This window comes from Sporosarcina sp. FSL W7-1349, from assembly GCF_038003045.1.
GTDB lineage: Bacteria > Bacillota > Bacilli > Bacillales_A > Planococcaceae > Sporosarcina.
This window is the reverse complement of record NZ_JBBOOK010000001.1, coordinates 1,037,233-1,152,575: the sequence shown is the minus strand read 5'-3', so window position 1 is coordinate 1,152,575 and position 115,343 is coordinate 1,037,233. Positions and strand designations below refer to the sequence as shown.

114 protein-coding genes and 2 riboswitches (2 of these 116 only partly in view) are annotated in these 115,343 nt (G+C 47.9%); of the genes, 97 read left to right on the top strand and 17 right to left on the bottom strand.

Annotation, left to right across the window (positions count from 1 at the left end; translation table 11 throughout):
* The 3 genes from MKY41_RS05775 to MKY41_RS05765 all read left to right on the top strand — a co-directional run.
* Positions 1–1,408, top strand: the 3' portion of a protein-coding gene (locus tag MKY41_RS05775) for a bifunctional diguanylate cyclase/phosphodiesterase (RefSeq protein ID WP_340744136.1). The gene continues 737 nt to the left of window position 1, outside the view; 1,408 of the gene's 2,145 nt are visible here — the last part of the coding sequence; its start codon lies beyond the left edge, outside the window; it ends in the stop codon at positions 1,406–1,408.
* The gene (locus MKY41_RS05770) at positions 1,405–2,529 is read left to right on the top strand and encodes an NAD(P)/FAD-dependent oxidoreductase (protein WP_340744135.1); all 1,125 of its coding nucleotides are present in this window, start codon (positions 1,405–1,407) and stop codon (positions 2,527–2,529) included. Before MKY41_RS05775 ends, MKY41_RS05770 begins: the two co-directional genes overlap by 4 nt.
* A gap of 93 nt (positions 2,530–2,622) precedes the next feature.
* Complete coding sequence (locus MKY41_RS05765; protein ID WP_340744134.1) at positions 2,623–3,435, top strand: exodeoxyribonuclease III; 813 nt, start codon at positions 2,623–2,625, stop codon at positions 3,433–3,435.
* A gap of 172 nt (positions 3,436–3,607) precedes the next feature.
* Here MKY41_RS05765 and MKY41_RS05760 read toward each other — a convergent pair.
* Both MKY41_RS05760 and MKY41_RS05755 read right to left on the bottom strand, forming a co-directional pair.
* A protein-coding gene (locus tag MKY41_RS05760) for an IS3 family transposase (protein WP_340743350.1) occupies positions 3,608–4,935 on the bottom strand; the annotation gives its coding sequence in 2 pieces (ribosomal slippage) (positions 3,608–4,557 and positions 4,557–4,935; 1,329 coding nt in all).
* 143 nt (positions 4,936–5,078) lie between these two features.
* Entirely contained in the window at positions 5,079–6,308 is a 1,230-nt protein-coding gene (locus tag MKY41_RS05755; RefSeq protein WP_340744133.1) for a CynX/NimT family MFS transporter, read from the bottom strand.
* A gap of 154 nt (positions 6,309–6,462) precedes the next feature.
* A riboswitch (purine riboswitch) is annotated at positions 6,463–6,564 on the top strand.
* A 138-nt stretch (positions 6,565–6,702) separates the two neighbouring features.
* On the opposite strand from MKY41_RS05755, the gene MKY41_RS05750 reads away from it, so the two are divergent.
* From MKY41_RS05750 to MKY41_RS05735, 4 genes are all read left to right on the top strand, one after another.
* The gene (locus MKY41_RS05750) at positions 6,703–7,290 is read left to right on the top strand and encodes a xanthine phosphoribosyltransferase (RefSeq protein WP_340744132.1); all 588 of its coding nucleotides are present in this window, start codon (positions 6,703–6,705) and stop codon (positions 7,288–7,290) included.
* Positions 7,287–8,597, top strand: a complete 1,311-nt coding sequence (locus MKY41_RS05745) for a nucleobase:cation symporter-2 family protein (RefSeq protein WP_340744131.1) — start codon at positions 7,287–7,289, stop codon at positions 8,595–8,597. Before MKY41_RS05750 ends, MKY41_RS05745 begins: the two co-directional genes overlap by 4 nt.
* 139 nt (positions 8,598–8,736) lie before the next feature.
* Complete coding sequence (gene hprK / locus MKY41_RS05740) at positions 8,737–9,669, top strand: HPr(Ser) kinase/phosphatase (protein WP_340744130.1); 933 nt, start codon at positions 8,737–8,739, stop codon at positions 9,667–9,669.
* Positions 9,670–10,426: 757 nt separating this feature from the next.
* Positions 10,427–11,002, top strand: a complete 576-nt coding sequence (locus MKY41_RS05735) for a GNAT family N-acetyltransferase (RefSeq protein WP_340744129.1) — start codon at positions 10,427–10,429, stop codon at positions 11,000–11,002.
* Between the two features lie 446 nt (positions 11,003–11,448).
* Here MKY41_RS05735 and MKY41_RS05730 read toward each other — a convergent pair whose 3' ends face one another.
* Positions 11,449–12,429 carry an LCP family protein gene (locus MKY41_RS05730; RefSeq protein WP_340744128.1) on the bottom strand — a complete coding sequence of 327 codons (981 nt, stop codon included), beginning with the start codon at positions 12,427–12,429 and terminating at the stop codon, positions 11,449–11,451.
* Positions 12,430–12,660: 231 nt separating this feature from the next.
* On the opposite strand from MKY41_RS05730, the gene MKY41_RS05725 reads away from it, so the two are divergent.
* Entirely contained in the window at positions 12,661–12,993 is a 333-nt protein-coding gene (locus MKY41_RS05725; RefSeq protein WP_340744127.1) for a hypothetical protein, read from the top strand.
* A 338-nt stretch (positions 12,994–13,331) separates the two neighbouring features.
* Here MKY41_RS05725 and MKY41_RS05720 read toward each other — a convergent pair whose 3' ends face one another.
* From MKY41_RS05720 to MKY41_RS05700, 5 genes are all read right to left on the bottom strand, one after another.
* A complete protein-coding gene (locus tag MKY41_RS05720; RefSeq protein ID WP_340744126.1) occupies positions 13,332–14,123 on the bottom strand; it encodes an ABC transporter permease in 792 nt (263 codons plus the stop codon).
* A 7-nt stretch (positions 14,124–14,130) separates the two neighbouring features.
* Positions 14,131–14,898 (bottom strand): ABC transporter ATP-binding protein, encoded by a 768-nt coding sequence (locus MKY41_RS05715; protein WP_340744125.1) that lies wholly within the window; start codon positions 14,896–14,898, stop codon positions 14,131–14,133.
* Positions 14,899–14,903: 5 nt separating this feature from the next.
* A complete protein-coding gene (locus MKY41_RS05710) occupies positions 14,904–15,989 on the bottom strand; it encodes an ABC transporter substrate-binding protein (RefSeq protein WP_340744124.1) in 1,086 nt (361 codons plus the stop codon).
* A 199-nt stretch (positions 15,990–16,188) separates the two neighbouring features.
* The gene (locus MKY41_RS05705) at positions 16,189–16,461 is read right to left on the bottom strand and encodes a hypothetical protein (RefSeq protein ID WP_340744123.1); all 273 of its coding nucleotides are present in this window, start codon (positions 16,459–16,461) and stop codon (positions 16,189–16,191) included.
* Between the two features lie 113 nt (positions 16,462–16,574).
* A complete protein-coding gene (locus tag MKY41_RS05700; RefSeq protein ID WP_340744122.1) occupies positions 16,575–17,477 on the bottom strand; it encodes an aldo/keto reductase in 903 nt (300 codons plus the stop codon).
* Between the two features lie 81 nt (positions 17,478–17,558).
* Here MKY41_RS05700 and MKY41_RS05695 point away from each other — a divergent pair, with 81 nt between their 5' ends.
* From MKY41_RS05695 to MKY41_RS05640, 12 genes are all read left to right on the top strand, one after another.
* Positions 17,559–18,104 carry an NUDIX hydrolase gene (locus tag MKY41_RS05695; RefSeq protein ID WP_340744121.1) on the top strand — a complete coding sequence of 182 codons (546 nt, stop codon included), beginning with the start codon at positions 17,559–17,561 and terminating at the stop codon, positions 18,102–18,104.
* A gap of 55 nt (positions 18,105–18,159) precedes the next feature.
* Positions 18,160–18,675, top strand: a complete 516-nt coding sequence (locus MKY41_RS05690; RefSeq protein ID WP_340744120.1) for a hypothetical protein — start codon at positions 18,160–18,162, stop codon at positions 18,673–18,675.
* A gap of 84 nt (positions 18,676–18,759) precedes the next feature.
* Positions 18,760–19,227: a ferric iron uptake transcriptional regulator gene (gene fur, locus MKY41_RS05685; protein ID WP_340744119.1), complete on the top strand. Its 468-nt coding sequence runs from the start codon at positions 18,760–18,762 to the stop codon at positions 19,225–19,227.
* Between the two features lie 94 nt (positions 19,228–19,321).
* Positions 19,322–20,221: a site-specific tyrosine recombinase XerD gene (xerD, locus tag MKY41_RS05680; protein ID WP_340744118.1), complete on the top strand. Its 900-nt coding sequence runs from the start codon at positions 19,322–19,324 to the stop codon at positions 20,219–20,221.
* A 37-nt stretch (positions 20,222–20,258) separates the two neighbouring features.
* Positions 20,259–21,452 carry a phosphopentomutase gene (gene deoB / locus MKY41_RS05675; protein ID WP_340744117.1) on the top strand — a complete coding sequence of 398 codons (1,194 nt, stop codon included), beginning with the start codon at positions 20,259–20,261 and terminating at the stop codon, positions 21,450–21,452.
* The gene (locus MKY41_RS05670; RefSeq protein WP_340744116.1) at positions 21,452–22,765 is read left to right on the top strand and encodes a pyrimidine-nucleoside phosphorylase; all 1,314 of its coding nucleotides are present in this window, start codon (positions 21,452–21,454) and stop codon (positions 22,763–22,765) included. Before deoB ends, MKY41_RS05670 begins: the two co-directional genes overlap by 1 nt.
* Before the next feature lie 303 nt (positions 22,766–23,068).
* Positions 23,069–23,422 (top strand): STAS domain-containing protein, encoded by a 354-nt coding sequence (locus MKY41_RS05665; protein ID WP_340744115.1) that lies wholly within the window; start codon positions 23,069–23,071, stop codon positions 23,420–23,422.
* Complete coding sequence (gene spoIIAB / locus MKY41_RS05660) at positions 23,412–23,858, top strand: anti-sigma F factor (protein WP_041074452.1); 447 nt, start codon at positions 23,412–23,414, stop codon at positions 23,856–23,858. The genes MKY41_RS05665 and spoIIAB overlap by 11 nt, the downstream gene beginning before the upstream one ends.
* A 3-nt stretch (positions 23,859–23,861) precedes the next feature.
* Positions 23,862–24,650: a SigF/SigG family RNA polymerase sporulation sigma factor gene (locus MKY41_RS05655; RefSeq protein WP_340744114.1), complete on the top strand. Its 789-nt coding sequence runs from the start codon at positions 23,862–23,864 to the stop codon at positions 24,648–24,650.
* Positions 24,651–24,654: 4 nt separating this feature from the next.
* The gene (locus tag MKY41_RS05650) at positions 24,655–26,103 is read left to right on the top strand and encodes a spore germination protein (RefSeq protein WP_340744113.1); all 1,449 of its coding nucleotides are present in this window, start codon (positions 24,655–24,657) and stop codon (positions 26,101–26,103) included.
* A gap of 70 nt (positions 26,104–26,173) precedes the next feature.
* On the top strand, positions 26,174–27,502 hold the full coding sequence (lysA, locus tag MKY41_RS05645; RefSeq protein ID WP_340744112.1) for a diaminopimelate decarboxylase: 1,329 nt from the start codon (positions 26,174–26,176) through the stop codon (positions 27,500–27,502).
* Positions 27,503–27,639: 137 nt separating this feature from the next.
* A complete protein-coding gene (locus MKY41_RS05640) occupies positions 27,640–28,074 on the top strand; it encodes a GNAT family N-acetyltransferase (RefSeq protein WP_340744111.1) in 435 nt (144 codons plus the stop codon).
* On the opposite strand, the gene MKY41_RS05635 is transcribed toward MKY41_RS05640, so the two are convergent.
* Positions 28,071–28,580 (bottom strand): DUF309 domain-containing protein, encoded by a 510-nt coding sequence (locus MKY41_RS05635; protein WP_340744110.1) that lies wholly within the window; start codon positions 28,578–28,580, stop codon positions 28,071–28,073. The genes MKY41_RS05640 and MKY41_RS05635 overlap by 4 nt on opposite strands.
* 54 nt (positions 28,581–28,634) lie before the next feature.
* On the opposite strand from MKY41_RS05635, the gene MKY41_RS05630 reads away from it, so the two are divergent.
* The 11 genes from MKY41_RS05630 (at position 28,635) to MKY41_RS05580 (ending at position 40,163) form a co-directional block, all read left to right on the top strand.
* The gene (locus MKY41_RS05630) at positions 28,635–29,384 is read left to right on the top strand and encodes a segregation/condensation protein A (protein ID WP_340744109.1); all 750 of its coding nucleotides are present in this window, start codon (positions 28,635–28,637) and stop codon (positions 29,382–29,384) included.
* 2 nt (positions 29,385–29,386) lie between these two features.
* Positions 29,387–29,995 (top strand): SMC-Scp complex subunit ScpB, encoded by a 609-nt coding sequence (gene scpB / locus MKY41_RS05625; RefSeq protein WP_340744108.1) that lies wholly within the window; start codon positions 29,387–29,389, stop codon positions 29,993–29,995.
* Positions 29,992–30,996, top strand: coding sequence for a D-alanyl-D-alanine carboxypeptidase family protein (locus MKY41_RS05620; RefSeq protein WP_340744107.1), 1,005 nt, complete (start codon positions 29,992–29,994; stop codon positions 30,994–30,996). Before scpB ends, MKY41_RS05620 begins: the two co-directional genes overlap by 4 nt.
* Before the next feature lie 113 nt (positions 30,997–31,109).
* Positions 31,110–31,841, top strand: a complete 732-nt coding sequence (locus tag MKY41_RS05615) for a pseudouridine synthase (RefSeq protein WP_340744106.1) — start codon at positions 31,110–31,112, stop codon at positions 31,839–31,841.
* 167 nt (positions 31,842–32,008) lie between these two features.
* The gene (gene resA, locus MKY41_RS05610; protein WP_340745641.1) at positions 32,009–32,533 is read left to right on the top strand and encodes a thiol-disulfide oxidoreductase ResA; all 525 of its coding nucleotides are present in this window, start codon (positions 32,009–32,011) and stop codon (positions 32,531–32,533) included.
* 15 nt (positions 32,534–32,548) lie between these two features.
* Positions 32,549–34,204 carry a cytochrome c biogenesis protein ResB gene (gene resB / locus MKY41_RS05605; RefSeq protein ID WP_340744105.1) on the top strand — a complete coding sequence of 552 codons (1,656 nt, stop codon included), beginning with the start codon at positions 32,549–32,551 and terminating at the stop codon, positions 34,202–34,204.
* Positions 34,204–35,388, top strand: a complete 1,185-nt coding sequence (ccsB, locus tag MKY41_RS05600) for a c-type cytochrome biogenesis protein CcsB (protein WP_340744104.1) — start codon at positions 34,204–34,206, stop codon at positions 35,386–35,388. The genes resB and ccsB overlap by 1 nt, the downstream gene beginning before the upstream one ends.
* A 172-nt stretch (positions 35,389–35,560) precedes the next feature.
* Complete coding sequence (locus MKY41_RS05595) at positions 35,561–36,280, top strand: response regulator transcription factor (RefSeq protein ID WP_340745640.1); 720 nt, start codon at positions 35,561–35,563, stop codon at positions 36,278–36,280.
* 312 nt (positions 36,281–36,592) lie between these two features.
* Positions 36,593–38,374, top strand: coding sequence for an ATP-binding protein (locus MKY41_RS05590; protein ID WP_340744103.1), 1,782 nt, complete (start codon positions 36,593–36,595; stop codon positions 38,372–38,374).
* 45 nt (positions 38,375–38,419) lie between these two features.
* A complete protein-coding gene (sigX, locus tag MKY41_RS05585; protein WP_340744102.1) occupies positions 38,420–38,956 on the top strand; it encodes an RNA polymerase sigma factor SigX in 537 nt (178 codons plus the stop codon).
* Positions 38,949–40,163: a hypothetical protein gene (locus tag MKY41_RS05580; protein ID WP_340744101.1), complete on the top strand. Its 1,215-nt coding sequence runs from the start codon at positions 38,949–38,951 to the stop codon at positions 40,161–40,163. The genes sigX and MKY41_RS05580 overlap by 8 nt, the downstream gene beginning before the upstream one ends.
* Here the strand turns inward: MKY41_RS05580 and MKY41_RS05575 are convergent.
* A complete protein-coding gene (locus MKY41_RS05575) occupies positions 40,138–40,365 on the bottom strand; it encodes a hypothetical protein (protein ID WP_340744100.1) in 228 nt (75 codons plus the stop codon). The genes MKY41_RS05580 and MKY41_RS05575 overlap by 26 nt on opposite strands.
* A gap of 280 nt (positions 40,366–40,645) precedes the next feature.
* Positions 40,646–40,776, top strand: a riboswitch (FMN riboswitch).
* A 273-nt stretch (positions 40,777–41,049) separates the two neighbouring features.
* Here MKY41_RS05575 and MKY41_RS05570 point away from each other — a divergent pair.
* Positions 41,050–41,631, top strand: coding sequence for an ECF transporter S component (locus tag MKY41_RS05570; RefSeq protein ID WP_340744099.1), 582 nt, complete (start codon positions 41,050–41,052; stop codon positions 41,629–41,631).
* Between the two features lie 50 nt (positions 41,632–41,681).
* Here MKY41_RS05570 and MKY41_RS05565 read toward each other — a convergent pair whose 3' ends face one another.
* Positions 41,682–41,933, bottom strand: a complete 252-nt coding sequence (locus MKY41_RS05565; RefSeq protein WP_340744098.1) for a ferredoxin — start codon at positions 41,931–41,933, stop codon at positions 41,682–41,684.
* A gap of 205 nt (positions 41,934–42,138) precedes the next feature.
* On the opposite strand from MKY41_RS05565, the gene MKY41_RS05560 reads away from it, so the two are divergent.
* The 39 genes from MKY41_RS05560 (at position 42,139) to MKY41_RS05370 (ending at position 77,271) form a co-directional block, all read left to right on the top strand.
* Complete coding sequence (locus MKY41_RS05560; protein ID WP_340744097.1) at positions 42,139–43,200, top strand: helix-turn-helix domain-containing protein; 1,062 nt, start codon at positions 42,139–42,141, stop codon at positions 43,198–43,200.
* A complete protein-coding gene (locus MKY41_RS05555) occupies positions 43,178–44,617 on the top strand; it encodes a RecQ family ATP-dependent DNA helicase (protein WP_340744096.1) in 1,440 nt (479 codons plus the stop codon). The genes MKY41_RS05560 and MKY41_RS05555 overlap by 23 nt, the downstream gene beginning before the upstream one ends.
* A 183-nt stretch (positions 44,618–44,800) precedes the next feature.
* Positions 44,801–45,463 (top strand): LysM peptidoglycan-binding domain-containing protein, encoded by a 663-nt coding sequence (locus MKY41_RS05550; RefSeq protein ID WP_340744095.1) that lies wholly within the window; start codon positions 44,801–44,803, stop codon positions 45,461–45,463.
* Positions 45,464–45,644: 181 nt separating this feature from the next.
* Positions 45,645–46,337 carry a metallophosphoesterase gene (locus MKY41_RS05545; protein ID WP_340744094.1) on the top strand — a complete coding sequence of 231 codons (693 nt, stop codon included), beginning with the start codon at positions 45,645–45,647 and terminating at the stop codon, positions 46,335–46,337.
* 18 nt (positions 46,338–46,355) lie between these two features.
* On the top strand, positions 46,356–47,333 hold the full coding sequence (locus MKY41_RS05540; protein ID WP_340744093.1) for a YpdA family putative bacillithiol disulfide reductase: 978 nt from the start codon (positions 46,356–46,358) through the stop codon (positions 47,331–47,333).
* A gap of 38 nt (positions 47,334–47,371) precedes the next feature.
* Positions 47,372–48,055 carry a glutamic-type intramembrane protease PrsW gene (gene prsW, locus MKY41_RS05535; RefSeq protein ID WP_340744092.1) on the top strand — a complete coding sequence of 228 codons (684 nt, stop codon included), beginning with the start codon at positions 47,372–47,374 and terminating at the stop codon, positions 48,053–48,055.
* A gap of 259 nt (positions 48,056–48,314) precedes the next feature.
* Positions 48,315–49,106, top strand: coding sequence for a spore cortex-lytic enzyme (gene sleB / locus MKY41_RS05530; protein ID WP_340744091.1), 792 nt, complete (start codon positions 48,315–48,317; stop codon positions 49,104–49,106).
* A 90-nt stretch (positions 49,107–49,196) separates the two neighbouring features.
* On the top strand, positions 49,197–50,483 hold the full coding sequence (locus tag MKY41_RS05525) for a PepSY1/2 domain-containing protein (RefSeq protein WP_340744090.1): 1,287 nt from the start codon (positions 49,197–49,199) through the stop codon (positions 50,481–50,483).
* A gap of 143 nt (positions 50,484–50,626) precedes the next feature.
* Positions 50,627–51,298: a flagellar brake protein gene (locus tag MKY41_RS05520; protein WP_340744089.1), complete on the top strand. Its 672-nt coding sequence runs from the start codon at positions 50,627–50,629 to the stop codon at positions 51,296–51,298.
* A gap of 124 nt (positions 51,299–51,422) precedes the next feature.
* On the top strand, positions 51,423–52,100 hold the full coding sequence (gene cmk, locus MKY41_RS05515; RefSeq protein WP_340744088.1) for a (d)CMP kinase: 678 nt from the start codon (positions 51,423–51,425) through the stop codon (positions 52,098–52,100).
* Complete coding sequence (locus MKY41_RS05510; protein ID WP_340744087.1) at positions 52,097–52,678, top strand: lysophospholipid acyltransferase family protein; 582 nt, start codon at positions 52,097–52,099, stop codon at positions 52,676–52,678. The genes cmk and MKY41_RS05510 overlap by 4 nt, the downstream gene beginning before the upstream one ends.
* Positions 52,679–52,759: 81 nt before the next feature.
* On the top strand, positions 52,760–53,902 hold the full coding sequence (rpsA, locus tag MKY41_RS05505; protein WP_340744086.1) for a 30S ribosomal protein S1: 1,143 nt from the start codon (positions 52,760–52,762) through the stop codon (positions 53,900–53,902).
* Between the two features lie 107 nt (positions 53,903–54,009).
* Entirely contained in the window at positions 54,010–55,320 is a 1,311-nt protein-coding gene (gene der / locus MKY41_RS05500; RefSeq protein ID WP_340744085.1) for a ribosome biogenesis GTPase Der, read from the top strand.
* A 152-nt stretch (positions 55,321–55,472) separates the two neighbouring features.
* A complete protein-coding gene (locus tag MKY41_RS05495) occupies positions 55,473–56,495 on the top strand; it encodes an NAD(P)H-dependent glycerol-3-phosphate dehydrogenase (RefSeq protein WP_340744084.1) in 1,023 nt (340 codons plus the stop codon).
* 36 nt (positions 56,496–56,531) lie between these two features.
* On the top strand, positions 56,532–56,726 hold the full coding sequence (locus tag MKY41_RS05490; RefSeq protein WP_340745639.1) for a DUF2768 domain-containing protein: 195 nt from the start codon (positions 56,532–56,534) through the stop codon (positions 56,724–56,726).
* Entirely contained in the window at positions 56,726–57,439 is a 714-nt protein-coding gene (locus MKY41_RS05485) for a hypothetical protein (RefSeq protein ID WP_340744083.1), read from the top strand. Before MKY41_RS05490 ends, MKY41_RS05485 begins: the two co-directional genes overlap by 1 nt.
* An 87-nt stretch (positions 57,440–57,526) precedes the next feature.
* A complete protein-coding gene (gene spoIVA, locus MKY41_RS05480) occupies positions 57,527–59,005 on the top strand; it encodes a stage IV sporulation protein A (RefSeq protein ID WP_340744082.1) in 1,479 nt (492 codons plus the stop codon).
* 163 nt (positions 59,006–59,168) lie between these two features.
* Positions 59,169–59,441: an HU family DNA-binding protein gene (locus tag MKY41_RS05475; protein WP_041074507.1), complete on the top strand. Its 273-nt coding sequence runs from the start codon at positions 59,169–59,171 to the stop codon at positions 59,439–59,441.
* Between the two features lie 385 nt (positions 59,442–59,826).
* Positions 59,827–60,396 carry a GTP cyclohydrolase I FolE gene (gene folE / locus MKY41_RS05470; RefSeq protein ID WP_340744081.1) on the top strand — a complete coding sequence of 190 codons (570 nt, stop codon included), beginning with the start codon at positions 59,827–59,829 and terminating at the stop codon, positions 60,394–60,396.
* Positions 60,397–60,464: 68 nt separating this feature from the next.
* Positions 60,465–60,686, top strand: a complete 222-nt coding sequence (gene mtrB / locus MKY41_RS05465) for a trp RNA-binding attenuation protein MtrB (RefSeq protein ID WP_041074510.1) — start codon at positions 60,465–60,467, stop codon at positions 60,684–60,686.
* Positions 60,687–60,736: 50 nt separating this feature from the next.
* Entirely contained in the window at positions 60,737–61,471 is a 735-nt protein-coding gene (locus MKY41_RS05460; RefSeq protein WP_340744080.1) for a heptaprenyl diphosphate synthase component 1, read from the top strand.
* A gap of 83 nt (positions 61,472–61,554) precedes the next feature.
* Complete coding sequence (locus tag MKY41_RS05455; protein ID WP_340744079.1) at positions 61,555–62,253, top strand: demethylmenaquinone methyltransferase; 699 nt, start codon at positions 61,555–61,557, stop codon at positions 62,251–62,253.
* Positions 62,254–62,277: 24 nt separating this feature from the next.
* Entirely contained in the window at positions 62,278–63,252 is a 975-nt protein-coding gene (locus tag MKY41_RS05450) for a polyprenyl synthetase family protein (protein WP_340744078.1), read from the top strand.
* A gap of 81 nt (positions 63,253–63,333) precedes the next feature.
* A complete protein-coding gene (ndk, locus tag MKY41_RS05445) occupies positions 63,334–63,780 on the top strand; it encodes a nucleoside-diphosphate kinase (RefSeq protein ID WP_340744077.1) in 447 nt (148 codons plus the stop codon).
* Positions 63,781–63,952: 172 nt separating this feature from the next.
* On the top strand, positions 63,953–64,723 hold the full coding sequence (locus tag MKY41_RS05440; RefSeq protein ID WP_340744076.1) for a CheR family methyltransferase: 771 nt from the start codon (positions 63,953–63,955) through the stop codon (positions 64,721–64,723).
* A gap of 128 nt (positions 64,724–64,851) precedes the next feature.
* Positions 64,852–66,033: a chorismate synthase gene (aroC, locus tag MKY41_RS05435; protein WP_340744075.1), complete on the top strand. Its 1,182-nt coding sequence runs from the start codon at positions 64,852–64,854 to the stop codon at positions 66,031–66,033.
* A 3-nt stretch (positions 66,034–66,036) separates the two neighbouring features.
* Positions 66,037–67,146: a 3-dehydroquinate synthase gene (aroB, locus tag MKY41_RS05430; RefSeq protein ID WP_340744074.1), complete on the top strand. Its 1,110-nt coding sequence runs from the start codon at positions 66,037–66,039 to the stop codon at positions 67,144–67,146.
* Positions 67,143–67,508: a chorismate mutase gene (aroH, locus tag MKY41_RS05425; protein WP_340744073.1), complete on the top strand. Its 366-nt coding sequence runs from the start codon at positions 67,143–67,145 to the stop codon at positions 67,506–67,508. Before aroB ends, aroH begins: the two co-directional genes overlap by 4 nt.
* A gap of 30 nt (positions 67,509–67,538) precedes the next feature.
* On the top strand, positions 67,539–68,645 hold the full coding sequence (hisC, locus tag MKY41_RS05420) for a histidinol-phosphate transaminase (RefSeq protein ID WP_340744072.1): 1,107 nt from the start codon (positions 67,539–67,541) through the stop codon (positions 68,643–68,645).
* The gene (locus MKY41_RS05415) at positions 68,642–69,748 is read left to right on the top strand and encodes a prephenate dehydrogenase (RefSeq protein WP_340744071.1); all 1,107 of its coding nucleotides are present in this window, start codon (positions 68,642–68,644) and stop codon (positions 69,746–69,748) included. The genes hisC and MKY41_RS05415 overlap by 4 nt, the downstream gene beginning before the upstream one ends.
* Before the next feature lie 15 nt (positions 69,749–69,763).
* The gene (aroA, locus tag MKY41_RS05410) at positions 69,764–71,077 is read left to right on the top strand and encodes a 3-phosphoshikimate 1-carboxyvinyltransferase (RefSeq protein WP_340744070.1); all 1,314 of its coding nucleotides are present in this window, start codon (positions 69,764–69,766) and stop codon (positions 71,075–71,077) included.
* Positions 71,078–71,118: 41 nt separating this feature from the next.
* Positions 71,119–72,384: a tetratricopeptide repeat protein gene (locus MKY41_RS05405; RefSeq protein ID WP_340744069.1), complete on the top strand. Its 1,266-nt coding sequence runs from the start codon at positions 71,119–71,121 to the stop codon at positions 72,382–72,384.
* Position 72,385: 1 nt separating this feature from the next.
* Positions 72,386–72,937 carry a ReoY family proteolytic degradation factor gene (locus MKY41_RS05400; RefSeq protein WP_340744068.1) on the top strand — a complete coding sequence of 184 codons (552 nt, stop codon included), beginning with the start codon at positions 72,386–72,388 and terminating at the stop codon, positions 72,935–72,937.
* Between the two features lie 55 nt (positions 72,938–72,992).
* A complete protein-coding gene (locus tag MKY41_RS05395) occupies positions 72,993–73,442 on the top strand; it encodes a YpiF family protein (RefSeq protein WP_340744067.1) in 450 nt (149 codons plus the stop codon).
* A 361-nt stretch (positions 73,443–73,803) separates the two neighbouring features.
* The gene (locus MKY41_RS05390) at positions 73,804–74,307 is read left to right on the top strand and encodes a QcrA and Rieske domain-containing protein (protein ID WP_445683301.1); all 504 of its coding nucleotides are present in this window, start codon (positions 73,804–73,806) and stop codon (positions 74,305–74,307) included.
* Between the two features lie 22 nt (positions 74,308–74,329).
* A complete protein-coding gene (gene qcrB, locus MKY41_RS05385; RefSeq protein ID WP_041074536.1) occupies positions 74,330–75,004 on the top strand; it encodes a menaquinol-cytochrome c reductase cytochrome b subunit in 675 nt (224 codons plus the stop codon).
* Between the two features lie 46 nt (positions 75,005–75,050).
* A complete protein-coding gene (locus MKY41_RS05380; RefSeq protein ID WP_340744065.1) occupies positions 75,051–75,821 on the top strand; it encodes a menaquinol-cytochrome c reductase cytochrome b/c subunit in 771 nt (256 codons plus the stop codon).
* Between the two features lie 119 nt (positions 75,822–75,940).
* Positions 75,941–76,534 (top strand): DUF1405 domain-containing protein, encoded by a 594-nt coding sequence (locus MKY41_RS05375; RefSeq protein WP_340744064.1) that lies wholly within the window; start codon positions 75,941–75,943, stop codon positions 76,532–76,534.
* 68 nt (positions 76,535–76,602) lie between these two features.
* Positions 76,603–77,271 carry a zinc metallopeptidase gene (locus MKY41_RS05370; protein ID WP_340744063.1) on the top strand — a complete coding sequence of 223 codons (669 nt, stop codon included), beginning with the start codon at positions 76,603–76,605 and terminating at the stop codon, positions 77,269–77,271.
* A 54-nt stretch (positions 77,272–77,325) separates the two neighbouring features.
* Here MKY41_RS05370 and MKY41_RS05365 read toward each other — a convergent pair whose 3' ends face one another.
* A complete protein-coding gene (locus MKY41_RS05365) occupies positions 77,326–78,198 on the bottom strand; it encodes a YitT family protein (RefSeq protein ID WP_340744062.1) in 873 nt (290 codons plus the stop codon).
* Positions 78,199–78,304: 106 nt separating this feature from the next.
* Between MKY41_RS05365 and MKY41_RS05360 the strand changes: the two genes are divergently transcribed.
* The 15 genes from MKY41_RS05360 to ltrA all read left to right on the top strand — a co-directional run bounded on the left by MKY41_RS05360 (position 78,305) and on the right by ltrA (position 93,628).
* On the top strand, positions 78,305–78,643 hold the full coding sequence (locus MKY41_RS05360; protein ID WP_340744061.1) for a nucleotide pyrophosphohydrolase: 339 nt from the start codon (positions 78,305–78,307) through the stop codon (positions 78,641–78,643).
* On the top strand, positions 78,640–79,440 hold the full coding sequence (gene dapB / locus MKY41_RS05355) for a 4-hydroxy-tetrahydrodipicolinate reductase (protein WP_340744060.1): 801 nt from the start codon (positions 78,640–78,642) through the stop codon (positions 79,438–79,440). Before MKY41_RS05360 ends, dapB begins: the two co-directional genes overlap by 4 nt.
* Before the next feature lie 35 nt (positions 79,441–79,475).
* A complete protein-coding gene (gene bshA / locus MKY41_RS05350; protein ID WP_340745638.1) occupies positions 79,476–80,603 on the top strand; it encodes an N-acetyl-alpha-D-glucosaminyl L-malate synthase BshA in 1,128 nt (375 codons plus the stop codon).
* On the top strand, positions 80,600–81,790 hold the full coding sequence (locus tag MKY41_RS05345; RefSeq protein ID WP_340744059.1) for a CCA tRNA nucleotidyltransferase: 1,191 nt from the start codon (positions 80,600–80,602) through the stop codon (positions 81,788–81,790). The genes bshA and MKY41_RS05345 overlap by 4 nt, the downstream gene beginning before the upstream one ends.
* Positions 81,768–82,751 carry a biotin--[acetyl-CoA-carboxylase] ligase gene (locus MKY41_RS05340; RefSeq protein ID WP_340744058.1) on the top strand — a complete coding sequence of 328 codons (984 nt, stop codon included), beginning with the start codon at positions 81,768–81,770 and terminating at the stop codon, positions 82,749–82,751. The genes MKY41_RS05345 and MKY41_RS05340 overlap by 23 nt, the downstream gene beginning before the upstream one ends.
* Positions 82,752–82,995: 244 nt before the next feature.
* Positions 82,996–83,829 carry a 3-methyl-2-oxobutanoate hydroxymethyltransferase gene (gene panB, locus MKY41_RS05335; protein ID WP_340744057.1) on the top strand — a complete coding sequence of 278 codons (834 nt, stop codon included), beginning with the start codon at positions 82,996–82,998 and terminating at the stop codon, positions 83,827–83,829.
* 4 nt (positions 83,830–83,833) lie between these two features.
* Entirely contained in the window at positions 83,834–84,673 is an 840-nt protein-coding gene (gene panC, locus MKY41_RS05330) for a pantoate--beta-alanine ligase (RefSeq protein WP_340744056.1), read from the top strand.
* 12 nt (positions 84,674–84,685) lie between these two features.
* A complete protein-coding gene (gene panD / locus MKY41_RS05325; RefSeq protein ID WP_340744055.1) occupies positions 84,686–85,066 on the top strand; it encodes an aspartate 1-decarboxylase in 381 nt (126 codons plus the stop codon).
* Positions 85,067–85,292: 226 nt separating this feature from the next.
* Positions 85,293–88,076, top strand: a complete 2,784-nt coding sequence (gene dinG, locus MKY41_RS05320) for an ATP-dependent DNA helicase DinG (RefSeq protein ID WP_340744054.1) — start codon at positions 85,293–85,295, stop codon at positions 88,074–88,076.
* 75 nt (positions 88,077–88,151) lie between these two features.
* A complete protein-coding gene (locus MKY41_RS05315) occupies positions 88,152–88,631 on the top strand; it encodes a cell wall elongation regulator TseB-like domain-containing protein (protein WP_340744053.1) in 480 nt (159 codons plus the stop codon).
* A 17-nt stretch (positions 88,632–88,648) separates the two neighbouring features.
* Positions 88,649–89,842, top strand: coding sequence for a pyridoxal phosphate-dependent aminotransferase (locus tag MKY41_RS05310; protein ID WP_340744052.1), 1,194 nt, complete (start codon positions 88,649–88,651; stop codon positions 89,840–89,842).
* A gap of 171 nt (positions 89,843–90,013) precedes the next feature.
* Positions 90,014–90,727: a DnaD domain-containing protein gene (locus tag MKY41_RS05305; protein WP_340744051.1), complete on the top strand. Its 714-nt coding sequence runs from the start codon at positions 90,014–90,016 to the stop codon at positions 90,725–90,727.
* Positions 90,728–90,733: 6 nt separating this feature from the next.
* Positions 90,734–91,387, top strand: a complete 654-nt coding sequence (nth, locus tag MKY41_RS05300; protein ID WP_340744050.1) for an endonuclease III — start codon at positions 90,734–90,736, stop codon at positions 91,385–91,387.
* Entirely contained in the window at positions 91,377–91,724 is a 348-nt protein-coding gene (locus MKY41_RS05295) for a YpoC family protein (protein WP_340744049.1), read from the top strand. Before nth ends, MKY41_RS05295 begins: the two co-directional genes overlap by 11 nt.
* A gap of 617 nt (positions 91,725–92,341) precedes the next feature.
* Positions 92,342–93,628 carry a group II intron reverse transcriptase/maturase gene (gene ltrA / locus MKY41_RS05290; RefSeq protein ID WP_340745601.1) on the top strand — a complete coding sequence of 429 codons (1,287 nt, stop codon included), beginning with the start codon at positions 92,342–92,344 and terminating at the stop codon, positions 93,626–93,628.
* 246 nt (positions 93,629–93,874) lie between these two features.
* On the opposite strand, the gene MKY41_RS05285 is transcribed toward ltrA, so the two are convergent.
* Both MKY41_RS05285 and MKY41_RS05280 read right to left on the bottom strand, forming a co-directional pair.
* Complete coding sequence (locus MKY41_RS05285) at positions 93,875–94,609, bottom strand: CPBP family intramembrane glutamic endopeptidase (RefSeq protein ID WP_340744048.1); 735 nt, start codon at positions 94,607–94,609, stop codon at positions 93,875–93,877.
* A 171-nt stretch (positions 94,610–94,780) separates the two neighbouring features.
* Complete coding sequence (locus tag MKY41_RS05280; RefSeq protein ID WP_340744047.1) at positions 94,781–95,389, bottom strand: class I SAM-dependent methyltransferase; 609 nt, start codon at positions 95,387–95,389, stop codon at positions 94,781–94,783.
* A 355-nt stretch (positions 95,390–95,744) separates the two neighbouring features.
* Here MKY41_RS05280 and MKY41_RS05275 point away from each other — a divergent pair, with 355 nt between their 5' ends.
* From MKY41_RS05275 to MKY41_RS05255, 5 genes are all read left to right on the top strand, one after another.
* Positions 95,745–96,662 carry a VOC family protein gene (locus MKY41_RS05275; RefSeq protein WP_340744046.1) on the top strand — a complete coding sequence of 306 codons (918 nt, stop codon included), beginning with the start codon at positions 95,745–95,747 and terminating at the stop codon, positions 96,660–96,662.
* Between the two features lie 262 nt (positions 96,663–96,924).
* Positions 96,925–97,644, top strand: coding sequence for an ABC transporter ATP-binding protein (locus MKY41_RS05270; RefSeq protein ID WP_340744045.1), 720 nt, complete (start codon positions 96,925–96,927; stop codon positions 97,642–97,644).
* The gene (locus MKY41_RS05265; protein WP_340744044.1) at positions 97,613–100,078 is read left to right on the top strand and encodes an ABC transporter permease; all 2,466 of its coding nucleotides are present in this window, start codon (positions 97,613–97,615) and stop codon (positions 100,076–100,078) included. Before MKY41_RS05270 ends, MKY41_RS05265 begins: the two co-directional genes overlap by 32 nt.
* A 6-nt stretch (positions 100,079–100,084) precedes the next feature.
* On the top strand, positions 100,085–100,591 hold the full coding sequence (locus MKY41_RS05260; protein ID WP_340744043.1) for a PadR family transcriptional regulator: 507 nt from the start codon (positions 100,085–100,087) through the stop codon (positions 100,589–100,591).
* 387 nt (positions 100,592–100,978) lie between these two features.
* On the top strand, positions 100,979–101,548 hold the full coding sequence (locus MKY41_RS05255; RefSeq protein ID WP_340744042.1) for a dihydrofolate reductase family protein: 570 nt from the start codon (positions 100,979–100,981) through the stop codon (positions 101,546–101,548).
* 64 nt (positions 101,549–101,612) lie between these two features.
* On the opposite strand, the gene MKY41_RS05250 is transcribed toward MKY41_RS05255, so the two are convergent.
* Together MKY41_RS05250 and recU are read right to left on the bottom strand one after the other, a co-directional pair.
* Positions 101,613–104,252, bottom strand: a complete 2,640-nt coding sequence (locus tag MKY41_RS05250) for a PBP1A family penicillin-binding protein (protein WP_340744041.1) — start codon at positions 104,250–104,252, stop codon at positions 101,613–101,615.
* Positions 104,249–104,887: a Holliday junction resolvase RecU gene (gene recU, locus MKY41_RS05245; protein WP_340744040.1), complete on the bottom strand. Its 639-nt coding sequence runs from the start codon at positions 104,885–104,887 to the stop codon at positions 104,249–104,251. Before recU ends, MKY41_RS05250 begins: the two co-directional genes overlap by 4 nt.
* A gap of 181 nt (positions 104,888–105,068) precedes the next feature.
* On the opposite strand from recU, the gene MKY41_RS05240 reads away from it, so the two are divergent.
* The 4 genes from MKY41_RS05240 (at position 105,069) to gltS (ending at position 110,438) form a co-directional block, all read left to right on the top strand.
* The gene (locus tag MKY41_RS05240) at positions 105,069–106,607 is read left to right on the top strand and encodes a DEAD/DEAH box helicase (RefSeq protein ID WP_445683300.1); all 1,539 of its coding nucleotides are present in this window, start codon (positions 105,069–105,071) and stop codon (positions 106,605–106,607) included.
* A gap of 17 nt (positions 106,608–106,624) precedes the next feature.
* On the top strand, positions 106,625–107,407 hold the full coding sequence (locus MKY41_RS05235; RefSeq protein ID WP_340744038.1) for a YqhG family protein: 783 nt from the start codon (positions 106,625–106,627) through the stop codon (positions 107,405–107,407).
* 225 nt (positions 107,408–107,632) lie between these two features.
* On the top strand, positions 107,633–108,406 hold the full coding sequence (locus MKY41_RS05230) for an SDR family NAD(P)-dependent oxidoreductase (RefSeq protein ID WP_340744037.1): 774 nt from the start codon (positions 107,633–107,635) through the stop codon (positions 108,404–108,406).
* An 844-nt stretch (positions 108,407–109,250) separates the two neighbouring features.
* On the top strand, positions 109,251–110,438 hold the full coding sequence (gene gltS, locus MKY41_RS05225) for a sodium/glutamate symporter (RefSeq protein WP_340744036.1): 1,188 nt from the start codon (positions 109,251–109,253) through the stop codon (positions 110,436–110,438).
* Positions 110,439–110,721: 283 nt separating this feature from the next.
* Here gltS and MKY41_RS05220 read toward each other — a convergent pair whose 3' ends face one another.
* Complete coding sequence (locus tag MKY41_RS05220; RefSeq protein WP_340744035.1) at positions 110,722–111,510, bottom strand: enoyl-CoA hydratase-related protein; 789 nt, start codon at positions 111,508–111,510, stop codon at positions 110,722–110,724.
* 592 nt (positions 111,511–112,102) lie between these two features.
* Between MKY41_RS05220 and MKY41_RS05215 the strand changes: the two genes are divergently transcribed.
* Together MKY41_RS05215 and MKY41_RS05210 are read left to right on the top strand one after the other, a co-directional pair.
* Positions 112,103–114,265, top strand: a complete 2,163-nt coding sequence (locus tag MKY41_RS05215; RefSeq protein ID WP_340744034.1) for an AAA family ATPase — start codon at positions 112,103–112,105, stop codon at positions 114,263–114,265.
* Between the two features lie 15 nt (positions 114,266–114,280).
* Positions 114,281–115,343, top strand: the 5' portion of a protein-coding gene (locus MKY41_RS05210; RefSeq protein ID WP_340744033.1) for a hypothetical protein. It continues 1,031 nt past the right edge of the window; the window shows 1,063 of its 2,094 coding nt (coding positions 1–1,063); the start codon lies at positions 114,281–114,283; the stop codon falls past the right edge of the window.

Here is a 115,343-nt window from a genome sequence, read left to right as displayed (position 1 = left end):
GACCATCAATCCGATTCATGATAAAGATGGGAAGGTGTCCCAATATGCTTTCGTGGCAAGGGATATCACGGAACGGAAAAAAGAGGATGAACTGATCCACCAGCTTGCCTATTATGACTCGCTGACCGAGTTGCCGAATCGGTGGCTGTTTGTGGAACGTCTTCTGGAAGAACTTCGGAAAGCGCATCGGGATGGCCTCCGTGTTGCCGTCATGATCGTCGATTTGGACCGATTCAAAATGATCAATGATTCGTGGGGACATGAGACGGGGGATTTGCTCTTGCGGAAGGCGGCCGGCCGCATCAAGGAGTCTTTACGGGAAAATGATCTTGTTGCACGGTTGGGGGGCGACGAATTCACAATTCTCCTTCCAGGCATTTTGGATGATTCCTTCGTCGTTCAAATTGCGGAAAGGATCCAACAGAGCTTCCAACAACCGATGCAACTCATCAACCATTGTCTTACCATTTCTTGCAGTATCGGCTATTCGATTTCTAACCCGGATAGTGCGGATGATTTCAGCTCCCTTTTATCCCAAGCCGCTGCCGCTCTCGATACAGTGAAAGATGGCCGGCGTGGAGAATATGCCGCTTTCACTCCGGAAATGAAGGCGAAGTCGAATGAGCGTACTTTGTTGGAAAGTGAGTTGCGGAAGGCGATTGAGGAAGACCAATTCATTCTTCACTATCAACCGAAAGTGAATTTTGCCCGGATGGAACTGATCGGAGTCGAGGCTTTGGTCCGTTGGGAACATCCGGAGCTCGGCATTATTTCGCCTGCGAAATTCATTCCTCTGGCGGAAGAAACCGGAATGATCATCCGATTGGGTGAATGGGTCATGCAGGAAGCATGCCGCCAAATGGAGGAATGGATGCAAGCGGGACTGCCGATTCACCGGATTTCCGTCAATGTTTCCATGAAGCAGTTGTTTCAACTCCATTTTGCCCAAATGGTCCAGACGATTTTGGAAGAAACCGGATTAGTTCCGAGCTTGCTGGAAATCGAAGTGACCGAAAGCGCGTTCATGGATGTGCACAATGCTTCGACGATCTTGGAAAAGGTGCGGGGGCTTGGAGTCCATATTACAATAGATGATTTCGGAAAAGGGTATAGCTCATTCAGTTATTTGAAGGAATTGCCAGTGGATACGTTGAAAATTGATAAATTATTCATCGATGGAATCGACCAGGATAAAGATAGCAAAGCGATCGTAAAGGCGATTTTGACGATTGCAGAGACTCTAGATATGCGAGTGGTCGCGGAGGGAATCGAAACGGTGGGGCAAGCGGCCGAACTGTTGACGATCGGCTGTGATTGCGGCCAGGGGTTTTTATTCAGCAAACCGCTATCCGAGCCTGATTTACGAAAGTTTTTGGAAGACGGATTTAAACCGGAGGGGTGGCATTGAAACGTTTCATCGTAGTCGGGGGAGGGATCCTTGGAGCTTCCACCGCGTATCATTTAGCGAGGGCGGGGGAGGATGTGCTCCTCGTGGATCGGCAGGACGCTGGCCAGGGAACGGATGCCGCAGCAGGGATCATTTGCCCCTGGCTCTCCCAGCGACGCAACAAAGCATGGTATGCCCTTGCCAAAAATGGGGCGGCCTATTATGCGTCGTTAATCGCTCGATTGGAAGAAGATGGCGAGACGGATACCGGCTATAAGCGGGTCGGGGCCGTCAGCCTCCATACGGATGAAGTGAAATTGGCGAAAATGGAGGAGCGGGCCCGGTTGAGGCGGGAGAATGCGCCCGAAGTGGGGGATATCCGTCAGCTGTCGGCTGAATCCACGGTGGAGCTTTTTCCTCCGGTTGCATCAAATTACCGCTCTGTCCATATAAGCGGCGCAGCCCGGGTGAATGGCCGTGAATTGCGGAATGCTCTTGTCCGTGCGGCGAAGAAGCACGGGGCTCGCGTTTTGGCAGGGGACGCCCGGCTGCTGTCGGATGGCAAGCGGATTACCGGCGTCGAAGTCGGGCAGGAAGAGATTCCGGCTGATACGGTTATTATCACGGCTGGTGCATGGGCTGCGGAACTGTTGGAGCCGATCGGTGTTCGCCTGCAAGTGAAGGGTCAGAAAGCGCAGATTGTCCACTTGCAACTGGAGAATTTCGAAACAACCGGATGGCCAGTCGTGATGCCGCCAAATGATCAATACATCGTGGCGTTTGACGGGGGGCGGATTGTCATGGGGGCGACGCATGAAGATGATCGGGAATTCGACTTGCGGGTGACCGCAGGCGGAGTAGCGGAAGTCTTGCAGAAAGCGTTGTCGGTTGCACCAGGCCTTGCTGACGGAGAATTTGCTGAAGTACGCGTCGGATACCGCCCGTTCACCCCTGATTTCCTCCCCGTCATCGGTGACGTGCCTGGGACAGCGGGTCTGTTTTTGGCAAATGGTCTTGGGGCTTCCGGATTGACGGTTGGCCCGTTTTTAGGCGGGCAGCTGGCCAAACTCGTGACGGAAGGATCTGGATCATTGGACATCGATCTTGATTTATATGCGGTAGCAAAGGCAATTTTATTATAAGTTGCCGGATATAGGTCGTGTGAATAAACTTTCGATTCCTCCGTAAATGCGATAGAATCATTGTATGTTTGCATGAAAAGAGGTCAAGATGAAATGAAGTTGGTATCATGGAATGTCAATGGCCTGCGGGCGTGTGTGCGCAAAGGGTTCCTCGAATATTTTGAAGCGATGGACGCCGATATTTTCTGCGTGCAAGAGACGAAATTGCAGGAAGGCCAGATCGATTTGCAACTTGATGGTTACCATCAATATTGGAACTACGCGGAGAAGAAAGGATACTCGGGAACGGCGGTTTTTACAAAAGAGAAGCCCCTTTCCGTTCGATATGGGGTCGGGGAGTTGGAGGAGGAGTCGGAAGGCCGGATTTTGACGCTCGAATTCCCTCGATTTTATTTGGTAAATATTTATGCACCGAATGCGCAACGGGATTTGGCGCGCCTCCCTTTCCGGTTGGAGTGGGAAGAACGGATGCGGCAGCATTTGACGGAATTGGATCGCCGCAAGCCGGTCATTCTCTGTGGCGATCTGAATGTTGCCCACCAGGAAATCGATATCCGGAATGTCAAATCGAATATCGGCAACTCCGGTTTCACTTTTGAAGAACGGGGAAAAATGACGATGCTGCTGGCGGAAGGTTTCATTGACACATTCCGGCATTTCAATCCCGAGCGGACGGAGGCTTACACGTGGTGGTCCTATATGTCGAAAGTGCGGGAGCGCAATATCGGATGGCGGATCGATTATTTCCTTGCGTCCGAAAGACTCGCGCCCTATTTGCTAGCTGCGCATATCCATTCACATGTCATGGGCAGCGACCATTGTCCGATCGTGTTGGAGATGGATCTTTCCAAGCAAGAGACAACAGGTGACAAAGAACCGAGAACTTACGATATTTCTCATGTTTGAGGGGGAACGGAAACTCAGAGGGTGGTTAGCCTGCCCCCAGATTGGCTGGGTCCAAGACAACTACTGAGCTATCGGGCAATTGATTTTGCCAAAAACCAAATAAGAAACAGCTTCCGCTCCAGAGTGAACTGAGCCCCATATAATGGACAGTTTAAAAAAACGACGTTTTAATCTAGGCAGCTAAGAGATGACTTCGGTATTGTTCCGGAGTCATCTTTTTTAAATCCCATTGTTTGCGTGTGCAGTTGTAGTGACCCATATATTCATCTATCATTATTTTCAGCTCTAACAGACTGGATGCTTCCTTGTAGTCTACATCGTCCTTAAAATGACCAAAAAATGATTCGATAGGTGCGTTGTCCAAACAATTCCCCCTTCGGGACATGGACTGTGTGAGTTGCATTGCTTTCACACGTGCTTGGTATTCTGGGTGTGTATAGTGAAAACCTTGATCAGAATGAATCATTGCTTCTGGATGGACATTTCCGTCTAATGCTTCCTTAAGCTTACGTAAGGTTCGATATACAATACCCATACTTAAGCTTACTGAAAGTTCATAAGCGATTATTTCACGGCTAGCTATATCCTTTACACAGGAAAGATAAGCAGTTTGTCCAGTTTTCATTTGGAGATAAGTAATGTCTGTGACGAAGATTTTGCCTGGTTCATCTTGAGTGAATTGTCGATTCAAGTGGTTTGGCACCGTACGGTGTTCTTGAGTAGCCTGAGCTATATTTCTATAAGGATTTTTTCTTCGTATTTTGGTAAAGAGATTAAACTTACGCATTAAACGAAGGATCTTCTTATGATTCATAGGGGTCTCCAGTAATCCCTCTAGCGTCATATAGAGGCCTCGATAGCCGATTTTCCCTTTGAATGCATCATAAACACATTTAAGTAACAGGTAATCTTGATAGTCGTTTTCCTCGCGGACGGCATGACTCTCCGATTTTTCTAGCCATGCATAGTAACCACTTCGATGTACTTTTGCCACTCTGCACAGGTGCGCTGTGAATCCCTTTAATTGAAACTTGCGAATCACTTCATTAATAACCTGATATTTCTCAGCTGATGTCAGTATTACTTCTTCGCCTGCCTTTCTAGTTCTTCTAGCTTTTTTAACAACTCGACCTCAGCTTCAAGATATTTAATTCGTGCTTCAGCTTTTTCAAGTTTTTTCTCAGGAGATAATCCTTTAGTTGATGGACGTCCAGTACTTCCTTTTCCACGGCGTTCCTCAAAAAATCCCTCTTCACCGTGAAGCTTATAGGTTCTTCTCCAACGACTAAGAGATTCTTTAGCTTTCTTCGTACCAATCATTTCTAAGTCAAATCCATTTTCAATAAAAATTTGAGAAGGACCTTTACCGCCCTGATTCTCTTTGACAGCTAACAATTTGAATTCGGGATTGTATTGGATCGAACGATCAGAAACTGATTTCACATTAGGATTAGCTTCTAATATTCTACGTTGGTGTTCATTGAAGATTATTTTACTCATTGAAAACACTCCTGTCAGGATAGTCATTTTAGTATACTTAGGCTTTTAGACAGAAAAAACCCCAAATGGGGTCACTTTTTTAAAAGTGTCTACCATTTGGGGTTCAGTTCAGAGAAGGGACGGAAGCTGTTTTATTTTACAGATTACTCACTATCCCGCGGAAAAGCGAAGACATTTTTCCCAGCTTGTAATCCGCTGACTAATAGCAGAGCAATCGCAACGAATAAAATGATCATCGGGGTTGTCCAATTTCCCGATAGGTCATGCAAGGACCCGAATAGGACGGGGCCGACCGCTGCCAGCGCGTAGCCGAGTGATTGCGCCATCCCCGACAGCTCGGCCGCTTGCTGCGGTGTATGGGTGCGCAACGTGAAGAACATCATCGCCAGCCCGAATGCAGCTCCGCCGGCTATCCCGATCAGGATCATCCATAAGGGAGTGAACGCTGTCCCGCCGACTAGTACCCCGCCATAACCGAGTACAAACAAAAGCACGACTCCTAGCACGATTGTTCTCTGGCTCTTCACCCTATCTGCCAAAATCGGGATGATGAATGTCATCGGCATTTGGGAGAATTGCAGAAGCGACAACATCCACCCCGCGCGATTTGCTGACATGCCATCCGACTTCAATACTTCCGGTATCCAAGCGGATGTCGTATAAAATAACAATGATTGCAAGCCCATGAAAAAAGTGACGCTCCAGGCAATCGGAGAACGCCAGAGGGGCGTGTCCTTGCCGATTGTCTTATTCGTTGCCGGAACGGCCACATTGTCTTTGCTCCGTAATTGGGGAAGCCACACGATAACGGCGATGAACGCTAAAACGCCCCACACCCCCAACGCCCCTTGCCATCCGAACGTTGTCTCAGTCGCGATTGGGACGGCTACACCGGAAGCGAGCGTGGCTGAGATGTTCATGGACATCGAGTAGATTCCGGTCATCAACCCGACATGCAGCGGAAAGCTCAGTTTCAACAAACTTGGCAGCAACACATTCCCGAATGCGATGGCGATCCCAATCAGGAATGTCCCGATCAACAATGAGGGAGTAGCTCCGAGAGAACGGATGATAGTGCCGGATAATAAGAGGCAAAGCGAAAAGAACAATGCCTTTTCCAAGCCGAACCGTCTGGAAAGTTTCGGGACAAACGGTGAGATGATGGCAAAAGCAAGAAGCGGGATGGTCGTCAGGAATCCTGCCAATAGGTTGGAAATCCCGGTGCCTTCCCGGATCTGCTCGATAATGGGGCCGACTGAAGTCAACGGAGATCGCAATGTGGATGCAATGCAGACGATGCCGATGATCAAAAGCCATAGATGGCCCGGAAATTGTAATTTTCGAGTGGTATGTTGAGCGGTGTTCTGTTTCAATCTGGACCCTCCGATAGAGACTATGTTTCTTAACGATAGCATACTAGCGGCCGGTTAGACATCCATTTCACTTTAAATTGCCTTTTGGAATAAACCGAATCTTTTTATATTTTTGGAGTGGTTGAAAAATGAATCCCACATGATATACTAAACTCATTCTTGAATAGCTTGACCTCATATAATCGCGGGAATATGGCCCGCCAGTTTCTACCGATCCGCCGTAAACGGATTGACTATGAGAAGCAACAATTAGGAAGATCGTCCTTCGATATGCGGGAACGTTCTTTTCTTTTTCATCTGACGATTCGGCTCGGGTGATGTTGTTCCACTCATGGGTATGTCTGGAGCAATATCGTCCGGGCTTTTTTATTTATTTTCATAGGGAGGACTCATCGTGAAGTTGTTGAAAGACAGAATTCAGCAGGATGGTAACGTGTTGTCGAAAGAAGTGCTGAAAGTGGATTCGTTTTTGAATCATCAGATCGATCCGGAACTGATGCAGGCGATCGGGAAGGAATTTGCGGACCGGTTCATGGACGCGGGGATCACTAAAATCGTAACGATTGAATCATCGGGGATTGCACCATCCACGATGGCAGGGCTGTATCTTGGCGTGCCGGTCATCTTTGCAAGGAAGCGAAAGTCCTTGACATTGGTGGACGATTTGTACACGGCAAGCGTCCGTTCATTCACGAAGCAAGAGACGAATGACATTTCTGTCTCGAAAGACTTTTTGACGAATGAGGATACGGTATTGTTGATTGACGATTTTTTGGCAAACGGCCAGGCGGCGCTTGGCTTGCTGGATATCGTGGAACAGGCAGGGGCCCGGTTGGCGGGTGTCGGCATTGTCATCGAGAAAGGATTCCAACCGGGCGGTGCGCTCATTCGCGAGCAGGGGATCCGGCTGGAGTCATTGGCCATTGTGGAATCGCTTGAGAATGGACAAGTGACATTTGCTGAGGAGGTACCATCTCGATGAAATCGACGTTATTAGGATTTCAACATCTTCTCGCGATGTACGCGGGGGCTGTGCTCGTTCCGTTGATCGTCGGGGGGGCTATCGGGTTGGATGCGAAACAATTGACGTATCTCGTGTCCATTGATATTCTCATGTGCGGTGTGGCGACATTCCTTCAGATCATGACGAACCGCTTCGTCGGAATCGGTCTGCCGGTCGTCCTCGGTTGTACATTTACCGCGGTCGGTCCGATGATTTCTATTGGTGATAAATACGGCATTTCCTCTATTTATGGCGCCATCATTGCGTCCGGTTTAATTATCGTCATCATCAGCAAGTTTTTCGGAAGTCTTGTCCGCTTTTTCCCGCCGGTCGTAACGGGTTCTGTCGTGACGATTATCGGGTTGACATTGATCCCGGTCGCTCTCAATAATATGGGCGGCGGCATGGACGCCCCCGATTTCGGTTCATGGCAAAACATCGCTTTGTCATTCGGAACGCTTCTAATGATCGTTTTAATATATCGTTTCACAAAAGGGTTTCTTCGTTCGATCTCCATCTTGCTCGGAATGGTAGCGGGAACGATTGCGGGTATCTTCATGAATGTCGTTGATTTTGCACCGGTAAAAGACGCAGATCTCTTCCATATGGTACAGCCTTTTTACTTGGCGACCCCAACATTCGATCTGCTGCCAATCATTACGATGACTCTCGTTGCCATGGTATCACTTGTCGAATCGACAGGCGTGTATTTCGCACTTGGCGACATTTGTGAAAAAGATCTAAAGCAGAAAGACTTGGAAAAAGGATACCGTGCAGAAGGGTTGGCTTCCGTCATTGGCGGGATTTTCAGTGCTTTCCCGTACACAACTTTCTCCCAGAACGTCGGGTTGATTCAGATGTCGGGTGTGAAATCCCGCAGAGTCATCGCGATTACGGCAGGCATGCTGATTTTGCTTGGTTTCATGCCGAAGATTGCGGCACTTGCCATCATCATCCCTACTTCGGTCCTTGGCGGAGCGATGGTTGCCATGTTCGGAATGGTCGTTGTACAAGGTATTAAGATGTTGAGCAAGGTCGTTGCGGATTCCCAAGACAATGCCATGATCATCGCTTGTTCGGTTGGTCTCGGCCTTGGTGTTTCGGTCGTGCCTAAATTGTTTGCCGGCCTTCCCGAGAGCTTCCAGATTTTAACGAGCAACGGGATTGTTGCGGGCAGTTCGGTGGCCATCGTCCTCAATATCATTTTCAATATGTTGCCTTCCAAAAAGAGGAAGGAAAGAGAACAGAAAGAAGCAGCAGTCCTGTTGGCAAAACAGGAAGCATGACAAGGTTAGCACCAAGACCGGGGACTTTCCGGCCTTGGTGTTTTTTGATGCTAATATCCGTTATGAATCTGTGGAACGCATGCTATACTATAGGGATACGTCACCATGTGAATTTTCGAATGAAAGAGGGTGGACCTTGGTGATAACATTGACAGTGGCCGATATCGTTCGCCAGTTTCCGGTGGAAGTGCTGGTCGGCGAAGACCATCTACACCGCGTCCTGAAAAAAACGAAGGTGAGACGGCCGGGCCTGGAGTTCTTGGACAAATTTGATTTTATTGCGAAAGATCACGTCCAAATACTCGGAAAGAATGAAATCAATTACTTGCATACGCTTTCCGATGAAGAGTGCAAATTGCGCATTCAAAATATCGTTTATTATGATCCGCCATGCATCATCATCACATCACAGCAGGAGGAGCCGCTCGGGCTTCGCCAGTTTTGTACGGAGGAGAATATCCCGGTTCTTCGGACGCCGGATTCGACAACCGAAATGAGCGCGAAATTGGATGCCTACGTTGTGAAGGCGATGGCACCCGAGATTGCGATCCATGGGGTCTGTGTCAACGTTGCGGGGATCGGTGTTTTATTACGCGGCAAGTCGGGCGTCGGGAAGAGCGAGACAGCCCATATCCTGATCGGGCGGGGGCATCGGCTTGTAGCCGACGATATCGTCGTGTTGAAGAAGCTGAGCCCGCAAACATTGCTCGGTACCCATGATGAAAAAAATAAGGAATTTCTTGCCCTGCGCAGTATCGGACTGCTGAATGTCGTACGGCTCTACGGACGGGCCGCTTTCCAGGAAGAGACCCGCATCGCGCTCGATATCGAGCTGACGGAGTGGCAGGAGAATAGCTTGAACAATGAATTGGAAGTTGATACGAAGTACAAGACATACTTGGATGTGCCTGTTCCGCATATCCAAATCCAATTGCAGCCGGGGCGTGATGTCGCCGGTCTGATTGAGGCAGCCGCAAATAACTGGTATTTGCAGCAGCAAGGCTATAGCGCTGCGGAGGAGTTCATGAAACGGCTGGAGTCGGAATTTGCGAAAGACGAAAACAAGCAATGAAAAAGAGAGGGGCCCATGGGTTCTCTTTTCGCGTTCAAAACAGAAAATAGTAAAACAAATAGGGTATGAAATCACAACCGATTTCGTACCCTTTTTTTATTATATTGAACGAACTAAAGAAACGGATATTTCCAAACCGTCAATTTACATGCCTTAAAAAAAGAAGGACATATGGTGTTCTTACTGAATTGAATCAATTTGAATTTTCTTTTGATATGTATTGTGATATCCAGTCTTATTTTTCATTTTTTAATGTTGAATTGCCCTATTACAAAACGAACGTCTATATTTTCCTTAATTAAATTTTCAAACGTAGTATCTTCAAGATATTTTTGAAACCATTGATATTCCTCAAGAAATCTAATATTCTTCTCTCTATTTGTTCTTCTGTAACATTTTTTGTAAAGGGGAAAAGCAAGTTACCTATTAAACCTAAAAGCTCAAATAGAGTTCCCATTTATCACATATCCCCATAAGTTGTACGATTAGGTTTCTTTCTGTTGTGTCTCAACTTTTGCACCGACAAAATTAGCACTAGCTGTTGACGGGCTTTCACACTGAACGTATCAATTAGGCATTTTGACAGCCTTGATAAAAAATGATTAAACACCCCGTTCTTTAGTATAGTGAGATTGTCGAGTGTTAAAATATAATTAGACTGTGAATTAATTTTATAGAAATATTTTTAATCACAAAGCCTTGTTCGACTAACGGGGTAGGACACTGAAAAAGTAATATAAAATGAGGGGAAGTTTATATGACTAAAGATGCTGGTATATTTCCTGTGCTTGAGACTAAAAGATTAGTGTTAAGAAAAGTTACAAAAGAGGATGCGAACAGTATTTTGAAATATCTGTCTGATGAAGAGGTAATGAAATATTATGGACTAGAACCTTTTAAATCAATTAACGATGCGTTAGATGAGATATCATGGTATCAGTCAATACAAAACGACAAAACGGGTATTAGATGGGGAATCACTTTAAAAGAGCAAGGAATTGTTATTGGCAGTTGCGGTTTTCATAACTATGTTTCGCAGCATTTCCGTGCAGAAATAGGCTTTGAATTGAGTAAAGCACAGTGGGGGAAAGGCATAGCAACTGAAGCGGTTGAAGCTATAATAAGTTACGGATATGAACATATGAATTTTCAACGACTAGAAGCATTAATCGAGCCGCCTAATCTCTCATCACAAAAGTTAGTAGAAAAATTAGGTTTTACTAGAGAAGGATTATTAAGGAATTATGAGTTTACAAATGGGAAATTCGATGATTTATATATGTATTCTTTGTTGAAGCAAGACTTTGATAAAATCAAGCCACAGTATATTTAGTGCTTTAATGCAAAATTCACCAATTAAAAACAAATGACGAGCACCTAAGGCCGCTTGAAGCTCGCGAACTTAACCCGGCGTATGAGATGGAAGGCCCCCGTGAAGGATGTTCCGTACAGATCAATCAGGAATAAGCCAAAACCGCTTGATCACACGCCCGCTCTGCCCCTGGTAGCTTAAACCCAATTGCCCCTTGGCCCGTTGGAAGCAGGTCTTAACCTGCCAGCGATGGCTATAGCAGGCGGGCGGGAACTGTTCAACCGTCGCCGCCCCCATTACAAATCCTTTGTTCGTTTTATATAAATAATTTAAAGTGATAAAAAACCGTTTACTAAGATAATAAAAAGGCAGGGCGAATTCATAAAAGAATTCCCCTGCTTTTTTGCTTTTTTATAAGATTTCATCAGTTCTGCTCCCCAATAGAAGGGGTGCGGAACCTTTCTTTTCTATTGCTCATCTGAAGTCGACGTGTTTTCCGCAGTTTCATTGGACCCTTTCAAAAACGCGTTCAAAGCATCGATATTTTGTTGAAAATCGATGTCCAGTACATCTCCGACATTTGTTTCGAGATCCCGGAAGGAACTGTCGACAGGGATACGGAGTGTCTCGATGCCGCTCGACTTTTTGTCAAGCAGTCCTTTTCCGATCGACAGCATCGTCATCTTATCGACATTTGTATCGATATACGCTTCCGCGGCTCCGAGCAGTTTCGGCAAGTTCATGATATTGTGCATCCCGACCGCTTCCTCCTTGAGCTTGGAGAGTGCTTCCTGTTGCCGTTCGACACGGCCGAAATCACTTTTCCGGTCATGTCGGAACCGGACATATCCCAATAATTCTTCCCCGTGCAATGTTTGTTGCCCCGGCTGCAACGTCATTCCAATCCCATGTTCCATTTTATACGGAATGTCGACCTCGATGCCATCGGGCGCCAAGATGTCGACCAGCTTTGGAAAGCCGTTAAAATCGACGATCGTATAATAATGGACATCGAGACCGAAGTTTTCCTTGATCGTCTGGCGGACGAGCTCCGGACCTCCCAAGGAGAAGGCTGCATTCATTTTCTGCTTGCCATAGCCGGGAATCTCGACATACGTGTCTCGCATGATCGAAATCAGTTTGAGGGCCCCCGTTTTTTGGGAATAATGGGCAACCATCAATGTGTCGGATCGCCCTCCGTTCTCATTGGCCCGGGCATCTGAACCGAGAAGGAGGACGTTGATTTCCCCATATTGCGGCTCCGGCCCTTCGAATAAATCAAATTCGGCGGATTGCTCTTTCAATGTGCTGTCGCTTGCCAATGTCTGTCCCTGCTTATATTGGTCGACCCAATAGAAAACGCCGATCCCTATTAACAAAGCGATTAGCAGGAAACTGATTCCTAGCCATTTCCTTTTCTTTCGCTTTTTAAATTGTTGTCTTTTCATTCTTACAACCACCATTCTCACTAAATGTCTTCTGGTCCCCTTGTATAAGACGAAGTAGGGACGAAAAAGTTTTTAAAATGATTGATTATCCGAAACACTTTTCTTTACAACCCTATCAAGAAATGTAATCGAATACAATCTAATTTTATTTGCAATCCTTGGTACTTATGTTTATTGGCAGCGGGGGAACGGGAAAACAGTCAAGGAGTGATGGGAAAGGGAGGAATCAGATTGAGACAAGCAGCGACTTTGGAGGAACTGGTGGAATTTGCGGAGCAGGAGTCCGAGGGCCAGCGAGTAGGCCATACGTACATCAATCAATCCGATTGGATCAAGGAGGAGACGGTCCTGACCGACGAAGATACAGGGGGTGCCCTGCCGCTCCAACTGATTCGGCTCATCGTCCAAAGTGCCAAGCACACAATCTATTATGAATATCCTTTCAGTGAACCAGCGGAATTGGAAGACATGAACTACCAACTGGACCCCGTTTTTACACTGTTCCCAAGAGTAGTGCTCAATCGGGAGGAAATGGAACAGAAGATGGAAGAATGCCAGAAATGAAAAACATGGGACTGTCCAATAAGTCAGTGAGAAACTGGCTTAATCGGATAGCCCCATTCTTTTAGGTTATGCTAGGAAAATCGTTCAGGAACGGCGTGACTCCTGTGGGAGTAGCGTCAGCCGAAGATCCCGGAGGGCGCGAAGCCGTAACGCAGAACGGCTATTGCGCCAAAAAGCGCAGCGTTTGGCAGCACAGGATGCCTTAATTTCCGCAAAGTGCGCGGAAATACGGCAAATCGAACCCTTCGCTGTTCGATTGGACTTAAACGACGCCCACGGAAAGGGAGCCTTCCTGAACGATTTTTCCGGGTTTCAGGACAGCTGTATATTTCATATTGTCATTTCCAAGGCAAGAGCTTGTTTTCCAACCATTGCAAGAGCCGGTTGAATGTCAAGCCGAGGATGGATAGGACGAGAACGCCTACCATCAATTTGGAAGTAATCATGAGATTTCCGTAATGCAGTACCATGGAACCGATCCCGCTTTGCGCCGCGATCATTTCCGCTGCGACCAAAAGGAGCAGGGAAGTCCCGGCTGCCAGCTTCAAACCGGCGAAGATCATCGGTAAGGCACCGGGCAGGATCACTTTCCGGATGACATTGAAATGGTTGGACCCAAAGGTGATCGCTGCTTTGATCAAAATTTGATCGACGTTCCGCACCCCGGAATAGGTATTGATGACGACCGGGAAAAATACGCCTAGCGCGATGATGGTCACTTTGGACAGTTCGCCGATTCCAAGCCACAGAACGAACAATGGCAATAAGGCGATTTTAGGAATTGGATACAAAGAGTAGACGATGGGCGTCCCGATAGCATCCACCCATTTTGAGAATCCGAGCAGAAGGCCGACGATGATGCCGACCGTGGAACCGATTAGATAGCCGATTCCGATCCGGTACAGACTCGGGCCCAGGTTTCTCATGATTTCCCCGCTGACGAGCATATCCCAGCCCGTCGTTACAATTGCCGACGGAGCGGGAAGAAAAAGTGGGGAAACGATTTTCAGGCTACACACGATTTCCCAAAGGACGATCAAGCCGACGAGCCCGAGTACGGAAGCGTAGATCGGGACCTTTTTTTCTAAAAAGGCAACTCGGTTAGTGATGGTTTTTTTCTGATGTGCCATCGAATTTTCACTCCTTTAAGGCTTCGACGGCATCATGGCGGATCATTTGCCAGATTTCTTCTGAATACCGTTCAAATTGTTCCCGATGTTGTTCTTCACCTCTGCCCATTTTAGGCAAATCGATAGGGATGATGCTCTTGATGCGACCGGGATGTCTCGATAACACGATGACGCGGTCGGCCAAATAGACCGCCTCCTGGATGTTATGCGTGACATATAGTGTGCTCAGCTGGGTCCGATTCCAGATGGTCAGCAATTCTTCCTGCATCAGCGTCCGTGTTTGGGCATCCAGAGCGGAGAATGGTTCGTCCATGAGCAGCAAGTCCGGCTCGACCGCCAATGCCCGACCGATTCCGACCCGCTGCTTCATACCGCCGGAGAGTTGCTTCGGATAAGCATCCTTGAAATCCGTCAAACCGACCATGTCGATGTAATAGTCTGCTTTTTCCTTGATCTCCTGTTTGCTGACCTTCCGTTCCTCCAGCCCGTAAATGACGTTCTGATAAACCGTCCGCCATGGAAAGAGCGCAATCTCTTGGAAGACGATCGCCAAATTCGGATCCTTCTCGATTCCTTCAAAATAGACCGACCCGGTAGTAGGGGATAATAATCCCCCCACAATGTTGAGAAGGGTCGACTTTCCGCATCCGCTTGGGCCGACCAGGACGACAAACTCCTTCTCGTGGATGGTAAAATTAATATTCTCCAAGGCTGTTGTAACTTCTTTCTTGGTGCTGGTAAATGTCTTTCCGACATCATCGATGACAATCTTCATCTAGATCACTTCCCTAAGTCTTGCAGAGCTTCTTCCAACAGTTCTGTGTTGACGATTTCACTTGGATCAATAGAGTCGACCAATTTTTCCTTCACATACCAATCGACCTGTGTCTGGATATCAGTGTCGAGAAGCTTTCCGTCCCGGTCCATATAAGGAAGTCCCAATTTGATGAGTTCTGGCTCTTGGTCGGTATATTTCGCGATGATTTCGACCACTTCATCATAGTTTTCTCCCGGAACGATTTCATCGTCTTCTTTTGTTAAGACGGCATCATAATAATAGCGCGTCGCTTTCGCATAGGCTTTCAGGAACTTGACAGCTGTTTCTTTATCATCAGCGAATGCTTGGGAGAAGAAGATTCCGGAAGTTTGGTAATCCATTTCATCCCCGACTTGGGCGATGACTTTTCCATAGCCTTCCTTCACGACACGCGATACGTTCGGTTCGTTTAATAGGACAGCATCCACCTGTTTGCTTTGCAACGTCTCCATCAATCCCGGAATACTGTTCACCGGTACCAATTCGACATCAGCTGTTGTCAAACCATGCAATTCAAGCAGTTGGCCCGCCATATAGTGGTATGTCGAACCTGTTTGCGTGATTCCAATTTTTTTGCCTTTCAAATCTCCGATTGAAGCCACATCCGAATCGCTCGGGACCAATACAGCAGTGGATGAATAGCCTGCCTGCTCCCGGCCCTTATCCGCGACAATCAATAACTTCTCTCCGCCAGCCACCATATTATAGAGGCTCGCCGTAATTCCGGTCGCACCGACATCGATATCTCCACTCGTTGTGGCAACTGAAATAGGCTGGGCCGCTTCAAACCACTTCTCCTGTGCATCGATGCCTTCTTCCGCGAAGAAGCCTTTCTCCAATGCGATGAATAAAGGAGCGGAGCTCGTCAGTTTGAGCATTCCGATATCCACCTTTTTGTTCTCGGCGGATGAGCTTTCCTCCGGAGTACCCTCCGATTTTTGGGCATCCCCTGTCGAAGCGGAATCCGATCCTGCATCTTTCCCGCATGCTGCTAAGGCGAATGCCAACAGGATGACGGAAAAAAGTGCAAACCAAAACTTTCTTCTCATTTTTGTTTCCCTCCATCTATGTAGTCAGTGAGATTCTATTCTTTCTATGACCAACGGTTCTAGTCATCTGGACACTCACCTCTATTAGAATACCATAAAACATTGTAAAAATTGTTGGATAGTTTGAATTGATTGTCGAATGAAGGAACAGGAAAAAGGTCGGAGAGCATTCTGCATCTCCGACCTTTTGCTAGTTGTATTATGGAGTCGTATCTGTTGTAGTGTCTCCATCCGGCGTGGCGTCGGGCGTCGTTGTCGTGCCCCCATCCGGTGTTGTAGTTGTATCCTCATTCATGTCCATGTCGATATCCGTATCTGTGCCGTCATCCACCTCAGCCGGCGGATTATCGACATTTACGTCGACGTCATCCGGATCATTATCGTCTGCACAAGCAGCAAGCATGCTTACTGATAATATAGTGGCGGCTCCGAGTTTTAGCCATCTTTTATTTTCCCATTTTGTTAGTTTCAATGAAATCTCCTCCGTAAATAAAATGATTTTCGAGGTGCTACTTACTGGTTACCCTGGACGACACCCTTTCAATCATTACACTTACATGTCAGAAATGTTTCAAATCAATTAAGCTATAGGCGATGCTCCTGATATTTGTTGGCACGGACATGTTGTATGGCTGCTTCCATCATCTGTGCATCGACCGGTTTTTGGTAGGCTATGATGGAGTCTTGAAGCTGTTCCTTTGTCCGGGCACCGATCAGTGCGGTGGCCACGGTTTCGTCTTGCAGCGCGAATGCGATGGCGATAGCATGCAGATCGGCGGAGACTGTAGACAAAGAAGCGATGGTTTGTTGCAAGCTAGTCGAATCATAGTCAAGGAACCCGTCCATTTTCCGGGCTCTTGCCAATCCTTCGTCCGTCAACAGGCCTTTTGCGAGCGCCCCCCGTGCAATGACGGAAGCGCCCCGTTCCTGGATCATTGGCAACCATTCTTCCGGTCTGCGATCCAGCAGACTATATTGCATCATGACCGAAACGGCCGAACTGCCATCAAGGAAACGTTTGATGACGGTCGGGCGTATGGAAGAAATCCCATAGTGACGAATCAAGCCCTCTTTTTTTAAACTTTCAAACGCCTCGATCGTTTCCTCGGCATTGTCCTCCATCGTTCCGCCATGTAGTTGATACAGATCGATATAGTCGGTACCGAGCCGCCGTAGACTGTCTTTCACCGCACTGACGATATGCCGTTTCGTCGGATCCCAAGTCCAACCGTCGCCGTCCGGGTTCAGTCGGTTTCCGACTTTCGTCGCCAAGATAATATCCTCCCGTCTGTTTTTCAGCGCATAGCCGACGAGTTCTTCATTTTTTCCACCATCGTATAGATCGGCTGTGTCGAAAAAGTTAATGCCGGCATCGAGAGCGGCATCGATGATCAGTTTGGATTCCTGTAAGTCGTCAGGCAACGACATGCAGCCCAACCCCAATTCTGATACGGTCAAACCGCTATGGCCCAGTTCTCTTTGATTCAAGTAAATGCACCTCCCGTTTCTTCCATGGTACAATGCGCATATGGTAAATGAAAGAACTCCGCAATCGAAAGGATGAAGGATTTGGATACATATGAGGAAAAAACGGTAACGGGGGAGACGTTGTATGAAGGGAAGGTCATCACGCTCCGGGTAGAGGAAGTAGAGTTGCCGGATGGTAAGCGGACAGCACGTGAATTGATCCGTCACCCGGGCGCAGTGGCCATCCTAGCCATCACGTCCGAAGGCAAACTGGTATTCGTCGAACAATATCGGAAGGCGCTCGAGCGGTCGCTTATTGAAATCCCCGCAGGAAAAATCGATGCCGGGGAAGCCCCTGAAGTGACGGCGATCCGTGAATTGGAGGAAGAGACGGGCTATGGCGCCCGCGAATTTATTTTTATCCAGTCCTTTGCCACCTCTCCGGGATTTGCGGATGAAGTGATCCATCTTTACTTGGCGAGGGATTTATATCCGATTGATAATCCGGCAGCGGGGGATGAGGATGAATTTATCAATATAATGGAAGTATCGCTTGCCGAAGCGGAGGAAATGATGACCAACGGTTCGATTTTTGACGCCAAAACGGCATTCGCTGTCTTCTATGCAAAAAATCTATTGAATACATGACCTATTTTCGGCCGGACAAGCATATGTTGTACAAACTATGCGGAGGTGCAGGCCTATGGTCCGTTCATTGTCATTCATCCATCTATTCGTCATACTAGCGGTCGGGTATATCGGAGGGGCGCTGTTGTTCCGCGAGATTCCTTCCGAAGCGGTGGAGAGATGGATCGCCTTTTACGATGCGAGGGTCGTCGGGGGGCAGAATGCGGGAGTGATCAGGCCGATCGGTGCTCTTGTGTTCTTCTATACACTGGCTTATATTTTCTCAAGAATCCGGCAAACTCGCCCCTTGGTTTTATTCACAGGGGCTTTGAAAAGTGTTTTTTTCGGTCTGGCCTCGTCCTATTTGCTCGGTTCGGGGATGAAGATGCTTGACTATACGATCTGGTGGTTCCCTTTCCAGTTCATCTCCTGCTTCCTGTTTTTATTGTATTGCGCGGTGCTCAGTCCTCCTTATTTTATGCGGCCGACGATCGGAAAAAGACGCAATCCGCGTGCCTTGCCGATCTTGTTAATTTTGTCTGCTGTCGTATTGGCTTCTGAAATGGTCATCTTCTATTTGATTCTTCGATAGGTTCCGAATAGGAGGCCATTTCCTTTCGGTTGTCATACGGAAAGCCCTTTTGATATAATGAAGTCAGTTTGAGGGGGGCGTCGTATGGAGAGCCGGATCGATCGTATAAAGAAACAACTGCATGGGGCCAGCTATAAGTTGACGCCTCAACGGGAAGCGACTGTGAGAGTGCTCCTGGAGTATGAGGAGGACCATCTTAGCGCGGAGGATGTTTTCCTGCTAGTGAAGGAAAAAGCGCCGGAGATCGGTCTTGCTACTGTGTATCGTACATTGGAATTGCTGACAGATCTTAAAATAGTCGATAAAATCAATTTTGGGGACGGGGTTTCCCGTTATGACCTTCGGCAAGAAGGGGCTGCCCACTTCCATCACCATCTGATCTGCATCGAATGCGGAACGGTAGATGAAATCCAGGAAGACCTCCTGGGAGAAGTGGAAAAAGTCGTGGAAAGCCGTTTTGAATTTGCCGTAAAAGACCATTGGCTGACATTCCATGGCATCTGCAAAAGATGCCGGTCCGATAAGGAAGAACAGGAAGATAAGGAAGAGTAAGGAAAAGGGATGGCGTGCGCTATCCCTTTTGTCATTTGATGAAAGGGGGAAGGGGCATGGGTACATACTATAAAGGGGAAAATCCCCGACTACGATGAAAGACGCCCGCTTTGCACTTGAAGATTACATCCATTTTCTGCAGGTGGAACGCCAGCTTTCATCTAATACGATTAGTTCTTATCGACGGGATTTGACCGATTATATCCAATCGATGGAAGACGCTGGACACCCATCCATCAATAAGGTGGACCGAACGGCGATCATCGGCCATCTGCAACGATTAAAAATGGAAGGAAAATCGGCCAGGACGATATCCCGGCATATTTCGTCGATTCGGTCTTTTCATCAATTCCTATTGCGGGACCAGGTGACGGACCAGGATCCGACGGTCCATCTTGAATTGCCGAAGATTGAACAGAAGTTGCCACGGGTCCTATCGATAGATGAGATCGATCGGCTGATCCAAGCACCGGATGCCGCCACATTGCAAGGGAAACGGGATGTGGCTCTCTTGGAGTTATTATACGGAACCGGCATGCGGGTCAGCGAGTTAATCGGGCTGGATATGCAGGACATCCATTTATCGATGGGGTTTGTCCGTGTTTTCGGCAAGGGAGGGAAAGAGCGGATCATCCCGCTAGGCCGGAGTGCCATCCAAGCGGTGCAATGCTATGTGGAGGAAGTGCGTCCGCGATTCACAGAGAAGCAGAGGAATGTGGAGGCTTTATTCGTCAATATGCAAGGTTCGCGGCTGACCCGGCAAGGATGTTGGAAGATTTTGAAGGGGCATGCCCAAAAAGCGGGTATACAAAAAGAACTGACGCCTCACATCTTGCGGCATTCCTTCGCAACGCATCTCATTGAAAACGGGGCTGATCTGCGGGCGGTCCAGGAAATGCTCGGCCATGCGGATATTTCCACGACACAAATCTATACGCATGTCAGTAAATCCCGCTTGAAGGAAGTGTATGTGAAATTTCATCCGCGTGCGTAACACAAGTAAGGCGCAATGAAAATGGGAGGGACAACAAATGGGTATACATCGGTTTCAACGGGTTCATCTGATTGTGTTGGATTCAGTAGGCATCGGGGAAGCGCCCGACGCGCATCTTTTCGGCGATGAGGGAGCTCATACGCTAGGCCATATCGCAGAAGTGATGGATGGGCTGGAAATGCCGAATATGGCGCATCTCGGCTTGGGGAATATTGCGGACATCCAAGGGATTGCCCCCGAAGCGGATCCGCGCGGCTTTTACACGAAGATGCAGGAAGCTTCTGTCGGGAAAGATACGATGACCGGCCATTGGGAGATCATGGGGCTCCGGATCGATCAACCGTTCAAAGTGTATCCGGATGGGTTCCCGCTGGAGCTGATTGAAGAGCTGGAACGGCGGACTGGCCGGAAAGTGATCGGCAATAAACCCGCGAGCGGGACCGCCATCATCGAGGAACTCGGACAAGAGCATATGGAAACAGGAGCGCTTATCGTCTATACGTCCGCCGATCCGGTTCTTCAGATCGCGGCGCATGAAGACATCATCCCGATTGAGGAACAATACCGGATATGTGAAATCGCCCGGGAACTGACATTGCAGCCCGAATTCTTGGTTGGTCGTGTCATCGCAAGGCCATTTATCGGGGAACCGGGGCATTTCATCCGGACGACCAATCGCCATGACTATGCGTTGAAGCCGTTTGGGCGCACCGTCATGGAAGAGCTGAAAGATGCAGGCCACGATGTCATTGCGATCGGAAAGATTTCGGATATTTATAATGGTGCTGGTGTGACGGAATCGGTGCGGACGGTCAGCAATATGGACGGTGTCGATAAATTGCTCGATGTCATGAAAAGGGATTTCAACGGCATCAGTTTCGTCAATTTGGTGGATTTTGACGCTTTGTTCGGCCACCGACGCGATCCGGTCGGATATGGAGAGGCGTTGCAGGAATTCGATCGCCGGTTGCCTGAAATTGTCGAAGCCATGGAAGCGGACGACTTGCTCATCATTACTGCGGATCATGGCAATGACCCGGTGCACGCCGGAACGGACCATACCCGGGAATATGTGCCGCTTCTCGTTTATTCACCTTCGATTTCTAAAGGCGGGGCCTTACCGTTGCGGGAAACATTCTCGGATATCGGCGCCACGATTGCAGAAAACTTCGGTGTGAAAATGCCGGAACACGGTATAAGTTTTTTAGGTTTGATTGAAGAAGAGGTGTGATGGATTTGGTCAGAATGGTGGATTTGATTGCGAAAAAGAGGAATGGGGAGCAGCTTTCCGAGCAGGAGATCCGGTTTTTCATCGCTGGCTATACAGCTGGAACGATTCCGGATTACCAGGTAAGCGCGTTGCTGATGGCGATTTATTTCAAGGGGATGACTGCGGGGGAGCAAGGGAGTTTGACAATGGCGATGGCAGAGTCCGGGGATCAGATCGACCTGAGTTCGATTGAGGGGATTAAAGTCGATAAGCACTCCACGGGCGGTGTGGGGGACACAACGAGTCTTATTTTGATTCCCTTGGTGGCGGCATGCGGTGTCCCGGTTGCTAAGATGAGCGGTCGGGGACTCGGCCATACGGGCGGGACGATCGATAAACTGGAGGCCATCGCGGGGTTCCATACAGAGTTGACTGAAGCGCAATTTGTTCGCCAAGTGAATGACATCCAGCTCGCCGTCATGGGGCAGAGCGGCAATTTGACTCCGGCAGATAAGAAACTGTATGCGCTGCGCGATGTAACGGCGACAGTGGACAGTATCCCGTTGATCGCGAGCTCGATCATGAGCAAGAAGATTGCGGCGGGAGCGGATGCCATCGTCCTGGATGTGAAAACGGGAAATGGCGCTTTCATGAAGACAGAGGAAGACTCGGTTGCCTTGGCGGAAGCGATGGTTGAAATCGGCCGTCAAACCGGCAGACAGACAATGGCAGTCATTTCTGATATGAGCCAGCCGCTCGGCTATGCAATCGGCAATGCGTTGGAAGTGGCGGAAGCAATTGAAACGCTGAGAGGGGAAGGGCCGGCGGACTTGACGGAATTATGTCTCGTCCTAGGCAGCCGGATGGTCGTGGCCGGCGGGAAGGCAGCAACTATCGAGGAGGCGCGCGCCAAATTGGAGCTGGTAATGCGTGACGGTTCCGCTTTGGAACGGTTCGAAAGACTGATTGAGGCGCAAGGGGGCGACCCGGCTATCGTCGGGAGCCCGGCATTGCTGCCGTCCGCTTCCTTTCAAATCGAAGTGCCGTCGCCGGCTTCCGGATTCGTTGTACATATGGATGCGGACAGCCTTGGAGTGGCCGCCATGTTGCTCGGCGCCGGCCGGGCGACAAAAGAGGATGTCATTGATCTGGCAGTCGGCCTTGTTTTGAAGAAAAAGACCGGGGATCCGGTGAAGCAGGGCGAACCGCTTGCTGTTATCCATGCTAATAACGAAGACGTTCAGCAGTCCTTGGCCATGATCCAGCAACATATCCAAATTGGCACATCCCGGGTCGATCCTCCGCCGTTGATTGGAAGATTAATCGGTGGATGATGAAAGAGTTGCAGAATGTGAAATTCGAGTTATATTCGGTTCTCCGGCACAGCGCCGTAAATAGTTTACACATATCCCTGTTCATCGGTAATTTCCGGTGGACAGGGATTTTGTTTTTTATTCGCGCAGTTGGTGGGAAACTTTGGCGGGGATGTGTAAATCCTTAACACATTGTACATACTTCCAACGTAAGTGAAACTTGTCGGAAAATGGGAACCTTCCACTTTTCCTGACTAGTTCTGTAATGTAAAAGGATTCGGCCCGTCCTGTGTGGAATAATCCGCAAGTAAGGAGGGGTTCAGCATGGCAAAGATGGAACTTGTCGACAACGGAATATTAGTAGTGTCATTACATGGTGAATTGGATAATCATGAGGCCAATCGGATTCGCACTCATATTTCATCTTCCATATTCACCGGGCAGGCGAGAGCTGTCGTTTGGGATTTGAATGGGCTTGGATTCATGGACAGTGCGGGAATTGGCCTGATTCTCGGCAGGATGAGAGATTTGGCTCCTCTTGGCGGAGAAACGCTTATTTTGAATCCATCCCCGACGATGGAAAAGATATTTAATTTTTCCGGTCTAGGTCCATATATTAGACATTGTACGGTCGCTCAGGCGATCGGGGAAATCGGAGGGGTCTTACATGAACAATGAAATGAAATTATCGTTTGTCGCAATTGAAGAGAACGAAGCACTGGCCCGGATGGCGCTCACTTGTTTCATCACTCCGCTCGATCCGACCATCGAGGAGATCTCCGAGTTCAAAACGATTGTGTCGGAAGCGGTGACGAATGCCATCATCCATGGATATGAATGCGATGGGACGAGCTTCGTCGAAATTCATGCCCAGATCGAGGATCATACTGTGAAGATGACGGTGAGCGACACCGGAACCGGCATCTTTGATGTGGATCAGGCGATGGAGCCGATGTTCACGACCCGGCCGCAAATGGAGCGGTCCGGTATGGGGTTCACCATCATGGAAAGCTTTTCCGACAGCTTGTCTGTCGAGTCTGAAATGGGAAGAGGAACAGTAGTTAGGTTCGAGAAAACGTTTTCTCCGGTAACGGAAGCAAGCAGAACGAGGTGACGTATGGACCTATCTGTTGATAAGCAGGACGTATTATTATCTCAAGAGAAAATGAGAGAGCTGATCCAAGCGTCTCAAGCAGGCGATAAAGAGGCGAGACGGCTCATGGTCGAAGGCAACACGAGGCTTGTCTGGTCCATTGTCCAGCGCTTTGCTTCGCGGGGAGCAGACCTCGAGGATTTATTCCAAATCGGCTGCATCGGCCTGATGAAATCCATTGATAAATTCGACCTTTCGTTTGATGTGAAGTTTTCGACTTACGCTGTCCCGATGATCGTCGGGGAGATCCAGCGGTTTTTACGGGATGACGGCATGGTGAAAGTGAGCCGTTCCATCCGGGAGCTAAGCTTCAAAATCCGTCATGCGACCGATGATTACGTTAAGAAGCATGGAAAATCCCCTTCCATTTCGGAAATTGCCGAAGTGCTCGAAGTCCCGATCGATGATGTCATCCTCGCGTCCGATGCCTTACGGGATCCGGCATCGCTTCATGAGCAACTCTATGAAAGCGAAGGGGACAGTCTCACGTTGATGGACCAGCTGCGGGACAACCGATCGGAGAAAGTGTTCGATCACATTCCTCTCCGGGACGTCATTTCCCGGTTAAGTAAACGGGACCAAACGATTATCTATATGCGTTATTACCTCGATTGCACCCAGAGCGACATCGCCGAGCGGATCGGCATTTCGCAAGTGCAAGTGTCACGGTTGGAAAAGAAAATCCTGGCCCAATTGAAAGCTTGGATGGGCGTCAACGCTGAAGAAAGTATCGAAAAAGTGAGGACGGAATGAAACCATGAATAAGATTTTCAACTCGATGACAGACGCAGAAACGTGGTTTACAGAACTTTTCGGAGACGGCGAATCGTTTGACGCGACCGCCCGGACATTGCATTTATGGGATGTCAAATCGTTGATATTATATATCAATGGATTAGTGGATGGTGATACGATTACCGCCTTGCTGACGGAAATGCAGTGGGGCAGTGAAGAGATGGAGAAGGAGAGGAATGGCGCTGAGCGCTTCCTCTCTTTCTTTCCCTACCACGCCGTTGCGGAAGCGCAAGATAAAAAGGGAATATTAGCCGCCGTCTTGAGTGGCCAAGTCGCTTTTATCACAGCGGAAGGTTTTGCTTTCACTATTGATGTCCGCTCTTATCCGGGGAGACAGCCGGAGGAGCCAGATAATGAAAAAGTAATCCGTGGTTCCCGTGATGGGTTCACGGAGAACATTTTGACGAATACAGCTTTGATCCGCCGGAGGATCCGCGTGCCGGACCTTCGCTTCGAAATGCATCATACGACTGTAAAAGGGAAAACGGACGTCGTGCTCGCTTTCATGAAAGGCGCCGCCAGCGAGGAGAACCTTGATTTCTTACGGAAACGGCTGGAGGAGATCTGCCATGACGGCTTGACGATGACGGACAAGTCCCTTGAGGAGTTTTTATTGAAACAGGGCTTTCATCCGATGCCTTTTGTCCGTTACACCGAACGTCCGGACATTTGTGCAGCTCATTTGTTGGAAGGCCATATTGCTATCATCGTGGATACCTCCCCTTCCGTAATCCTCGTGCCAGTCACTATTTTCCACCATTTACAACATGCAGAAGAGTATAGGCAAGCACCGTTGATCGGGACTTTTGTCCGACTCGTCCGTTTAATTGGTACGGCGTTCAGCCTTGTCTTGCTGCCGTTTTGGTACTTGTTGGCAAGCGAGCCGCGGTATTTGCCGGATAGTCTGAGCTATATCGGGCCGAATGACGTCGGGGAAGTCCCTTTGCTCGTCCAGTTGCTACTTGGGGATATCGGTATTGAAGTGCTCCGAATGGCCGCTATCCATACACCGACCCCAATGTCGACGGCGATGGGGCTCGTTGCGGCGATCGTTATCGGTCAAGTGGCCATCGACGTCGGTCTGTTTTCCCCGGAAGTTGTACTTTATGTGGCAGTCAGCGCCATTTTGACATTCGCCATTCCTTCTTATGAGTTGAGTATTACGACGAAAGTGTTCCGCTTATCCATCTTGGCATTGACAGCCATTTGGGGCGCGGCTGGCTTCTTCATGGGAATATTTATATTATTTTATTACCTCTGTACGCTCAAGCCGATGGGCATCCCTTATCTATGGCCGGCAACGCCATTTTTCCCGAAAGCGATGATGCGTATCCTGGTCCGTTTCCCGATGACAATCGATGCGCCAAGGCCTTTCATTACCGACGCTCCGAAACGAAATCGCATATCCTAGATTTGCGCATTGTCTTCCTTCTATGATAAAGTTTGGGTACGAGTTCTTTTAGATTTTGGAGGGAAACAGGATGCATTTCTACGGAACACAGTCGGTCAATGAGAAAGGCCATCTCACGATCGGGGGAGTCGATACGGTCGATCTTGCACAAATTTACGGAACACCATTAATTGTTTATGATGTCGCTTTGTTCCGTGAGCGCGCCCGGGCTTTCAAGGAAACATTCAAACATGCGGGTGTCCAAGCCCAAGTGGCGTATGCGAGTAAGGCTTTCTCATCCATCGCCATCTACGAAGTGGCCAAAGAGGAAGGCCTGTCGCTTGATGTCGTGTCGGGCGGAGAATTATATACAGCGGTGGCAGCCGGGTTTCCACGTGAACGGATCCATTTCCACGGGAACAATAAAAGCTTTACAGAATTGCAATATGCGTTCGATGAAAAAATAGGCTGTCTCGTCATAGATAACTTTTCTGAAATTGCATTAGTGAAAGAGATTGCGGAGTCCCGGGAAGAGAAGATGAACGTGCTGATCCGGGTGACGCCAGGCGTTCACGCCTCGACCCATGATTTCATCACGACAGGACAGGAAGACTCCAAATTCGGATTCGACTTGAAAAACGGACAGGCGGATGAAGCCTTCCGTCAATTGCAGGACCATTCGTATATCCAACTGCTTGGCATGCACTGTCATATCGGTTCCCAGATTTTCGAAACGGATGCGTTCCGATTGGCTGCGGAAGCGCTTATGGACAAGATGGTGGAGTGGCGTGATGAACATGGGTTTACATGCACCGTCTTGAATTTAGGTGGTGGTTTTGGCATCCGCTATACGGAAGAGGATCGTCCACTTCATCCTTCCGCCTATGTCGACGAAATGGCGAAAGTCGTCCTAACCATGACTCGAAATGCGAACTACCCGATGCCGGAAATTTGGATAGAGCCGGGCCGGTCGCTCATCGGGGACGCGGGTACGACGCTTTACACGGCGGGCAGCCGGAAAGAAGTGCCGAATACTCGAACGTATCTCGCTGTGGACGGCGGTATGTCAGACAACATCCGACCTGCATTGTACGGTGCAAAATATACGGCCATCACGGCAAACCGTGTGAATGAAGCCCATGAGGATAAAGTCACCATTGCCGGAAAATGCTGCGAGTCGGGTGACAAATTGATCGAAGAGGCGTTTCTGGCTTCCCCTACGGAAGGAGATATCGTCGCGATCTTCTGCACTGGGGCCTATAATTACTCCATGGCAAGCAACTACAATCGGCTTCCTAAGCCGGCGGTCGTCTTTTGCGAGAACGGGGAACATCGACTCGCCGTCCGTCGGGAGACTTATGAGGATCTCATCCGGCTGGATCTGTCGCTTCAAGCGATGGAACGAGGGGCAGTCAATTGAAAAAAAGGAATATCTTTCTCTTTTTGTTTATCCTGATCGCCGCCTGCCTTTGGGGGGCGGCGTACTGGTATTTCATCATGCCGCATCTTCAAACGCAGTGAATCCAGGCTTTCGCCAAGCGAAGAAGGGAAAGGTGAATGGCTTGCCATTGTGAGTCTTTGTCGATCGAATTGACGAAGGATTTTCAGAAAAGAAGGGATCATTTGATGCTTTTACGGTATAAGAAAACGTATGAAAAGATTGCTATGGGTTTGCTCTCCTACATGCCCGGTGATAAAAATGTGAAGAAATTGCAAGACTTGATCCATCAGTATGAAACGGATAGCCGCTGGCAATTGTATTTGCTGAAGGAAAATGAAGATTTCATCGGACTGATCGGGCTGCAAATGGATGAGGATGAGTATACGATCCAACATTTATCCGTCAATCCGTCCTTTCGTGGGGAAGGGATCGGGCAGGAGATGGTGAGGCGGGTCCGCGCCCAGTTTCCTGATAAAGTATGTCGGACCACCATGGAGACCGAATCCTTTATAGAAAAGTGTAATGAAAAAGAAGAAGGAGCAGAACATTAACGTCTGCCCTTCTTCTTTTCTTCGCGTTCCAGGAGAATATCGCTCCGATCCCGCAGCATATGTTTATAAATGACATCATCACTGTCGGCGGGGAGAAGGTCCATGGACGGCTTCGCCTCGTCGACAAGCTGTTGCAAGCGATCCGAAATGAGAATCGAAAACGGCTCGAAATCCGAACCTTGTTCCAACCGGACGACGCTCTGCCGGACATCCTGCAGCAGTCGGGAAAAGTCGATCTCCTCGGCAAACACCGGATGTTCATCGGGCAACGTCCGGAATTTGTCTTCGGCTTTCCGGATCGTCTTCAAAGCCCCTTCCTCGTTCCCGCGCCTCCAATGATAGAGTCCCGTGGCTAACAGGATATAGGCTGGCAATGGATGGGATTTGTTTCCGTCCGGAAGGGATTTCCAATATTCCTCCAACACTTCGTGGCATTCAAAATAATCTTGATTCCCATTGAAATACACAATAAACTTTACGAATAGTGGATGATGAAGTGGATGCATAGTATCATTCCTAACGTGTTCAATCTTGTATAACAGGCAGGTGGCGAGTACATAATGTCCTATAAAGTGAAACTGGAAGTCTTCGAAGGACCGCTGGATCTCCTTTTGCATTTGATCAACCGGCTGGAAATCGACATTTACGATATTCCGATGGCGGAATTGACAGCACAATACATAGAACATCTTCATGCTATGCGGGTCCTCCAATTGGACGAACTGAGCGAATATCTTGTACTTGCGGCAACATTGATCGAGATTAAGAGCAAGATGTTGCTGCCGGTCCATGAAGGGGAGGAACCTGATGGAGAGTTCGATTTTGAAATGGAACCCGATCCCCGCGATGAATTGGTAGCTCGATTGATCGAATACCGCAAATATAAAGAGGCGGCCATCAGCTTGAAAGAGTCCGCGGAGGAACGTTCTGGCCATTTCACGAAACCGCCCGAAGATTTGTCGGCGCTTGGTGAAATTAGTATTGGCGAATCCGAGGAACAATTAAACGTCTTCGACCTGATCGGGGCTTTCCAGAAAATGCTGGAACGTAAAAGATTGCGGGCGCCTCGTACGGCCAGTATAACAAGAAACGAGAAATCTGTCAGTGAGAAGATGGATGACATCATGGCGACCTTGGAAACGAGGGGAGGCCGTTGTGATTTCCATACCCTGTTCGAGGAAGGGGATGCACCTGGATTGGTCCTCACCTTTTTGTCATTATTGGAACTGATGAAAAGAAGGGATGTCATTGTGGAACAGCAGCAGAATTTTGACAGGCTGACGGTGTCGGTCCGCCGGGAGGATGTTTGAAAATGGACGTGGAAGATCGATTAGTTGGTATGGTGGAAAGCTTTTTATTTTTAATGGGGGATGAAGGATTGACCCGTTCCCAGTTAACGGTTTTGACCGATCGGAGAGAGGAAGAAATCGAGCGGGCATTGGAGAGCTTGCATGCAAGCTATGAAGAACGTCCGGATAGCGGCATTACGCTGAGAATATTCGGCGGTGCCTATCGGCTCGTCACGAAAGCGGAATTTGCCGATGATATGAAGCGGTTGCTCGAAAATCCTTCCCCTAAATCGATGACACAGGCTTCCTTGGAAGTGCTGGCCATCATTGCGTATAAGCAACCGGTGACGCGTGTGGAAATCGACGACTTGCGGGGCGTCAAATCGGAAGGTCCGATTCATACATTGATCGCCAAAGGATATATTATGGAGAAAGGGCGCTCGGAAGGAACCGGGCGGGCAATCCTTTATGGAACGACAGATCTGTTCCTGGACCGGTTCGGCCTACGTTCGATTGCCGATCTTCCGCCGCTTTTGCAAGGGGAGGAAGAGGAAACGGAAGATGCCGATCTGTTCATGAGCAAGTTCCAAGAAGCATTCTCGATGGAAGAGGAAGGAGAGACCGATTTTTGAAACGGGCACTTCTGTTGACCGTATGTTTCGCCTGGTTCATGCTGGGCAAGCCTGTGGATGCATCGGCTGCGCAAGCGTATGCGGTTATCGATGCGGAAACGGGACGCCTGCTGGATGGGCGCAATGAAGACACGCCATTGCCGATTGCCAGTTTGACGAAAATCTGGACCGCGTTCACGTATCTCGAAAGCGGCGTAGAGTCGGGTGAAATCACCATATCACCGGCGGCAGCTTCATCGGAAGGCTCCTCCATTTATTTAAAAAGTGGGACGGCCGTCCAGGATAAGACGTTGCTCTACGGGCTGATGCTGCGTTCGGGAAATGATGCCGCGCATGCGTTGGCGGAACATGCCGGTGGTTCGGTAGAGGGGTTTGTCCAGCTGATGCAGGAGAAAGCGATTCTCCACGGGTTGGATCGGACCGTATTTACGAACCCTTCCGGCCTGCATAATGAACAGCATCTTTCCACTGCGTATGAAACAGGACTGATGCTGCGCTACGCGATGGAAAATGAAACGTTCCGTGAAATCGCTACTACGAAGAAGCATGTGTACCAGAACGAGGAGAATACGTACCATTGGCAGAACAAACATCGGCTGCTCCATTCCGAGCCGACAGCGGTTGCCGGTAAGACGGGCTTCACGAAGGCGGCCGGCCGGACATTGGCCACCTATTTCGAGAAAGATCGAAAAAAAATCATCGTTGTGACATTGAATGATCCGGATGATTGGACCACCCATCTGGATTTGGCCGACAAGGCGTTTTCGACATATAAACGGGTCACCATCGCCAAAAAGGGTGTCTATAAAATCTTCCCGGGTGTACAAGCGGAATTGGAGGAACCGATCGAGCTACTGATGAAAAAAGGGGAGCAGGCAAAACTGTCGAATCTGGTCCAGATTCCACGCGGCAAACGTCCGACCGCCACGGGTATATGGACTGTGTCTTTCGACAATGAACCGATCGTAGCTACCGATGTGATTATCCGGCAGAAGCGTTGACAATCGAATAAGGTCCAAAGGAAAGGAAGACGACGGGATTCAGGTCGGTCTTCTTTTCATTTTACGCAAAGTGTGACATAATTTTTTTCAGTATGAAGGACGGGGTGACTCAGTTGGAAAGACTACAGAAAGTGCTGGCGCAAGCGGGCGTAGCATCACGAAGAAAATCTGAGCAATTGATATTGGATGGAAAAGTGAAAGTGAATGGCGTCAAAGTTACGGAACTCGGAACGAAAGTAACGAATTCGGATCGGGTGGAAGTAGAAGGCGTGGAACTCGTCAAAGAAAACTTTGTCTATTATCTACTTTATAAACCGCGCGGCTTCATTTCGACGGTCCATGATGAAAAAGGCCGAAAAACCGTGCTGGATCTTTTTCCGGAAGTCGAGGAGCGGATTTTCCCGGTCGGGCGTCTGGATTATGATACGTCAGGTATTATTATTTTGACAAATGATGGTGATTTTTCTTATTTGATGACTCATCCGAAATTCGGCATCAAGAAAAAGTATATTGCAAAAGTGAAAGGAATTCCGACCCGGGAATCGTTGCGCAAATTGGAACGAGGAATTGAGCTGGAGGACGGCAAGACGGCGCCTGCCCATGTAAAAATGCAGACTGTCGATAAGAAGGCCGGAACGGCGCTCATCGAAATTACGATTCATGAAGGTCGGAACCGTCAAGTGCGCCGGATGTTCGATGCAATCGGCCACCCGGTTTTAAAACTGCGCAGGGAGTCGTTCGCCATGCTGACGACGCACGGCTTGAATGCCGGGGAGTCCCGCCAGCTGACGACGCATGAGGTGAAGCAGTTGCGTGTTTTGGCCGAAACAGGAAAAATCGGATAACTCTCCCGGATTCGGCCGGTTAACATGAATGTGATTTATAAGTTAATTATTTCCTCAAACGCAAACGTTCACAATCCTTTCATGAATGTCCGGATTCCGAGGCGATCATTTTGTTATAATGGTATACGGAACTTATTTTTCAATAGGAGGAGACGGGTATGTCGATGATGGATAAAAAAAGAAAACGTCTAATCATCAGGACGATTGTTCTACTAGTGCTCGTTTCGGCAGTCATCTATTCAATAGCCTCGAAAGAGAAGGTGGAAGTCTTGGCAATCGGGGACAAGGCTCCGGATTTCGAGCTTGTCGACTTGGATGGTAATAAGCATCGCCTGTCCGATTATAAAGGCCAAGGGGTATTCCTGAATTTCTGGGGAACTTGGTGTCCGCCGTGCAAAGAGGAAATGCCTCATATGGAAAAGCAATATCAGGACTTTAAAGACAAAGGTGTCCAAATCTTGGCAGTGGATATTGCGGAACCGGTATTGAAAGTCGAGTCATTCCGAGATCAATACGGGTTGACATTCCCAATTGCGATCGACAAGAACAAAAGCGTCATGGAAGTCTATAATATTGGACCATTGCCAACGACTGTATTAATTGATAAAGACGGGAAAATCGTCCATATCGAAAAAAGAGGAATGAGCGAAGAAGTGATCCGGTCATTCATGGAACGCATTCAACCGAAGTAAGGAGTCTATTTCAATATGAGCAAAATCAAATGCCAGTGCGGTCATGAAAATCCATTTGGCACAGTGCTTTGTGAGCGATGTGGGAGACCTCAGACGGAAGAGACGAAAAAAAGTGAACTCGTCGACATGCGGTATGAAGGGGCGGCAAGAAGGTCCCAGACGTATAAAAGGTCCATCGTGGATAAAATATGGAACTTCTTTTCAAGTGTTAAAGTCGGCATCGGCATCATCATCGCAGTTTTATCCACTTCTGCCATTGGAACGATCTTTCCGCAGAAAGATTATATCCCAGTCGATCAAGGTTCAGAAGTCGAAGTAGCGGCTTATTATGAACGGGTTTACGGTTTTTTCGGCAAGATCTATTATCAATTCGGTTTTCACGATATGTACAGCAGCTGGTGGTTCAAGGTGCTGATCGGCATGCTCGGAATCTCCATCATTATTGCTAGTGTGGACCGGGTTGTACCGCTGTACAAATCATTAAAAAGACAGCGGACGAAGCGCCATACCTCCTTCATGAAAGTACAGCGTATTTTCGGGGAAGGCGCTGTGGCCGATCCGGATGATTCTTTGCAGAAAGCGGAAGAGAAACTGAAAGAGCTCCGTTATAACGTAAAAACGGAGGACGGTGCTATACTTGCGGAGAAAAACCGCTTTTCCCGCTGGGGTCCGTATGTCAATCATACTGGCTTGATCATTTTCTTGTTTGGTGTCCTATTGCGCGGCCTTCCAGGGTTTTATGTCGATGAAACGATGTGGATCCGCGAAGGAGAAGTTCGTCCTATCAAGGGCGCAGACGGGTATTATTTAGAGAATAATGAATTCATTGTGGAAAACTACTCAAAAGAAGAAGCGGATGCGGTATTCGGCGAAGCGCTGGACCGGGTAGGCAGCATCGTGAAAACCTACCAAACGGATGTGACGTTGTACAAGCAGGCGGAAGGTTCCTTGCCTGGACAAGCGGATCAGCTTGAAAAAATGACCGATTATTCGATTGCTGTAAACAAACCATTGAAATTCGATGGCTATAGTGTTTTCCAAATGTCCTACGGCTTGGATGAGTTAAAATCCATGACCTTTCAACTGACAGAGAAAGCAAGCGACAAATCACTCGGCGAATTTACAGTAGATCTTGAAAACCCGGAACGCACCTATGAACTTGCAAAGGATACACGTGTGGACTTGCTTGAATATTATCCTGATTATGACGGCGTCAAAGATGGAGAACTCGTTTCAAAATCCCCGGCTCCGAATAATCCGGCCTTCATTTTCAATATGGTCACGCCTGCAAACCCACAAGGCGAAAGAAGTTTTGTCGCCATCCGGAATACGTTTGAAGTGGAAGAGAATGATTACAAAGTCAGCTTCCGTGGAGTTGAAACACGGGATAAGTCCGGGTTAACGATTCGGAAAGACAAGACTTTGCCGATCCTCCTGCTAGGGGGCATCATCTTCATGATCGGTGTCATCCAAGGATCCTACTGGAACCATAGAAGGATTTGGGTGCAAAAAGGAGCGGATGGAAAGATGCTCGTTGCCGCTCATACGAATAAAAACTGGTTCTCGTTGAAGAAGGATTTGGACAAAGTGAAAGAGGTATCGGAGTTGCCGGCCTATGCAGATCGGCAAGACAAAGAGGCCAAAGGTGAAGAGGAAGGGGATACGCTGTAATGGGTTTAGCGAATATCAGTGCGACGCTCCTGGAAATTTCCTTCGTTGCCTATTTGATTGCGACCGCTTTTTTTGGCGGAGCGGTAAAAGGTGCGAAATCGGAATCGTCGTATAAAAATAATCGATGGGGCCAGATCGGTATTGTGATCACCATCATCGGGTTCATTACACATATCGGTTATTTTATAACAAGATGGATTGCGTCGGGACATGCGCCTGTCAGTAATATGTTCGAATTCACGACCGCTTTCGGCATGATGCTCGTCGGTGCGTTCATCCTCATATTTTTCTTATACCGCACGCCTTCTTTGGGGCTTTTCGCATTGCCGATCGCGTTGTTGATCATCGCGTATGCGAGCATGTTCCCGAAAGAAGTGACGCCGCTCATTCCCGCCTTGCAAAGTCATTGGTTGACAATTCACGTCATCACGGCAGCGCTCGGTGAATCGATCCTGGCCATCAGTGCGGTTGCCGGATTGATATATTTAATGAAGAATGTCGATATGACGAAAAAGTCAAAACAGCGGTTCTGGCTCGAGGCAGTCATGTTCGTCATAGTGATTGTCATCGGTTTTGTCCTATCAGCATCGACTTTCAAACTCATGGGGTATGAAGCGGATTTCAGCTATATCGACAAAAATGAACAGCCGGCCAAAATCACATACAATTACCCGCCGCTCTTCGGCATGAATGAATACGAAGCGCTGACACCGGACGCAATGACGCCATGGGCTGAACTGCCTCCTGTCATCAATGCGAAGACATTGACGACGTTCGTGTGGTCATTTGCAATTGGGACTGTTTTGTATATTCTTCTCCGGCTAATTCTCCGGAAGCCGATTGCCATGCTATTCCAGCCGTTTGCGCGCAAGGCGAATTTGCAGTTGATGGATGAGATCGGCTACCGTTCGGTGTTGATCGGATTCCCGGTCTTTACGCTCGGCGCACTCATCTTTGCGATGATCTGGGCACATGAAGCGTGGGCCAGATTCTGGGGTTGGGATCCAAAAGAAGTATGGGCATTGATCACCTGGTTGTTTTACGCGGCATTCCTTCATCTGCGGCTCTCTCGCGGATGGGAAGGGGAAAAGTCCGCTTGGCTTGCGGTCATCGGATTCATCATCATTATGTTCAATCTGATTGCCGTCAACTTAATCATTGCGGGTCTGCATTCATACGCATAAAGATTGACCAGGACTGCCCCTTTGTTTCACGATGGGGCAGTCCTTTTCTTTTTTTCGATTGCCAGGAAGGCAGTTTCAGTTATAGCGTGCCTTTTTAGAAAGCGACTTGTACAATGGAAATAGAAAAGTTTGTTAGGGTTGGTCGGATATTATGGAAAGGGGCTATGGAATGATGGAAGAAAAAGTGAAGTTGTTAGTGGTGGATGATGAGGAACGGATTCTTCGTTTGTTGAATATGTATTTAACCCGTGAAGGGTATGAAATTGACGAGGCAATGAACGGGTCGGAGGCGCTGGAAAAAGCGTTGGCTCAACAATATGACTGCATCTTGCTGGATGTCATGATGCCCGAAAAAGACGGGATGGAAGTGTTACAGGAACTGCGTGAGAAGAAAATCATGACACCGGTTATTTTATTGACAGCTAAAGGAGAGGAGTCGGACCGAGTATCCGGATTCGAATCGGGGGCGGATGATTACATCGTGAAACCGTTCAGCCCGAGGGAAGTCGTGTTGCGCGTCAAGGCGATCCTCAGAAGATCCGTGGCCTTCCCGGGCGCTGTCGCTTCGTCTGCATCGAAAGACTTGGTCGTCTTCCCGCAATTGACGATCGACCACGATGCACACCGCGTGACTGCGGAAGGGAAAGAGGTGAACCTGACGCCGAAGGAATACGAACTTCTCTATTTCCTGGCGAAATCTCCGGATAAAGTGTTCGATCGGGAACAACTATTGAAAGAAGTCTGGCACTATGAGTTTTTCGGTGATCTACGGACCGTTGACACCCACGTCAAACGGTTGCGTGAAAAATTGAGCCGCGTCTCCGATCAGGCGGCTAAAATGATTGTGACAGTATGGGGAGTCGGATATAAGTTCGAGGTCCCGCAAGAATAATGAAACCGTTGACGGTTCTAAAATGGGATATAGGTTTTAAAGCGGCTCACCTTGCGTGAGCCGTTTTTAGCTTTTGCCCCTCTTTTTTATTGCCATCATAGGAAGATAGACTTTAATTATAGAAAAATGCGGAATGGTCGGGCGTTATCAGGTATACTGAATACGGACAATCAAAAGAATCGGGCTCAAAAGTGCGAAGGGTTCTTTCGTAACTAATAAAGTGCCAATTGGTGAAATTATACGGGTACATATTGATAAAAAAAGCATTAGAACAGCGGTTTAGCTATAAAACAGTGTAAAGGAGCGTGTTCAATGAATAGAATATGGAACTCAATCGTCGGGAAGCTATGGGCCACCATATTGCTTCTCGTTTCCTTTGTCCTCTTCATCGTCACTGTCCTGCTTCTGGAATTCCTGAGTAATTTCCATGCGAAGCAGGCGGAGGATTCGTTGTGGCGAGAAGCATCGACGATTGCCAAAATCGTAGTGGACCATGATAGCGAATCTTCCATGCAAATGATCATCCATGATATTCTTGATGATGAAAAAAGTGCCATGATCGTCAGTCCGAGTGGAGAATTGAAGTACAGTTTCCATTCGGGGCTGAATACGGAACCAATCGAGAAGAAAATATTGGAAGACCGCACTTTGTACTCCCTTGACGAAGAAGTGAAAGAACCCGTGTTGAAGGAGATGATTCTTCCTTCCAATTCAGAGACGAATGTGATGGAACAATATTTTGTTCTAGGATTTCCTTTTGAAGATGGACAGGATCAAGTCGGTTCGGTCATCATTTACCAGAACATGGATGCAGTTCATCGAACGACCCAGCGGACGACACATATCGTCCTGTTATCTGCACTGATTGCGTTTGTCCTGACGACCTTTTTTGCGTTTTTCCTGTCGACCCGCATTACATCGCCGTTGCGGGGGCTGCGGCAGGCGGCGGGAGAGCTGGCGAAAGGGAATTTCGACACGCGGATTCCGGTTTTTCAAAATGATGAAATCGGCCAGCTGGCAACTGCGTTCAACCAGATGGGGAGGCAGCTGAAATACCATGTGGAATTGATCAATCAGGAAAAAGAGCAGCTGTCGAGCATTTTGACATCGATGACCGACGCTGTCATCACGTTCAATCGGGATGCCACCATCTTGCTACGCAATCCGCAAGCAGAGCGGATGCTTCAAAATTGGTACGCAAAAAACGATAAAATGGATGATACCATTCCACCGGAAGTCGTCCATATGCTCGATCATGTCGTTACCTTTGCAGAAGAAGTGGAAGATGAATTGGAGCTCGGCGGTCGATTTTATATGATCTCCCTCAGTCCATTGTATAGCGGAGACAGCATCCGCGGCGCGGTTGTCGTCTTTCGGGACATGACCGAACAGCATAAATTGGATAAACTGCGTTCCGATTTCATCGCTAACGTATCCCACGAACTGAGGACGCCGATTTCCATGCTGCAAGGGTATAGTGAAGCAATACTGGACGATGTCATTGCAAATGAAGAAGAGCGCAACGAGATGATTCAGATTATCCATGATGAGTCGATGAGGATGGGACGCCTCGTCACCGACCTGCTCGATTTGGCCCGGATGGAATCCGGCAATATGCGACTGTATGAAGAAGATGTCCCAATGATTCCGTTCCTAGGCAGGGTCCTGCATAAGTTCTCGCAAATTGCACGGGATGCCCATGTTGAATTGACTTTCCAATATCCGGAAGAGGACGATATCATCCTCCACGTCGATGCGGATCGGCTAGAGCAGGTATTCACGAACTTGATCGACAATGCGGTCCGGCACACTCCCGAAGGCGGAAATGTCGATCTCGGCATTGCTAAAAAGACGGATGCGGTTGAAATCACAGTATCCGATACGGGAATCGGAATACCGGAAGAGGATTTGCCTTTCATATTTGAACGGTTTTACAAGGCGGACAAGGCGAGAACCCGGAAAAAAGGCGGGACGGGTCTTGGCCTGGCAATTGCTAAAAATATTATCGATTCCCACGGCGGAGCCATTTCGGCACGGCGCGGAGATGAAAAAGGGACAGTATTCACTTGCCGTCTGCCGTTGAAAAGAATGTAACATTTTTAATTGATAAACGACTAATCCATTGAACGGGGGGATTGGATGAACGACTCCGTTTTCCACCGGCTTTATGATGAATACCATCACGATGTGTTCAAATTCCTCATCTATTTGACGGGCGACCGTGATCAAGCCGAGGATCTGATGCATGAGGTATATGTGAGGGTACTTAGGGCATATGCCGGATTTGAAGGGAAAAGTTCTGAAAAGACTTGGCTTTTTTCGATAGCGAAAAATGTGGCAATCGATCATTTTAGGAAATCCGCTGTCCGAAGAAAGCATTTATTCGATAAGTTCGACTGGGAAAAGAGCGAGCTCGTATCCACTGGCATCCTCCCAGATGAACTCGTCTCACTGAATGATGAGATGAAGGAGCTGCTGCAAGCGTTGGACACATGCACAGGCGATCAGAAAATGGTTGTCGTCATGCGGTATTTTCAAGACTTATCCATAGCAGAGACGGCCGAAGCGCTCGGCTGGACGGAAGGGAAAGTGAAAACAACACAGCATCGTGCCATCAAGGCGTTGCAAAAGAAATTACATGCCCGTTCGGCAGAAGGGAGGAGACCGAATGACTGAAGAGAAATGGGATGAAGGCAAGATTGAAAAGTTGCTGGACAGCATGCCGGATGTCCAAGATCAACGTTCCAAGTCTGAAATCCTGGATCGTTTACGGAAAGATGAAAGATTGCAGCATAGCGAAAGGTCCCTCCCGAACCGTCGAAAGTCTCTCGTTAAATGGATGCCCGCGGTAGTAACCGTTGCAGCTGTTCTCGTTCTTAGTTTACTCATCCCATCCATGCTCCGCAATGAAGAGGGGGCGATGAACGACGAGGCAGCTGAGTCGCAAAATATGAAGATGAGAACATTTGAGGACAACTCGCAGGAGAAGGCGATGGACGCCTCCAGCTCGGAGCAGGCAGAGTCCGCTGCCATCTCTTCACTCGACATGGCGGCCCAAAGCCATATTGTGTTGGCCGATGAATTGGCGGGTTACCATCCATTCCGAATTGGGTTAACACATGAGGCCCATGTCATCCCTATCACGTTTTTGATTTCTGAAGAGCGCTTTGCCCAAGACTTTCCGGGCGGCGAACAGGATAGCGTCAGAATATACAATCGATATGCTTCGGAGATTCCGGAAGAAGAGCTTGGATTCGATGATTATCATCCGTATATCGGCGGGATCATTGATGCAGTCGATGATATCAATCACCAAGTGCCGCCGGATCATGGATATGACATGTCTTCCTCCGCATTAGAAGTGTATAACAATACAGTGATTGAAACGTTTACCGATCATCAGCGGCTAAATACGATCGATGAAAAGGGAAATCCAGCCACTTTTGACCAAGTAGGGACGAAAGAGCCGATTCCTTTGACAGCCGGGAAGCGCCCGCTTCCGTATTATAAATACTCGATGCCAACAGGGGCCACGTATCTTGTGCCGAGCGGCGGCATCCCGTTCGATGATGTGGAAAGCGCATTGCAAGCAATGAAGGAATCCCCGAATGATTTGGTCGACGTAATTGTTCCTGAAACCGTCGATTATGATATAGAAGTCACGAAAGGAATCGTGACGATTTCGTTCAAGGAGCCGTTGGACTTGGAAGGGATGGAACCCGATGCCGCCACGGACTTGATTGAGGGCTTCATGTTGACGGCGAATAATTATGATATGGTGGTCAAACTCAATCATACAGTGCAAGATCACTATTCCAAGTACGATCTGACCGAAGTTTTACCCGAACCGGCCGGCGTCAATCCGATGCTGTTGCCGGAATGAAATACGATGGATCATAAACAGGGGGCTGTCCGGACAGACGGATAGCCCCTATTTTTTTGGCATGCAGGGGGATTTCTGCTACTATATAGAACGAACAAATGATTTGTACTTCGTGACTCCAGTTGCTTGGAGTGGAAGGCGGCGACTCCAGCGGGAACAGCACGAGCTGAAGACCCCGCAGGAGCGTAGCGAAAGCCGTCACGAAGAACGGCTTTTGCGCCAAAAAGCGTAGCGTTTGGCAGCACAGGATGCCTTAATTTCTGCAAAGTGCGCAGAAATTAAGGCAAATCGAACCCTACGCTGTTCGATTGGCTGAAGCCGTGCCCGCGGAAAGCGTCCGCCTGTAACGGAAAGCGACGGTTTGGTAATTTCAGTTTCTTTAGTTTGTTTTATATAAATAAAACTATTTACTTACGTAGGTAAACTTTATTGTTTACAAAACAAGAAGGTTCGTATATAATGAGAATTGTAAAAGAATATTGATTCATCTTCGGGGCAGGGTGTAATTCCCGACCGGCGGAAATGGAAAGTAATTTCTTAGCCCGCGAGCGTAACAGCTGATTCCGGTGAGATTCCGGAGCCGACAGTATAGTCTGGATGGGAGAAGGTGAAGGTGCAGTCCTGTTTTTGTGTACTTCACAAAAAAGGGCGCTTATTTAAGCTGGAATTCGGTGGATCCAGGAACAGAGGGTAAGCTATAAGTTGTTTGCCCTGCAAAGTCATTGCAATTATGCAGCCGACTGACTGTTCACTAGGTTCCGAGACCATGTTTCTTAAGTATGCCTTTCAACTCCCTGGAGCGTATTGCTTTAGGGAGTTTTTCGTGAATGACAAGCTGGGCGACCTTTCCTCTTTTGAAGTGAATCGCAAAAGGAGAGAGGAAACAATGAAGAACAACAAATTACGCAAGATGATTCTCATCGCAATTCTGGGAAGTATCGGTACAATTCTGATGCAATTCAACTTCCCGCTGCCTGCTTTGCCGGCATTCTTGAAAATCGACTTTGGTGAAATTCCGGCTGTCCTTGCAGTTATGACAATGGGGCCGGTTGGCGGAATCGCAGTCGAATTGATCAAAAACATCATGCACTGGTTCATGTCAGGAAGTCCTACAGGCGTGCCTGTCGGCGAAATCGCCAACTTTACGACTGGAATCCTCTTCATCATGCCAATTTACTGGATTTTCAAGAGATTCCAAAGTACGAAAGGGCTGGCTGCCGGTTTAATCGCCGGGACTGTCACAATGGCCGTTGGTATGAGCGTATTAAACTACGCCCTCTTCTTGCCGATGTACACGTATTTCCTTAACATGCCGGTCATGTCCGGAGATGCACTTTACTCCATGATCGTCCTAGGGATTTTGCCTTTCAACCTGATCAAAGGCATCATGCTTCTTGCTGTTTCTCTATTACTATTCAAAAGTATGGAGAGATGGATCATCCAACAAAAAGCGCAGCTGTCTGCGTAACGATATAAAAATAAAACCGCGTCCCATTTGCAGGGACGCGGTTTTTATCATCATTCATATTTTAATGGATCGCCATCGAATGGTTCATCCGCCATTTTGATCGAGTCGGTCGGACAACCGTCGAACGCATCTTCCAAATCATCCATCAATTCTTCTGGAACCGCCATAGTACCCGTGTTATCATCAAGGATAACGTAAGCGATCCCTTCATCGTCGTAGTCATAAATATCCGGAGCAGCGGCACCACATGCTCCACATGCGATGCATGTGTCCTGATCGACGATGGTATATTTTTTTGACATAGTCTTTCTCTCCTCTTTTCTACAAAAAACGATTTAGTTCTCATTCTATTCTAATGATGTTGCCGCTAGTTTTCAACAATCAAATCCTAGCGTCCGCAAATTGGCTAATCCGAAGAGGCTTTATGTTTTCATCAATTGTCTGAAAAGGTAAATGATAGAAATACAATAGAATCCAACTACGCTTGGTGAAAGGGGGGATGAATCATTGAATCTACCGATGCTTCTACTCGGGATCCTATGCAAGATGGATGGCGAGCGTACGATAGCTGCCAGTTTCCATCTGTTGCGGGGCAAGCGCTCGGGCCAAACATTACAAGATGTAAAGTATTATGGGGTGAAGAGTTTTTTCGGTCTCTTGCCGAAGTTGCCGGCCGGGCAATTTGAAAAGGCGGTGGAAGTCCTGAAACAAGATGGTCTCGTCTCGGCATCCCCTGAGTCGCTCATCTCGTTGAGTGCGAAAGGACGGGAAGCGGCGGAACGTTTGCCTGATTTCCATTTCAGCGGGATGGACTACCAAGGAAGAGAGATGATTTTTTTCGGAAGGCTCTCGCTGACCGTTCAGACCTTATCCCATTTCCGGGCTGGGCAGCCATCCTTCTTGCCTGTTCAAAAAGACCGGGACATCCAGCATCATGTCAGGCGGCTCCTTGCCAAGCCCGCCATCCAGGATCCTGCCTTTGCCGGGCGGCTTAAAGATGAGTTGAAGCAAGTCTTGCGGCGCAGCGGAATGGATGATCGCCAAAAGGCTATTTTCATCCATCGGCTGGCAGGCTATCGGTTGAGCGGCTGGACGTGGGACCAGTTGGGGGAACGGTTTCAATTGGATCCTTTCGATGTCCACCTTTTGTTCATAGAGGGCTTGCATCGGATTTTGCGGGTGATCGAATCATCGTCGGATCTGCCTCTCCTACATTTTATGGCTGAAAATGTCAAAGTGACTTCCTATTTAACTGATTCATCCCGAGAAACGAAGCGGATGTTCGACAGTGGTATGAAAATGGAGGAGATTGCGGCAGCACGCCGATTGAAAATGAGCACGATCGAAGACCATTTCGTGGAGATGGCCATCAATGATCCCTCTTTCCCCTTAGTTCAATTCGTCCAGGAAGGAGTAGTCGACGAAGTGATTGAGAAGGCGAAAGAACTGGGGACGAAACGGCTCCGACCGTTAAAGATGGAGTTTGACTCATTGACCTATTTTCAATTGCGTCTCATCTTAGGCGCGCGGACGGGGAGGGAAGCAGATGGATTTACGGAAAGCACTTAAAGCCCATTTCGGGTATGAAAGGTTTCGGCCCGGTCAGGAAGACGTCATCCGACATATCGTGGACGGGAAGGATACGATCGCAATTCTGCCGACCGGCATGGGGAAATCGCTTTGCTATCAGCTGCCTGCCTATGTAAACGAAGGAACGGTCCTGATCATTTCACCTCTCGTCGCTCTCATGGAGGACCAAGTGGCGATTATGAAGAAGAACGGGGAAAAGCGGGTTGTGGCATTAAATTCGTTTCTTTCCTTTTCCGATAAAAAGCGAATTATTGACCAGCTGCATATGTATAAATTTATCTTTCTATCCCCGGAAATGCTCACCCAGCCTTATGTAAGAAGGAAGCTTCGTGAACTCACGTTGTGCTGCATTGCGATAGACGAAGTTCATTGCATTTCCCAGTGGGGGTTTGATTTTCGTCCTGATTATTTACGATTGGGTCATTTTTTCGACAGCCTTCGAAACCGTCCGCCGATTCTAGCTTTGACGGCTACGGCGAATCGGCAGGTAACGAAGGACATTGACCAGTATTTGCATCTGCAGGAGCCTGAAATCATTCGGCAGTCCATCGACCGTCCAAACATCTCCTACTCGCTTGCCGTGTTGAATTCGGAATTGGAAAAAACGGGATGGTTGCGGAAGCGACTTCGGGAGACGGTCGGCCCCGGAATCATCTACGTCGCCTCCCGGAAACGGGCCGATGAACTCGCGCTTGAACTGAAGGATACGAACCGGACAATCGCATCCTATCACGCAGGAAAAGAAGCGGAAGATCGGGCTTTCATCCAAGAACAGTTCATAAATGGAGAATTGGATTGGATTTGTGCGACAAATGCCTTCGGAATGGGTATACATAAAGAGGATATCCGACAAGTCATCCATGATCATTTACCGCAATCCATTTCGGGCTATATCCAGGAAGTAGGGCGCGCCGGCCGTGACGGCAAGGAATCGGCGGCAACATTGCTCTATTCGGAAGAGGATGGACAGAAAATCCGGTTTATCATTGAAGAAGATCTGCCGCGTCCTAGTGAGGTGCGCCTCTATTCGCAACTGATTTCAGAAGGCATGGCACCGGAAGATGCTGCGAATCGGGCAGGATTCAGCGATACGGGAAAACGGGTGATTGATTTTTATTTGGAACAATGGCCGGTGGAAGAGGTCAATGCCCGGATGGAAGCGTTGCGCGGGGAAAAGGTAGCGGAACTGAAGAAAATGATTCACTTGCTGCATTCCGGTCGGTGCATTCGTGAAGAACTGTTGTCATTTTTCGACGAAACATGTGAAATGAAACCGAAGTCCTGCTGTTCTGTTTGTGGAATCGAAGAGGATGACTGGATTCGGGACTGCACAAGGGAAGAGACGAGACAAGAGTGGATGGGATGGGAGGAAAGACTTGCCAAACTGCTAGGGTGACAGGCCGGATTCCCTACTGATTCTATCCGGGAATTTCAGAATATGTCGGAAAATGTCCGCTTGAGATGAAAAACACCGAAATGGCCCAGCTTGCGAAAGAGGTGAGGTGCGGCGAGTGATTGATTTTTCCACCAGAATTCGTCATAATAAGAGGAACAGCACGACGGGATAGGAGAATGTAACATGGATAAAGATGATTTCAAAGCTGAATTCGAAGAACATCGGAAGGAAATTAGCCTGGAGGAAGAGGATGATTCTGGACGTTTGCCATCCCGTGTCGAATTACATCGCACAAAAAGGAATCCAAAAAGGAAATCCAATCATCTCTTGCTCAATGTCATCCTTGGTCTTTTCACTCTCATTCCGGTCGGAATTTTAGTGTATGTCATCTCCGATTTTTATTCACCGGACGATAAAACATCCGCCCAGGTGGAGGATTCCGGCGTACGGATTGAAATCGATAATTCGGAACCGCAAAGCAAGGATGCAGCCGCGGAAAAGTCCGATCCTGATGAGCAAACATTAGCGGAAAAAACAGGAAGTACCTCAAACGAACCGGCAAAACCGGTTGAGGCAGTAAAAGAGCCGGCTTCCACACCGCAGCCGGAAACGAAACCGACACCTCCGAAACCGGAGCAGCCAGCAGAAAAGCCGAAAGCGGACCCTAAACCGGAACAGCCTCAGTCCACCGGTAAAACACATGTTGTCGCGGCGAGTGAAACATTGTACCGGATTGCTGTAAATTATTACGGCTCAGGCTCGGATGCGAATTTGGAGAAAATCCGGCGCGCCAACGGCCTGTCGTCGAATAATATCCAAGTAGGACAAAAACTGATCATTCCGTGATATAGAACAGAAATTATAAAGGCAAAGTGCACACTTTGCCTTTTTGCACGCGTTTTAGAAACAATTTGCTGAATAATAAAGGTGGTGCATCGTTACGGGGAGCAAGATAGTTGGGGCATTCTTTTCTCTTATGGTCGGTTTCCTAACTTATATGTACGTAAATGCCAAGCGGAGAAATGTCATGTACCATGAAATGACTGTCAACGATTCCCGCAATGGGAAGGACGAATTATCGGTCTTTTTCATTTCGGATATTCACCGCAGGGAAATCGATGAGAAACTTCTCCTCCAATTACGGGAAGCCGGGAAGTTCGATCTTGTCATCCTCGGCGGGGATTTGGCGGAAAGAGGAGTGCCGCCCCGTCGGATCGATGAGAATGTTAAACGGCTTTCCGAACTGGGCCCGCTTTTCTTCGTATGGGGAAACAATGATCGGGAAGTGGGGGAGCCGCTGATTCGCGATATTTTGGCTCGTCATGGCTGCGTCATTTTGGAGAATCGGGCAGCATCCGTACCAGGCCATCCGGATTGGATGATTTGCGGGACGGATGATCCGTCGAGCCGAAAAGTCGATATTGATTCCACTCTACGTTATATTGATAGAGGAAAATATAGTATTTTAGTCACTCATACACCGTCCGTATTCCGCAAGGTGGAGCGACAATTCCAGCCTTGTGTAATGTTGGCGGGCCATACCCATGGCGGCCAAATCCGTCTTGGCAAGCTCGGCATCCAAGATAAAGGGAAGTTTTGGCTGGAAGGCGGGCGGGCAAAATTGATCAGCAACGGATATGGCACGTCCACGGTGCCCTTCCGATTGGGTGCCGATCCAGAATGCCATGTCATCAAGATCAAGTATGGGGATTTGCAGTGAAGGAGTGCAATGTAAAAAATGATAGAGAAAGATGCAATCGTCGTCGGTGGCGGGCCATGCGGTCTGTCGGCGGCTATCGAATTAAAGAATAAAGGGTTGGAAGTCCTGATCATCGAAAAGGGGACGATCGTGAATGCGATCTACCATTATCCGACCCATCAGACTTTTTTCAGCTCCAGTATCAAATTATCAATCGGTGATATCCCGTTCATCACGGCGGCGGAAAAACCGAGACGCAATGATGCACTTGTTTATTACCGGCAGGTCGCAATGTTGAAGGATTTGGAAATCAACAGTCATGAAAAGGTGTTGGACGTCATAAAAGAAAAGGAGCGTTTCCGCATAGTTTCCGACAAGGCGGAATACGAGGCAAGGCATGTCGTCATCGCGACTGGATATTATGATAATCCGAACCGCTTGGGGGCGGAAGGGGCGGACCTTCCGAAAGTGCATCACTATTTCAAAGAAGCACATCCCTATTTCAAAAAACATGTTGTCGTCATCGGAGGGAAGAACTCCGCAGTGGATGCGGCACTGGAACTGGAACGGGCAGGTGCGTATGTGACAGTCGTCTACCACGGATCCGATTATTCCCCAAGCGTGAAACCGTGGATCCTACCAGGATTCGACAGCTTGGTCCGCAATGGAGCGATCACGATGCATTTCAATGCGACCGTCGAGAAAATCACCGAGGATTCGGTGATGATCCGGAAAGGTGATGAACTGTTCACCATTGAAAACGATACGGTTTTTGCGATGATCGGTTATCATCCGGACCATGATTTTTTCAGAAAAATCGGTATTCAAATTGATGAAACGAGCGGTAGTCCCGTATTTGATGAAGAAACAATGGAAACGAACGTGGCTGGGCTCTATATTGCCGGAGTCATCGCAGCCGGAAACGATGCTAACCGGATTTTCATCGAGAATGGTCGATTTCATGGAGGATTGATCGCGGAGAATATTGCGAAAAAACAACTAACGGTAAGCGAGTAGGCCGCGGTTCGATTGCCGGCTGAGACAGGGGGCCATCCATGTTCATATTGCTCACTGTAGCGATTGCGCCTGGTTTGGCGCTCTTCAGCTATTTTTATTTGCGGAAACAGATTGCCAAAGAACCGTCCCGCACATTGTTTCATACATTCATCTATGGAGCGATCATGACGTTCCCAATTCTGTTCATTCAATATGTCTTCGAGGAAGAACATGTATTTTCAAGTGAATTCCTCCGGGCTGTCGTCTTCACGAGCGGGTTGGAAGAATTCTTCAAATGGCTGATCTTATTGATCGCCATCTATCGGCATATGGAGTTCGAGGATGCGTATGACGGTATTTTGTATGGGGCGAGTGTGTCGCTTGGATTTGCCACGGTGGAGAACATCATCTATTTGCTGACGTTCGGCATGGATACCGCCTTCCTCCGCGCCTTGCTGCCAGTATCGAGCCACGCGCTTTTCGGGGTCGTCATGGGGTATTATATCGGAAGGGCCAAATTCGCAGTCGAGTCCAATAAACGTTGGACGCTTTTCATCGCGTTTCTTGCGCCGTATTTCCTTCATTGTGTATATAATACGATCTTGCTCATTCACGACATCTGGCTGTATTTGATCATCCCCTTCATGCTGTTCCTCTGGTGGTTCGGCTTGACCCGGGTGAAATATGCGCATATCTTCGCGATGCGTCAATTCAGAAGAAAAGCTCAAATTAATCAAGACTAATCCCGCTTCGGCGGGATTTTTTGTATTTATTCAGCGGTTGACTGGGTAGATTTTGAAGTGTGAAAAGGAAGGTAGTCTAGGTGTGCGACTTCTTTAAAGTGCCTAAATTTCCGCGGAATGCAAACCCTTCGCAGTTCGAGAGCCGTGCCTTAATTTCCGCAGAGTGCGCGGAAATACAGCAAATCGAACCCTTCGCTGTTCGATTCTCTCTTTTTTTAAATAAAAATCCTATCTTTGGGCAAGCTGAGGGAAAGGAGGAATGCAAGTGAAACGAATGGTGATCCGGATGGTGGCCATCGTCCTTTTACTAGGAACGGCGTATGCCACTTCTCCAAATCAAATCGATGCTTTTAGCGCACGGGACTTGGCAAGGGGCGCGAACGGAGACGACGTTATTGAACTCCAGGCAAGACTCCAATATATCGGATATTATCATGGAGCCATTGACGGGAAATTCGGATATTCGACCTATTGGGCGCTGCGGAATTTCCAGGAGAAATTCGGTCTGCCTGTCGATGGAATTGCGGGAGCTCAAACGAAGAAAAAGTTGGCGGCTGCTTCCCAGTATGATGAGAAGTTTGTACAAGACAACATACGGAAGGGCAATCAATTCACCTATTATGGAAATAAACCGTTATCTTCGCAAGTGTCCCAAGGCGGTGCCAAGAAAGATCCGATCCAGTTGCCTGCCAAGTATTCCGACCAGGATCTGAAACTTCTGGCCAATGCGGTTTACGGGGAAGCCCGGGGTGAGCCGTATGAGGGACAAGTGGCGGTTGCTGCAGTCATCTTGAACCGCATCGAGCACCCGGATTTCCCTGATACGGTAGGCGGAGTCATCTTTCAGCCGGGCGCCTTTACCGCGGTTGCAGACGGACAAATCTGGCTGGAGCCGAATGAACGGGCAAAAGAAGCCGTGTTGGATGCCATCAACGGGTGGGATCCATCTGAAAATGCCATCTATTATTTCAACCCGATCACAGCGACAAGCAAATGGATCTGGTCGCGCCCGCAAATCAAAAAAATCGGGCTGCATGTTTTCTGCATGTGATCCGGATGACGGAAATGACAACGGCAATGAGAGGAGGCAGGCAAAGATGAGCGGGAAATCTACAATTCCGACGAATCATTTTGCCGACATATGAAAAAAACAATATTCGTTCTAGTATACGCCATCGCAGCCATTTCGATTTATGCCTATGGCAAAACAACGGAAAGTGAAAAGCTTGCCCTCGCACTGAGCGGGCAATATGCGAAAAAAATGGCCGATGCCTCGGAAAAATTGGAAGAGCTGGATACGGCGGTCAAGAAGACGCTACTATTTAATGAATCGGATGGTTCGGCACAAGCCAGAGAAGATATTTGGCGATTATCCTCCGATATCAAAAGCTCCATCTCTGCTTTGCCGTTAGATTCGGGCTTTTCGACGTCATGGATGAACTACTTGGGGCGTCTGGGCGATTATGCCAAGGACGGCGACCGTTATCATGATTCTGAAAAATTCCATCAAGTGATGAGACAAGCGTCCAAGAACTTGGGCGAGCTCGCGGATGAATGGGAAGTCGCGACCGCTGGCATGGTCAGCGGAAGATTGTCGATGGATGGATGGACGGATCGGCTGAACAATGTGGAATCCGGTTACGACTGGTCGAAAATGGGCAATACAGTGAAGCAATACACAGAAAGCGATTTTCCGTTGACGGCGAGCGAATCGGATTCTCAGAAAAAGAAAGAGCTCCGGGATCTGAAGGATGCCGAAGTGACCCGGGAGGAAGCAGTGGAGCGCTTCAAAGAACTATTTCCTTCCGTTTCCAATGAAATTGTCGAAGTGGGCTCAAGCCAGGCGGGGTCGCCTTATCCTTTCTACCATATCCGCTTTGCGGAAGACGAATCAATTGGCTATATCGACATTACGAAAAAGGGTGGACACGTCCTTTCTTTTCTTTCCGAAAGACCTTTCGGCAGGGAAGAGCAGCCTTTCGAAGATATTCAACGGAATGCGGAACGCTTTTTGAAAGCTGCCGGTTATCGTGATGTGGTACAGGAAGAAGCGCGGGAAAATAACAATGTCTGGCATCTTGTCTATGTCCGGGTCGAACCGGAATATGACGCGAAGGTCTTTTCGGATGTTATCCACTTGAAAGTAGCCAAAGATAATGCAAACGTGGTCGGCTTGGATGCCTCCGAGTATATCCGGAAGGAAAATACAGCAAGACAACCGATTATCGACATCGATTGGAACACTTTTTTCCATTCGGACGTTGAAATAGTCAAAAAGGAACTCGCCTACGTGGAGAATAATCAGCTAGAACAACGGCTGGCACATTATTTGACTGTCCTATCCGTTGAGCATGGCATACCGGGCACCTATGCCGTCGTTGTCGATACAGAAACAGCCGAAGTGATCAAAACCGAGAAGCTGGATTAGCATTGGCACCCAAAATCCATATTGGAATTTCCCTCCTGACATGCCATAATGGAAGTAGGAATAGTGGAATGGTATTGTATGTCGGTTTGTGACCTTAGTCATGTATAGGCCGATTCGAATCGATGCCATGAAACGGAATTCGGATGACTTCAGGATGGCGGGTGTTTGCAATGCTATTGACAGTCGGTACTATCATTGTAATCGATAAAGAATATACGAAAGACAGCGAAAAGTATAAAAGCAAGGTGGTCGATATCGGGGAAGATCACGTCATGATCGACTACCCGACCCATATCGAAACGGGCCGGACCACCTTTATCATCGATGGGACTACATTGCTCGTAACTTTCATCGACCAAAATAAGATTTCCTACGCGTTCAAGACGGAAGTATGCGGTAGGTTGAATAAAGGGATCCCGATGTTGAAGTTGTCATATCCGGGAGACGATCAGCTGTACAAGATTCAGCGGCGCGAATTCGTCCGAGTAGACACCGCAATCGACGTGGCGGTTGAAACGGAGGAAGGTTTCAGCCAGTTTGTCGCGGAAGATTTGAGCGCGGGCGGGATCGCCCTCAATATTCCCCGTAACGTCCCGTTCAAGGAAGAGGATGTAGTCAATTTGACGATCGTTCTCCCTTTCTTGGATAAGGAAATCAAATATGTCCGGACGCTTGCAAAAGTGGTCCGTATTTGGGAGAAGAATGGCCGGACGATCGGCTCCCTTCAATTCGAAGACATCGAAGCCGTCGACAGGCAATATATCATTCGTTTCTGTTTCGAGCGGCAATTGCAAACGAGAAATCGGGAGTCGTAAGATAGGGATTGACATGTTTTTCATTCCAATCAAGACTCATACAAAGGGGAAAGTCTGCATGAACGGGACTTTTCCCTTTTCGATATGATACAATGTTTTCGAATTGACTACGGGGGTAGATGATATGGTAAATGGCATTCAAATTGCGATTGATGGTCCGGCGGGTGCGGGGAAGAGCACCGTTGCCAAAATGGCAGCCGAAAAACTGGGCTTTACGTATATTGATACAGGAGCGATGTATCGCGCGTTGACGCATAAGGCGCTCACCGATCACATAGATATAAATGACGAGGATGCGATGAAGCGCTTGTTACTGCATACGGACATCCACCTGCTTCCATCCGCAAAAGGGCAAGCCGTCCTGTTGGATGGAGAGGATGTATCGGAAGCAATCCGTACCCAAGAAGTGACGAAAGCGGTATCGGCAGTCGCGGCACATCCATCTGTTCGTCTGTTGATGGTGGACAAACAGCGCCAGTTGGCGAACAATAAAGGTGTGGTCATGGATGGCCGGGATATCGGCACGGATGTATTGCCGCATGCGCAATTGAAAATTTTCCTAACTGCTTCTGTAGAAGAGCGGGCGTTGCGGCGCTTTAAAGAAAATGACGGGCGCGGCATCCATACCTCTTTGGAACAATTGCAAGCGGATATAAGCGAGCGGGACCGCGCAGATAGTGAACGGAAAGCATCCCCTCTCCGGCAAGCCGAAGACGCAATCCTGGTCGACTCCACCTCGATGACCATCGGGGATGTCGTGGAAAAAATCAGGGAGCTGGCGGAAGAGAGGATGGTCCGATGAATCTGTATCCTTTCGGAAAGGCGGCCGTCAGCACGCTTTTCTATCCATTGTTCCGCATTAAAGTGATCGGCAGGGAGCATTTCCCGAAAGAAGGCGGCGTCTTGTTATGTACAAACCACATTCATAACTTTGATCCGCCTGTTGTCGGCATCACTTGCCCGCGGACGGTGCATTTCATGGCGAAAGAAGAACTTTTCAACGCGCCTATATTGAAAAGTCTCCTTCCGAGCCTCCAGGCATACCCTGTGAAACGGGGGATGAGCGATCGGGAAGCTTTCCGGAACACGTTGAAGCATCTCCGCTCCGGAAAAGTTGTCGGCCTGTTTCCGGAAGGGACAAGAAGCAAAACCGGGGAACTTGGCAAAGGGTTGGCAGGTGCAGGTTTTTTCGCACTGAAAGGCGATGCCGTTGTCGTTCCGTGTGCCATCATAGGCCCCTACGCACCGCTCCGGCAGTTGAAAGTCGTTTACGGGAAACCGCTGGACATGACCCCGTACCGGGAGCGCAAGGCCTCTGCGGAAGAGGTGACAGAAGTCATCATGGAGGAAATCCGCAAGCTTCAGCAACAAAATAAATGAAAAATGTAAGGGTAAATTTTTGTTTTTATGGATAGATTCGCATACTATAGAGTTAGGATCTTTATGGAGGAGGACTACATAATGACTGAAGAAATGAACTTTGAAACTGAAACGGGCTATAACGAAGGAGATCGGGTTACCGGTAAGGTGACGAAAATCGAAGATAAATCGGTAACGGTTGAAATTCCAGGAGCACCTTTCGATGGTGTCATTCCGATCAGCGAACTATCCAGCCTTCATATCGAAAAGGCTTCCGATGCTGTAGAGGTCGGCCAAGAGCTTGAACTGAGCATTATCAAAGTGGAAGAGGATAATTACGTCCTTTCGAAGCGGAAAATCGATGCGGAAGACGCATGGGACTCCTTGGAAGAGAAATTCAACAATGGGGAAGTCATCGAAACGGAAGTGAAGGACGTCGTCAAAGGCGGACTTGTTGTGGACCTTGGCGTCCGCGGATTCATCCCGGCATCGCTTGTCGAGGACTACTTCGTCGAATCTTTCGATGAATACAAAGGCCGTACGATGACATTCAAGATCGTCGAGATGGATAAAGAGAAGAACCGTTTGATCCTTTCACACCGTGCGGTGATCCAAGAAGAGAAAGCTGCGCAGAAAGAGGAAGTTCTCGAGAACCTGAAAGCCGGTCAAGTGCTGGAAGGAACAGTCCAACGACTCGCTTCCTTCGGTGCGTTCGTTGATATCGGCGGCGTGGACGGACTTGTCCACATTTCCCAATTGTCTCATGAACACATCGAAAAAGTGTCCGATGTATTGAAAGAAGGGGACAAAGTAAATGTCAAAGTCCTATCCGTCGACCGAGATTCGGAACGGATTTCCCTGTCCATCAAAGACACATTGCCTGGCCCTTGGGAAGGAATCGAAGAGAGAGCGCCGAAAGGTTCCATCTTTGAAGGCGTCGTCAAGCGACTTGTCTCCTACGGCGCGTTCGTTGAAGTTCTTCCGGGTGTTGAAGGACTTGTCCATATTTCCCGCATTTCTCACAAACATATCGGTACACCGCATGATGTGTTGCAGGAAGGCCAGAAAGTCCAAGTCAAAGTGCTGGATGTCAATGCGGATGAAAAACGTCTATCGCTCAGCATCAAAGACTTGATTGAAAAAGAAGAAGATAACAACTACGGCGACTATGAAATGCCAGAAGAAGCATCAGGCTTTTCCATTAGCGACGTCATCGGAGATCAGTTGAAGAAATTCTCTGAATGACCCGGTTTAGGTGACAATCAAATTCTTTGAGGTGATGGTGCTTGTACGGGCATCATCATCTTTTTTTGTGTATACTATCAGAAGATAAGCTGGAAGGATGGTAACGTATGACGAAACCAACAGTGGCAATCGTCGGAAGGCCCAATGTCGGGAAATCCACGATATTTAACCGAATTGTCGGCGAGCGAATTTCCATCGTGGAAGACGTGCCGGGCGTGACCCGCGATCGCATTTACAGTTCGGCAGATTGGCTTGCCCATGAATTTAACATAATTGACACAGGTGGGATTGATATCGGGGACGAGCCGTTCCTTGAAAAGATCCGCGCCCAAGCGGAAATTGCCATCGACGAAGCGGACGTGATCATATTCCTGACGAATGGCCGGGAAGGCGTCACAGATGCGGACGAGCAGGTGGCGAAAATCCTGTACAAAACGAAAAAGCCCGTCGTCTTGGCAGTAAATAAAATCGATAACCCGGATATGCGTGAAATGATCTATGATTTCTACTCCCTCGGCTTTGGAGATCCTTATCCGATTTCAGGCTCCCACGGGCTCGGCTTGGGTGACTTGCTCGATCAAGTTGCGGCCAGCTTCCCAGAACCGGGCGCAGAGGATGTGGAAGAGGATACGATTCGTTTCAGCCTCATCGGCCGGCCGAATGTCGGGAAGTCTTCCCTCGTCAATGCCTTTATCGGAGAGGATCGGGTTATCGTCAGCGATGTAGCCGGTACGACGACCGATGCCATCGATACGACCTATGAATACGAGGGGCAAAAGTTCAAGATTATCGATACGGCAGGGATGCGCAAAAAAGGGAAAGTATATGAAAATACCGAGAAATATAGCGTGCTACGCGCATTGAAAGCGATCGAACGCTCCGATGTCGTCCTCATCGTCCTGAACGGGGAGGAAGGAATCCGCGAGCAGGACAAACGCATTGCCGGTTATGCAGAAGAGGCCGGGAAGGGCGTCATGATTGTCGTGAACAAATGGGACGCTGTTGAAAAGGATGACAAGACGATGATTCGTTTCACTGAGGATATCCGGGATAACTTCCAATTCCTTGACTATGCGCCGGTGGCGTTCGTCTCCGCGAAAACGAAACAGCGTGTGAATAGTTTATTCGAAAAAATCATCATGATCAGTGAAAACCATGCGTTGCGCATCCAATCCAGCGTCTTGAATGAAGTGATCGAGGATGCAGTTGCGAGAAATCCGGCTCCGACCGACAAAGGGCGACGTTTGCGCATTTATTATGTCACCCAAGTGGCCGTCAAGCCGCCGACATTTGTTGTCTTCGTCAATGATCCGGAATTGATGCACTTCTCGTACGAACGATTCTTGCAAAATCGTCTCCGTGAATCATTCGGATTTGAAGGAACGCCGATCCGACTCATAACACGGGCGAGAAGCTGATCAAATCGCCACGTCCAGCTTCGGGCGCTAGCCCCCTCGAGTCGCTTCGGTCAAGCCAAAAAGGCAAAAAACGCCTTTCCGGCATGCCCTCCAGCGCTTGTCGGGGCTGAGAAAGCGCCCTGTGCTTTAGTATTAGGAAGGAAGGGTTGACGATGAAAAAAGTTGTTGTACTCGGGGCGGGCAGCTGGGGAACTGCCATCGCCTTCGTCTTGGCCGAAAATGGACATGACTGTCTCATTTGGGCGAGACGTCCCGAACAAACCGATGAAATCAATGCCCGGCATTCGAACGAGTCATATTTGCCGGGCATTCAATTGCCTGCTGCATTGAAGGCCACTTCCGATTTAAAGGCAGCCGTAAATCATGGAGATACGATCATCCTCGCTGTCCCGACGAAAGCGATGCGCGAAGTTTGTGCTGAACTGAATAGGATGGCGGCCGGACCTAAATTGATTGTTCATGTATCGAAAGGGATCGAACCGGATTCGTTGAAGCGGATTTCCGAAATGATCGAAGAAGAGATCGATGCAGCAAAACGGACGGCGGTCGTCGCACTGTCAGGGCCGAGCCATGCCGAGGAAGTCGTGCTGCGCCATCCGACGACGGTGACAGCTGCCTCCAACGACATGGAAGCAGCTGAGCAGGTGCAGGATCTGTTCATGAACCCGTATTTCCGCGTCTACACGAATAATGACCTAGTCGGGGTGGAAATCGGGGCGGCGCTGAAAAACGTCATTGCGCTTGCGGCCGGTGTGTCGGACGGGCTTGGTTACGGCGATAACGCGAAGGCGGCGCTCATTACGAGAGGATTGGCTGAAATCACTCGGCTCGGTGTAAAGATGGGGGCAAATCCGCTCACGTTTTCTGGGTTGACAGGGCTCGGGGACTTGATCGTCACTTGTACAAGCGTCCATTCGCGGAACTGGAAAGCGGGGAACATGCTTGGACAGGGGAATAGCTTGGACGAGGTCATTGCCGGCATGGGCATGATCATCGAAGGGGTCCGCACAGCGAAAGCGGTCCATCAGCTGGCCATCCGCTATGACGTGCCGATGCCGCTATCCGAAGCCCTCTATACCGTTCTGTTTGAAGATGTGCCACCGAAGGAAGCGGTCGATCAATTGATGAAACGCATGAAAAAACAGGAAGTCGAAGATCTCTTCGGCAACCGTTGATGTATGATGAGGAAAGGATGACGACTCTTGTCAGCAATGGATAAGATGTGGCTGTCATTTTACGCGATGGGATTCATGGCGATCTCCATGGGTCTGATTTTCGCGAGCCGCCACAAATTGAACAACCGATTTCTAAAAGCAATCTTTGCCCTCGTGGCTTATTCCCTTCTGATCATTTCGTTTTTTGCCATGGTCTATCTCGTATTTAATGGTCCTACAGGAGGGGCGTAATGACATATATTAAGAAATGGGCTGGCGCTTTCCTTTTGGTCGGTTCTTTGATGCTGTTGACGGGCTGCATGTATCCCGGTGATGATAAGGCGACTCGTGAAATTGCCTATGAAGATCAATTGCAAAGTGTTCAGCAGGCTGTCGATACATATCAGAAGAATTCAGGCGGTTTGTTGCCAATTAAGACCCGTGACCAGGAAACCGATCCGTATATCAAATATCCGGTGGAATTCTCCAAAATCGTACCGGCCTATATGGAGAAGATTCCATCCAATGCCTATGAGAACGGCGGTATCTATCAATATGTGCTGATGGACGTAGAAACCGACCCGGTTGTGAAATTGGTCGATCTTCGCTCAGCGGAACGTATCCGAGAACTGAAACTGCGCCAGAATATTAATAACTCCGTCCCTTTCAAAGAAACGGTCGGGGAGCATGTTTACGCGGTTGATTATAAAAAAATGGGCTTTAAAGAGCCGTTGACGGTACCGAGTCCGTACTCCGATGCCCAACTGCCGATCGTCATCGGTGGCGACGGGGAATTTTATGTAGACTACTCCATCGATTTACATCGGATTTTGCAAAATGAAAACCCGGATGTCCAAGAAGGGGAAGATATCCGTCGTTTGTTGGCAGACGAGTACCCGGTGCTGCCGGCTTATTCTCTTCCTTATACAGTGAATAGTGAAAAGGAACCCGTCTTCCTGAAATAGGCGGTTTTAGAAAAACGTTTCGTGTCTTATGCATGAAACGTTTTTTACTTTCATAAACTACTATGCGCAGAAAAGGAGGACGATGGGATGAAAGAAGAATTGTATGAGAGCTTGGCTAGACGCACAGACGGTGATATTTATATCGGTGTTGTCGGCCCGGTCCGGGTAGGCAAATCGACATTCGTGAAACGGGTCATGGAAGAAGTGGTCATTCCGAATATGACAGAGCCGTCCGACCGAATCCGGGCGCAAGACGAACTGCCGCAAAGCTCACCGGGGCCTGTCATTATGACGTCGGAACCGAAATTCGTTCCGGCACAAGGGACGTCGGTTTCGGTAGGGGAAGGAGATTTGAAGTTCCAGATCCGGCTGGCGGACTGCGTCGGCTATGTGATCGACGGTGTGAAAGGATATGAGGATGAGGACGGTCCGAAATACGTCCATACGCCATGGCATAATGAACCCGTCCCGTTTGAAGAGGCGGCGCGCATCGGGACGGATAAAGTGATCCGTGACCATTCCACAATCGGCATCCTTGTGACAACGGATGGGACGGTGAACAATATTCCGCGTGAGGCGGCGGAAGTGGCGGAAACAGAAATCGTCGGCAAGCTGAAGGAGATCGGGAAGCCGTTCGTCATCGTGTTGAATTCCAAAATGCCTGCGCATGAACGGACGGTCCTGTTGAAGCAGCAGCTGCATGAAACCCATGGGGTGCCGGTCATCGCCATCAGTGCGGACCAATTGAATGCCCAGGAGATCCAATTGATCTTGAAGGAAGCGCTCTACGAGTTTCCGATTTCGGACATCGAATTGCAAAAGCCGGACTGGATGGACGTGCTCGGCAGCGAACATGAGCTGAATGCCTCCATCGACAATGTGATTAATGAAGGATTCCTCGGAGTTTCGAAGATCCGCAAAGTGCAGGAAATTGCGGAAAGCCTGCGGGATCAAGAGCATGTGAAATTTTCCGAAGTCGTCGAAGTCGATGCAGGAAAAGGGAAAGCTACCGTCCGAATTGAAATTGACGAGGGTGCATTCCGGCAAGTGTGCGAAGATATTATGGAGCAGGAGATCGGGACGAAAAAAGATTGGCTCCTCTTTGTAAAAGAGGCCGCCAAAGCAAAGAAATCGTATAATTTATATTCGGAAGCGATTGAAAAGGCGAAGCAAGATGGCTACGGAATCGCCTTGCCGTCGCTACATGATTTCAACCCATCTCCGCCTGAGCTGATCAAACAGAACGACTTCTTCGGGGTTCGGATGAAAGCAACGGCTCCATCCCTGCATGTCATCCGGGTGGATATGGAGGCGGAATTCTCACCGCTCATCGGCTCCGAATTCCATAGCCACCACTTGCTGAAAGAATTGAAACATGCCTACTTGCATGATCGGGATGCCTTGTGGCAAACGTCGCTGTTCGGCACGCCGCTTCATGAGGTGATGAAGGAAAGCATCCGCTTCAAAACGAATTCTGTGCCGTCCCGGGCCAGAAACCGATTGCGTGAAACGATTGAACAAATGGTCAATGATGGGAACAAGGGCATGGTAACATTCATCGTTTGAGCCTAAAAGATCCGTGAAAAACGGATCTTTTTTCGTCTTTTTTGTAGAAACTGCGTCATTATGGGGAAAACTCGATAATATTCTTGCGTCGCAGATGCGGGTATGATACTCTTTTTACAGTGTTATTAGCGGTAACATCCCCTTTTGAGAGGAGGTGAATGGTGTGAATAAAACAGAATTGATTAACTCTGTAGCCGAAACGGCAGGTCTTACGAAGAAGGACGCAACAAAAGCTGTTGAGGCTGTATTCGATACGATCCAGGCGACTCTTGCAAAGGGAGATAAAGTGCAACTGATCGGTTTCGGAAACTTCGAAGTTCGTGAGCGTGCAGCTCGTAAAGGACGCAACCCGCAATCTGGGGAAGAAATCGATATCGCAGCAAGCAAAGTACCTGCTTTCAAAGCGGGGAAAGCGCTCAAGGACGCTGTGAAATAATTGAAAACCCTACATAGGAGTCCATCCATCACCGCTGCTTCAGCGGGCTGATCGGATGGGCTCCTTTTCAGTGGGGTGAGGTGGAATGGGCTGGCCTGAAGGATTTGATTGTAGTGGGGTATCGGCGATTGCTCCGGGTTATCAGCAGTCGCGCGAGCTTTTCAGCATGGCGTTGTCTCATCCAGTTGCCCCAGTCCGCAAAAAAGGTTTGTAAACTGTACGGATATGCGGGAGTATGCTACTATTTTTGTTGTACTAGCTCCCCCAGTGTCAGAGATGCAGGCACAACCGCCCGCACAGGTCCGTGCTGGGAGGATAACCATGCGGGAAGAAATCCCCTCCGGTTAGCTATCAGTACATTCCGATTGAGGAGGTTTCTTACTAAATGCAAGAGTTTGATCAACAAAAAATCGAAGTGGCAGTCAAAATGATCTTGGAAGCGATCGGGGAAGACCCGGATCGGGAAGGATTGTTGGAGACGCCGAAGCGGGTTGCCAAAATGTATGCCGAAGTGTTCGAAGGCATGGGGAAAGACCCGAAAGAATATTTCAAAACCGTATTCCATGAAAATCATGACGAGGTCGTCCTCGTGAAAGATATACCGTTCCACTCGATGTGTGAACATCATCTCGTCCCCTTTTTCGGACTCGCCCATGTCGCTTACATACCGCGTGACGGAGTCGTCGCAGGTCTCAGCAAATTGGCAAGGGCTGTCGAAACGACGGCGAAACGTCCGCAATTGCAGGAGCGGATCACGTCGACAGTTGCCGATGCGATGATGGAAATGCTCAATCCGTATGGAGTTTATGTCGTCATCGAGGCGGAGCATATGTGCATGACGATGCGGGGAATTAAAAAGCCCGGCTCTAAGACAGTGACGACGGTTGCCCGCGGGGTATATGAGCATGATGAGGTAAAGCGCGCCGAAATTCTTTCCCTCATCCGGATGTCCTGAGTGCTTTGCGGCAGTCTCCTCTTCTATGGTATGATGGGGACAACTATTGACAGATGGGAGAGGGGATCATGACACAGCCCGAATATGTCGTCATTAAAGCGAAAGAAGACGGTGTAAATGTCATCGGACTAACAAGAGGAAACAATACGAAGTTTCACCACACGGAAAAGCTTGACCGCGGTGAAGTGATGATTGCCCAATTCACGGAGCATACTTCAGCGATGAAAATCCGCGGAGATGCTGAAATCCACACAGCTTACGGCGTGGTGAGAAGTGAAGGCAAGGAATAATGGCCGCTTGACAATCATGTCGAGGGGCGCCTTTGAATGGAGATCCGATGATGGAAAGACAAAAAATGAAATGGCAAATCGAAAATTACATACTTGAGTTGGAACGCGCCATCCGAGAACCGATTGTCGAACGAGATATTGGAAGTGTGGAAATTGATCCGGATAAGGCGTTCTTTCTTCTGCTGCCATTGTTGAATGGAGAGAGGTGGACGTCGGACTTGAATACGGCTGCCATCGCTGTGGGGGCTGTCCATGCAGCGTTTGAAGCACATGATTCGATTTCCGTACGGTCCGTCTCGACGAGAGAGCAGCAATTGACTGTCTTGGCAGGGGACCATTTCAGCGGGATCCACTACAAACTTCTCGCCTCACTGCCGGATTTCGGACTGATCCGGTCCGTGTCCCGGACGATCGGCCATATAAATGAGATGAAGACGATCTGCCATGAACAAATGCCCGATTCGGATGAGGAACTCCTCATCGCACTTCGGCTGATCGAGGCGGGCTGCATATTGGATTTCCTGAACTTATCCGGATTTTCCCGATATGCTCCGTTTGCCAGCTGTGCGTTGCCTTTGCTTCGTTTGATTGCTATGGAAAAAGAAGATGGATCCATTGTGGATAGCCGATCCGGAGGTACATTGGATATCGAAAGTCATCAGCGTCTCGTCGTCCTTCTGACTCGGCAGTTGCAGGAAGCGGTGGAAGCGGCCGATTTCCTAGCCCCGTTTTTACGGGATGAAATGCAACGGATAGTAGCGCCCCTGACAGGCAAGTTGATCTGACTTCGAGTTACTGGCATGCCTACCGCGGACCGAGCCGTTTTACCCGTTTTCCGGCCACCAATGAAAGAAAAGAGGTAAATCCTTTGACGATTTCTAAAGAACAGAAAGTACATAAAGTATTTGAGAAAATATCCGGTGATTACGACAAGATGAATTCGGTCATCAGTTTTAATCAACATAAGAAATGGCGAGAGGATATCATGAAGCGGATGGCGATCCCGAAAGGGGCCCATGCGCTTGATGTTTGTTGTGGAACGGCGGATTGGACACTTGCCATTTCGGAAGCGGCCGGGCCGGAAGGGAAAGTGGTCGGCCTCGATTTCAGCGAGGGCATGTTGGAAGCCGCCCAGCCGAAAGTGGCGGACCATCCGAATATTACGCTTCAGCAAGGCAATGCCATGTCATTGCCATTTGCGGACGAGTCCTTCGATTATGTGACAATCGGCTTCGGCTTGCGCAATGTCCCGGATTATGCAACTGTCCTATCCGAGATGCACCGTGTGCTAAAACCGGGCGGGATGATCGCCTGTCTGGAAACTTCCCAGCCTGAGGCGCCGGGCTATCGCCAACTGTTCCGGTTTTATTTCCGGTTCATCATGCCGGTGCTCGGAAAAGTGTTTGCCAAAAGCTATAAGGAATATTCTTGGCTGCAGGAATCGGCAAACGATTTCCCGGGCATGAAGCAGCTGGCCCAACTATTTGTCGATGTCGGCTTCCAGGATGTCTCCTATAAATCCTACAGTGGCGGCGCGGCGGCGGGCCACATCGGATACAAACAATAATTACCCCGAGGGAAGTGGATCATTTTGGAAAAAATGAAGTTGATGTCGCTGTATACCAACTTCCGAAAAGACCTCACGTATGTTGAGAAGGAATTGGAGCGCTCGGTCCACTCTTCTTCCCCTGTCATTGAACAAGCTTCTTTGCATTTGCTGCGGGCGGGCGGCAAGCGAATCCGTCCGATTTTCGTCATCTTGGCATCTAAATTCGGTGACTATTCCATGCAAGAGATGGCAAAGGTGGCCGTTTCATTGGAGCTTATTCATATGGCCTCTCTCGTGCATGATGACGTGATTGATGATTCGGATATGCGGCGAGGGATGGAAACTGTGAAAGCGAGATGGGATAACCGGGTGGCGATGTATACGGGCGACTTCATCTTTTCCCGGGCGCTCACCTCGATCGGGGAAATCGAAGTCCAAGCCGTCCATCAGCTCCTGGCCGATACGATGCTGGAAATATGCAAAGGGGAAATTATCCAAATCGAATATCAACAAAAAGTGGATCAATCCATTCGGGATTATTTGCGGCGCATCAAACGGAAGACGGCCCTGCTTTTATCGTCTAGCTGTGCATTGGGCGGCCTCGTCTCCAATGTAGAACCCGCCCTTGTGAAGCGGCTGGGGCGTTTCGGCTACTATGCGGGAATGGCTTTCCAGATTGTCGATGATATTTTGGATATCACATCAACAGACAAAGATTTGGGGAAACCGGCGGGCAGCGACTTGCTCAATGGCCATTTGACATTGCCCATTTTGTATATCAAAGACGATGCGGGATTCCGACCGTATATGGAACAGGCGTTTGACGGCAGTTTGACCGAAAACGGACGGCGTGAAATGCTTGCGTTCATCCGCCGTTCGGGTGCGATTGAAAAAGCGCAGAAAGTGAGCGATCTCTATTTACAGAAAGCGCTGGATGAAATCGAAGCTTTCCCGGACGGAGATGCGAAAAAAGCATTCATGCAAATCGCCGCCTTTATCGGCAAGCGGAAATATTGACTAAAAGTTGAAAGTTCCGTTAGCGGATGGTACGATTTATGAGGATAATTTCCGATACATACAGCATAAGGAGTGAATGGAATGGAAAGAACATTTTTAATGGTAAAGCCTGACGGCGTACAACGTAATCTAATCGGCGAAATCGTGAGCCGTTTTGAAAACAAAGGATTCCAATTGGTTGGCGGTAAATTGATGCAAATCTCACAAGAGCTTGCGGAGCAACATTACGGTGAGCACAAAGAACGCCCATTCTTCGGTGAATTGGTTGAATTCATCACATCTGGCCCAGTGTTCGCGATGGTGTGGGAAGGCGAAAACGTCATCTCGACAGCACGTTTGATGATGGGAGCAACAAATCCGAAAGAATCCGCACCTGGCACGATCCGCGGCGACTTCGCGGTTACCGTCGGCAAAAACATCATCCACGGTTCCGACTCTCCTGAATCGGCAGTTCGTGAAATCGGCCTTTTCTTCAAAGAAGAAGAGCTCGTGTCTTATGACAAATCAATGAACAATTGGATCAACTGATCTGAAAAACAGCCATGCGCACATCGCGTGGCTGTTTTTGTTATACAAAAGTTTTAATTTATCAGTTATAATGTACAGAAGCGCAAGGTATCTGCAGGAATAGCAGTTTGCAGTAGTTAGCGCGCCTGTTGTTTGGATGGATCAATGGATCGGTGGAGCAGGAGGGTGTACATTGGCTGATTATGAGACATTTATCGGAAATATTAAACGGAAAACGGGGATTGATCTGTCGCTTTATAAAGAAGCACAGATGAAAAGAAGGTTGACTTCCCTTTATGAAAAAAGAGGGTTCCGGAATTTCAATGACTATTACTCCGCCATACATAATAATAAAGAAATGCTGGATGAATTTTTGGACAGGATGACGATCAATGTGTCGGAATTTTATCGAAATGCGCAGCGTTGGGACGTGTTGGAAAAGAAAATCTTCCCGAAGCTGCTCGCGAACAATAAAAGACTGAAAATCTGGAGTGCTGCCTGTTCGACGGGAGAAGAGCCCTACACGATCGCCATGGTACTGTCCACTCATATTCCGCTGCGCGACATCTCGGTGTTTGCGAGCGATCTCGACCTCGGCGTATTGGAGAAAGCGAAGGTTGGTCTGTATCCGGAACGGTCGTTGAAAGAGGTCCCCGCCCCGATTATCACGAAGTATTTCAATAATGAGGGCGCCTTCTATCAAGTGAAGGACGAAGTGAAGCGCACCGTGACATTCAAGCAGCATAATTTGCTTGATGATCGATATGACACCGGTTATGACTTGATCGTCTGCCGGAATGTGATGATTTATTTCACAGAAGAGGCGAAGGACCAGATCTACATGAACTTCGCCAACTCGTTGAAACCGGGTGGCATCCTCTTTGTCGGAAGCACCGAACAGATTTTCAATCCGGGAAAATACGGTTTCGAATCAGAAGATACATTCTTCTATCGCAAGATTTGACCTATTGCAAGAATGTTTTCATTATCCGGATATTCCGGATTTTTTTCTATTTACCATGGTCAAAGACCCTTTAGTTTGATAAAGTGCATTCATACAGATGTTATCAAGGCGCCATAGGAGGAAATGAAATGAGATATTTTACGGCCGGTGAATCACATGGTCCACAACTGACGGCAATCATCGAAGGGCTGCCCGCCCAAATGGAATTGACTGCTGAGATGATCAATAAAGAGCTGACAAGAAGGCAAGGCGGTCATGGCCGGGGCAGACGGATGCAAATCGAGAAAGACCAAGTGGAAATCACATCAGGCGTGCGGCACGGCAAGACACTCGGCTCGCCAGTGACGTTGACGGTCGTCAATGACGATTGGAAGCATTGGACGTCGATTATGGGCATCGAGCCGCTTCCGGAGGATACGAAACCGGAAGATATCCGCAGACAGATTACGAGACCCCGTCCCGGGCATGCGGACTTGGTCGGCGGCATTAAATATGGCCATCGCGATTTGCGGAATATACTGGAACGGTCTTCCGCACGGGAGACGACGATGCGTGTGGCAATCGGAGCAGTGGCTAAACAGTTTCTTCGCGAATTGGGCATCCGCACAGTCTCCCATGTGACGGAAATCGGTGGTATTCCGACCAATCCGGATACGTACGCGGGGAAAGGGGCGGAAGAGCTCCGGGAGATCGTTGAGAGCGACCCAGTCTATTGTGCAGATCCGGAAGCATCCCAACGGATGGTCGAAGCGATCGACGTAGCGAAGGAACGCGGCGATACGATTGGCGGCGTCGTGGAAGTGGTCATCGAAGGATGTCCTCCGGGAATCGGCAGCCATGTCCAATTCGATCGGAAGCTGGACGGTAAATTGGCAGGCGCCATGATGAGCATCAACGCCTTCAAAGGTGTCGAAATCGGCCTCGGTTTCGAAATGGCGAAGAAATATGGAAGTGAAGTGCATGATGAAATCGCCTGGGATGCGGAGCGCGGCTATTATCGGAAGTCCAATCGTCTCGGGGGCCTGGAAGGCGGCATGACATCGGGTATGCCGATTGTCATCCGCGGGGTGATGAAACCGATCCCGACCCTTTACAAACCGTTGGAAAGTGTCGATATAGATTCCAAGGAGCCGTTTGTCGCTACGATCGAGCGTTCCGACCCGTGTGCAGTGCCCGCTGCGTCCGTCGTTGCGGAGCATGTCATCGCGACAGAGCTGGCGAAAGCGATCATGGACGAGTTCCGCTCCGATCGGATGGATGCCTTGCAACAGGATATAGAAGCGTACAGACGCTATACAAAGGAGTTTTAAACTGTGGGGAAACTAACCGTCGAGATCAAAGACTATGAATATGATGTCCATATCGGAGAGGATGCATATTCTTTATTTGCCACAGCGTATGCGCCTCTTTTGGATAGTGCCGATCGCATCGGCATCATCGTGGATGAGAATGTCGCTGGGCTCCATTTGTCCCTCCTGCAAGATGCGTTGCGTAAAACCGGCAGGGATATCGTTGTCAAAACGGTTCCGGCAGGGGAGAGTTGCAAATCCCCGGCTGTCTATATCGAATGCCAATCCTTTCTCCTGCAACATCATTTCACGAGGAATTCGCTTCTTATCGCATTCGGTGGGGGAGCTTGCGGCGATTTAACCGGATTCGTTGCCGCGACGTTCATGCGGGGCATCCGCTATATCCAATGCCCGACGACGATTCTCGCCCATGACAGCGCAGTCGGGGGGAAGACGGCCATCAATATGCCGGAAGGGAAGAACATGGTCGGCTCTTTCCATCAACCGTCTGGGGTCCTTTTCCAGACGGGCCTCTTTGAAACATTGCCGGCACGCGAAATCCGATCCGGCATGGCGGAACTTCTGAAACATGCGTTCATTTCAGACAAGGACTGGACAGACGCTTTGCTATCCAACCCGACTTTTTCAAAGCCGTCGGTCGGCTGGCTGGCGACGGAGCTATTGAAAGGTATCGAGGTCAAAGCGCATATCGTTGCGGAGGATGAATTCGAGCATTCGACTCGGAAATTCCTGAATTTTGGCCATACGTTCGGCCATGCCGTTGAAGCGGTTTGCGGTTTTGGAGGCTTGAGTCATGGGGAGTGCGTCATGATCGGGATGGCATACAGCCTAATTTTGAGCGAAGGGCAGGAAGGGTCGATCGACCAAGACGTGACGGAACGCTTCATCCGATTCGCTTTGGACAACGGCTATACATTCCGGCCGGTGCACGAGCATACATTCGAAGAATTCCTCAGCTATATGGAAAAGGACAAAAAAGCGTCATTCGGCAAATTGAATTTTGTTTTGTTGAAAGAAGTGGGAAAACCGTATGTCACAGAGCTCTCAAAAGAACAATGTGAACATGCGTTTGATATAATTAGAGAGAGAACGGAGGGGGAACCGAGCCGATGAAAGTGAGAGGGTTCCGCGGGGCGACGACCGTCCAGCAAGATGAAGAACTAGCCGTCCTCCAAGCGACGGAAGCACTCGTGCTTGATATGGCGAAGGCGAATAATGTAGACCCAGAGGATATCATTTCTGTTATGATATCGACAACTGTTGATGTCAAGTCGGCGTTTCCGGCGAAAGCGGTCCGTACCATCGAGGGGTGGAAATACGTCCCGGTCATGTGCTTCCATGAAATGGATGTGCCCGGGGGATTGCCATTGTGCATCCGGGTGCTGATGCACGCGAATTCGGACATTCCGCAACATGAGGTGGAACATGTATATCAGAACGAAGCAGTGAAATTAAGACCCGATTTACAAAAATAATACGTAATGTATGGACAGGTGGGAAAAACGATGAAATGGAAAAAGGAACTCGGTGGAATGAGACCGTACAAACCAGGCAGATCGATTGAAGAGGTGATGCAGGATTATGGATTGACTGAAGTCCATAAATTGGCTTCCAATGAAAATCCATATGGCTGCGCGCCTTCGGTCAAGGAATTCATACGCGAAGGGTTGCTACATCCTGAAATTTATCCGGAAGGCCATGCGGGGGGATTGCGTACTAAATTGGCCAATAAACATCAAGTGGGCGAGGATTTCCTTCTGTTCGGTAACGGGTCGGATGAAATCGTGTCCATCATTTCCCGTTCCCTGCTTGGACCGGATACGAATACAATCATGGCGACACCAACGTTTCCGCAATATGCACATAATGCGAAAGTGGAAGGCGCTGAAGTGAGGGAGCTGCCATTGGTCGACGGGCAGCACGATCTGGACGGATTTTTGCAGGCAATCGATGAGAACACGTCAGTGATTTGGGTCTGCAATCCGAACAATCCGACTGGGAATATCATTCCGGCGGGCGTTTTGGAAAGCTTCTTGGCGCAAGTGCCGGATCATATCCTTGTCGTCTTGGATGAAGCATATTTTGAATACATTACAGAGCCTTCATATGTAGATTCCATCCAGCTGATTGACAAATTTCCGAATATCCTGGTCCTTCGTACGTTCTCGAAAGCATACGGATTGGCGGCATTCCGGGTGGGCTATGCGGTTGGGCAGCCAGCGATCATCACAGAGCTGAACAAAGTGCGGAATCCATTCAATAACAATACGCTTGGTACTGCCGTAGTGGAAAAAGCGTTGGAAGACGAGCAATTCATCGCGAACTGCCGGGAATTGAACCATATTCAACGAGAGCGTTTCAAAGAATTCGCTGAGGCAAACGATTTGGATATTTTCGATTCTCAGGCAAATTTCGTACTGATTCAAGTGCCGGCAGATGCGGATGAAGCATCCGAATATTTATTGCAATACGGTTATATTGTCCGTAGCGGGAATGCGCTGGGCACGCCGGGCTATGTCAGGGTTACGGTCGGTTCGGAAGAGCAGAATAGCGGATTCTTCCAGGCGATGTCTTCGTTAATTTCCGAAAAAGGCAGGCATCCGGTAAAGTGAGAGTAGCAATCATTGGACTAGGCTTGATCGGCGGTTCACTCGGTCTTGCCATCAAACGGAATCCTGCTATCCACGTAACAGGATTTGACCGGTCGTATGCGACGGCGGATGAAGCATACCGCCGTGGCATTATTGACGCTATTGCTCCATCCGCGGAATCCGCTTGTTCGCAAGCGGATTTCATCATCTTCGCGACACCGGTCAATACGACCGTTTCCCTTCTGTCTGACGTGCCGCGCTGGGAGTTGAAAGAGGGCGTCATCATGACGGACACGGGGAGCACGAAACAGCCTATTATGGAAGCGGCCCAAGTGTTGCGGGACAAAGGCTGGACATTCATCGGGGGGCACCCGATGGCGGGTTCTCATAAGAGTGGCGTTTCAGCGGCCAAAGATCATTTATTCGAAAATGCTTATTACATTTTGACACCATCCGAAAGAGCTTCTGCGGACCAAGTGGAGAAACTGAAGGATCTGTTGTCGCCGACAAAAGGGAAGATTGTCGTCTTGGATGCGGAAGATCATGATCGCATGACGGCCATCGTCAGTCACTTCCCGCATATCGTCGCTTCCTCATTGGTCGGCCGGCTGGCAGATCAGCAGGAAGGACAGCCTTTCGTCAAGAAACTGGCGGCGGGCGGCTTCCGTGATTTGACGCGGATCGCATCTGCCGACCCGGTCATGTGGCGGGATATTACCATCCAGAACCGGGAAGAATTATTGAACCAGCTGAATGGCTGGATCGAGGAGATGGGCAACATCCGGGAAATGCTGGAGACGAATGATCCCGAGCAGATTTATGATTTCTTTGCCGAGGCGAAGAAATTCCGGGATGAATTGCCGTCCACTCGTGAAGGAGCGGTCCAAGGAGCGCTCTATATGACGTTTGATCTACATATCGATATTCCGGACACTCCCGGAATTGTTTCAGAAATCACGAAAATATTGGCAGAAGAGCGGATTAGCTTGACGAATATCCGGATTGTGGAAACGAGAACGGATGTCTACGGAATCCTCGTGATCAGTTTCCAGACGGCGGAAGACCGGAAGCGGGCGAGGGCAGCCTTGTCGAAAGCGACGGATTATTCGATGCAAATCATCTAAGGGAGGAATCGCTTCATGGTGGAAAAGAGGACGGTAGCGTTTCACAAACCGCGATTGGACGGCGAGCTCCGGGTGCCGGGGGACAAGTCGATTTCCCACCGCGCTATCATGCTTGGTTCCATTGCGAAGGGTAGGACGAATATTTCCGGTTTTCTCGAAGGGGAAGACTGTCTGCGGACGCTTGAAATATTCAAGCAGCTTGGCGTTTCGATTGAGCGGAGCGGGACGGATGTGTCGATTGACAGCCCAGGCATGGCGGAATGGAAAACACCGGCGGATGCGTTATACGCGGGGAATTCAGGGACGACTGCCCGGCTTATGCTCGGCATATTGGCTGGCTCTTCGGTCGAATCGGTTCTGACTGGAGACGAGTATTTATCGAAACGGCCGATGAAACGGGTGACGGTTCCTCTCTTGTCGATGGGTGCTTCCATAGCAGCGGAAGGGCCTGACAGCGATCTGCTGCCGCTACGGATTAAGGGGATGGCTTCTTTGCGGGCGATTGATTATCAAATGCCGGTGGCCAGTGCCCAAGTGAAGTCTGCTATCCTATTCGCAGGTTTACAAGCGGAAGGAACGGTTACAGTTTCAGAAGAGACGGTTTCCCGCGATCATACGGAGCGCATGCTGCAGCAATTCGGTGTAGACTTGCAGCGGGACGGGAATTCGGTTTCTTTGAAAGGCGGCCAGTCGTTGGCAGGGACGGATGTCCTCGTGCCGGGCGATATTTCCTCGGCGGCATTTTTCATGGTAGCAGCGGCTATGATTCCAGACAGCGAAGTCGTCTTCGTCGATGTCGGGCTGAATCCGACACGCACCGGTATCCTCGATGTATTGGAAGCGATGGGAGCCCAAATCGAGTATATAGAGGAGAAAGGACAGCAGGGCGAGCCGTATGGGACGGTCCGTATTTCCCATGCCGCCCTGCGAGGGACGGAAATCGGCGGCGATATGATCCCAAGGCTGATCGACGAATTGCCGACCCTCGCCCTCCTTGCGACACAGGCGGAAGGCAGGACGGTTATTAAAGATGCGGAGGAACTGCGCGTGAAGGAAACGGATCGCATTAAAGCAGTCACGACCGAGCTGAAGAAGCTGGGCGCGTCCATTGAGGAGACGGAAGATGGTATGATCATCGAAGGGCCGACCTCTCTTACGGGTGGGACATTGTCCTCTTACGGGGACCATCGCCTCGGCATGATGGCTGCCATTGCCGCGCTTGCCGCGTCCGATGCCATAACGATCGAGGACCCGGCGTGCATCGCCATTTCCTACCCGTCCTTTTTCGAAGATCTGGAAAAATTGACGGGATCCGAAGACGCTGAATAATAATTGGCCGGTGTATATATCGCGAAAGAACAGGTGAAAATATGGGGCAGTTACAGGAAGTCGAAACGTATCTATTGGACGGCGATCTCGATGCACTTCAGCGGGCGATCGATAAGCTGGAAGCGTCGACAGATTTCGATGCGCTCTATGACGTCGCCGGTTTGTTAAGTGAATATGGTTTCATTCAGGAAGCGGATCGTCTGTACGGAATCTTACGGGTTCATCTTCCGGATGAGGCCCAATTAAAAATTGACAGGGCTGGAACGCTCCTGGAGCTTGGGGAAGAAGATGAGGCCCTTCTTCTCTTGTCAGATGTGAAACCTGATGACGAAGAATACGTCCAGGCCTTGCTTGCGCTTGCGGATTTTTACCAAATGACCGGCATGGCGGAAGCGGCAATCGGTAAGATCAAAGAAGCCCATTCACTTGTTCCGCATGAGCCCATCATCCGTTTTGCTTATGCGGAGTTGCTGTTGGATGCGGGAAAGTATGCGGAAGCGGCACGTTTTTATCTGGATCTCTTACAAGAGACCGATGAAATGGGGGGTGTCAGCATTGCCTCCCGGCTCGCTGAAGCCTATAGCGCAGGAGCTGCCTATGAAGAAGCGATTCCCTATTATGAGGAATTGCTTGAATCGCAGGCGACTCCGGATATTTTATTCGGCGCGGCGTTTGCCTATTACCAGACCCGGCAGGCGGAACGGGCCATACGTTTGCTGACAGAATTGATCGAAATGGATCCGGACTACTTTTCCGCCTATATGCTCATCGGCCAGTCGCATGCTTTGGCGGAGAACGACCAGAAAGCGTATGAGTGGTTTTTGGAAGGTATCAAGCGGGATCCTTTCGACAAGGAACTCCGGCTTGCGGCGGGCAAGTCCGCTTTGAAGTTAGGCCTTCCGGATGAAGCGGAACAGCAATTGGAAGAAGCGCTCGCACTAGATCCCGAGTATATCGAGCCGATCATCACCCTTGCCTCGTTGTATAATGAAAGAGAAAAAGACGAGGAATTGCTAAGTTTGTTGGCAGATCCGAACGGGGAAATTGGCGACATTCCAATCCTTCATGCGTTCTTGGCTTATGCCTATCAACGGTTAGAACAATTTGAAGAGGCATACGCATTCTATGGTAAGGCATATGATGGGATGAGAGAGGATTTCGGGTTTCTTGAACGCTATGCCAATTTCCTGTTGGAAGAAGGCCGGCGCAAAGAGGCGCTCGCAATCGTCCGAGAGTTGGTCGAGCTCGATCCTGCTAATGAGAATTGGAGGGCTTTTTTGGAAGCGCAAACTGACGAGGAGGTGTGATATGACGGCCATGATTCCTGTCACAGCGAAAAAGGACTTCGTTCGTTGGTTCTTGAAACGGTATAAATTGAAACGCCGTGAATGTGTGTGGATCTTGAATTATCTACTAAGCCATGAGCACCTTCTGCAGAACGTACATTTCACGGATGAGGCGCATTATTGTCCACGGGCAATGGTCATGTCGACAACGGATTCCGAAAGTATCCCGTTCCGTTTTTACAAGGGGAATTTGATGACAGCGGATGCCGAAAAATCATTCCATGATCTTCGGCTGCATCCGGATGACAAGATGTATATCCAATTGAATTTCCCGAATAGCCATGCCTGTCCGCAATATGCAAGCGTCCGTGAGGAAAATCCGTTTCTCCCAGCCTATTTGCAAGTAAGTGAAAGCGATCGGAAACTGGCGGAGCGATTGATTGAAGAGAGTATCGAATCGATGACGCTGGAATCATTGATGAAACGAGTCGATGAGGCATTGGATTCCAATGACAGGGAACGGTTCATCAAGCTATCTGCCATGCTGAACGATATGAAATTATCAAAAAACTGATGACTCCATCCTTTTTAGATGGAGTCGTTTCATCATGTGTAAAGGGGGAATTCAAATGAATTGGACTGCCAAGGAACTGGATACCTATTTGCAACAAACGGAATACATCGACACATTGCTCGTCCCCCTCATCAAGGTGGAGACAGATTTGGAGAAGATGAAAACCGCGGCGTCTTCCTCGGACTTCCTTATGAATTTGACGATGTTCATCGAAACACAATTCAAAGGACGGATGGTGCTGGTTCCGCCGTTTTCCTACACGCCTTCCGTCGATCTGGAGCAGATGGGCAAAACGTGGTCGGAAGACTTATCCCGGATGCCGTTCAAACATATTTTCTTCCTGACGACAGATCCGGATTGGACAAGCATGGAGCTTGCAGGAGAGGTGATCTGGCTGCCCGCCATTCCTCTTGAAAGCATGGACGCCAAACTGCGGCAGTCCATTATGGAAGATCAGATTCGCCAATTGGTGCCAAAATTCTCTGCAGCATGGGCAGGGCAATGAAGAAAATGAGCTTTGGACAAGTTATAGTAAGTTGAACTATTTGAAATAAATAAATAATTTGTAATGGACGGCTTCAGGGAATGCAATCACGAAGAACGGCCTTTGTGCCAAAAAGCGTAGCGCTTGGTAACAGGAGAATGTCTTAATTTTTGCAAAGTGCGTGGAAATACGGCAAATCGAGCGCTTCGTGGCTCGATTCGCCATGTTCATCAAAAATTCAAGATTTGTTCACAATCTGAAATACGTATGGAAAGCATGATTGAATTTCCCTACGCATTGATATATCATAGATATGTCCTAGTATTACAATTAGAAAAAGCATGTCCGTTGGACTGACCTTTAAGTAAGAGGAGGGAAATTGATGAGCAAGAAAGTGTCTAGACGCCAATTCCTTAGCTATACATTGATGGGTACGGGCGGCTTCATGGCTTCTGCAATGCTGATGCCAATGGTTCGCTTTGCAATCGATCCGGTCTTGCAAGCTTCTGGTGGCGGTGATTTCATCCCGACAGAGCATAAGGCGGACGATCTTACGGAGGAGCCGGTTCGTGTCGACTTTACGATCAAGGATCGACAAGATGCTTGGTACAAGTCCGACGTATCCAACACGGCTTGGGTCTATAAAGAAGGCGATAAAATCATCGCGCTTTCCCCTGTCTGTAAGCATTTGGGTTGTACGGTGAACTGGGGAGGGGACCCTGCGCATGCGAATGAATTCTTCTGCCCATGTCACGCAGGACGTTACTTGAAAAACGGTGAAAACGTAAAAGGGACCCCGCCAATCGGTCCACTTGACGAGTATGAAGTCGAAGTGGTAGATGGGCTTGTCTATCTCGGGAAAACAATACCGAACACATTAGTCTAAAAAGTAAGGGGGTACGACCGAAGTGCTGAATAAAATTTATGACTGGGTTGACGAACGGTTGGATATCACCCCGATTTGGCGCGATATCGCTGACCACGAAGTACCTGAGCACGTAAACCCTGCACACCACTTTTCCGCATTCATTTATTGTTTCGGGGGATTGACGTTTTTCGTCACTGTCATCCAGATCTTATCCGGTATGTTCTTGACGATGTATTATACACCGGACATTGAAAATGCTTGGAAATCCGTTTACTATCTTCAAAATGAAGTAGCTTTCGGTGAAATTGTGCGCGGGATGCACCACTGGGGGGCATCGCTAGTCATCGTCATGATGTTCCTACATACATTACGTGTATTCTTTACAGGTTCTTACAAGAAGCCACGTGAATTGAACTGGGTTGTCGGCGTGTTGATTTTCGCTGTCATGCTTGGTCTCGGTTTCACAGGCTATCTACTACCATGGGATATGAAAGCATTGTTCGCTACGAAAGTAGGGATCGAGATTGCCGCTTCCGTCCCATTCATCGGGGAATCGATCAAAATCCTTCTCGCAGGGGACTCGACTATTCTCGGTGCACAAACATTGACACGTTTCTTCGCGATTCATGTATTCTTCTTACCGGCTGCTTTGCTTGGGTTGCTTGCGGCACACTTTATCATGATCCGAAGACAAGGTATTTCCGGACCGCTATAAGAAATCGAATAGGTCCAACGCTGATTTTATTTAAGGAGGGGACACTATGCAGCGCGGTAAAGGGATGAAGTTTGTCGGGGACTCACGTATCAAGGCTGAAGGCAAGATGCCGAACGTCCCGAAAGACTACTCAGAATATCCTGGTAAAACGGAAGCATTCTGGCCGAACTTCCTTTTGAAGGAATGGATGGTCGGAGCTGTTTTCCTCATCGGTTACTTGATCTTAACAGTCGCTCATCCGTCTCCGCTTGAACGTCAAGCAGATCCGACGGACACGACATATATGCCGGTTCCGGACTGGTACTTCCTTTCGATGTACCAATTGCTGAAATATGAATTCGCTTCCGGACCATGGAACGTCGTCGGTGCGATCATCATTCCTGGACTGGCTATGGGTGCTTTGATGCTCGTGCCATTCATGGACACAACGAAAGAACGCCGTCCGTTAAAACGCCCGCTTCCGACAGCATTCATGCTATTGACTTTCGCAGCACTTTTCTATTTGACTTGGGAATCTTATGTGAACCATGACTGGGAAGCTGCAAAAGCACAAGGTGCGATTGTTGAAGAGGTCGAATACGATGCTGAAGCAGAAGGTTATCAAATCTATGCCGCTTCTACTTGTATCGGCTGTCACGGCGATGCCTTCCAAGGCGGACTCGGTAAACCGCTTGCGGGTACCGGTTTGTCTCCGGAAGAAATCGTAACGATTGCCCATGATGGGATTGGCGACATGCCTCCTGGAACATGGGATGGCTCGGAGGAAGATCTCCAAGTCATGGCTGAATTCATCTCAGAATTGGGTAACGAAGAGTAATACGGATAAGATCGGATGCCTAATCTGCGTTCCGATTCATCCGAATAAAAAAGAGTCAGGAAACTGGCTCTTTTTTTCATACATACAAGTTATTTATCAAACCAATCGGAGAGGTGTCCATGAGTTCCATATTCAGACTGGGTTGGTCGATATTATCACATAAATCGTTTCTATGGATTTTGTTATATGTCAACATATTCGGCACGGTGTACGGATACTATTGGTATATGTGGCAGCTCCAGATAACGGAACCGCTTTTCTGGATTTTCGTACCGGATAGTCCGACAGCCAGCCTGTTTTTTTGCTTGGCGCTCCTTGGCTGGATTGTGGGCCGGAATTTCAAACTAGTGGAAGCGCTCGCTCTTATCACTTTAGTGAAATATGGTCTGTGGGCCGTCGTCATGAATATGATGACGCTTTGGGAGACAGGGTCCATCGGTCCGGAAGGCTGGATGCTTGTCGTCTCCCATTTTGCCATGGCGGTACAAGCGGTATTGTACAGCTCATTTTACCGGTTTGGCATCGTTCATATCGTATTGGCTGCCATCTGGACATTGCATAATGATGTGATTGACTATGTGTTCGGTCAAATGCCGATTTACTATGACATCATGAAGTATATGCAGCCAATCGGTTATTTCACATTCTGGCTCTCCTTGGCGTGTATTTGGCTGGCCTTCTGGATTTGGAGAAAGCGACCGAAATCGAAATAGCAAATAGTTGCGGTTCCGTCTGGGGCATACTAAAATAAAGAGTAGAGAGAAAGGGGAGGAAACTGAAAATGTTTTGGATTTACTTCGCAGCAATTATTATCTTGCCGCTCTATGCTCAATTCAAAGTAAAAAGTACGTATAAAAAATATGCAAAAGTTCGCTCGACATCCGGTATGACGGGTGCGGAAGTGGCTCGGCTCATTTTGGACCACAACGGACTGCACAATGTGAAAGTCGTGGAAGGCCAAGGATTTCTGAGCGATCATTATAACCCGCTTACGAAGACAGTTGCTTTGTCACCACAAAACTATCGCGAAGCATCGGTTGCGGGAACAGCGGTCGCAGCTCACGAGGTCGGACATGCGATTCAAGATAAGGAAGCCTATTCATTCTTGCGTTTGCGCCATCGGATGGTGCCTGCCGTCAATTTGACTTCCAATGCTTCTTGGATTTTCATCATGATTGGCCTTATTTTCTCCAACTTGAATTCCATGCTGTTGATCGGGATTGTTCTGTTGGCGGTTGGGGTCGTCTTCCAACTTGTCACATTGCCAGTGGAGTTCAATGCATCCAGCCGTGCGATGAATCAAATCGTGGAGCTCGGTGTTATCCGCAATGAGGAAGAACCGCACGCGAAAAAAGTGTTGAGCGCCGCCGCAATGACTTATGTCGCAGCAGCAGCTGTCGCCGTGTTGGAGCTAGTCCGCCTTATCTTGATTTTCACGAACAGAGAATAAGCAAAAGGCTGTCCGGAAAAGGACAGCCTTTTTGGTTCCTTGAGGAGGTGACAGTCACCGATCGATTGGCCGTTTTTGTTCATCTAGGGTGAAGCCTTCTCCCATGACATCATAGACATCCGTCAAGGTGACGAAGGCATGGGGATCGACTGATGTGATGATGTTTTTCAATCGCATGATCTCATTTCGCCCGACTACACAATAGAGGATTTCTCGATCGCCTTTTGTGAAATGTCCGTACCCTCGGAAAACGGTTACGCCTCGTTCCATGTCCAAGGTGATTTTTGTCGCGATGGCGTCTTGATTCTCCGAAATGATGAAGGCTCCCCTGGCGGCATAGGCCCCTTCTTGTACGAAGTCAATGACACGCGCGCTGACGTAAAGGGCGACTAACGTGTACATCATCGAGCGGTGATCTAGATAGACGATCCAGGAAACGGCCATGACAAGTGCATCGAAGAGGAACATTGTTTTCCCCATGCTCCAGCCGATGTATTTATTTATCAGCCGCGCGATAATGTCGACACCGCCCGTCGTTCCACCGTTGCGGAAAATGATGCCAAGTCCGACTCCGATGAAGACACCGGCAAAGAGGGCGACGAGGAACATATCATCTTGTAAATGGATATCGATCTGGTATTTCATGAACACTTTCAGGAAAACGGATACGGCAACGGTTCCGATAATCGTATAGATGAACATCCGCCTGCCGAGCAGTTTCCAGCCGAGGAAAAACATTGGGATGTTCAATACCAAGTTCATGATGGCAGGATCCCAGTCGAATGCGAAAAGCAAAATGAGCGTGATTCCGGTGAAGCCGCCTTCTGCCAAAGCATGCTGGATATTGAAATGGACAAGGCCGAAACTGAAAATGGCTGCGCCGAGAATGATGAATATGATATTTTTGATTTTAATTGTTTCGAGCAATCGTTGCACTCCCTTCATTTTGGTACAATAAAGCCATTATCAATGATATTTTTTATTTTGACAATATTGGTGGTAATGAATACGATGAGGTAGGGAGTTGACGTTTATGCAACAAGCGAAGACATTGGAACACTTGCAACAAGAAGTCGATCAATACATAAACGGTTTCAAGGAAGGATACTTCCCCCCGATGGAACTGCTGGCCCGGCTCACGGAGGAGTTGGGGGAGCTGTCGAGGGAAGTGCAGCATGTCTATGGAATGAAAAAGAAAAAGCCGGAAGAAGCGGTCCGTTCAATGGAAGAAGAGGTGGGCGATTTGTTTTTCGTTCTCGTCTGCTTTGCTAATTCCCAAGGCATCAGTTTGGAAGATGCATTGAGCACTGTCCTGCAGAAGTTTAAAGTGCGGGATGCCGATCGCTGGACTAAAAAGGAGGAACCGAAATGACAATCAAAGTGGCAATCGCAGGAGCACGGGGCCGTATGGGCACGACTGCAATCCAAGCGATCACTGAAGCGCCTGACATGGAAGTGGTGGCAGCGCTCGATTATAAATTCGAAGGGCAATATATCAAGGATGGGGAAATCGTATCGGACGGAGGCGGAATTCCGATTTACACTTCGCTTGCCCATTTGGCCGATTTTGACAAGCCGGATGTCTTGCTTGATGTGACAGATCCAGACGCTGTTTTCCAAAATGCGACGGAGGCTATATCATTTGGCATCCGGCCAGTAATCGGTACGTCGGGCTTGACTGCCGAGGAGATTGACACATTGATCGATATGGCGCATAAAGCCCAAATCGGCGGCATCATTGCGCCGAACTTCTCTATCGGTGCCGTTCTGATGATGAAATTCTCTGTAATGGCAGCCCGTTATCTTGGGGATGTCGAAATTCTGGAGATGCACCATGACCGCAAACTGGATGCACCGTCCGGAACCGCGGTGAAGACGGCGGATATGATCAAGGAAGTCCGGACGCCGCATATCCAGGGCCATCCGGAAGAGCAGGAGCATCAACCAGGAGCGCGCGGTGCCGATGTGGATGGCATGAAAATCCATAGTATCCGCCTTCCAGGACTGCTTGCCCACCAGCAAGTGCTGCTCGGCGGCGAAGGAGAACTGCTGAGTATTCGCCATGATTCATTCGACCGCAAGTCTTTCATGCCGGGGATTATCATGGCGATTCGTCACGTCATGGAAGGGGAAGACTTCATCTATGGATTGGAGAATATTATCGAGTAAAATAGGATCCAGAAGGGGGAGCGCTTGTGAATAAGCTGAAAGTGGGAGTCATCTGCTACCCTTCCTTAGGCGGTTCCGGCGTTGTCGCAACGGAACTTGGTAAAAAGATGACGGAGCGGGGCCATGAGATGCATTTCATTTCATCAGGCCGCCCTTTCCGACTCACTGAAGAAAATCCCCGCATCTTTTTTCATGAAGTGAAAATCGAAGGGTATTCCGTTTTCAAATATCCCCCCTATGATATCGCGCTCGCCAACGAAATTGCGCAAGTGATCGTGGAGGAACAACTGGATTTGCTTCATGTCCATTATGCGGTGCCTCACGCGATTTCTGCATCGCTTGCGAAGGATATGGCCCAATCCGATATCGGTATCATCACGACGCTGCATGGAACAGACGTCACAATTCTCGGGCATGATCCAGGTTTGCGCAATACAGTCCGTTACGGCATCAACAAGTCGGATCGGACGACCGCGGTCTCCGACTGTCTCGTGCAGGAAACGATGGAATTGATCCGGCCAGATGGTCCGATTACGCGAATTTATAATTTTATCGATGAAAATCGTTATTATCCGGTCGACCCGGGTCTGCTCAAGCAGGAACTCGGAATCCGCCGGGAAGAAAAAGTGATTATTCATATTTCGAATTTCAGGGAAGTGAAACGGATTCCGGATGTCATTATGAGTTTCCAAAAAGTGGTCGAACAAATGGCCGATGTCAAATTGCTGCTTGTCGGAGAAGGTCCGGAAAAACTGGAAATGGAAAGGCTCGTTGAGGAATTAAACCTTGAGCGCCACGTCATCTTCACTGGAAAACGGGATGATTTGCCTGAATTGCTCGCAATCAGCGATGTCATGTTCCATCTGTCCGAAAAGGAAGCGTTCGGCTTAGTTCTGCTGGAAGCACTCGCTTGCGGGGTGCCGTCCATCGCGACGAAAATCGGCGGCATTCCGGAAGTGATCGAGGACGGGGTCAACGGATTTCTCGTGCCGCTTGGCGACTGCGAGACAGCGGCGGCCAAGGCGATCCTGTTGCTGAATGACAATGCGTTGCTTGATACGTTTAAAAGCCATGCCTTGGCGATTGCGAAAGAAAAGTTCAACACGGAAACGATTGTTTCCGAATATGAAACCATTTATTACGAGGTGGCGGGAAAAGCATGATCGAACAATTCGGGACCCCGGCAGGAAAGAAGGCCATTGCGGCTCTGGAAAAGGAAGGCTACGAAGCGGTCTTTGTCGGGGGGGCTGTGCGGGATTTCCTGCTCGGCAAGCCGGCAAAGGATTTCGATATTGCGACATCAGCGGAACCGACTGAGGTAAAGGCGGTGTTTCCAAATACCGTCGACGTCGGGATTGCCCATGGCACCGTACTTGTCTTGCTCGACGGGGAAGCGATCGAAGTGACAACGTATCGGACGGAAGGGACGTATTCGGATCATCGGCGGCCGGATGAGGTCCAATTTGTCCGGTCGCTGCAGGAGGATCTGGCACGCCGGGATTATACAATCAATGCGCTGGCAGTGACGCGGGAAGGCAAATTGATTGATCTGTTCGGGGGGAAAGACGATCTGGAGCTGGGCGTCATCCGGGCGATTGGCAAGGCCACGGAACGGTTCGATGAAGACGCTCTTCGGATGGTCCGGGCCATCCGTTTCTCTTCCGTGCTGGATTTTACGATCGAGGACAATACTTGTGAAGCGATCGGGAAGAAGAAAGCACTCCTTCGGCATATCGCCATTGAACGGATTAAAGCTGAGATGGATAAGCTGTTTACCGGAATAAACCCCGTAAAAGCGTTTCGCTATGCAGCCGACACAGGACTGAGCGGAGTTTTGCCGCTTTTTCCGGAAGACGGAGCAGCACTTGCTCGGACAGCCCCGTACGAAACAGCATCGGAAGGCTGGGCCAGTTTGATGGCCGCCGGAAAATTCGGATCTTCCGAAGTGGCACGGGCTTATAAATTATCCAATCGGGAAAAGGAGTTTCTCCATAATGTCGAGGACTTGATGGAAAAACGGGGGACCCGTCCGTATACTGTGGAGGATTTCTATACATATGCGATGGATGTCCTTCTCGTCTGTGAAAAGCTTCTTCGCAAATTGGCTCCGAGAATCGAGCCGACTTCATTCGAAGAAATGGAAAGAAGGCACCGTGAGCTGCCGATCCGATCGAAGGCGGACTTGGCGGTGAGAGGAAGCGATCTAATCGGCTGGGCCGGTGTCAGGGGCGGAAAATGGACCGGCGACTGGATACAAAAAATCGAATCGGCCGTTCTCCATGGGAAATGCACCAATGACCCGGACGATATAAAGGGATGGTTTTTGAATGAGTTCAATCGTGAAGAATGAATTGCTGAAAAGATTGTTCGAAGCGGGAGGCGAACCGGTTTCCGGACAAGAGATCGCGGAACAGTTCGGCCTGTCGAGGACGGCGATCTGGAAATATGTCAAGGAACTGGAACAGGAAGGATATGAAATCGGCACGATCCGGAAAAAAGGATATTATTTGATCCAATCCCCGGACTTGGTGAACGAGGCGAACGTCCAAAATTATTTGGCCACAAAGACGTACGGAAGAAATATCCTTTATTATGAGACGTGCCCATCAACTCAGCTCATCGCGCATGATGAAGCTCAAAATGGTGCTGCGGATGGAACGGTCGTCATATCGGAGGAACAGACGTCCGGAAAAGGGAGGCTGTCCCGGCCATGGAGTTCGGTGTCGGGCAAAGGCATTTGGATGAGCGTCATCGCGCGCCCATCACTCACACCGCAGCAAGCTCCGCAATTGACGTTGGTGGCGGCGGTCGCCGTGACGCGCGCCATTGAAGAGTTGACGGGCATTGAACCGGCGATCAAATGGCCGAATGACATTTTGGTCGATGGCCGAAAAGTGACCGGCATTTTGACTGAGCTCCAGGCAGATCCCGATCGGGTAAAGGCGATTATTTTGGGAATCGGCATGAACGTCAATCAGGAGAAGGCCGATTTCCCTGAAGAATTGCAAGAGATTGCGACTTCGCTGAAGCTCGTTACAGGGAAAGATGTGGACCGGGCGGAATTGATTGCCAAAATATTGGGCTATCTTGAATTATATGTTGATATGTACGTCAAACATGGTTTTGCGCCGATCAAACTTGTCTGGGAAGGGTACTCGAATACGATGGGCAAGCGGATCCGTGCCGTTATGCTTCATGAGACGATCGAGGGTACGGCGGTCGGGATTTCCGATGAAGGCGTGCTTGAAGTCCGTCTCGATGATGGATCGGTACGAGGGATTTTTTCGGCGGACATCGAAATTCCGAAATGAATCGTATACAAAATAGTCTCAATTTGGTATAGTAATGTCGAAGGGCGGTATCAATCGGAACTGCACCTTTCAGGGACATCTAGAAAATTGTATATTTCAACAAGATCTGCCTTGATCTACAAACAGACAGGGACGGAGGAAACCATCTATTGATGCCTACACAACCCTTCTGTCCATTTTTGGGAAGAAGGGTTTTTGATTTTTTGGTTTTCAGGTTTTCTCCCCGAAAGGAGAGGAAAATGGAGTGAAGAAGAGTACACAGGATTTTATGAAGATGAAGCAAAATGGTGAGAAAATTGCCATGCTGACCGCGTACGATTACCCATCGGCGAAGTTGGCGGAAGAGGCCGGTGTCGATGTATTGCTAGTCGGCGACTCACTTGGAATGGTCGTCCTTGGCTATGAGTCGACCGCGTCGGTGACGGTGGATGATATGATCCACCACGGGAAAGCGGTCAGAAGGGGTGCGCCCAACACGTTTACGGTTGTCGATATGCCGTTCGGTTCGTGCCACGGTTCCGACGATCGGGTTTTGACGGAAGCGATTCGCATGTTCCAGGAAACTGGAGCGGATGCCTTGAAAGTGGAAGGAGCGGGTGATGTTATTGAGAAAATTCGCCTCATGACTTCGACAGGTATTCCGGTCATCGGTCATCTTGGACTGCTGCCGCAATCGGCTGCTGTTCTCGGAGGGTATAAAGTACAAGGGAAAACAGCGGATGCCGCGAAACAACTAATCGATGACGCAATCGCTTGCGAACAGGCGGGCGCGTGCATGATCGTGCTTGAGTGCATTCCGTACCAGTTGGCGGAACAAGTGACAGCTGCCGTTTCCATTCCGATTATCGGTATCGGGGCTGGTGCCGAGACCGATGGCCAAGTGCTCGTGTTCCATGATACGTTGAAATATGGCAGTCACCGGATTCCAAAATTCGTTCAATCGTATGCGAATCTTAGCCCGATCATCCAAGAAGGGATCGGACAGTATGTCGCCGAGGTCAAAGAGGGTTCATTCCCCGCTGAAGAGCATCGCTTCACGATGAAGGAAGAAGAGCTGGCTGTCTTGTATGGGGGTTGAACCGATGGAAATCATCCATTCGATAAAAGAATTGCAACAGAAGCTGGATCGGAATGAGCGGGCAGGCCGTACAGTCGGCCTCGTCCCGACGATGGGATTCCTGCATGAAGGCCATCTGGCACTCGCCAAACAAGCGAAGAAGCAAAATGATACCGTTGTCATGAGCATTTTCGTCAATCCTGCCCAATTCGGGCCAGAGGAGGATTTCGAATCGTATCCCCGCGATATTGATCGGGATGCGAAACTGGCGGAAAGTGCTGGGGTCGACTACTTGTTCATCCCGTCCGTGGAAGAAATGTATCCGACCGACGGAGGCATCCGGATCCTGCCGGGAGCACAAGCGACCGCACTTTGCGGAGCATCCCGCCCGGGCCACTTCGACGGCGTGCTGAAAGTCGTCCTGAAATTGTTCAATATCGTTGATCCCGACCGTTCCTATTTCGGAATGAAAGACGCACAACAGTTGGCAATCATCGAGACATTCGTCCGAGATTTCAACTTGCGGACTAACATCGTCCGTGTCCCGACCGTCCGGGAAGAAGACGGCCTGGCGAAAAGCTCGCGCAACGTCAACTTATCGGAGACGGAACGGCAGGAAGCGCCCGCCATCCGGCAAGCGCTGGAGCTGGGGGCGGAACTCTTTGCCGAAGGAAAGCCGGCAGGGGAGATTGAAGAAAAAGTGGCGGCGTACATCACCGGGAACAGTACGGGGAGGATCGATTATGTATCCTTGCTGTCCTACCCTGAATTAACCGAGTACGACCCATCATCGGAGGAAGCCATTTTAGCCTGTGCCGTGCATTTTGAAAAGACACGATTGATTGATAATATAATCTTAAAATGAAGGATGGTTATTATGTTCAGAATGATGATGAACAGCAAACTACACCGTGCGACCGTGACACAAGCAGACTTGAATTATGTCGGGAGCATCACAATTGACGAGGATCTGCTAGATGCGGCTGGCATGTTGCCGAACGAAAAAGTCCACGTCGTGAACAATAACAACGGTGCCCGTTTCGAAACGTATATCATCGCGGGAGAGCGCGGCAGCGGCGTCATTTGCGTCAACGGTGCAGCTGCACGTCTCGTGCAAAAGGGTGATATCGTCATCATCCTGTCGTATGTCTATATGACGGATGAAGAAGCGCGCACCCATGAACCGACTGTGTTGATCATGGATGAAAACAATGGCGTCCGGGAAATCATCAAAGAAAAGGAAGCCATGACGATCTGATGACATCATGCGGGAGTGATCTGGAATCCGGATTGCTCCCGTTTTTGGTGCCAGGCACCGAAACAAACACGACAAACGCATTAATTCAAACAAACGTGTTTGTTGCAACATTCATGATTATTCACGCACTTTTGTTTGATTGAAGGATAGGCACTCGGTTGTTTCTACTGCCGCCGAGAGTATGATACAATTTGCTGTAGTATGAAAACAGGAAGTTGATGATGGAATGGATAATAGAACTTATGCGGTGGTGGATCTGGAGACGACGGGTCATTCTTCGACCAACGGGGACCGGATCATCCAGATTGCCATCGTGTTCATTCAGAATGGCCGGATCGGCGAACCGTATGTCCGGTTCGTCAATCCCGGCAAGGAGATTCCCGCCTTCATCCGCCAGTTGACATCGATTTCGGACAATGATGTTAAAGAGGCGCCGATGTTCGAAGACATTGCGCAGGAAGTGGCGGAGCGGTTGGAAGGCACTGTATTTGTGGCACATAATACAGACTTCGACCTCGCCTTTTTACAAAATGAATTCAAACGATGCGGCCTCGGCAAATGGACGGGGCAGAAAATCGATACAGTGGAATTGGCGAAAATTATGTTCCCATCCTCGGCGAGCTACCGGTTGCAGGATATTACGGAGGAGCTTGGCATACCGCTTCAATCCGCACACCGGGCCGATGACGATGCGGCGGCAACGGCCGAGCTTTTCCTTGCCTGCCTCGCCAAATTGGAAGACTTACCGAAAGGGACGTTGGAGCTGTTGCATCGGCGGTCTTTCCTGCTGAAATCGGACCTGTCCACCGTTTTCTATGAAGCGTTGAAAGCCGCACGAATGCGATCAATGGAAGAGCGCGGCATCTCGGCATACCGGGGAATCCCGTACCGGATCGGCCCGAAGTCTGCTGGAAAAGTCTTCGAGCTTCCGTCATACCCGGACACTGAGGAGGCCAAAATCGCCTTATTCACGAAGCAGTTCGATGGATTCGAAAAGCGAGATGCCCAATTCCTCTTCATGGATGCGGTTCGGGATGTCCTGGCACAGCGTTCGGAAGTCGCCGCCGAAGTGCCGACGGGTATCGGTAAGACGATTGCCTATCTCCTGCCAGCGGCCATCCATTCCATAAAAAGCGGCAAACCGGTTGTCGTCAGTACATATACGAACCATCTCGTCGACAAAATCGTCGAGGAAGAGATGGAGAAAGTGCGCCGCCTGCTGGGGGCCGATCTGCCGGTCGCCGTCTTGAAAGGCAGGGAGCAATATATCTCGTTAGGAAAATTCGAGGAGCTGCTCCGGATTACCGATGAATCATACGATGAAACATTCACCGCGATGCAGATCCTCGTCTGGCTGACCGAAACGGTGACCGGCGATTTGGAAGAGCTGAACGTTTCAGGCGGAGGTCAGCTGTTCCTTAACCGCATCCGGAAACGATCGGAGCGAATGGCGCCTGATGAGCGTTTCGCCGATTTCCATGCCAGGCAGACGGCTGCTTGCCAGGACGCCAATTTGATCATTACGAATCATGCGATGCTCCTTTCCGACCTGGACCGGGAGCAGACGGTGTTCCAACCGCTTGCGGGGGTGATTGTCGACGAAGCCCATCAGTTCATTCAAACCGCTTCCCGTATGAATGAAACTGCATTTTCCTATACGAATTGGAAATATTGCATGGGACAGCTCGGTTCGGATGCGGAAGGGCAATTGCTTCAGCAGATGGAGTCGCTGCTCAAAGACTGTTTGGGAGAGTCTTATCGGCCGACAGGAAAACTGGAACTCGATGCCGCCTATCTTGATTTTGCAATGGCATTCGAAGTCGCTGTTGATCATCTGGCAGCGCATAAGCCAACTGCGCCGGACAAACAAGCAGGCAACCGGATCGTCTTCCCGCTGCCTGATACGGAGTCGGAGCCTTGTTTCCGGGACGTCGCCACTAGCTTATCCGTTTATTTGCAACAAGCTGAACGGTTCGCAAAAGATGTGGTGAGCAATCGGGATCAATTGACGCAAAAAGGGGCAGCCATCCTATCAGAATGGGCGTATTGGGTGCAGGAGTTGAAAATCAAGGCGGGCGAGTGGATTGAAATTTTTCTGGATAGGAACCAAGAAGACTATGCCGTCTGGGTGGAAAAAGACCGCCGTAGCATTCCGGGCAGCTTGATGGTCATGAAAACTCGGTTAACCGGCACCGGATTGATTCGCCAATTCGCCGAACGGATGAAGCAGCAACAGGCGGGCCTCCTGTGGACGTCCGGGACATTGGCGGTGGCGGGCGATGAGCGGTACGTCATGAGGCAGCTAGGGATCGCCGACACGGTTCCGCTCCTGAAATTCGATGCACCGCCTCATTTCTACGAGGGGGCCGAGATTTTCATCGTCGAAGACATGCCGGACATCCAGCAAGTTGCGCAGACGGATTATATAGAGGCGGTCGCCAACGCTGTCGTGGAGACGGTGCTCGTGACGAAAGGAAGGCTTTTCGTTTTATTCACCTCGCAAGATATGTTGCGCAAGACGTATGAACTGATTGTCGAAAGCGAACAGCTGGAAGAGTTCGTGCTTATTGCCCAAGGAGTTAGTTCGGGCAGCCGCATGCGGTTGTTGAAGTCGTTCCGCCAATATGGCAAAGCGGTCCTTTTCGGAACGAACAGTTTCTGGGAAGGGGTCGATGTGCCGGGTGAGGCATTATCCGCCGTCATCGTCGTACGGTTGCCGTTTTCGTCGCCGGAAGATCCTTTATTCAAAGCACGGGCAGCCAAGCTGACGGAACAGGGAATCCATCCATTCAACGGCTACTCGTTGCCTGAGGCAGTCATGCGCTTGCGGCAAGGATTCGGGCGCCTGATCCGCGCATCGTCCGACAAAGGGTTCTTCATCCTGCTGGATCGGCGGATCGAAACGAAATCATATGGACGCCGTTTTCTCGAGTCGCTGCCTGATGTGCCGATCCGGAAAGTGACGCTAGAAAATATGGTCGATGAGCTTGAAAATTGTTATAATGACTAAGTATTCGATTGAAAACAAGGTAGGGAAACAAATGAAACAATGGACGAATCCAAAACGGACAGGACGAGTGAGCACATGCTGAATTGGATCAAGTTCATCACCACTTTCCTATTGGCATTGACGATCGCCATTACGATCATCGTGCTGTATAACGCGAACAAGCCATTTGCGGATGTGGAGCAGGCGGCAATCGACTCCGTCCTGAAGACGGGGCAGTTGAAAGACGTCAAGCGGGCGGATGCCTATCAGGGGAGCAGTACCTGGGTGACTGTCCGGGGAGTGGACGGTGACGGCGTGGAGAAAGCTGTATTCGTCGGCCGGGAACCGGAAAAGACTTATCAGGAAGTAAAGCTTGCTGAAGGGATTACCGCAAAAACCGCAATTCAGACGGTTCAAAAAGAACTGGACGTCAAAAAGGTGCTCCATGCGGCACTCGGGATGGAAGAAGTCGGCCCTGTCTGGGAAGTCGCCTTCACGAGCAAAGACGGCAAACTGAATTATGTCTATGTCCTATTCGAAAGTGGACAATGGTGGAAAAGAATTTTGAATTTATAAGTAGGGAGCGAAAGAAAATGACAAAAACATTGGCATCCAGAGTAAATACGCTTTCACCTTCGACGACGCTGGCTATCACGGCGAAAGCTAAAGAGATGAAAGAGTCGGGAATCGATGTCATCGGGCTAGGCGCAGGGGAACCGGATTATAATACACCGGACAACATCATTGAAGCGGCCTACCGATCGATGAAAGAAGGGAAAACGAAATATACGCCTTCAGGCGGGCTCCCGGCGTTGAAGGATGCCATCATCGCAAAACTGAAGAAAGATCAAGGGCTCGATTACGCGCGCAATGAAATCATGATCGGAATCGGCGCAAAACATGTCCTTTATACATTATTCCAAGTCATCCTCGATCCGAGTGATGAAGTGATCATTCCGACCCCGTATTGGGTCAGCTATCCGGAACAGGTGAAGCTTGCGGGCGGCAAGCCGGTTTACGTGGAAGCGACGGCCGAGTCGCAATTCAAAGTGACGGCCGATCAAATCCGCAAGGCCATCACGGAGAAAACGAAAGCGGTCGTCATCAATTCACCGGGCAATCCGACAGGGATGATCTATACAGAAGACGAACTGCAAGAGATTGCGAAAGTGTGCCAAGAGAAAGACATTTGGATCATCTCGGACGAAATCTACGAGAAATTAGTATATGGCGACGCGAAGCATGTGTCCATCGCCCAATTATCGGATGATGCGAAACAACGGACGTTAATCATCAACGGCGTTTCCAAATCGCACTCCATGACGGGCTGGCGGATCGGCTATATCGCGGGCGATGCGGCAGTGGTGAGCGCCATGACGGACCTTGCGAGCCACTCGACGTCCAATCCGACGACGACCTCTCAATATGCGACGTTGGAAGCCTACAACGGCCCGCAAGATGCAGTCGAAACGATGAGACAAGCATTCGAATCCCGGTTGAACCAAATCATGCCGAAGCTGTCGGCCATTCCTGGCTTTAAAGTGATCAAACCGCAAGGCGCTTTCTACTTGCTTCCGGAAGTTTCGGAAGCAGTGGAAAAAACAGGGTTTGCCAACGTCGACGACTTTGCGAAAGCGTTGCTGGAAAAAGCGAATGTGGCTGTCATTCCAGGATCCGGGTTCGGTTCCCCGACGACCATCCGTTTGTCCTATGCGACATCGATCGACCTGCTGGAAGAGGCGGTCCGCCGCATCCATGCGTTTGTGGAAGAGAACTGGAAAGCTTGACCGATAAGTAATGTCTTCAGATGCGGGGGTGCTGCGGATTATCGCGGACCCCTGCCTGTTTATTTTTTATTCAGCAGAAGACTTCCACCTCTATAGTTGGTGAGCTGAATGCAGTTTTATCTCACACCGTGGCGTGAGATTGATACATAGAAAATAGAGAGGAGTTCGGACATGCAGCACGAAGAACGGCTCCGAATTTGGATTGAGCAGGGGAATGTACAAGTTTCTCAGCTTTTTTTTCACCATTATAAAAGCTTGGGAATCAAAGACTTGGACGCGATGCTCGTTTTGCAGATGACTTCATTTCAGATGGAGGGCAATCGATTTCCGACCCCTGCCGATTTTTCGGACCGGATGGAGTTGACGGAAAATGAGGTTTCGCAAATTTTGCAGCGGCTCATGCAGAACGGGTTTCTTCAAATCGACCAAGGCAAGGACGTGGACGGTGTCTTGATTGAAACGTTCACATTGCAGCCGCTCTGGAATCGCCTGGTCGATCACGTAATGCTGAGTGCATGCGATACGGTGGAGGAGCAGAAGAAAGAGGAAGAGGGCGAAATTTTCACGTTGTTCGAGCAGGAATTCGGACGGCTGTTGTCACCGATGGAATGCGAATCGATTACGATGTGGCTCGATGAAGACGGCCATTCCGTGGAAATCATCCGGGCGGCGCTGAAGGAAGCGGTCCTTGCCCAGAAAATGAGTTTGCGGTATATTGACCGGATTTTATTCGAATGGAAAAAGAAGAATGTCAAAACATTGGCGGATGTCGAACGGCAGACGAAATCGTTTCGTAGCGTGAGCGGGACACGAACTCCGCAGTTTCAACAGCAAATCCAGGTCAAGCGCGTACCTTTTTATAATTGGTTGGAAGAACGGGAGTAGATATAGATGTTGACGAAAAAACAATGGGAATATTGCCTGGAACAATTCGGGGAAATGTTCCCGGAGGCGCATTGCGAACTCGTGCATGCGAATCCGTTTGAGTTGCTCATCGCTACGCTGTTATCCGCCCAATGCACAGATGTGCTGGTGAACCGGGTGACGGCGGATTTATTCAAAAAATATAAGACGCCGGAGGATTATTTGGCGGTTGAGACGGCGGAGCTGGAAAATGATATCCGTTCAATCGGCCTCTATCGCAACAAGGCGAAAAACATCCGGGCGCTCAGCCAATTGCTGATTGACGAATACGGGGGCATTGTGCCGCCGAACCGGGATGTGCTCATGACGTTCCCGGGCGTGGGGCGCAAGACAGCCAATGTCGTTGTCTCGAACGCATTTGGAATTCCTGCGATGGCGGTCGATACGCACGTGGAACGGGTGGCGAAACGGCTCGGCATGAACCGCTGGAAAGACTCGCCGCTTGCCGTCGAGGAGAAAATCATGCGCTGGACGCCGCGGGAGCAATGGACCGATACGCATCATCGGATCATTTTCTTCGGGCGTTACCACTGCAAGGCGCAAAATCCCAACTGTCCGGAATGCCCGCTGTTGCCGCTCTGCCGGGAAGGGAAGAAGAGGATGAAAGAACGTGCCGAATGACGGGAAGCGGATCGACAAGGAGGTCCTTTCCCCGTATTTTGCAGAGTGGGAAACAAAGCGGGAGACGATTGAGGCATTGTATGCACAGAAAGACAAACGAGCCGCGGAAATGATGCGAGAAGCGGTTGGAATGTATGAACGGCTGCTCGAACTGGGTGGTGTGCAGACCGATGCGCGGAGCGGGCGGGAAGGCTACCGATTATCCCCATTAAACGGAGGCGAACGCCTGGAATTCGTGAAGGCGAAACTCGCCAGTCACTATGCGTTTGTACAACTGGACGCATTGTTCGGGGAAATGAAGAAGAAGGCAGCGCGGCTGGCCATAAGTTTAAAATAAATTCGTACCGTTTGAAAAAAGATGTACCGATTAAAATAAAGTGATATCGTTTTCCCCCTTTGGATGATTATCTAAAGGGGGTTTTTAAGGTGTGCCCGGCATGGGCTATAACTTGGTGGTGAAAGTCCACTACAGGCTTGGCAGTAGGAACTGTTAGCTTAAGGCAAGGGTGTCCACCGTGAGGTGGAATCTGAAGGAAGCCGGCGGCAAAATCCCGAACCGACGGACAGAAACTGCATATGAGGCTGAATTGGAACGGACGAGTTTGCCGTACAAAACAAAGTCCAATACTGCCCGAGTTCCATACAGTAAATGCAGCGGTTACATGGGAGGAAGGTTATAGCTCTTACCCGGGGAGGTCTTACAGGGGTTCCCGACAAGAGGGATGGAATATCCCACAGGAACAAACCGGTCAGTGATGGCAGGTTGAACTGTAAGAAGTCAGCAGAAGCCATAGTAGTCCATAAGGACGAAGGGCTGAACAATAATAATCCTGAAATGAAATGGAGGTAAAGACAGTGCAAAGACCACAGAAAACATCGGCAGATGGCTGGCCGCAAAGGGATAGGTTGGAAACCGAAGAATATGCGGGAGCGTGCAGTCCTGTCTTTACAGAAATGGAGCGACAGGATGGTATCGATTTGATTGATAAAGTAGTCGACATCAACAACCTCTTTAACGCTTGTAAGAAAGTGAAGGCAAATAAAGGGGCGCCGGGTGTCGATGAAATGACAGTAGATGAACTTTTAGGTCATGTAGCCAAATACCGAACCCAACTTATTAGAAAGCTGAAAGACGGTTCGTACGAACCACTGCCAGTAAAACGTGTTGAAATTCCAAAGTTAGATGGGTCAATGCGAAAACTCGGCATACCGTGTGTACGGGATCGAATGGTTCAACAAGCCATCTATCAGGTGATTGGTAAAATCATTGACCCTCATTTTTCGGAGAGGAGCTATGGTTTTCGTCCAAAACGGAATCAGCATCAAGCCATTAAGCAATCCATCACATATTATGAACAAGGTTATAGAGTGGTAGTCGATTGTGATTTAAAAAGCTACTTCGACACCATTAATCATCAGAAGCTGATGGAATATCTAAAAGAGTTCATAAACGACAAGATTGTCCTAAAGTTGATATGGAAGTTTCTAAAGAGTGGCATCCTTGAAGATGGACTTATCAGTCCAACAGAAGAAGGTGCTCCGCAAGGTGGCGTACTCTCCCCGATTCTTAGCAATGTCTATTTGAATCAATTAGATAGGGAACTTGAAAGACGGGGGCATAAATTCGTACGATTTGCGGATGATTTCTGCATATACGTGAAAAGCAGGCGAGCAGGGGAACGTGTTTTGGAAAGCATTACAAAGTTCCTTGAACATGATTTGAAGCTGACAGTGAACCAAGAAAAGAGCAAGGTGGGTTCTCCGGTCAAACTCAAGTTCCTCGGTTTCTGCCTCCATTCCACATCTAAAGGTGTGGGTTGTAGACCACATCACTCCGCAAAAAGTCGATTCAAATCAAAATTAAAGAAAATCACCAAACGGAATCGCCCGGGCCGCTTTGACGAGATTGCCAAAGAAATCAACCAAGTGACAATAGGTTGGATAAACTACTATGGAATTGGCTTTATGAAAAGTTTTATCAAATCCATGGCACAATGGCTGAACCATCGGTTACGTCAACTGATATGGAAACGTTGGAAGAAGATATGGACAAAATACCGTCAGTTACGAAGGCTGGGAATTTTACATGAAGAAGCTTGGAAAGTATCAAATTCCCGAAAGGGATATTGGAGAGTCTCCAAAAGCGAAACTCTACATAAAGCAATCAAAGCAGAAACGCTCACCAAGTGGGGTCTGAAAGACCTGAATCACTTGTATGAGCGTCGATACTTAAGTTATTGAACCGCCGTATACGGAACCGTACGTACGGTGGTGTGAGAGGTCGGGAGCTAATCACTCCCTCCTACTCGATTCGACAAAAAGAACTTCTAAAGGACGTTGAGTGCATTAATGAAGGCCGTAGAATCGGTAGTGGGGAGACGATCGGTCAAGGTTAAAAGTTCAATATTCTTTAGGACTGTTAATGTCATTACAGGAAGTAAAAACCAGTGCTGATTTGTACTTAATAATTGCTCCAAGCGTATAAATTTAATTTTGTGCTTTTACATCACCTAACTTTGCTACATAGTCTATCAAAAAATGAAGGACGATAAGTGGCAAAATTGAACTGATTCCAATATATAGAACTGAAAATATTACTCCAACAACAGTTGTTCGTAATACCCCAATTGTAAAGCCTTGATAAGTGTGAGCTAATCCGAACAATAGGGAAGAAAACATTATAATTAACCAAATCGAGAAATTAGGAAATAAATAACTTAAAGCGAAGAGTAGAAAACCTCTATAAATTATTTCTTCGGTAACTCCTGCTATTAACGAAACATAACTCCATAATCTTTTTTCTTTTTTAGTAATGGGTAGTATTATTGAAAAATTGACATTTTCCCATTCCTTCTCTTTTGTTTGTGCAAATTTAGTTCTAATCTTATCGCTAAATTGATAGCCAATAGAATAGTATAAGATGCCAACTAAATAAAGGAAAGCAATAGCAAATACAGAATACGTAACGAATGATCCTAAGATATCAGTGTTAATACTGGGAATAGACAATCCAATATCATTTAAAGTGAGATCTGAGATAAAAACTAATAATAAAATGAAGATGGTAGGAACCCATAGACCAATTATTGTATTTATATAATATTTCAATCTCGCGTTTTGATTTTCTTTTATATCCACTTTAAATTTTTGGAAATCAAAATATCCGATAATTGGCTCGTAAAATATTGTGAAGATGATTACTAACCAAAAACCATACTCCATAGAATCCAATTCTCTCCTTTACAGTCCAAGTAAGTAATCGCAGCTTTAGGACCCACTGATTGAATCGTGCATGATGCCTGTTTCAGGGCCATCTGTTGAAGGAAGAAAAACTTATTCCAGCTTTCTAGGCAGGTAGAATTTCCTCCACACTATATGAAAGCTAGACTTTCCTTATTGATTAACTCCAAGTACACATATCGCGGCAACGGGTTTCATTTCCTTTAATTCCGTTTTAATAGTAGAAAACCCTGCTTGTTTTAGATACTGACTGATATCGCTCCCTAGTTTTATTGATGTTTCTTCCGTCGCGCCTTTCATGTATGGAAGGACCGTTAAGGCGATTAGACCTTTTGGTTTCATCACTTTGCGTATTCTCTTCAATGAGTTAACGGGGTCCTCCCAAAAAATAATGGAATTAACTGAAAACACTGTGTCAAACTTGAGATCAGATGGAGATATATTACTAACTTCCTCCAGTTTTAATGTGACTTTTCCTTCTTGCAGCGCCTTTTTATTTCTTTTTCTTGCTTGCCGTAACATGACATCTGAATAATCAATTCCAACATAATGCCCGTCGTGAATAACTTTTGAAACTAGTTCAGTTGCAATCCCTGGCCCGAAACCAATTTCCAAGACGTAATCCGAACTTTGAATATTTAACAATGAAATGGTCCACTTGTTTTTTTCAACATTTGTGGATGCCATTAATCTACCTGCAATGCCGCCTAACATCCCTTCTGGCTTCCCAAACTGTAAAGCAAATTTTTTAAAAATCCCCATATTCAAATCTCCTTTCAAGTAAAACTGAGATAGCCAATGTTCTACCGTAAACAGGAGCTTTTCCCGAAAAATACTAATCAGAGTTTTCAGATGTCCAAAAGAATTCTACAGTATTATACATTTTGATTGCTGAATAGAGGTATATAAACCGACCAGGAATCCAATTAATTGATATTGAATTCATGACATCACTTTATTTCATCTAACATCGAAAAGAGGAAATAAAATATCTTCGAAGAAAGTTATAATTAGCCATTGGATTTACACAGGTCTGTTAGCAGTCGTAATCCTTAGGAGCTGTCTACTTCCAGACCTGCTACAGTAAAATGTCAACGGAAAATTAGGAGGATCGACTATGACAAAAAAAAATCAAAACATCGTTCCACATTTATGGTATGACAAGGAGGCGAAGGAAGCAGCAGCGTTTTATGCTTCCATTTTCCCGGACTCCAGAATTACAAATGAAACAACAGTCCATGACACACCATCCGGTGATGCCGAACTAGTTTCATTAGAACTTTGGGGACAAAAATTCATGGCAATCAACGCGGGTCCTTTTTTCAAATTCAATCCGTCGGTGTCTTTCTTCGTAAATTTTGACCCATCCCGAGAAAAACACGCGAGTGAAAAAATAAATGAGGTTTGGAATAAATTGTCCGAAGGTGGAACTGTGTTAATGCCGCTTGGTAAGTATCCATTCAGTGAGAAGTATGGCTGGATTCAAGATAAGTATGGTTTGTCGTGGCAGTTAATCCTTACGAATCCAGAAGGGGAAGAGCGGCCTACGATCATACCATCGCTATTGTTTGTCGGGGATCAGTGCGGCAAAGCAGAAGAAGCGATCCATTTTTATTTGTCCGTATTTAAGAATGCAAAACAAGGCCTTCTTGCGCGCTACCCCCAAGGCATGGAACCTGACAAAGAAGGAAACATCATGTTTTCTGATTTTATGCTTGAGAATTATTGGATAACCGCAATGGACAGCGCGATGGATCATCAATTCAGTTTTAACGAGGCCATCTCATTTATGGTCTATTGCGATACACAAGAAGAGATTGATGACTACTGGGAAAAGCTGTCCGCGGTTCCTGAAGCCGAGCAATGCGGTTGGCTGAAAGATAAGTTTGGAGTGTCTTGGCAAATTGTGCCGAGCGAAATGGAAGAGATGATGACGAGTGGCACACCGGAACAAATTGCGCATGTTAATCAGGCAACTCTTACAATGAAAAAGCTTGATCTTGCGGAGTTACAGAAAGCATACGAAGGAATATAAAGTACAGCTCGGTACTTGGCTGAATAAAAGCGGAAAGTTGGCAGAAAAGTATTGTGACTTGCTTTAGTAAGCTGAATTCCAATGAAAACAGAGACCTACTTTAGAAAACATAAGCACCTATATATAATATGTACTCAGTACATGTTATATATAGGTATTTTTTTATTTTGGACGAAAAAGATATAGCAATTTACCTGATTTCACTTCCATCTACTATATACTTAGTATATAGTATTGCATAAAGCATAGGAGGAATGAAACCATGATTGAGGTCAAGAATGTAAAAAAGGAATTTATACAGGGGCAAGAAACAACCCAAGTGTTGAAAGGTATTGATTTGAATATTGGGGAAGGAGAATTTGTGGCTATAATGGGGCCAAGTGGTTCCGGTAAAAGTACGTTACTTCAACTTTTAGGTGGTCTTGATCTACCTTCTGAAGGAGATATATACATCAATCAGACTAATGTAAGTACGATGACGGAAAAGGAAAGAACGCTATTCCGCAGAAAATACATGGGTTTTATATTTCAAAATTATCAGCTTCTCCCTACATTAACGGTAGAAGAAAATATTGCTTTCCCTCTTCATGCGGATGGCAGTTTAACTAAAGAAAAAAATTCAATTATTTTAGATTTACTGGATTCTGTGGGATTGAAAGGACTAGGCCGAAAACGAGCAAATTTGCTGAGTGGTGGTCAACAACAACGAGTCGCTATAGCCAGGGCGCTAGTCAATCATCCTGCCGTTTTATTGGCTGATGAACCAACCGGAAATTTAGATAGACATAAAGCCGAAGAAATCCTTGCATTAATGTTACGGTTCAATCGAGAAAGCAATCAAACCATCATAATGGTTACACATGATATTTTCGCGGCTGGTTTTGCAGATCGAATTATTCTTTTTAAAGATGGAATGATTGATCAAGTGATTGCTAGAAAGGATGACGATTATGCTAAATATATGGCGAATTTCATGGCGTAACATCACACAAAATAGAAAACGATTCTTCATTTCACTGCTTGGAATTATTTTGGGTATAGCGTTTGTAACATCTATGTTAATTGCAGACAAAACAACAAATGCTGTTTTCGATTATTATGAACAAATGTATGTGGCTAATGCGGATTACTGGGTTTTAAGCGATGAACATACGTACTCTGAAGATATGGTTTCGTCAGTTTTAACGAGTCCAGCTGTAACGGGAACATTGCTTGCGCTAGATAAACAAGCATTCTTTGAACTAGAGGGCGATCAATCCATAAATCAAAGATCCGTACGAATTACAGGCGTAAATGATCAAAATAGTTCTTTACTTAAACTTCCTGTTATTGAAGGGACTTTAGATAATGAAGGATTAGTAATCCCAGACGTTGTTGCAGATCTGTTGCATAAAAAGGTTGGAGATACCATTAGGTTTACCGATTTGGGTGAAGCGAAGGTTTCCGCCATTGTTGAATATACGCAGCTACTTGCAAGCCCGAGTGACTGGGAAGGTGCGAAATCATCAAACTTCCGAATTATGGCTCCACTCGATTTGTTAAGAGATTGGACTGGTATGGATCACGAGCTTTCATATGTAAGATTTCAAACGAATGAAGAAGGGGAGCAACTTTTTCACTCGCTCCAGGAAGAATTTCGGAATTCAAATGTATATATTCAACCAGTGGTCGCGGATGATCGACAAAGTAACGACATTGGGGGGCTTTATACATTCTTTTATTTGATTGCCGGGTTATCCATGTTTATCAGCGGATTTATTGTTTTTAATATGATCTATACAAGTGTGATGGAAAGAAAAAAGGAATTTGCAATCATGAAGAGTCTTGGTTATCTTCATAGTTCCGTTTCTAAACTTATACTGATTGAAGTAATCCTTATGTCCATAATCGGTACAGCCATTGGGGTCCCTATAGGAATTTGGCTTGGAGATCTGTTCATGCAAACTTTGCTAGGTGTGTTTGAGTTTGACATGGTTTACACTTTAAATTGGAAAATGCCTACAGTCGCAGCAGTAATAATCGGGATTGTATTTCCTATTGTTTTTTCTTTATTTCCTATTTACCATGCGGGAAAAACCTCGGTGTTACTGACATTAAAAATGGAAAATCAAACGCGTCCATCGACGAAGCGATTTCTTTTTAGGGCTGTCACGGGGATAGGTTTGCTTTCTTTTGTATGGATCAATCATCCCGTCTCCTATGTAGCTATTGTAGCAAGCATCATTCTGTTGTTTCCATTCTTGTTACTGGGTCTGAATCGGATAGTCAAACCTCTTTTGAAGATATGCTTTGGCTATCCTGGTCGTCTGGCAGCTCAAAATCTGACACAACAATTAAATCGAAATGCCAATACTGCCGCTATTCTTGCCATTGGGATCGCAGTGATCTTATTATTAAGTGCTGTTATAGAATCGGCTCCTGAGGGTTATGAAAATGAAATCAGGAATACGTATGGAGGCGACCTAAGACTTACATCAGAAGCGCCTTGGTCTAATGAAGATATAGCAAAACTGCTATCATACGATTCTGTTGCAAATGCTGAGCCTTTAACGGAAGCTACGCCAATTACATGGGAAACAATCGAGGGAGAGAAGCGACAGTTTTCTATTTTTGCTATAGATAGGGAAGGACCTACCTTATTTGAGAGTTCTGCAAAAGAGAAATTATATAATGGGCTAACCAAGGAACCATCTATTCTCCTTGGTGAAAGAGCTTTTGATGAATGGGGCGGCAATGTGGGAGAAAGGATTTACATGAATACTCCTTCAGGTACACAACAAATGGAAGTCATTGACGTTGTAAAAACTTCGAATTACTCTGGCTATGTCGCATTTATGGATGAGGATCATGTAAATAATGAATTCGGATGGGCGAATAGTTTTGACATGCTACTCACTTTACAGGATGGATATACTGTTGAACCATTACGGGATCAGTTATGGCTAGATTTCAGCAATCACCTCTCAAAAGTTGAAACGGTTGAAGATGAAATTAATTCAACAACTTCAGCATTGACGGGTATGAACGAGTTAATCCTCATCATGCTTGTGTTAATCATCGGGCTAGCTAGTATTGGTACAGCAAACACTCTATTAATGAATACTTTGGAACGCACTTCCGAGATCGGGACAATGCGAGCGCTCGGTTTTACGAAACAGCAAGTTAAAAAGATGATAATGGGAGAAGGTCTACTGATAGGATTGTCGGGGGTTATGGGAGGCGTACTTTCAGGTGTGATTTTGCTTTATATCACTAGCCAATCCGAACTTTTGAAAGGATTCATATCTTTTCAAATACCTTTAGGGAATAGTATACTGGCGCTAATTGCCGGTGTTTCTCTAAGTCTCTTCGCTTCGTGGATTTCTAGTGCTACAGCGAGTAAAATAAATATTATATCAACACTCAAAGAAGGTTGAGCATTAATGTCGGTCAAGTACGGAATATTAACATTGCTACATGTACAAAAAAATCATGGATACGAATTAAAACTAGAGCTAGAATCCCTTCTAGGTATTAAAGGGAAAATTAATCCAGGCCAAATTTATACGACTTTGGATCGTCTGATCCGTGATCAACTTGTCTCATCTGTAGGAATGGATGACCAAGAAAGAAAACTTTATGAGATAACGACGGAAGGCAATAAAGAGTTGGCCCATTGGTTACTGGAACCCGTACCCTACCATTCTACTAAAGAGGACTTTCATTTTAAATGGAGCTGCGCTCGCAAGATTGCTTTCGAACAGGAAAAGAACATGCTGGATCAACAAAAAGCAATGATTATGAAAGATGTTTTGGAATTGACTAAATTAAAAACGGAATTTCTTATGCAAGGTGACGAGAATAGGTATTTATTAATTACGGGGACACTTTTGCATTTAGAAGCAGATTTAAATTGGATTCATCAAGTTGAAAATCGAAATCAATCATAATGCTGGGCAAGGGAGTGAACATTTTTATGGAACTTCTCCTTGAAAACAATTGGGAATTGTTTATCTCAGCAGAGGCATTATCATAAGGAGCGCTAATCTTATTCGGTACATTTCGCTATTTTTTTAATAAACCTCGTGTTAGCATAATGTTTATTTTTCTGTTTCTGTTGGTCCTTGAAGGATTGCTCGGATTCTATGTCTACCGTCAAACTGGGGAAATTTCAACATTTCAAATCGTGATTACCATTTTTATCATATATGCCTTTACATTTGGCATATTCGATTTTATCAAATTGTATCGTTGGAGGCGTAGTAAAATTGGGAAATTACGTGGCGTTGGATTATGGACGAATAAAGTTGAAGTTCTTATGAAAAGGAGGAAGTTGGTTGTCCAATGACACAAGCTCTAGAAAAATAATTTTAGATTTAGCGGTATCATTAGATGGTTTTATTGAAGGGAAACATGGGGAAGTGGATTGGTGCATTATGGACCCGGAAATGAATTTTATTGAATTCCTTCATCAAATTGATACGATTTTATATGGAAGAAAAAGCTATGAGTTATGGGGAGAATATACGCCTGATAACGAAGTCCACCCTACTGAAAAAGAGATGTGGGAAGTCCTTCATCGGAAAGAGAAATATGTGTTTTCCAGAACTCAAAAAGGGAATGGATATAATGCAGTATTCATCAATGATAATATTCTTGAAGAAGTAAATAATATAAAGAAAAAGCCTGGCAAAGACATCTGGCTTTATGGTGGTTCCAGTCTGATTACAACGTTTATCAATCTAGGTCTTGTCAATGAATATAGATTATCGGTTCATCCGGTTGTTTTGGGAGAGGGTAAACCATTGTTTGTGGATATCCAACAGAGGTTAAACTTAACATTGGTTCAAACTAGAACGTTTTCCTCCGGTGTTGTTCAGCTTTGCTATCAAATACAAAGAAACTGAAATAGAACCAAGAGAAAAACCGGGCTGGCAGTCGATTGTGACTACCAGCCCGGTTTCATTTCCATTATGGAGTGGGTTCGGTTTCCGTACCGCCATCAGGATTTGGATTCTCGGTACCTTGGTTGTTTGGATCAGTTGGGGCATTTGGATTGCCGCCTTGGTTTCCATCGCCCTGATTACCGCCATTGCCTTGGTTCCCTGGATTCCCTTGGTTCCACCCATTGTCGTTCGGATTGCCATTTCCATTGTTCCATCCGTCGTCCGGATTTTGCTCCTCGTCTGGAGTCTCTTCCGGTTGCTCCTCTTGTGGCTCTTCATCTGTATATTCTTCGATTTGCAGGCTCGTGGAGGCTGGATCACTCGTCAGCTCTCCGGCTTTTGCTACAACCGAGAACGAGTAGGTACGCCCCGTTTCGGCGGAATTGAATGTTACGGAATAATCCGATGTTGTCGTCATCGACTGCGGTTCGCCGCCATCGACGCCGACAGACACTTCGAATTCGACTGGGCCTTCAATGACCGCCGGATCCGGCGGATTATGACCCCATTGAAGCGTAATCGTGCCCGTATTTGGATCATAATTGGCATTCAAATTATTCGGCGCTTCTAATTCCACCGTTTCTTCTTCCGGCGCTTGTTGTTCCGGAAGGGTGCCTCGGACAAACAGTTCCGTCCGCTGCAAATTGGCTGGCGTCGAGGCGCTAGCCAAAACGAGTGGGTTCGAGCCATACACAATCTTCGCTTCCTCTACAGAACCCGGGCGTTTGAAGGAAGCCGTATTTTTCCCGGAGGAAATTTCACTCATGACCGTCCGGAATAGATTTTGCGGGACATAGCGGCCTCGGTCATATGTCGTGATCGGGGTCGTATAGTCTTTGTATCCGCCCCAGACCGCAATCGTGTAGTCTGTTGTGTACCCGACGAACCAGGAATCCGGCACATCGCTGTTTTTCATGCCGTGTTTTTGGATCGTCTCGGCGGAATAGTTTGTCGTCCCGGTTTTACCGGCATCGTCCAATCCGCTGACATTTGCCAGTTTCCCGGTCCCTTCTGTCATGACATCCCGTAAAATATCCGTCACCATGTAGGCGGTGGAGTCTTTCATGGCAACTTGCGGTTTTGGTGCCAGATCCGGTTTCGATGTGCCGTCCCGGAAAATAACTTCTTTCACCGCATGCGGCTCCGTGTAGACCCCGCCGTTACCAAATGCAGCGTAGGCTCCAGCCATTTGCAAGGTGGAGAACTGGATCTCGCCGCCTCCGATGGCATTGGAAGAGTTCAATTTATCAACCGGCAGGCCGAGGTCTTTTGCGAAATCGGCTGCTTTGGAAGGACCGACTTCTTCAAAAATCTTTACAGCAGGCACGTTTCGCGAACGGTAAAGCGCTTCGCGGATCGTGATGGCTCCTTGGTAGCGGCCGTCGACATTCCGGATCGGCTGATTGGTTCCGCGGTAGTTGTACGGTTCGTCCTTCGTAATTTGCCCCGTCGACCAGCTCAAGTTTTCAATCGCTGGGCCGTAGGACAAAATCGGCTTGATGGCAGAACCGGGCTGCCGTTTTTGGTCGGTCGCAAAGTTCAGATCCCGTCCGGCATAATCCCGTCCACCGCCGACTGCGACAATGGCTCCAGTTTTCGTATCCACGACCGTCATGCCCGCTTCCATATCCTCGGACTCATACCAGTTCGGATTATTGATGGCACCCTCAACTGCTTCCTGTGCGGCCGGATCCAAGTTTGTCTGGATTTTGACCCCGTCCGACAATACATCCACCATGCCCGCCGCTTCTAATTCATCGAGGACGACATCGACATAGGCCGGATATTTGGAATCGGTCGTCGGACGCTGATCTTCTGGCAATATGAGAGAAGCGACCGGAACAGCTTTCGCTTCATCGGCTTCCGCCTGCGTGATCTTCTTATGCTGCACCATGAGACCTAGCACGATATTGCGTCGTTTTTCGGTACGTTCTGGATTTTTATACGGATTGTAACCGTTCGGATATTGCGGCATCCCTGCCAGCATCGCGATTTCCGGCAATTCCAATTCATCGAGGTTCTTGCCGAAGAAATAATCCGCTCCCGTTCCGAAACCGTGTACGCGGCCCGACATTAGCACTTTATTGAAATACATTTCAAAAATTTCTTCTTTACTATATTTCCGTTCCAGCTGGAAGGCGAGCCAAGCTTCTTGCGCTTTCCGCTTCAATGTCTTTTCATCGGAGAGGAAGGAGTTCTTGATCACCTGCTGGGTGAGCGTACTGGCCCCTTGGGAACCGAAACCGCTCCGGAAGTTGGCCAATACCGCGCCGCCGAGCCGCCAAAAGTCCATCCCGTGGTGGGAATAAAACCGGACGTCCTCGGTCGCCAGAATCGCATCTTCCATCATTTTTGGAATTTCATCATACGGCACATACTCGCGTCGCTGCGCTCCAAATTTCATGAACACATTGCCATCCTTGTCCAAAAACTCGGAAGTCAACGGGTCTTTCAGTAATGCTTCATCCAGTTTTGGCGCCGTGCTCGCGTAATAAGCGAACAAGCCGACCCCGAAAAGGAAAAGGGCCATTCCAACGGCGATGATGGCGAGAAAGATTTTTTTGATCAAGCCTTTCTTCTTCTGTGGCTTTTTTCCTTTTTTCTTTGTCCGCTCCGCTTCCATTTGCTTCCGGCGGGCGGCACGTGAATGTATTTGATCACTCATAGGTTTTCCTGCCTTTCGATTGGTTCACCGATTTGTGGAAATAATAAATGAAGTCCCGGCAAGTAGTCTAGCACGGGTTGGAAGCGAGGCATGATTTCGTAGGCCGCCTCTTCGAATTCCGCAAGCGTAATCGATTTCCGGCCGCCTGCTTTCATGCGCTCCCATTTTTCTTCGAGACTATCATACGGTAGGATGAAATAACGGTCAAGCGTCGTAAATTTCACGACGAGAAACGCGATGCCGCCCTGTTCCGTCACTTGTTTCATATGGTCCACTTGGTGGGCATGGATATTTTGCAGTGGAAAGGACGTGGCACTTTTCGTCTCCTTCGCCTCAAAATCGAGATAACGTCCGCGCCAGACACCGTTGAAATCGGTCGTCGACGGAGTCCGGAAATACGCTTCCGTAATGACGGCGGCACTCCGGGCAGGGTAGTGGACATTGACGACTTGGATCGGAATCGGCTTCTTATGGATGACTGCGATGCCTTGGCTCAAGTAATAGGCATTCGAGTCATTCAGCTCATCTTCCAATGACTTGCCCCGGTTACTATAAGACATATCCAACTTTTTCGGGCTTCCCGGCTGCTCGGCCGGCCGCACATACTTCTTCCCATTCGGGTATCGGATCGTCATCACCCTCACCTCACATCTACTTATCATACCATAAGCATTGGACGGTTTTGAGGGGAGAAGGTTGCAAAAGTGGGCGCGAAGGTGCCTCGCATTCAAATAAACATTTAGGTATCGGCTACTAAAATACATAGAAACTTCCTACTTGGACATTCTAACAAGAAAGAAAATATCGGATGAGGGGATGTCCATGCAAATTGAAAGGTCCTCCGAATGGAAAGATGGTTTTCAAGAACGATTGGAAAGTCGAAAAGAATGGGATAATTGGACGTTGTATAACATGAGTTATGAAGTGGAAAAAGCAAAGTTGATCACGAATTTCCACGGACTGCAATGTCCTAAGTATTTACCGGGATTGAAACCTTTTGCCCATCAATTGGAGGCGGCGGAAACGGTCATTGAACGGATGAACGGCAAAGCCATCTTGGCGGACGAGGTCGGACTCGGGAAAACAATTGAAGCGGGCCTGATTTTAAAGGAATATTTGATCAGGGGCCTTGTAAAGAAAGCGCTCATCCTGACTCCGGCTTCTTTGATGAATCAATGGATTACCGAACTGAATCAAAAATTTCATATCCCGGCCATGCCTTTCCATAAAAAATACGATTTAAGCCAATGTAATATCGTCGTCGTCAGTATCGATATGGCCAAACGAAGTCCTCATAAGGAAAATATCTATAAGCAGGATTTTGATCTGATTATTATAGACGAAGCCCATAAATTGAAAAACCATAAAACGAAAAACTATGAGTTTGTACAAAATCTTAAGAAGAAGTTCTGTTTGCTGTTAACTGCGACGCCGATTCAGAATGATGTGTTTGAACTGTTCAACCTCATCTCTCTTCTTAAACCCGGTCATTTGGGCAATTTCGAGACATTCCAAAGCGTCTTTTCCGCGGGCAAGCACCATGTGGACGAAGATGACTTTTTGAAAGAATTGATTCATCAAGTAATGGTGCGGAATTCAAGACAGGATACCAGGATTGAATGGACGAACCGACGCGTCCAAATCATGCCGATCGAGTTCAGTGCAGAGGAGAAAGAGATCTACCAGTCGGTTTTGGAACTGAAACAGATTTCCACGCTTTTTTCGGATGCTTTCACACTCCTTACGCTTCAACGGGAATTATGCTCCAGTAAGGAAGCAGCTTATCTAACACTGGAAAAAGTACGCGAGAAATGCGGTAAACCGGAAGAGCTTGCGGCCGTGGATAGTATTCTTCGAAATCTGAGGGAGCTCCGAATCAATTCAAAAGCGGAAAAAGCATATGAAATCATTGAACAGGCACAGGATAAGGTCATCATTTTTACCGAATATCGGGCGAGTCAGGCCTTTTTGCAAGCCTATTTACACTCAAAAGGCATCACTAGCGTTTTATTCAACGGAAAATTCAACAAAAGCAAGCGGGAATGGATGAGGCAACTTTTCCGGGATCAAGCTCAAGTGCTCATTGCGACAGAATCCGGCAGTGAGGGGATCAACCTCCAATTCTGTCATCATGTCATCAATTATGATCTGCCATGGAACCCGATGAAATTGGAGCAGCGGATCGGGCGGGTCCACCGGCTCGGGCAGACGGAAGATGTCCATATTTACAATTTGGCCATCCGCGATACGATTGAAGACTCCATCCTGGAACTTCTTCAAGGGAAAATTGACGTCTTTGAGCAAGTGGTGGGGGAGTTGGATGATATTTTGTCGGAGTATCGAATGTCCATCTAAATGAGAGGAGAATGTGCATGTATCCGCAACAGATTCATCAGTATGTGCGGCAGTTTTTCAAAGAGAACAATTGCCCGATTGTGCAGGAAAGCGAACATCACCTCCGTGTCCAATTGACGGTAGAGATGGACAAACGGATTATGAACCGGCCTTTTTACTGGAGCTATGTGGAAAGCACTGGCGGCCAGCCCAATCCAGCACAACTGACATTGATCACGGATAAGAACCGCCTGACCGAGAACTTGGCCGGGGAAGTGGTGCATTATGGGTCCCACCGGCTGAACCAGTTGTTCCAAGTGACAAGGGAGCGGGGGTCCTTCGTCCAAATGTACGAACGGGCGGTGAGCGATTCCGGCAAACAAGTCATCTTAACTCCGTGGCTCGCCGTGAATTATAAAATCACCTATTCCAGCGACCGGACGAAAGAGATGCTTTATTCGCTCGGCATGAACCTAATGACCGGCGCCATCTTGAGCGGCTTCCAGGAAAGTCTCAGTGAACGGAATCTGGAGCCGGCCATACCGGCAAACACTTTCCATCTGCCGTATATCATCAAACCGATGCGCGCCTTGGATCGGTTGGATGAACTAATCGATCAGCTCATCCAGGAAGATGACCATAAATGGACGGAAGAGGCACGGGCCAGGCGAAAAAAGGACTTACGGGTGCTCGAATACTTTTATGAAGGGATTGAAGACAGGCCCGAATGCTATGAAATGGAAAAGCAGGCGATTGAGGAGCAGTACGAAGCGAAGATCTATGTGGAAATTATTAGTGGCGGCTTGTTTTATTTAAAGTGATTGAGGCAATTGGCTTTTTGAGAACGAGCAAAAATGGCTTTTTGCACTAATCACAAATAGTATCAATGATAATATATGCAATATTTACAGGAATTCCGATTCCTTTCCCCAAAATATAACTTGAAATCAAGGCTTTTGATTAGAGAACATCTTTTTGGACAGATATAATATAGTTATTCGCATTACTTTTGCGAAATAACATCATAACTAAGGGAGAGATTTAGAATGGGAAGCTTTACAGACAAGGTTGTCTTAATTACGGGGGCTGCCGGCGGCATTGGTATTGCTACTGCCAAAGCTTTTGCGGAACAAGGCGCTAAATTATCATTAGTTGACCTCAATCGAGAGGCGTTAGAAAAAGCAGTAAAAGAAGCAGGAATCGAAGATGCTTTGCTATTGACGGCGAACGTGACAAAAGAAGATGAAGTAAAAAAGTATGTCGATGATACGGTTGCAAAGTTTGGAAGAATCGATTCATTTGTAAATAATGCGGGCATTAACGGTGATTTTGCAAATATTGTGGATCAAACGGTTGAAAATTTTCATAACGTGTTAAATGTTAATGTGATTGGCGTATTTCTAGGTTTGAAATATGTCATGAAAGTGATGAATGAACAAAAACAAGGTTCCATTGTAAACTTAGCATCCAACGGCGGGTTGCTTGGCGCGCCTGGGATGAGTGCGTATGTTGCCTCTAAGCATGCGGTGATCGCCTTGAATAAAACGGCTGCATTGGAAGGTGCGGAAAATGGGATTCGTTCCGTTGCGGTTTGTCCTTCTGGTGTCGATACACAGATGATGCGCTCGATCGAAACAAATGCGATGCCTGGCAAGGAAGAAGATGCGAAAGCGGCATTCGCAGCTACCGTTCCAATGAACCGTTACGCCGAGGCTTCTGAAATTGCAGATTTAATCACGTTCTTAGCCTCTGATAAAGCATCCTTCATCTCAGGATCTTATTACCGTATTGATGGTGGACAAGGGGCGACTTCTGTTTAAGTCTAAAAAATTGGGAATCGGATGTAGGATTGTCCGATTCCTTTTTTTGGGTGTTAGGGATCGAATCAAGCATGTTTTTATCATTAAAAGATGGGATATACTAATCGACAACTTAGATATTTATCAGGATGAATGGAGAGGAAAGAAAAGAAACGGTTGTTATTTCGTATATGGAGTAATGATTCCTAGGTGGAGTACCTTGAAAAAGGTGGATTATTTCATCATTAGCACATGCTATTACAGATCGCTTAATGTGAAGGCATTGGGCGGTCGTTTTTATTTTGGGACTTTTGAACAATTCAACAAGGTTTGGCTAGAAAGTCAACATTCACTTTATTTCCGAGACGTCTCCGTCTTTTGATGGGAAAGCGGTCAAGAGGAAATAGTCCGAACGATATAGGGTACGGCGAGCGGTTTCAGGGAATCAAAGAAGGAGAGGGATGAATCAAGCCGAATGAAGGGAAGGCGGTTTTCCCTCTATTCGGATTGATTGAAATTCATCCAAGGGATGCACTTTTACGAATAGTACGCGTTTGGATGGAACTATTGCAAAAGAATCCGGCCAAAGCCTATACTTTAACATGTTGCATTGTAGTAGACGCAGACTGTTTGAATCAAAAGCGATACGGCATTGTTCCATTGAGGGATTTTTGAATACTCCGCATCGACGAAGTATCCAATGTTCGTTCGCGGCGGGGCATGATGAAAACGCTATCTGTGTAATCGCGGAATGTGCAGGCCTGGAAAACACGGATTGAGGCCGGCACAGTTAAAAAGCATTCAGTTAGAACGGCTCGGAAATGGTTCTGCAGCTGTCATGATTTTTTTGGGAAGGTGAATGAAAATGATTGAAATCAACCAGATCACAACATTGTTCTTAGCAGTGGCACTTTACTTGCTCGGAATGGCGCTCGTAAACCGTATCGGCATTCTGGACCGGTTTCTGATCCCGGCACCGGTCGTCGGCGGGCTGATCTTTGCTATTCTGGCTTTGATCTTGCAATCGACAGGTGTTGCAGAAATCTCTCTCGATACATCCTTGCAATCGCTGTTCATGGTTGCATTCTTTACGACGGTTGGGCTTGGGGCCAGCTTCAAGCTGATAAAGTTAGGCGGCAAGCTTTTGATCATTTATTTGCTGTTGTGTGGGGTCACCATCTTTATGCAAAACTTCATCGGTGTTTCACTCGCCCAAGTATTCAAAATTGAGCCGTTGCTTGGAGTCATGAGTGGGGCGGTAACGATGAGCGGCGGGCACGGCGGCGCTGCAGCTTACGGACAGACGATTGAAGGACTGGGCATTTCTTCTGCCGTGACGATCGGTATGGCAGCTGCCACTCTCGGTCTGATTTCCGGCAGTCTTTCCGGCGGTCCGATCGCACGGCACCTGATCAACAAATATGATCTGAAGCCGGCGGGAGGAAAAGTCGAAGAATATGAGGAACAAGATGAAAGACCGATCCAAGAACGTTCGTTCATGATCCAGGTTGCACTGATTACGGTCTCCATGGCAGGCGGGACGTTCCTCGGCGATTTGTTCACGGAAGCGACCGGATTCGTCCTTCCCGCTTATATCGGAGCGATGTTCGTCGCGGTCATTGTTCGTAATCTGATGGATCGCTTCCTTCCGGGAACAGTTAACATGAAAGAGATCGACCTGATCGGCGGTGTTTCACTTTCCATCTTCCTTTCCATGGCATTGATGAGCATCAAGCTCTGGGAGTTGGCGGGACTGGCACTTCCGCTCATCGGTATTATTATCGTCCAAGTGCTGTTTATCGTCCTGTTTGCCGTCTTCGTGATGTTCCGAGCGCTTGGCAAGGACTACGACGCGGCCGTGATGATTTCCGGATTTTTGGGTCACGGACTCGGTGCCACACCGAATGCGATGGCGAACATGGGCGCGACTGTCAACAAGTTCGGTCCATCCCGCACAGCTTTCCTCGTCGTGCCGATCGTCGGTGGATTCCTGATGGATGTCGTATTCGGCGCACCAATTATCATTACGACGATTAACATACTAGCGCCGTAACTTATAGAGCCAAACATAAAGGGCTGTCACAGAAAATCAGTATTTGACTTTCTGGACAGCCCTTTTTTGTTGATTACTTGGAGAATGGCGCAACGTATGGCATGGTTTTAGCCAAAATTCATATGAGGAATAACAAAAGGTCTTTTGCTTTGCCCCCAAGATACCCCATAATGGCAGCATAGAGACTATATCCGGAAATGCTTCCGACGTACTGTAAACTTGTCCAATCCACGCCATGCTCACATTCATTTCCTTCGCAGTTTTTCGCATTCCTTCGTTCAAATTATTTTATTTCTTGTTTTGGTTTATCGTTCCATTCTGGTGTTCTTTTTTCAAGAAAAGCATTAATTCCTTCAACGGCATCCGGATGTTTCGTATTTAAAGCAATAACTTCAGTTGAATAATTCAATGCTTGAAAATCTTCCATATTGAGTTGCTGGTAAAATTGTCTTTTCCCTAATTCTATAATGTTCAAGCTTTGTTTTGTAATGGCTTTTGCTAGCTTGTCCGTTTCGTCATCCAAATTTTCAACTGGAACGACTTTATTGACCAACCCCTCTGCTTTCGCTTCCTCTGCTGACATAAGATTACCTGTAAATAATAATTCTGCCGCTTTCTTTCGTCCGATATTTCGACTTAAAAATACGGCTGGTGTGCTACAAAACAGTCCGCTATTAATCCCCGGAACTGCAAAACGTGCTCCCTCACTTGCAACCGCTAAATCACTTGCTGCAACAAGTTGACAACCTGCTGCAACCGCAACACCTTCCACTTTCGAAATAACAATTTGCGGAATTTCCCTTATTCGTTTCATAAGTTGCTGGCATACTTGAAACAAGGCTAATACTTCATTTTCTGTTCTCGTTTGTATTTCTCTTAAACTATGACCTGCACTAAAAGACTTTTTGGAACCTTCGATAATAATCACTTTCACGGCACGCTTTACGGCTAATTCTTGAAGTAATTGATCAAACTCTTCCATTAATTGCAGTGATAACGTGTTAAACTCTTTTGGATTTTCTAATGTAATGTATGCAATATCTTCTGACTGTCTTAATGCTAAAAATTCCATAGTAACACTCCTTTTCAAATGGTTTGAAAAATTCACACATAATATATATTTATCATAAAGAAATATAAATTTTCTGTCAATGATTGTAAAAGAAACTACCATTGTTTACTACTCTTGAACAAAACTTATTCTTGTTCTTCTTTTCTGAAAGTACATGGTAAGATAAGACTAATTCCTTTACTGTATGTTTAGTTGTAGGCACTTTGTAAAGGAGGAACTACAGTGGCTCATTACCTAATACCTTACATCGACCCAAAACGAAATGATGGAGAAGAAGGTCTAATGTTTCAAGTTCACTTATGGTGATAAAGGGGCGAGGGGGCGTAAACTACTGACGATCGTCAGGAAGAGAAATTATTTATTTTTCCATAAGAGCATCAATAAAAAAGCTATATCAACGCGTTTTATGAAGTGGAAACTGTCATGCTGATTGAAAAAGCTTTACACTAACCAAGAGATTGTTAAAAAGAAAGCTGTTAAAATGAAGAAATTTGATCTAAAAAGGAAGCCCAAATACCCATGATAGTAAATTTGTTTGGACAGTTGAAGGGGAAACGAAAAAAGCATAACGATTAAGATGGAGGGAATAGAGATGAGCAGCACTATTTATCCACGGGCTGAAATGCAGGTCCGAGATGTCTTGGAACATATTGAAAGAGTCAGGCCATTATTTGAAATACCGGAAATGGTATTGGACGATATGGAGCCATTCCAACAGTCAGTAAGTACCATTTCACGGTTTTTGGAATCCGATAATTTCGAGGAAATGGAGATCATCTTCCATACCGAAAAAGAAGAAACCGAAAAGATCATTCGCCAACTTAAATTATTGCGGATTGCATTTCTCCAAGGTACTGATATTGGAAAAATTCTTGAAGGTTTTCGGGAGTTGCCAGTTTTGAATTTCGTGGAAATACTTGCCGCGTCTTGCGAGAAATCTCTCAAAAATCCATATGAGAAATGGCTAGATGATGAAAGCAATCTATTGGATGAGCTGAAAATTCTTTACGAGAGCGACGAACTGCAGCCAGAACATGTAAGACGCTTTGAACGCGCTTTCCGCCGATTGTTCCGTGCAGAAATCCATGTTAAGTTCACTGTTCGAAATCGGAATATCTTTGAAATGACGCCTGTCCTTTATTGGGACGGGGAATTTATCGAAATGCCTCATCCTTTGACAGGAAGACGATGGATTGTGTCAGGCTTTCAGGACAGCGCAAACAATGGTTTATTTGAAGGGATTCGGCCGGGCGATATTTTAAATGTGTCGTATCGGTCCCCAGCAGCCAAACATAAACAATTTTATAAAAACTTCATTTCACTCGACTACGAAACAAGTACACGCTTGGACCGCACTCTGCAGCAAGTACTGCACCATCATCTAGGGGAAATCAACACCGGAGAAGCTTATCGGACACTTGGCATTCAACCTGGTAAAGAAGATGTCCTTGTCAATCAATTGGTGAAAGCGGTCATCACTGAAGTTCCAAAATTTCAAATTGCCGTGAATCAAAAAAAACAGGAGCTGAAGGAGCTTCAAAACGAGCAAGCCGAATTGGACAAGCAAGTTCAGGAACAAAAACAAAGTTTATCGAATCGGCGGCGGGCTTGGGCGGACGTATTAGAACGGATTGACTACCCGCTGGAAGCTGAAGAGAAACCATCCAACGCCGCACTATATGACCCGAAAACATTCATAGATGATCTGCAATCGTTGCTGTATCACTTGGACGACAACCAGCTGCTGTATGAACATTCAGTCCTCGAACTATTTATGAGCGGTCTGCGTGCGAACGTCCTCACAATCTTAAGCGGCCCTTCTGGCACGGGAAAATCCAGCTTGGTTGAGGGACTCGGAAAAGCGATTGTCAACGCAAAAGTCACCATGATCCCCGTGCAGTCTAGCTGGACGGACGCACAGGATTTAATCGGCTATTTCCATCCGAATGAAAAAATCTTCATCGCAACGCCTTTCATGGAAGCGCTGGCTGCGGCCCGTTTGGCGGAGAAAAATGGGAAAGATGAGCTACATATTATTTGTCTGGATGAAATGAACCTCGCTCACATAGAATACTATTTTGCACAGTTTCTAAGCGTACGCGAGCAAGCCGAGCCAAAGATCCAGCTTTACCCGAAACGGTACGAAAAATGGGCTATGCGCGTACAGGCAGGAGAGTTGGAAGCGAGCCGTAATGAACAAGAAAATGCGGATGAATTGCTTACCTATTATCCTTCTAGCTTTCCGCTGCCGTCCAATGTCCGATTCGTTGGAACATTGAACATGGATCATACGGTGAAGTCACTAAGCCCAAAAGTGATTGACCGAAGCCTCATGATTGAGCTTCTGCCGATGAAAGAAACAGGAGCGCGCGAGCTCGCACAACGGTTGGAAGAAAAGAAGGAAATGGCAGAACGGATTCATATTTCATTGGAAGAGTTGCTAACATCGAGGGCGAAGAGAAGGGTAGCGGACGGTCTGAATAAAATCTCGAGTGTTTTCCAGGAATATCGGGATATCCCGCTTAATAATCGGGGCAGGAAGCATGTGGATGCAATCGCCTCCTATTGGTGGGAGGAATCAGTTGATCTAATAGATCTGCTTATCAAAGGAAAGATGTTACCACGGATCGAGCTGAAAAAAGCGGACATGGAAGAGCTGCGGGGGGCATTGGATGAACTGCTGAAAAACTATCCGAAGTCGAAAGAGAAAGTGGCGGATATGCTAAAAACGAATCATACGGTATCCTTTTGGTAGGTGATGGCGATGGAAATGTACGCGATAAAAGTAAGTGGTGAAATAGCTGAAACAGTTAAGCCATTGTCGAAGAAAAATGGCTTCTATTATGCGTTTGAATATGACAGAGCTAAAAAATCGCTGCTGCAAGTCGGCATCCGATCCGACGAAGCGAGCGCAGTATACGTCAAACAGGATAATGTCACAATGTCCCTAACCCAATCGAAAAACGGCATTTGGTATCACGCGTCTTCCAAATGGAAAGAAGGCCCATTTAGTGAAAAGACGGATAGCATTTTTGGCTTGAATGCCGGTGGGGACTTTACGGTCCAATGTGTGAAAAATGGTGAACTGTTCGAAGAAGCACAAGCGATAATTATTCCCCAAGTGTTTTCGCTAGAGGAGTATCGCTATATGCAAAAGGAAGTCCAACAGTTGTTGGAAGTCTTTTCACTTGATGTCGCAAAGGAGATGCTGAACGAACCTCTGTATCTCAAACGTGTACAGAGGCATCTATATCCGCTCCGTCAACTAGAACAATTTGTAATGCAGTTTAGTACTGTGCTGGAGGAAATCTTGGACATTCCTGCGTTCACATTGACTTCCGAGCCGGTCAAGAAGCATACATCCCAAATTAAAAAATGGACCCCGCGTACGCTCATTGAGCAGGCGACGACTGGCAAGGAGTATTTCAACGTAAACCAGACAATCCGGACCAATCAACTGATTGAGCATCCCATGATCCGGACAATGTTGCTAGAACTGTTAGAACGTATCCAGACGGAAGCTGAGCAAGAACAAATAGTCATTAAACGTTTGAAAGCTGACGCAACGAAACTGGAAGTAGCATCTCAGCGAAGAGGCACAATTAGCCTTAATGATTTCAAGCAGCGGATTACAGACGAGCTAAAAATTTTGGAAGGGCGTGCCTCAGCCTACCTAACCTTACAAGGTAAATTGACACCTTATCTGGAGGCTGAATTATTCCACACAGAACCGGTTCCCGTTGAAGAAACATATCTTTTTCGGATGGATATTAAGTATAAGGAAGTTTTCGAGATTTATACATCTTTTACAAGCCTACGTGCGAACTTTGAAT

Bases quoted from the DNA above. Each gene is read 5' to 3' on its own strand.
- MKY41_RS05765 (WP_340744134.1), top strand. From the start codon at position 2,623: ATGAAGTTGGTATCATGGAATGTCAATGGCCTGCGGGCGTGTGTGCGC.
- MKY41_RS05745 (WP_340744131.1), top strand. From the start codon at position 7,287: ATGAAATCGACGTTATTAGGATTTCAACATCTTCTCGCGATGTACGCG.
- MKY41_RS05735 (WP_340744129.1), top strand. From the start codon at position 10,427: ATGACTAAAGATGCTGGTATATTTCCTGTGCTTGAGACTAAAAGATTA.
- MKY41_RS05730 (WP_340744128.1), bottom strand. From the start codon at position 12,429: ATGAAAAGACAACAATTTAAAAAGCGAAAGAAAAGGAAATGGCTAGGA.
- MKY41_RS05720 (WP_340744126.1), bottom strand. From the start codon at position 14,123: ATGGCACATCAGAAAAAAACCATCACTAACCGAGTTGCCTTTTTAGAA.
- MKY41_RS05715 (WP_340744125.1), bottom strand. From the start codon at position 14,898: ATGAAGATTGTCATCGATGATGTCGGAAAGACATTTACCAGCACCAAG.
- MKY41_RS05710 (WP_340744124.1), bottom strand. From the start codon at position 15,989: ATGAGAAGAAAGTTTTGGTTTGCACTTTTTTCCGTCATCCTGTTGGCA.
- MKY41_RS05690 (WP_340744120.1), top strand. From the start codon at position 18,160: ATGGTCCGTTCATTGTCATTCATCCATCTATTCGTCATACTAGCGGTC.
- fur (WP_340744119.1), top strand. From the start codon at position 18,760: ATGGAGAGCCGGATCGATCGTATAAAGAAACAACTGCATGGGGCCAGC.
- xerD (WP_340744118.1), top strand. From the start codon at position 19,322: ATGAAAGACGCCCGCTTTGCACTTGAAGATTACATCCATTTTCTGCAG.
- deoB (WP_340744117.1), top strand. From the start codon at position 20,259: ATGGGTATACATCGGTTTCAACGGGTTCATCTGATTGTGTTGGATTCA.
- MKY41_RS05670 (WP_340744116.1), top strand. From the start codon at position 21,452: ATGGATTTGGTCAGAATGGTGGATTTGATTGCGAAAAAGAGGAATGGG.
- MKY41_RS05665 (WP_340744115.1), top strand. From the start codon at position 23,069: ATGGCAAAGATGGAACTTGTCGACAACGGAATATTAGTAGTGTCATTA.
- spoIIAB (WP_041074452.1), top strand. From the start codon at position 23,412: ATGAACAATGAAATGAAATTATCGTTTGTCGCAATTGAAGAGAACGAA.
- MKY41_RS05655 (WP_340744114.1), top strand. From the start codon at position 23,862: ATGGACCTATCTGTTGATAAGCAGGACGTATTATTATCTCAAGAGAAA.
- MKY41_RS05650 (WP_340744113.1), top strand. From the start codon at position 24,655: ATGAATAAGATTTTCAACTCGATGACAGACGCAGAAACGTGGTTTACA.
- lysA (WP_340744112.1), top strand. From the start codon at position 26,174: ATGCATTTCTACGGAACACAGTCGGTCAATGAGAAAGGCCATCTCACG.
- MKY41_RS05640 (WP_340744111.1), top strand. From the start codon at position 27,640: ATGGCTTGCCATTGTGAGTCTTTGTCGATCGAATTGACGAAGGATTTT.
- MKY41_RS05635 (WP_340744110.1), bottom strand. From the start codon at position 28,580: ATGCATCCACTTCATCATCCACTATTCGTAAAGTTTATTGTGTATTTC.
- MKY41_RS05630 (WP_340744109.1), top strand. From the start codon at position 28,635: ATGTCCTATAAAGTGAAACTGGAAGTCTTCGAAGGACCGCTGGATCTC.
- scpB (WP_340744108.1), top strand. From the start codon at position 29,387: ATGGACGTGGAAGATCGATTAGTTGGTATGGTGGAAAGCTTTTTATTT.
- resA (WP_340745641.1), top strand. From the start codon at position 32,009: ATGGATAAAAAAAGAAAACGTCTAATCATCAGGACGATTGTTCTACTA.
- resB (WP_340744105.1), top strand. From the start codon at position 32,549: ATGAGCAAAATCAAATGCCAGTGCGGTCATGAAAATCCATTTGGCACA.
- ccsB (WP_340744104.1), top strand. From the start codon at position 34,204: ATGGGTTTAGCGAATATCAGTGCGACGCTCCTGGAAATTTCCTTCGTT.
- MKY41_RS05595 (WP_340745640.1), top strand. From the start codon at position 35,561: ATGGAAGAAAAAGTGAAGTTGTTAGTGGTGGATGATGAGGAACGGATT.
- MKY41_RS05590 (WP_340744103.1), top strand. From the start codon at position 36,593: ATGAATAGAATATGGAACTCAATCGTCGGGAAGCTATGGGCCACCATA.
- sigX (WP_340744102.1), top strand. From the start codon at position 38,420: ATGAACGACTCCGTTTTCCACCGGCTTTATGATGAATACCATCACGAT.
- MKY41_RS05580 (WP_340744101.1), top strand. From the start codon at position 38,949: ATGACTGAAGAGAAATGGGATGAAGGCAAGATTGAAAAGTTGCTGGAC.
- MKY41_RS05570 (WP_340744099.1), top strand. From the start codon at position 41,050: ATGAAGAACAACAAATTACGCAAGATGATTCTCATCGCAATTCTGGGA.
- MKY41_RS05565 (WP_340744098.1), bottom strand. From the start codon at position 41,933: ATGTCAAAAAAATATACCATCGTCGATCAGGACACATGCATCGCATGT.
- MKY41_RS05555 (WP_340744096.1), top strand. From the start codon at position 43,178: ATGGATTTACGGAAAGCACTTAAAGCCCATTTCGGGTATGAAAGGTTT.
- MKY41_RS05550 (WP_340744095.1), top strand. From the start codon at position 44,801: ATGGATAAAGATGATTTCAAAGCTGAATTCGAAGAACATCGGAAGGAA.
- MKY41_RS05545 (WP_340744094.1), top strand. From the start codon at position 45,645: ATGTACCATGAAATGACTGTCAACGATTCCCGCAATGGGAAGGACGAA.
- MKY41_RS05540 (WP_340744093.1), top strand. From the start codon at position 46,356: ATGATAGAGAAAGATGCAATCGTCGTCGGTGGCGGGCCATGCGGTCTG.
- prsW (WP_340744092.1), top strand. From the start codon at position 47,372: ATGTTCATATTGCTCACTGTAGCGATTGCGCCTGGTTTGGCGCTCTTC.
- sleB (WP_340744091.1), top strand. From the start codon at position 48,315: ATGCAAGTGAAACGAATGGTGATCCGGATGGTGGCCATCGTCCTTTTA.
- MKY41_RS05525 (WP_340744090.1), top strand. From the start codon at position 49,197: ATGAAAAAAACAATATTCGTTCTAGTATACGCCATCGCAGCCATTTCG.
- MKY41_RS05520 (WP_340744089.1), top strand. From the start codon at position 50,627: ATGACTTCAGGATGGCGGGTGTTTGCAATGCTATTGACAGTCGGTACT.
- cmk (WP_340744088.1), top strand. From the start codon at position 51,423: ATGGTAAATGGCATTCAAATTGCGATTGATGGTCCGGCGGGTGCGGGG.
- MKY41_RS05510 (WP_340744087.1), top strand. From the start codon at position 52,097: ATGAATCTGTATCCTTTCGGAAAGGCGGCCGTCAGCACGCTTTTCTAT.
- rpsA (WP_340744086.1), top strand. From the start codon at position 52,760: ATGACTGAAGAAATGAACTTTGAAACTGAAACGGGCTATAACGAAGGA.
- der (WP_340744085.1), top strand. From the start codon at position 54,010: ATGACGAAACCAACAGTGGCAATCGTCGGAAGGCCCAATGTCGGGAAA.
- MKY41_RS05495 (WP_340744084.1), top strand. From the start codon at position 55,473: ATGAAAAAAGTTGTTGTACTCGGGGCGGGCAGCTGGGGAACTGCCATC.
- MKY41_RS05490 (WP_340745639.1), top strand. From the start codon at position 56,532: ATGGATAAGATGTGGCTGTCATTTTACGCGATGGGATTCATGGCGATC.
- MKY41_RS05485 (WP_340744083.1), top strand. From the start codon at position 56,726: ATGACATATATTAAGAAATGGGCTGGCGCTTTCCTTTTGGTCGGTTCT.
- spoIVA (WP_340744082.1), top strand. From the start codon at position 57,527: ATGAAAGAAGAATTGTATGAGAGCTTGGCTAGACGCACAGACGGTGAT.
- folE (WP_340744081.1), top strand. From the start codon at position 59,827: ATGCAAGAGTTTGATCAACAAAAAATCGAAGTGGCAGTCAAAATGATC.
- mtrB (WP_041074510.1), top strand. From the start codon at position 60,465: ATGACACAGCCCGAATATGTCGTCATTAAAGCGAAAGAAGACGGTGTA.
- MKY41_RS05460 (WP_340744080.1), top strand. From the start codon at position 60,737: ATGGAAAGACAAAAAATGAAATGGCAAATCGAAAATTACATACTTGAG.
- ndk (WP_340744077.1), top strand. From the start codon at position 63,334: ATGGAAAGAACATTTTTAATGGTAAAGCCTGACGGCGTACAACGTAAT.
- aroC (WP_340744075.1), top strand. From the start codon at position 64,852: ATGAGATATTTTACGGCCGGTGAATCACATGGTCCACAACTGACGGCA.
- aroH (WP_340744073.1), top strand. From the start codon at position 67,143: ATGAAAGTGAGAGGGTTCCGCGGGGCGACGACCGTCCAGCAAGATGAA.
- hisC (WP_340744072.1), top strand. From the start codon at position 67,539: ATGAAATGGAAAAAGGAACTCGGTGGAATGAGACCGTACAAACCAGGC.
- aroA (WP_340744070.1), top strand. From the start codon at position 69,764: ATGGTGGAAAAGAGGACGGTAGCGTTTCACAAACCGCGATTGGACGGC.
- MKY41_RS05405 (WP_340744069.1), top strand. From the start codon at position 71,119: ATGGGGCAGTTACAGGAAGTCGAAACGTATCTATTGGACGGCGATCTC.
- MKY41_RS05400 (WP_340744068.1), top strand. From the start codon at position 72,386: ATGACGGCCATGATTCCTGTCACAGCGAAAAAGGACTTCGTTCGTTGG.
- MKY41_RS05395 (WP_340744067.1), top strand. From the start codon at position 72,993: ATGAATTGGACTGCCAAGGAACTGGATACCTATTTGCAACAAACGGAA.
- MKY41_RS05390 (WP_445683301.1), top strand. From the start codon at position 73,804: ATGAGCAAGAAAGTGTCTAGACGCCAATTCCTTAGCTATACATTGATG.
- MKY41_RS05380 (WP_340744065.1), top strand. From the start codon at position 75,051: ATGCAGCGCGGTAAAGGGATGAAGTTTGTCGGGGACTCACGTATCAAG.
- MKY41_RS05375 (WP_340744064.1), top strand. From the start codon at position 75,941: ATGAGTTCCATATTCAGACTGGGTTGGTCGATATTATCACATAAATCG.
- MKY41_RS05370 (WP_340744063.1), top strand. From the start codon at position 76,603: ATGTTTTGGATTTACTTCGCAGCAATTATTATCTTGCCGCTCTATGCT.
- MKY41_RS05360 (WP_340744061.1), top strand. From the start codon at position 78,305: ATGCAACAAGCGAAGACATTGGAACACTTGCAACAAGAAGTCGATCAA.
- dapB (WP_340744060.1), top strand. From the start codon at position 78,640: ATGACAATCAAAGTGGCAATCGCAGGAGCACGGGGCCGTATGGGCACG.
- MKY41_RS05345 (WP_340744059.1), top strand. From the start codon at position 80,600: ATGATCGAACAATTCGGGACCCCGGCAGGAAAGAAGGCCATTGCGGCT.
- MKY41_RS05340 (WP_340744058.1), top strand. From the start codon at position 81,768: ATGAGTTCAATCGTGAAGAATGAATTGCTGAAAAGATTGTTCGAAGCG.
- panC (WP_340744056.1), top strand. From the start codon at position 83,834: ATGGAAATCATCCATTCGATAAAAGAATTGCAACAGAAGCTGGATCGG.
- panD (WP_340744055.1), top strand. From the start codon at position 84,686: ATGTTCAGAATGATGATGAACAGCAAACTACACCGTGCGACCGTGACA.
- dinG (WP_340744054.1), top strand. From the start codon at position 85,293: ATGGATAATAGAACTTATGCGGTGGTGGATCTGGAGACGACGGGTCAT.
- MKY41_RS05315 (WP_340744053.1), top strand. From the start codon at position 88,152: ATGCTGAATTGGATCAAGTTCATCACCACTTTCCTATTGGCATTGACG.
- MKY41_RS05310 (WP_340744052.1), top strand. From the start codon at position 88,649: ATGACAAAAACATTGGCATCCAGAGTAAATACGCTTTCACCTTCGACG.
- MKY41_RS05305 (WP_340744051.1), top strand. From the start codon at position 90,014: ATGCAGCACGAAGAACGGCTCCGAATTTGGATTGAGCAGGGGAATGTA.
- nth (WP_340744050.1), top strand. From the start codon at position 90,734: ATGTTGACGAAAAAACAATGGGAATATTGCCTGGAACAATTCGGGGAA.
- ltrA (WP_340745601.1), top strand. From the start codon at position 92,342: ATGGAGCGACAGGATGGTATCGATTTGATTGATAAAGTAGTCGACATC.
- MKY41_RS05285 (WP_340744048.1), bottom strand. From the start codon at position 94,609: ATGGAGTATGGTTTTTGGTTAGTAATCATCTTCACAATATTTTACGAG.
- MKY41_RS05280 (WP_340744047.1), bottom strand. From the start codon at position 95,389: ATGGGGATTTTTAAAAAATTTGCTTTACAGTTTGGGAAGCCAGAAGGG.
- MKY41_RS05275 (WP_340744046.1), top strand. From the start codon at position 95,745: ATGACAAAAAAAAATCAAAACATCGTTCCACATTTATGGTATGACAAG.
- MKY41_RS05270 (WP_340744045.1), top strand. From the start codon at position 96,925: ATGATTGAGGTCAAGAATGTAAAAAAGGAATTTATACAGGGGCAAGAA.
- MKY41_RS05265 (WP_340744044.1), top strand. From the start codon at position 97,613: ATGCTAAATATATGGCGAATTTCATGGCGTAACATCACACAAAATAGA.
- MKY41_RS05260 (WP_340744043.1), top strand. From the start codon at position 100,085: ATGTCGGTCAAGTACGGAATATTAACATTGCTACATGTACAAAAAAAT.
- MKY41_RS05250 (WP_340744041.1), bottom strand. From the start codon at position 104,252: ATGAGTGATCAAATACATTCACGTGCCGCCCGCCGGAAGCAAATGGAA.
- recU (WP_340744040.1), bottom strand. From the start codon at position 104,887: ATGACGATCCGATACCCGAATGGGAAGAAGTATGTGCGGCCGGCCGAG.
- MKY41_RS05240 (WP_445683300.1), top strand. From the start codon at position 105,069: ATGTCCATGCAAATTGAAAGGTCCTCCGAATGGAAAGATGGTTTTCAA.
- MKY41_RS05235 (WP_340744038.1), top strand. From the start codon at position 106,625: ATGTATCCGCAACAGATTCATCAGTATGTGCGGCAGTTTTTCAAAGAG.
- MKY41_RS05230 (WP_340744037.1), top strand. From the start codon at position 107,633: ATGGGAAGCTTTACAGACAAGGTTGTCTTAATTACGGGGGCTGCCGGC.
- gltS (WP_340744036.1), top strand. From the start codon at position 109,251: ATGATTGAAATCAACCAGATCACAACATTGTTCTTAGCAGTGGCACTT.
- MKY41_RS05220 (WP_340744035.1), bottom strand. From the start codon at position 111,510: ATGGAATTTTTAGCATTAAGACAGTCAGAAGATATTGCATACATTACA.
- MKY41_RS05215 (WP_340744034.1), top strand. From the start codon at position 112,103: ATGAGCAGCACTATTTATCCACGGGCTGAAATGCAGGTCCGAGATGTC.